Origin of the sequence: Pedobacter africanus, from assembly GCF_900176535.1 — a bacterium.
Taxonomy (GTDB): domain Bacteria; phylum Bacteroidota; class Bacteroidia; order Sphingobacteriales; family Sphingobacteriaceae; genus Pedobacter; species Pedobacter africanus.
Map to the genome: position 1 here is coordinate 1,441,789 of NZ_FWXT01000001.1, position 115,343 is coordinate 1,557,131.

The 115,343-nt window shown below is 43.4% G+C and carries 84 protein-coding genes and 1 tRNA gene (2 of these 85 only partly in view); 28 read left to right on the forward strand and 57 right to left on the reverse strand.

Features of this window, described 5'->3' with window-relative positions:
- The 17 genes from B9A91_RS06040 to B9A91_RS06120 form a co-directional block, all read right to left on the reverse strand.
- Positions 1–726 carry the 5' portion of a TonB-dependent receptor gene (locus B9A91_RS06040; RefSeq protein WP_084237484.1) on the reverse strand. It extends 2,826 nt beyond the left edge of the window, so the window shows 726 of its 3,552 coding nt (coding positions 1–726); its start codon is at positions 724–726; its stop codon lies beyond the left edge, outside the window.
- A 157-nt stretch (positions 727–883) separates the two neighbouring features.
- Positions 884–2,011 (reverse strand): FecR family protein, encoded by a 1,128-nt coding sequence (locus B9A91_RS06045; RefSeq protein ID WP_084237485.1) that lies wholly within the window; start codon positions 2,009–2,011, stop codon positions 884–886.
- 108 nt (positions 2,012–2,119) lie between these two features.
- Positions 2,120–2,692 carry an RNA polymerase sigma-70 factor gene (locus B9A91_RS06050; protein ID WP_084237486.1) on the reverse strand — a complete coding sequence of 191 codons (573 nt, stop codon included), beginning with the start codon at positions 2,690–2,692 and terminating at the stop codon, positions 2,120–2,122.
- Positions 2,693–2,783: 91 nt separating this feature from the next.
- On the reverse strand, positions 2,784–3,098 hold the full coding sequence (rhaM, locus tag B9A91_RS06055; protein WP_084237487.1) for an L-rhamnose mutarotase: 315 nt from the start codon (positions 3,096–3,098) through the stop codon (positions 2,784–2,786).
- A gap of 1 nt (position 3,099) precedes the next feature.
- Complete coding sequence (locus tag B9A91_RS06060) at positions 3,100–4,584, reverse strand: glycoside hydrolase family protein (RefSeq protein ID WP_084237488.1); 1,485 nt, start codon at positions 4,582–4,584, stop codon at positions 3,100–3,102.
- A gap of 41 nt (positions 4,585–4,625) precedes the next feature.
- Positions 4,626–6,197 (reverse strand): RagB/SusD family nutrient uptake outer membrane protein, encoded by a 1,572-nt coding sequence (locus B9A91_RS06065; protein WP_084237489.1) that lies wholly within the window; start codon positions 6,195–6,197, stop codon positions 4,626–4,628.
- Positions 6,198–6,220: 23 nt separating this feature from the next.
- Positions 6,221–9,319 (reverse strand): SusC/RagA family TonB-linked outer membrane protein, encoded by a 3,099-nt coding sequence (locus B9A91_RS06070; RefSeq protein ID WP_084239599.1) that lies wholly within the window; start codon positions 9,317–9,319, stop codon positions 6,221–6,223.
- Positions 9,320–9,596: 277 nt separating this feature from the next.
- Positions 9,597–10,286: a DUF4377 domain-containing protein gene (locus B9A91_RS06075; RefSeq protein WP_084237490.1), complete on the reverse strand. Its 690-nt coding sequence runs from the start codon at positions 10,284–10,286 to the stop codon at positions 9,597–9,599.
- Positions 10,287–10,356: 70 nt separating this feature from the next.
- Positions 10,357–11,076 carry an NUMOD1 domain-containing DNA-binding protein gene (locus tag B9A91_RS06080; RefSeq protein ID WP_084237491.1) on the reverse strand — a complete coding sequence of 240 codons (720 nt, stop codon included), beginning with the start codon at positions 11,074–11,076 and terminating at the stop codon, positions 10,357–10,359.
- A 120-nt stretch (positions 11,077–11,196) separates the two neighbouring features.
- A complete protein-coding gene (locus B9A91_RS06085; protein ID WP_084237492.1) occupies positions 11,197–12,339 on the reverse strand; it encodes an efflux RND transporter periplasmic adaptor subunit in 1,143 nt (380 codons plus the stop codon).
- A 3-nt stretch (positions 12,340–12,342) separates the two neighbouring features.
- Positions 12,343–16,671, reverse strand: a complete 4,329-nt coding sequence (locus tag B9A91_RS06090) for a CusA/CzcA family heavy metal efflux RND transporter (RefSeq protein ID WP_084239600.1) — start codon at positions 16,669–16,671, stop codon at positions 12,343–12,345.
- Between the two features lie 76 nt (positions 16,672–16,747).
- The gene (locus B9A91_RS06095; protein ID WP_084237493.1) at positions 16,748–17,128 is read right to left on the reverse strand and encodes a hypothetical protein; all 381 of its coding nucleotides are present in this window, start codon (positions 17,126–17,128) and stop codon (positions 16,748–16,750) included.
- Positions 17,129–17,172: 44 nt separating this feature from the next.
- Positions 17,173–17,772 (reverse strand): histidine phosphatase family protein, encoded by a 600-nt coding sequence (locus B9A91_RS06100; protein WP_084237494.1) that lies wholly within the window; start codon positions 17,770–17,772, stop codon positions 17,173–17,175.
- The gene (locus B9A91_RS06105) at positions 17,765–19,264 is read right to left on the reverse strand and encodes an FGGY-family carbohydrate kinase (protein ID WP_235012470.1); all 1,500 of its coding nucleotides are present in this window, start codon (positions 19,262–19,264) and stop codon (positions 17,765–17,767) included. Before B9A91_RS06105 ends, B9A91_RS06100 begins: the two co-directional genes overlap by 8 nt.
- Complete coding sequence (locus B9A91_RS06110) at positions 19,222–20,670, reverse strand: FGGY-family carbohydrate kinase (protein WP_084239601.1); 1,449 nt, start codon at positions 20,668–20,670, stop codon at positions 19,222–19,224. The genes B9A91_RS06105 and B9A91_RS06110 overlap by 43 nt, the downstream gene beginning before the upstream one ends.
- A 24-nt stretch (positions 20,671–20,694) precedes the next feature.
- Entirely contained in the window at positions 20,695–21,654 is a 960-nt protein-coding gene (locus tag B9A91_RS06115) for a 2-hydroxyacid dehydrogenase (RefSeq protein WP_084237496.1), read from the reverse strand.
- Between the two features lie 44 nt (positions 21,655–21,698).
- Entirely contained in the window at positions 21,699–22,985 is a 1,287-nt protein-coding gene (locus B9A91_RS06120) for an MFS transporter (RefSeq protein ID WP_084237497.1), read from the reverse strand.
- Between the two features lie 275 nt (positions 22,986–23,260).
- Here B9A91_RS06120 and B9A91_RS06125 point away from each other — a divergent pair, with 275 nt between their 5' ends.
- Entirely contained in the window at positions 23,261–24,028 is a 768-nt protein-coding gene (locus tag B9A91_RS06125; protein ID WP_084237498.1) for a DeoR/GlpR family DNA-binding transcription regulator, read from the forward strand.
- 65 nt (positions 24,029–24,093) lie between these two features.
- Here B9A91_RS06125 and B9A91_RS06130 read toward each other — a convergent pair.
- Positions 24,094–24,167: transfer RNA gene (locus tag B9A91_RS06130), tRNA-Ala, on the reverse strand.
- 100 nt (positions 24,168–24,267) lie between these two features.
- Here B9A91_RS06130 and B9A91_RS06135 point away from each other — a divergent pair.
- Positions 24,268–25,578, forward strand: coding sequence for an alpha/beta fold hydrolase (locus tag B9A91_RS06135; protein WP_084237499.1), 1,311 nt, complete (start codon positions 24,268–24,270; stop codon positions 25,576–25,578).
- Positions 25,579–25,648: 70 nt separating this feature from the next.
- Positions 25,649–26,008 (forward strand): response regulator transcription factor, encoded by a 360-nt coding sequence (locus B9A91_RS06140; protein ID WP_084237500.1) that lies wholly within the window; start codon positions 25,649–25,651, stop codon positions 26,006–26,008.
- Positions 26,009–26,065: 57 nt separating this feature from the next.
- Here B9A91_RS06140 and B9A91_RS06145 read toward each other — a convergent pair whose 3' ends face one another.
- From B9A91_RS06145 to B9A91_RS06160, 4 genes are all read right to left on the reverse strand, one after another.
- On the reverse strand, positions 26,066–27,523 hold the full coding sequence (locus B9A91_RS06145) for a TolC family protein (RefSeq protein ID WP_084237501.1): 1,458 nt from the start codon (positions 27,521–27,523) through the stop codon (positions 26,066–26,068).
- Complete coding sequence (locus tag B9A91_RS06150) at positions 27,495–30,686, reverse strand: efflux RND transporter permease subunit (RefSeq protein WP_084237502.1); 3,192 nt, start codon at positions 30,684–30,686, stop codon at positions 27,495–27,497. The genes B9A91_RS06145 and B9A91_RS06150 overlap by 29 nt, the downstream gene beginning before the upstream one ends.
- A 21-nt stretch (positions 30,687–30,707) precedes the next feature.
- Complete coding sequence (locus tag B9A91_RS06155; protein ID WP_084237503.1) at positions 30,708–31,790, reverse strand: efflux RND transporter periplasmic adaptor subunit; 1,083 nt, start codon at positions 31,788–31,790, stop codon at positions 30,708–30,710.
- Positions 31,791–31,910: 120 nt separating this feature from the next.
- Positions 31,911–32,309 (reverse strand): hypothetical protein, encoded by a 399-nt coding sequence (locus B9A91_RS06160; protein WP_144008875.1) that lies wholly within the window; start codon positions 32,307–32,309, stop codon positions 31,911–31,913.
- Between the two features lie 130 nt (positions 32,310–32,439).
- Between B9A91_RS06160 and B9A91_RS06165 the strand changes: the two genes are divergently transcribed.
- Entirely contained in the window at positions 32,440–34,062 is a 1,623-nt protein-coding gene (locus B9A91_RS06165) for a Na+/H+ antiporter (protein ID WP_084237505.1), read from the forward strand.
- A gap of 62 nt (positions 34,063–34,124) precedes the next feature.
- Here the strand turns inward: B9A91_RS06165 and B9A91_RS06170 are convergent, their stop codons facing one another.
- The 3 genes from B9A91_RS06170 to B9A91_RS06180 form a co-directional block, all read right to left on the reverse strand.
- Positions 34,125–35,927, reverse strand: a complete 1,803-nt coding sequence (locus B9A91_RS06170) for a SusD/RagB family nutrient-binding outer membrane lipoprotein (protein WP_144008876.1) — start codon at positions 35,925–35,927, stop codon at positions 34,125–34,127.
- 17 nt (positions 35,928–35,944) lie between these two features.
- Positions 35,945–39,271, reverse strand: a complete 3,327-nt coding sequence (locus tag B9A91_RS06175; RefSeq protein ID WP_084237506.1) for a SusC/RagA family TonB-linked outer membrane protein — start codon at positions 39,269–39,271, stop codon at positions 35,945–35,947.
- Positions 39,272–39,360: 89 nt separating this feature from the next.
- Positions 39,361–40,551 (reverse strand): ROK family protein, encoded by a 1,191-nt coding sequence (locus B9A91_RS06180; protein ID WP_084237507.1) that lies wholly within the window; start codon positions 40,549–40,551, stop codon positions 39,361–39,363.
- Positions 40,552–40,716: 165 nt separating this feature from the next.
- Here B9A91_RS06180 and B9A91_RS06185 point away from each other — a divergent pair, with 165 nt between their 5' ends.
- Positions 40,717–41,292 (forward strand): acyl-CoA thioesterase, encoded by a 576-nt coding sequence (locus tag B9A91_RS06185; protein ID WP_084237508.1) that lies wholly within the window; start codon positions 40,717–40,719, stop codon positions 41,290–41,292.
- Here B9A91_RS06185 and lpxB read toward each other — a convergent pair.
- From lpxB to surE, 3 genes are read right to left on the reverse strand one after another with little or no spacing between them, the layout of a single operon-like run.
- On the reverse strand, positions 41,289–42,398 hold the full coding sequence (lpxB, locus tag B9A91_RS06190) for a lipid-A-disaccharide synthase (RefSeq protein WP_084237509.1): 1,110 nt from the start codon (positions 42,396–42,398) through the stop codon (positions 41,289–41,291). The two genes, B9A91_RS06185 and lpxB, sit on opposite strands and share 4 nt — an antisense overlap.
- Complete coding sequence (locus B9A91_RS06195; protein ID WP_084237510.1) at positions 42,399–42,674, reverse strand: stationary phase survival protein SurE; 276 nt, start codon at positions 42,672–42,674, stop codon at positions 42,399–42,401.
- Between the two features lie 2 nt (positions 42,675–42,676).
- Positions 42,677–43,525 (reverse strand): 5'/3'-nucleotidase SurE, encoded by an 849-nt coding sequence (surE, locus tag B9A91_RS06200; protein WP_084237511.1) that lies wholly within the window; start codon positions 43,523–43,525, stop codon positions 42,677–42,679.
- 210 nt (positions 43,526–43,735) lie between these two features.
- On the opposite strand from surE, the gene B9A91_RS06205 reads away from it, so the two are divergent.
- Entirely contained in the window at positions 43,736–46,669 is a 2,934-nt protein-coding gene (locus B9A91_RS06205; protein WP_084237512.1) for a M16 family metallopeptidase, read from the forward strand.
- Positions 46,670–46,777: 108 nt separating this feature from the next.
- Positions 46,778–49,192, forward strand: a complete 2,415-nt coding sequence (locus tag B9A91_RS06210) for a hypothetical protein (RefSeq protein ID WP_084237513.1) — start codon at positions 46,778–46,780, stop codon at positions 49,190–49,192.
- A gap of 42 nt (positions 49,193–49,234) precedes the next feature.
- Here B9A91_RS06210 and acs read toward each other — a convergent pair whose 3' ends face one another.
- Together acs and B9A91_RS06220 are read right to left on the reverse strand one after the other, a co-directional pair.
- On the reverse strand, positions 49,235–51,133 hold the full coding sequence (gene acs / locus B9A91_RS06215) for an acetate--CoA ligase (RefSeq protein ID WP_084237514.1): 1,899 nt from the start codon (positions 51,131–51,133) through the stop codon (positions 49,235–49,237).
- Positions 51,134–51,309: 176 nt separating this feature from the next.
- Positions 51,310–51,750 (reverse strand): hypothetical protein, encoded by a 441-nt coding sequence (locus B9A91_RS06220; protein ID WP_084237515.1) that lies wholly within the window; start codon positions 51,748–51,750, stop codon positions 51,310–51,312.
- A gap of 448 nt (positions 51,751–52,198) precedes the next feature.
- Between B9A91_RS06220 and rpmB the strand changes: the two genes are divergently transcribed.
- The 7 genes from rpmB to B9A91_RS06255 all read left to right on the forward strand — a co-directional run bounded on the left by rpmB (position 52,199) and on the right by B9A91_RS06255 (position 57,948).
- On the forward strand, positions 52,199–52,432 hold the full coding sequence (rpmB, locus tag B9A91_RS06225; protein ID WP_084237516.1) for a 50S ribosomal protein L28: 234 nt from the start codon (positions 52,199–52,201) through the stop codon (positions 52,430–52,432).
- Positions 52,433–52,472: 40 nt separating this feature from the next.
- Positions 52,473–52,655, forward strand: a complete 183-nt coding sequence (gene rpmG, locus B9A91_RS06230; protein WP_015809322.1) for a 50S ribosomal protein L33 — start codon at positions 52,473–52,475, stop codon at positions 52,653–52,655.
- 36 nt (positions 52,656–52,691) lie between these two features.
- Entirely contained in the window at positions 52,692–52,850 is a 159-nt protein-coding gene (locus B9A91_RS06235) for a DUF4295 domain-containing protein (RefSeq protein ID WP_084237517.1), read from the forward strand.
- 72 nt (positions 52,851–52,922) lie between these two features.
- The gene (ftsY, locus tag B9A91_RS06240) at positions 52,923–53,885 is read left to right on the forward strand and encodes a signal recognition particle-docking protein FtsY (RefSeq protein WP_084237518.1); all 963 of its coding nucleotides are present in this window, start codon (positions 52,923–52,925) and stop codon (positions 53,883–53,885) included.
- 4 nt (positions 53,886–53,889) lie between these two features.
- The gene (gene rimO / locus B9A91_RS06245) at positions 53,890–55,224 is read left to right on the forward strand and encodes a 30S ribosomal protein S12 methylthiotransferase RimO (protein WP_084237519.1); all 1,335 of its coding nucleotides are present in this window, start codon (positions 53,890–53,892) and stop codon (positions 55,222–55,224) included.
- A 46-nt stretch (positions 55,225–55,270) separates the two neighbouring features.
- Positions 55,271–56,857 (forward strand): bacillithiol biosynthesis cysteine-adding enzyme BshC, encoded by a 1,587-nt coding sequence (gene bshC, locus B9A91_RS06250; protein ID WP_084237520.1) that lies wholly within the window; start codon positions 55,271–55,273, stop codon positions 56,855–56,857.
- A 5-nt stretch (positions 56,858–56,862) separates the two neighbouring features.
- Positions 56,863–57,948 carry an Ldh family oxidoreductase gene (locus tag B9A91_RS06255; RefSeq protein ID WP_084237521.1) on the forward strand — a complete coding sequence of 362 codons (1,086 nt, stop codon included), beginning with the start codon at positions 56,863–56,865 and terminating at the stop codon, positions 57,946–57,948.
- Here B9A91_RS06255 and lepB read toward each other — a convergent pair.
- From lepB to B9A91_RS06280, 5 genes are read right to left on the reverse strand one after another with little or no spacing between them, the layout of a single operon-like run.
- Positions 57,945–59,153, reverse strand: a complete 1,209-nt coding sequence (lepB, locus tag B9A91_RS06260) for a signal peptidase I (RefSeq protein ID WP_084237522.1) — start codon at positions 59,151–59,153, stop codon at positions 57,945–57,947. The two genes, B9A91_RS06255 and lepB, sit on opposite strands and share 4 nt — an antisense overlap.
- A gap of 6 nt (positions 59,154–59,159) precedes the next feature.
- Entirely contained in the window at positions 59,160–59,900 is a 741-nt protein-coding gene (dapB, locus tag B9A91_RS06265; RefSeq protein ID WP_084237523.1) for a 4-hydroxy-tetrahydrodipicolinate reductase, read from the reverse strand.
- A gap of 10 nt (positions 59,901–59,910) precedes the next feature.
- Positions 59,911–60,519: a DUF5683 domain-containing protein gene (locus B9A91_RS06270; RefSeq protein WP_084237524.1), complete on the reverse strand. Its 609-nt coding sequence runs from the start codon at positions 60,517–60,519 to the stop codon at positions 59,911–59,913.
- Positions 60,519–61,439, reverse strand: a complete 921-nt coding sequence (locus B9A91_RS06275) for a ParB/RepB/Spo0J family partition protein (RefSeq protein ID WP_084237525.1) — start codon at positions 61,437–61,439, stop codon at positions 60,519–60,521. Before B9A91_RS06275 ends, B9A91_RS06270 begins: the two co-directional genes overlap by 1 nt.
- Before the next feature lie 10 nt (positions 61,440–61,449).
- Entirely contained in the window at positions 61,450–62,253 is an 804-nt protein-coding gene (locus B9A91_RS06280) for a ParA family protein (RefSeq protein WP_084237526.1), read from the reverse strand.
- A 182-nt stretch (positions 62,254–62,435) separates the two neighbouring features.
- Between B9A91_RS06280 and B9A91_RS06285 the strand changes: the two genes are divergently transcribed.
- On the forward strand, positions 62,436–62,957 hold the full coding sequence (locus B9A91_RS06285) for an NADPH-dependent FMN reductase (protein WP_084237527.1): 522 nt from the start codon (positions 62,436–62,438) through the stop codon (positions 62,955–62,957).
- Here the strand turns inward: B9A91_RS06285 and B9A91_RS06290 are convergent.
- On the reverse strand, positions 62,944–63,402 hold the full coding sequence (locus B9A91_RS06290) for a substrate-binding domain-containing protein (protein WP_084237528.1): 459 nt from the start codon (positions 63,400–63,402) through the stop codon (positions 62,944–62,946). The two genes, B9A91_RS06285 and B9A91_RS06290, sit on opposite strands and share 14 nt — an antisense overlap.
- Before the next feature lie 45 nt (positions 63,403–63,447).
- Here B9A91_RS06290 and B9A91_RS06295 point away from each other — a divergent pair, with 45 nt between their 5' ends.
- Positions 63,448–65,079, forward strand: a complete 1,632-nt coding sequence (locus B9A91_RS06295; protein WP_084237529.1) for an ABC transporter substrate-binding protein — start codon at positions 63,448–63,450, stop codon at positions 65,077–65,079.
- On the opposite strand, the gene B9A91_RS06300 is transcribed toward B9A91_RS06295, so the two are convergent.
- From B9A91_RS06300 to B9A91_RS06315, 4 genes are all read right to left on the reverse strand, one after another.
- A complete protein-coding gene (locus tag B9A91_RS06300; protein WP_084237530.1) occupies positions 65,080–67,524 on the reverse strand; it encodes a TonB-dependent receptor in 2,445 nt (814 codons plus the stop codon). It abuts the gene before it with no gap.
- Positions 67,525–67,715: 191 nt separating this feature from the next.
- A complete protein-coding gene (gene leuS, locus B9A91_RS06305; RefSeq protein ID WP_084237531.1) occupies positions 67,716–70,526 on the reverse strand; it encodes a leucine--tRNA ligase in 2,811 nt (936 codons plus the stop codon).
- Between the two features lie 36 nt (positions 70,527–70,562).
- Positions 70,563–71,744 carry a voltage-gated chloride channel family protein gene (locus B9A91_RS06310; RefSeq protein WP_235012472.1) on the reverse strand — a complete coding sequence of 394 codons (1,182 nt, stop codon included), beginning with the start codon at positions 71,742–71,744 and terminating at the stop codon, positions 70,563–70,565.
- Positions 71,745–71,933: 189 nt separating this feature from the next.
- A complete protein-coding gene (locus B9A91_RS06315) occupies positions 71,934–72,329 on the reverse strand; it encodes a lipocalin family protein (RefSeq protein WP_084237533.1) in 396 nt (131 codons plus the stop codon).
- 252 nt (positions 72,330–72,581) lie between these two features.
- Here B9A91_RS06315 and B9A91_RS06320 point away from each other — a divergent pair, with 252 nt between their 5' ends.
- Together B9A91_RS06320 and B9A91_RS06325 are read left to right on the forward strand one after the other, a co-directional pair.
- The gene (locus tag B9A91_RS06320) at positions 72,582–74,648 is read left to right on the forward strand and encodes a TonB-dependent receptor (RefSeq protein WP_084237534.1); all 2,067 of its coding nucleotides are present in this window, start codon (positions 72,582–72,584) and stop codon (positions 74,646–74,648) included.
- Positions 74,649–74,697: 49 nt separating this feature from the next.
- Positions 74,698–75,444 carry a ThuA domain-containing protein gene (locus B9A91_RS06325; protein ID WP_084237535.1) on the forward strand — a complete coding sequence of 249 codons (747 nt, stop codon included), beginning with the start codon at positions 74,698–74,700 and terminating at the stop codon, positions 75,442–75,444.
- Here B9A91_RS06325 and B9A91_RS06330 read toward each other — a convergent pair.
- The 8 genes from B9A91_RS06330 to B9A91_RS06365 all read right to left on the reverse strand — a co-directional run bounded on the left by B9A91_RS06330 (position 75,441) and on the right by B9A91_RS06365 (position 87,671).
- A complete protein-coding gene (locus B9A91_RS06330; protein ID WP_084237536.1) occupies positions 75,441–77,456 on the reverse strand; it encodes a TIM barrel protein in 2,016 nt (671 codons plus the stop codon). The genes B9A91_RS06325 and B9A91_RS06330 overlap by 4 nt on opposite strands.
- 10 nt (positions 77,457–77,466) lie before the next feature.
- Complete coding sequence (locus B9A91_RS06335; RefSeq protein ID WP_084237537.1) at positions 77,467–78,792, reverse strand: IPT/TIG domain-containing protein; 1,326 nt, start codon at positions 78,790–78,792, stop codon at positions 77,467–77,469.
- A gap of 12 nt (positions 78,793–78,804) precedes the next feature.
- Entirely contained in the window at positions 78,805–80,091 is a 1,287-nt protein-coding gene (locus B9A91_RS06340; RefSeq protein ID WP_084237538.1) for a DUF5689 domain-containing protein, read from the reverse strand.
- Between the two features lie 11 nt (positions 80,092–80,102).
- Positions 80,103–81,539, reverse strand: coding sequence for a SusD/RagB family nutrient-binding outer membrane lipoprotein (locus B9A91_RS06345; RefSeq protein ID WP_084237539.1), 1,437 nt, complete (start codon positions 81,537–81,539; stop codon positions 80,103–80,105).
- Between the two features lie 17 nt (positions 81,540–81,556).
- Positions 81,557–84,952, reverse strand: coding sequence for a SusC/RagA family TonB-linked outer membrane protein (locus B9A91_RS06350; RefSeq protein ID WP_084239603.1), 3,396 nt, complete (start codon positions 84,950–84,952; stop codon positions 81,557–81,559).
- 229 nt (positions 84,953–85,181) lie between these two features.
- On the reverse strand, positions 85,182–86,321 hold the full coding sequence (locus tag B9A91_RS06355) for a FecR family protein (RefSeq protein WP_159451653.1): 1,140 nt from the start codon (positions 86,319–86,321) through the stop codon (positions 85,182–85,184).
- A gap of 79 nt (positions 86,322–86,400) precedes the next feature.
- Positions 86,401–86,979, reverse strand: coding sequence for an RNA polymerase sigma-70 factor (locus tag B9A91_RS06360; RefSeq protein ID WP_084237541.1), 579 nt, complete (start codon positions 86,977–86,979; stop codon positions 86,401–86,403).
- 104 nt (positions 86,980–87,083) lie between these two features.
- The gene (locus tag B9A91_RS06365; RefSeq protein ID WP_084237542.1) at positions 87,084–87,671 is read right to left on the reverse strand and encodes an HPP family protein; all 588 of its coding nucleotides are present in this window, start codon (positions 87,669–87,671) and stop codon (positions 87,084–87,086) included.
- A 187-nt stretch (positions 87,672–87,858) separates the two neighbouring features.
- Between B9A91_RS06365 and B9A91_RS06370 the strand changes: the two genes are divergently transcribed.
- The 10 genes from B9A91_RS06370 (at position 87,859) to B9A91_RS06415 (ending at position 102,002) form a co-directional block, all read left to right on the forward strand.
- A complete protein-coding gene (locus B9A91_RS06370) occupies positions 87,859–89,037 on the forward strand; it encodes a FecR family protein (RefSeq protein ID WP_084237543.1) in 1,179 nt (392 codons plus the stop codon).
- Between the two features lie 59 nt (positions 89,038–89,096).
- Complete coding sequence (locus B9A91_RS06375; RefSeq protein ID WP_084237544.1) at positions 89,097–89,663, forward strand: RNA polymerase sigma factor; 567 nt, start codon at positions 89,097–89,099, stop codon at positions 89,661–89,663.
- Positions 89,664–89,972: 309 nt separating this feature from the next.
- A complete protein-coding gene (locus B9A91_RS06380) occupies positions 89,973–93,368 on the forward strand; it encodes a TonB-dependent receptor (RefSeq protein WP_159451654.1) in 3,396 nt (1,131 codons plus the stop codon).
- 29 nt (positions 93,369–93,397) lie between these two features.
- Complete coding sequence (locus B9A91_RS06385; protein ID WP_159451655.1) at positions 93,398–94,879, forward strand: RagB/SusD family nutrient uptake outer membrane protein; 1,482 nt, start codon at positions 93,398–93,400, stop codon at positions 94,877–94,879.
- 7 nt (positions 94,880–94,886) lie between these two features.
- Positions 94,887–95,810 carry a DUF4465 domain-containing protein gene (locus tag B9A91_RS06390; protein WP_084237547.1) on the forward strand — a complete coding sequence of 308 codons (924 nt, stop codon included), beginning with the start codon at positions 94,887–94,889 and terminating at the stop codon, positions 95,808–95,810.
- Between the two features lie 21 nt (positions 95,811–95,831).
- On the forward strand, positions 95,832–97,031 hold the full coding sequence (locus B9A91_RS24520; protein WP_084237548.1) for a TlpA disulfide reductase family protein: 1,200 nt from the start codon (positions 95,832–95,834) through the stop codon (positions 97,029–97,031).
- 261 nt (positions 97,032–97,292) lie between these two features.
- Positions 97,293–98,183 (forward strand): hypothetical protein, encoded by an 891-nt coding sequence (locus B9A91_RS06400; protein ID WP_235012473.1) that lies wholly within the window; start codon positions 97,293–97,295, stop codon positions 98,181–98,183.
- Complete coding sequence (locus B9A91_RS06405) at positions 98,113–100,428, forward strand: hypothetical protein (RefSeq protein WP_084237549.1); 2,316 nt, start codon at positions 98,113–98,115, stop codon at positions 100,426–100,428. The genes B9A91_RS06400 and B9A91_RS06405 overlap by 71 nt, the downstream gene beginning before the upstream one ends.
- A gap of 207 nt (positions 100,429–100,635) precedes the next feature.
- A complete protein-coding gene (locus B9A91_RS06410) occupies positions 100,636–101,478 on the forward strand; it encodes a bifunctional helix-turn-helix domain-containing protein/methylated-DNA--[protein]-cysteine S-methyltransferase (RefSeq protein ID WP_084237550.1) in 843 nt (280 codons plus the stop codon).
- A gap of 32 nt (positions 101,479–101,510) precedes the next feature.
- Entirely contained in the window at positions 101,511–102,002 is a 492-nt protein-coding gene (locus tag B9A91_RS06415) for a hypothetical protein (protein WP_235012474.1), read from the forward strand.
- A gap of 4 nt (positions 102,003–102,006) precedes the next feature.
- Here B9A91_RS06415 and B9A91_RS06420 read toward each other — a convergent pair whose 3' ends face one another.
- From B9A91_RS06420 to B9A91_RS06460, 9 genes are all read right to left on the reverse strand, one after another.
- Positions 102,007–104,136, reverse strand: coding sequence for a hypothetical protein (locus tag B9A91_RS06420; protein WP_084237551.1), 2,130 nt, complete (start codon positions 104,134–104,136; stop codon positions 102,007–102,009).
- 97 nt (positions 104,137–104,233) lie between these two features.
- The gene (locus tag B9A91_RS06425; RefSeq protein ID WP_084237552.1) at positions 104,234–104,749 is read right to left on the reverse strand and encodes a hypothetical protein; all 516 of its coding nucleotides are present in this window, start codon (positions 104,747–104,749) and stop codon (positions 104,234–104,236) included.
- A 3-nt stretch (positions 104,750–104,752) separates the two neighbouring features.
- The gene (locus B9A91_RS06430; protein WP_084237553.1) at positions 104,753–106,429 is read right to left on the reverse strand and encodes a glycoside hydrolase family 28 protein; all 1,677 of its coding nucleotides are present in this window, start codon (positions 106,427–106,429) and stop codon (positions 104,753–104,755) included.
- Positions 106,426–106,896, reverse strand: coding sequence for a hypothetical protein (locus B9A91_RS06435; RefSeq protein WP_084237554.1), 471 nt, complete (start codon positions 106,894–106,896; stop codon positions 106,426–106,428). Before B9A91_RS06435 ends, B9A91_RS06430 begins: the two co-directional genes overlap by 4 nt.
- Before the next feature lie 30 nt (positions 106,897–106,926).
- On the reverse strand, positions 106,927–107,811 hold the full coding sequence (locus tag B9A91_RS06440) for a polysaccharide lyase family protein (protein ID WP_084237555.1): 885 nt from the start codon (positions 107,809–107,811) through the stop codon (positions 106,927–106,929).
- Positions 107,812–107,918: 107 nt separating this feature from the next.
- Positions 107,919–109,184 carry a DUF4998 domain-containing protein gene (locus tag B9A91_RS06445; RefSeq protein WP_084237556.1) on the reverse strand — a complete coding sequence of 422 codons (1,266 nt, stop codon included), beginning with the start codon at positions 109,182–109,184 and terminating at the stop codon, positions 107,919–107,921.
- Positions 109,185–109,210: 26 nt separating this feature from the next.
- Positions 109,211–110,452 (reverse strand): DUF4959 domain-containing protein, encoded by a 1,242-nt coding sequence (locus B9A91_RS06450; RefSeq protein ID WP_084237557.1) that lies wholly within the window; start codon positions 110,450–110,452, stop codon positions 109,211–109,213.
- A gap of 27 nt (positions 110,453–110,479) precedes the next feature.
- Positions 110,480–112,408: a RagB/SusD family nutrient uptake outer membrane protein gene (locus B9A91_RS06455; RefSeq protein WP_084237558.1), complete on the reverse strand. Its 1,929-nt coding sequence runs from the start codon at positions 112,406–112,408 to the stop codon at positions 110,480–110,482.
- 12 nt (positions 112,409–112,420) lie between these two features.
- Positions 112,421–115,343: the 3' portion of a SusC/RagA family TonB-linked outer membrane protein gene (locus B9A91_RS06460; RefSeq protein WP_235012475.1), read on the reverse strand. The gene runs 542 nt beyond the window's last position; only the last 2,923 of its 3,465 coding nucleotides appear in the window; its start codon lies beyond the right edge, outside the window — the gene reads right to left on this strand; its stop codon occupies positions 112,421–112,423.

Sequence of the window (115,343 nt, forward strand, 5' to 3'; positions counted from 1 at the left end):
TCTTTTTGTACTGCCATAACCAACTACTACGGTTTCTTCCAACCTATTCTGTCCCTGCTGCATCACCACAACCATGGTCGGACTGGCTGTCATCTCCCGGGTAACATAACCTACGTAAGAGAATACCAACACCGCATTATCCGGAACAGAAAGGCTAAAAAAGCCCTGTTCGTTAGATGAAGTTGACTTTGTAGAAGTCCCTTTCAATTTGACACTCACCCCCGCCATCGGCTTCCCGTCTTCATCCAGCACGCGGCCCCGAACATCAACAGCAGAAAAAGCATTCTTAAGTTTATCCAGAAAGGAAGGCTCTTTCCTGGAAACTACTACAGAATTGTTGGCCACTGAATAGTCAAAGGGCTGGTTCTCAAAAACCCGTTTTAATACTTCTTTCAGGTCAACGTCTTTTACCTGTATGGTAACCGGATTTGCGGTCCGTAAATTGGTGGTGGTAAATAAAAAGTCATACCCACTTTGGGTTCTGATTTTGTCTAATACAGACTTAATGGGCGCATTTTTTTCCGATAAGGTAATTTTTTGCGCATAGCTACCTGCGCTTACCTGCAGGATAACTGTGATTAAGAGTAAAGTGGTCAGGTTAACTCGCATAATCCATTCTCTTTTTCCGGTTCTATTCGCCCGGCGTAAAGCCAGGTTCATCATCAACTGGATTTTGGAAATACAGCCAAAAAGCTGTATCAACCTTTTTGTGTAAAAATTGTACATTTGCTTAGCATGGTTTAAAAACGGCTGGCCTTCATTTTCGAAGATGGAGGGGCCTGTCGCTTAGTTGATAGTTTAGATTATTGATGTAAACCGCTTATTGGGTTATCCTGGTTCCGAAGCCGGGGTAACCTTTTTTAAGGGTTCAGGTAGTAAAAGTTTAATTCATTACCATCACCCTCCTTCCTTCAATTTCAAAACGAACGGTTTTGGTTCTTTCCAGCATACTCAGCACCTCACTGATGTTAGATGCCCTTGAAATGGTTCCGGTAAACCCTTCTTCTGTTGGTTTATCTTTATAGATTACTTCAATGTTATACCAGCGGGCAATTTTCTGCATCACACTGTTTAATTTTTCATCGTTAAACCGGAAATAACCATTTTTCCAGGATACGGCCTCGTCCAGATCTGCATTCTTTACATCAAGATTACGGCCATTGCTGACCGCTTGCTCTCCCGGACTCAACACGGTATAACCACTGTCATCATTGCGCTTTTGCAGGTCATCCAATACTACCCGCACTGCACCTTCCAGCAAGGTCGTTCTAGTCAGGTTATCATTTTCGTAAGCACTGATATTGAAATGCGTTCCCAAAACAGTTACTTGCTGGTTCGGGCTTTTTACAATAAAAGGGTGCTCTTTATTTTTTGCGACTTCAAAATACGCTTCCCCAGTCAGCTCCACCCGGCGTTCCCCTCCCCTAAAAACCTGAGGGAATTTCAGGCTGCTGCCAGAGTTAAGCCAGACTTTACTGCCGTCGGGCAGTATCACCTGATAGGTACCACCGGCCGGAGTACGCATGGTCATCTCTACTGTTTTATCTTCATTAGGAATAGAAATTGAACTGCCGTCGTTGTACGCCAATTTGGAGGCATCAATCACAATCCCACTTTTCGCATCACTCAACCCTATGGTCTTGCCGTTGGCAAGAGTAAGTATGGCAGTATTTTTTCCTGGTGGCACATCATTGGCATATGCAGGGCCGCCAAAAGGATTTTTAAAATTACCGTTACCGATAAAAAAGACCAGCCCTACACCTACTACCAATAACACTGCCGCAGCAACACCAATAAAAGGCCAGGTCCTGAACCTGGGCCTAACCTGTTGCTGCAAGGGAAGCCCATGGCGCATCAGCAAAAGATCCTGGTTCAATTCTTCAGCAGTAATTTCAGCAATGGCATTCACATCATGCTGCAGGTACCAACTCTCCAGCAGCGCTTGTTCTTCTTCGCTACAGGTTCCAGCTTTATACCTATTTAATAATAATATGACTTCTTTACGTTCCATTGCTGCTCAATCTCTTTTCGCTGATTTATAATTAGAGTCGGCCAGGCCTAACCCTGGGCGTAGGTAAAAATGAAAAAAAACAAAATATTTTTTTTAAACGTCAATTTGCTAAAGAATAAACGCGGTAAATATGGCCGATCCGAGCTTTGTACGCAATATTTTCAGAGAGTTGTTCACTTGTTTTTTGACCGTTTTTTCAGAAAGGTTTAGCTGCTCTGCTATTTCTTTGTGACTGAGGTTCGCTTTGCGGCTAAGCTCAAATACTTCACGCATTTTTGGGGGAAGCGCTGCGATCTCTCTTTCAATAAGCGCCCTGAGTTCTCTCTCTCTTACCAGGTGATCTGTAAGGTAATCGCTCTTCTCTGCAAATTCGCCAATAGAAGATATGTACCTGGATGCTACATCCCTGTGTGAAATAAAATCAAATATTTTGTAACGTACCGCAGTATACAAGTAGGCCTGCAAGGTGGTTTTTACCATCAGATCGGCACGATTGTTCCATAAACTGCCAAAAAGATCGTGCACAATATCACGGCTCTCTTCCCGGTTGCGAAGTTTGTTAAATGCATGAATATATAAGGCCGCGTGGTAGCGGTTATAAATCTCAGTAAACGCAGCATTATCATCCGACCTTAAAAGCCTGGTAAGTTCAACATCAGACATTGAGTGATATGCAGCCATCTTTAATTCCCCTGAGGTAAATTTACGTAAAATTAACCTCAGGAAAACAATGGTACAGGGATTTATTTTCTAAATCCTGTCTTGCAAGTCTTCAGGGCAAATGAAACAATTCTGTCAGATCTGTTAAAACAGGTACTCCGTCTGCATTGCTCAGTACTATATCGCTCATATAAACCCACCATTGACGCATTACCTTTTCGCCAGCCAGGGCATCCAGCATCCTTCTGTCTGCAATTTTCATCGTTGCAAAAAGCGTATCCGTTTGCCCATCCAGGTAAATGGAATAATCGGTTACCCCGGTCTTTTTTAATAAAGAGGATATTTCCGGCCATATTTGCTCATGGCGTTTTTTATATGCAACTGCACATCCGGGCAGCAAAGTCATTTTAAAAGCCAGCCGTTCCATATCACTCTTTTATTTTGATAACGGTTACCGCAAAAGGCTTAACCAGAAAAACACCGGGCTTAACTTCAGCGTTTGCTATAGGATTGTCGCCAGTATTTACATCAACTGTCTGTAACGTTGCCCCTTCCATAGCAGGCAGTTTCAGGTTAATGGTCTTATTGGTTTTGTTGATGAGCAATAGTTTTTTACCCCCTGCCGTGATAAATGCCTGGGCTGCAACATCAGGATTATTCGAGTTTGCCGGCACCAGCTTATCGCCCGGTCCAAAATTGTCTTTAATCAGTTTCAGCACCCAGTACCTGGCGTTGGGCTTTCCTGTTTTCCAGTTGATCATCGTCACGTCAGGAAACTGGGTAGGATATCCTACCAATTGTGATTCGCCCGCTACCTCTATGCCTATTTTGCTCAGTTCTACATAAAGATAGGCAAACATAGCACCCGACAGGTTCCAGTATCCATCCGGGATCACTCCTTTATAATCCCTATTCTGCAGAATGGTACCAATTTCATTGATATGGGTAAAAGTATTTGCTGACAAACGCTTGCGGATGTTTTCGATGTAGCGCACACGATCCAGAAAACCATTGGCCTGATCGAAAAACGAGTACTGGTAGCTGTCTATCCCCTGGTCAAGCGAGGCTGGCCGGCCATAGAAATGATAGGAGATCCCATCCAGCGGTACGCCGGGTTTATGATTGGCTGGATTAAGAAAATACTCAAACCACTGCGGGTCAGTTTCAAGGGCAACGGAAATCCCCACAAACTTTGTGTCGGGTGAAATCTTTTTAAGCTCCAGAACCACTGCATCATAAATTCTGGTATAAAGTTGTGGTGACATCCGGTGTTCCAGATCCGGCTCGTTCAACACTTCCCAATATGGAAATTTATAGTGGTACCCGGATTTATGGAATTTGCCCAGTTCGTCGGTAAAACCTCCTTTGGTATACCAGCGAAATACCCTTGCAAAATAATCTGCAACTTCTTTACCTGTAGTATCGCGAAGTTCCTTACCTTGATTGTATTCCCAGAAAGGCAGATCAGGGTCGTTAGGATATTGCACTGGCTTAGCTGTTTTAAACATCCATACCGGTATGGTACTGAAGTTGATGACAGGAGGATGTCCCTTTGTAGCGTCCATGAAGTCGACGAGGGCCGGATCTGCATATTGAAAATCCCAGAAAGTTTCAGTAGCTGTTGGTGCCTTTAACTCGGCAACCGCCGCCTTTGGATAAGGAAACCAGGGCACATAACGAACATAATCGGCGCCAATATTTTTTAAAGCCTCAAAGCTGGCCTTATGAATAGGCGAATTTGCACGCAGCATGGGATTGTATACCACCTGCAACGTTGGTATGGTTTTGGAAACCGCAAGTGTGTTGTTCCAGTTTATAGTAAGGTTTTTTTCCTGTGCAGCAAGCTTTTTAAATGACAGCGCAGCCACAAATAGGATGACCAGGGGAAAGGTTGGGTTTGGTTTACGATACATATCTGGTTAGTTAATTAAGGGGGCTTAGCGCCCCCTGGAAATTACAATGGATTTTGGGTCAGTTCAGGATTGATTTCACGTTCTGACTGCGGAATAGGGTACAACAGTTTTGCCGGGGTAACGTTATAGGATGCTGGCGAAAGGTAATTGTACAGTTGTTTCATCTGGGCCCCGTGGGCGGTCATGACCTGCACAGCTTTGTCGGTACGCACCAGGTCATGCCAGCGATGATTTTCAAACGCCAGCTCTACCCTTCTTTCATGCGCTATAATGTCGCGAAGTGCCGCCGGATCGGTAGTGGTAATATTATGCGTGGTATTTCCAAAAGCTCTTTCCCTTACGGTGTTCAATGGGGCCAGCGCCAAACCGGATTTCCCATTTTCATTCAAAGCTTCTGCCAGTAACAGCAAAGCGTCTGCATAGCGGTATACCGGCCAGTTGTCATTGGTATTGTTAGGAGCGGGATGCGGCGTGTGTAAATATTTTTTAATGTAGGGGACACCAATTTTACCAGCAGCAGGCACATAATTGAGGATACTTTTATTCGCAGAAATCACAAGCTGGTCGCTACCATTATATGTGCCTTCGGCAATAGCAATAGAGGCATCTTTACGGCTATCACCAGCTTCATAAGCAGCTATCATATCCTGTGACGGGGTATTCCAGCCACCTGTTGCGCTATTGTTGGTAGCTGTACCTGTTATTAATGTAGTTGTGGTAGTGCGTGGTAAAAACTGATAAATGAAATTACTCGGCGCTGTACCCAGGGCCGTGCCCTCCAGGTATTGTACCTCAAAAATAGACTCTTTGCTGTTCTTATTTGCCGGTAAGAAAGCATCTGCATAATTGGTCTGCAATCCATACCCCATGGTGGCCAATGTACCTAACACGGTTTCTGCCTCCGCAAATTTTTTCTGCGTCATCAGCACCTCAGCATATAGCATGGTAGCAGCACCTTTAGTAGCCTGACCGCTTTGCGGGAATTTGGCAGGCGCAGCCAGTTTGGCAATCGCCTCCTTCACATCGGTAGTGATCTGTGCATACACTTCCTCTACCGTAGCGCGTGGCAGGAAAGCATCATCTGCCTTCTTCACTTCTTTTAAATATAAAGGCACCCCAGCAAACAGACGCACCAGCTTAAAATAATTAAAAGCCCTTAAAAACCTGGCCTGCCCTTCGATATCATTTCTTGCTGCCTCAGGAATATCTGCCTCTTTCAAACGCTCTATTACAATATTGGCTTTGGATATGCCGGAATAGCAGGCAAAATAAACTGTGTTTGTATTGGCATTGGTAGGTCCATCCATAAAGTCGTCAATGTTTTCCTTAAACAGGTAAGCGGTACCTCTGTTGCTTGGGTAAGGCTGATAGTGCGTATTGTCTGACCGCATTTCTGAAACATAGAAGTCCTGGTTCATCAGGTCCCTGAGCGGCACATAGGCTGCGATAACGGCTTGCCTGAACTGGGCCTCTGTCTTATAAAAAGTTTCTGGAGAATAGGAATCTTCAGGACTCAGTTCAATGAAACTCTTCTTGCAGGAAGTCAGCATTAAAGAAAGCATCAAAGAGAACGTTAAAAAGAGCAATCTGGTGTATATAAATATGCTTTTCATCTCTGTATATTTTTTCTTGGGGACTATTTAAATGTTGTTGAAATACCAACCGAGAATGTTCTTGGAATAGGATAGGCGTTTTCATCTATCCCGATGCCAGCTGTTGCATCTGTTCCCGAAAGGTTGATTTCCGGACTGAAACCAGAGTAACCGGTAATGGTGAAGGCTTGCTGTACCGAAGCGTACACCCTTAAAGTTTTAAGCAGCAGGTTACCTTTAAGTGGAACCGTATAGCCCAGTGTAATGTTCCTGGCTGTTAAATAGGAGCCATTCTCTACCCACTGACTGTTTACCTGACGGCCTATTGCCGTAGTACCGATCCGTGTGCTTGGATACACACCCGATCCGGGATTCTGCTCCGATCTCCACCGGTCTTTTATTGCCGCCAATGGGAGTCTTGAACCATCCATATTTGCAAGATATGCCCATTTTGCAGGGCCAAGGATATCTCCGCCCACAGCGCCCGACATCATGATGTTCAGATCAAAATTCTTATACCGGAAGCTGTTGTTGATACCGAAACTGAAATCTGGTGTTGGATCGCCGATAAACGTCCGGTCGTACTCATCACTGATTACCCCATCTGGTACCCCATTAGGCCCCGATACATCTCTCATTTTAATTGTACCGACATTGGAAGCTGAGCCATATTTAGGAGAATTGGCCAGGTCGGCCGCGTCTTTATAAAGCCCCTCAAATATAAAACCGTAAAATTCCCCCAAACGATGTCCTACCTGGTTACGGTAATAATCGGAGGTTACCGTATTGTTCCGTCTTATAAACCCTGGCGCAACCAGAGCATTGATAATGTTCCGTTCAAAGGAAATGTTAAACCCAGAATTCCATTTTAATGCCCCCGTCAGATTACTTGTATTGACTGCAATCTCGTGGCCCCAGAACGCAAACTCACCGATGTTATACTTAATGGTCTGAAAACCTGAAGCCCTGGGTATAGGCCTGTCCTGAATCATGCCATCCGTTATTTTATGGTAGTAATCGTAGTTAATGGATATCCTGTTGTTCAACAATCCGAGTTCAAATCCTACATCAAATTGTTTGTTCCTCTCCCAGCGCAGCTCTGAATTTCCAAGGGTATTGATGGTATTTCCAGAAACCAAAGCCCCGTTCAGAATGTAATTGAACTCTCCCATTTTGGCAATGGCATCAAAGTTCCCAAATCCGTTATTTCCCGTAATACCGTAACTGGTCCGGATTTTCAGAAAATCCACAAACTTAAATTTTTGCATAAAGGCCTCATCGCTGATGATCCACCCCGCCGATACAGAAGGGAAATAACCATATTTGCGGTCCTGCCCAAAACGGGATGAGCCATCGCTCCTGATTGCACCCTGTAAAAGATAGCGGCCTTTATAATTGTAATTTAGCCTTGCAATGGCCGACAACAAAGAGTAAGCAGTAGCGTTGCTGCTCCCGGCGGTAATGGAAGTAGCAGCACTCAGATAAGGCACATCATCGCTTGGAAAACCAGTACCTGAAACCGAATTGCTGTTCTGCTCAAACTTCTGTGCCGAGTAGCCGGCAAGTGCTTCAATGTTATGGTCTTTGCCAAGTGTACCAGCATAGTGCAGATTTGCTTCTGCCGTCCACGAAAAATTGTCTACAGAACTGCTCAGTCCGCTGGCAATCGAGTTTGCATTGATAAACGAAGGGGTAAACTGTTCCCGGGTTTCTGCCCCTTTATCGGCAGCAAGATTAGTTTTCAGACTCAGCCCTTTTAAAAATTCATAGTTTAAAAATGCGTTTCCAAGTATCCTTGTAGTTTTGTAGTCGTCTTTAGACATCGTAAACTGTGCATATGGATTGATATAGGAAACCATGCCGGGTGAATTGACCAGTTTGGGCATACTGCCATCCGGATTTACTGCTGGGAACATCGGACTGGCTTCCAGTACTTTTTCAAAAAATCCATTTACCCCATCTGTTGCCAGGCGGTTATTATGGTCGCGGCGATAACTGGGTGCCAGGTTAAAGCCCATTTTCAATTTATTGTTGCTCAGACTGATATCCTGGTTCAAACGTAAGCTGAACAACCTGGTTCCAGTATTGATGATTACGCCATCCTGAGATTGATAGCCGGCAACTACGGTAGATGAAGACTTGTTATTTGCCGATTGTATGGTAAGGTCGTAACTCTGTATTGGGGCCGTCCGTGTCAGTACATCAAACCAATTTGTACCCTCACCATACTGGTCTGGGTTGGAATATGCCGCTAACTGATCGGCAGGAACCACGTAACTGGGCTGAAATATCTTCTGGTCCTCATAACGTTCTTTCATGAAGGTAGCAAATTCCCTCGCATTCATCATCTTCGGCACCTTATTCGTAGGGATTTTCTGAATGCCATAGTTACTACTGAACTCAATTTTTGCATCACCGGGTTTGGCATGTTTTGTAGTGATCAGTACCACCCCATTTGCGGCTCTGGACCCATACAGCGCTGTAGAAGAAGCATCCTTCAGCACGGTAAAGCTTTCGATCTCTGAAGGGTTAATATTGTTGATACTACCTGTAACCGGCAGTCCATCAATCACGAATAAAGGCTGATTGGTAAGAAAAAGAGAAGCAGCCCCGCGGATGCGGAATTCCATGCCCCTGCCCGGTTGTCCGCTGCTCTGTGCAACCTGCACGCCCGCCACTCTGCCCTGCAGTTGCTGCGCAAACTGCCCAACAGGCATATCCTGCAGTTCTGCAGCATTAATCTGAGCAACAGCGCCAGTGACCTCTCTTGCTTTTTGTTTGCCATAACTCACTACAACTTCCTTCAGTTGTACATTAGAGGATAGCTTAAAGTTAGCAATGGTTTCTTTTCCGGCTGTTACACTGATACCTGCTTTTTCTACCGGATTGTAGCCGATATAACTTACCGAAAGACTGTAAGTACCTTCTGCAACCCGTAGGGAAAAATTACCGTCTGCGTCGGCAGTTGTGCCATTTTTAGTCCCTTTTATCAAAACCGATGCTGCCGGCAAAGCTCCTGAATCATCGGTTATTCTCCCCTTAATGACACCTGTTTTTTCCTGCGAAAAAACCAGGCCCGAATACAGGAACAGCAGTAAGAGTGCTGAAAGCGTTAAACGTGTTTTGTAAAAGTGTTTTCTCATAATTTCCATACTTGGTTAACCTAAATTATCCCTTAACAGTCGAAGAACTGTTATGTACTGTCATGGTTACGAAAGTATTTATAACATATTAAAAGAATATTAAACTTAAGTTATCAGTTAAATAAAACAAAAAAAATGAATTTTTAATACAATAAAAAGCGCTAGAAAAGCGAAAAAACACATTTATAGTGAAACAGCTTATGAATACAAAAGTATAAACACAAAAAATGGCCTGGGCAAAACACCCAGACCATGCCTTTCAATTATTTTATTTTTGTTACAATGGCGCCATCCCAAACATCAGTACCAGTCTGTTGCCCCGGTATAAGTTCAGCGTCTGGTCTGCAACATCATACCTGAAAGCACCACCGTTCATCAGCTGTAAAAACTCTCCTTCAATCTTATTCCTGGCTGCATCACACGCCATCAGTGTTCCGGCAAGCTGTTTAAACGTTATACTGTTTGCGGTTTTTTCAAATCCGCCCATAAAGGTATTGCAAGCCGATGAGCCATGCACCCGGTTTTTATCTTTGTCAAAGACCATATAAACAGGCGATTCCTTCTGTGTCGTCCCATTCATCTGGATCAGTTTCCATTTGTGTTTCAACACAAAGTCCCAGGCGCTGTTACCGGTATTCCCTTTCATCTTCTGCTTTTTAAGGTTTTTTTTCAACTTGTAATCATAAGCAGAGGCATCGGCCGGAACATTTTTCTTTTTGGTACGGTCTACCAGGATCACGTAGCGATAACCTGGCTGATATTTAAAGCCATTTATACCTCCGTAAAACAATTCCCAGCTTTTGCTATTTTTATATTTCACCTGCATACAGGTCATAGGTGCCACACCTGTACAGCTGGCCAGGTCTTCTTTAACAAGCAGGCGGATCAGCTCCGCTTTGCTGGTCATAGAAATTCCGGTTACCAAAACAATAGTGAGCATTAATTTTACATAGATACTTTTCAACATGTTATTTCATTTTTGTGTGTAATAACAGTAAGATGTAGAAAAGGTTTGTTTTCCATAAAAGGGGAAAAAACTAATGCAAAAACTGCTCCCTCTTTCTTTTCATATGACGTTCCAGTTTCGACCCTTTATAGGCCGGATGCCTGCGCAATTCATTGATATTCAAACGCAACTGCTGACCTTTACGCCACAAATAACCACCCGCATTCAGGACATCACCATTTAAGGCATGATGAATGTGTCCGTTATCTATTCCGGTGAGCCTGGCTGCTTCGTAACAATTCTTGAAAGAGCGGACCCAACGACCGTCCATATCATACTGTGACACGCCGGCAATTTTTTCGGTTATTCTTGGATTTACAGGGATTTTCTTTTTGATGGTCTTGCTCCATATAAAACCGCCATAAGTCATACCCCTGCCCTTAATCACATCGCGGATACCATTATAATGCACCCCAACGGCCTTTGCAGCTTCTTTGGTATTTACATGGGTATCTACCAGGTTACCTTCAAGATCGTACTGCCCAACGGTATGTATTTTAGCAGCAATAGGCGATGGGCCATGCCAGTCTTTCTTCAGCAAAGGCCTGACATCAATTTCTGCTGCAGCTCCGCGTCGCCATATATAACCACAGGCGGTAAATACAGCATTGTTTTCCCGGGCTGCCCTTGAAATATACGTCTGATCGCTATCCATTGCTGCTGCAGCAACCTTAGCATTGGGGTAGGTTTCCAGTCGCTGACCGCTTAACGAATACCTGCTAATAACCCGCTGATACATTCCTGAGTTCATTCCAATTTGTTTTAAACCAAAATACTGGCCTTTGTTTACCGTTGGGATGACAAGAGAGCGGCTACAATGGCACCTGTTTTATATGTAAATATAAATAAGATTGAATAAATAACATAATGATTACTCAGCAGTATTTTTTAGCTTCATTAGCAGTGAATAAGCCCCTGTAGTTACAATTCTTTTACCTTCTAAACCATCCCCAACTACCGTCAGGCCATTTTCCGATTGGCCCTTTTTAACAGGGGTCATCCTGAAACTACTGTTCCCCTCCTGCACAAAAACATAGTCTTTGTTTTCAAAGCCAACAATAGCATCATCAGGCAGCACCTTTTCCTGATTGTTGTCCAGCTGGATCTCAGCATTCATATACATGCCGGGCACCAGCCGTTTATCGTATTTTTCAAACTGACAATGCACTTCGGCAATTCTGTTCTCATTTAGAGAGTGACTTAACAGAATAATCTTTGTGTCATATCTCTGATCTGGCCTGGCGTTGCTGTAGACAATCGCCTTTTGTCCGATCGCGAGTTTGCTCAGGTCTTTTTCGTACACCATCAGGTTCAGATGAATGTCTGTGGGGTTCACCAGCTCAAAGATCACATCTGAGGGGGTAACATACTTGCCAATATTAACATTTACCCTGCTGATGTATCCGTTAATGGGAGAATGAATACCAATGCTTCTTGAGATGGAATTTTCAGTAAGCCGCTGCGGGTTAATACCGATCAGGCCCAGTTTTGCAGCCAGTGCTTTCAATTCTATATTTAGACTCCTGAATTCACTTTCCGACTGCTGCAATACTTTATCGCTGCTGGCTTTACTACTGTTTAGTTCCTTCTGACGCTCATATTCCCTACCAGCATAGGCCAGTTTATTTTTTGCATTCAGGTAATCCTGCTGCAGCTGAATATACTGCGGGTCTTCCATAATGGCCAGGAGCTGACCTTTGCGTACCTGGGTACCCGGCAGCATTTGCGTGGATTTCAGGTACCCGCCTAAGGGAATGCTGACCGAAACCAGGTTTTGTGGAGGCACATCGATCTGTCCGCTAAGCTTAAGACTGCTGCTGATATTTTTCAAGCTTACCACTCCGGTATGAAGGCCAATATTTTTAGCCTGCGCATCTGTTAACTGTACCAGGGTTTCGTCGGTATTTGCAGCCTTTTCTACAGACTGCTGCTCGGCATTACTATTGCTACAGGCGTTAAACAGGCTGACTGCCAGGATTACTGCGCTATAATGGATGGCTATTTTAAGTTTCATGTTTTATCTGGATAAAAGGTAATCTAAATGAATAATACTTTGGTTTAGTTTTTTTACGGCTTCAAAATAGTCGAGTTGTACAGTCAGCGATTGCTGGTTCAGCACAGTCCATTCCAGGTAATTGATTTCTCCGTTTTGCAGTTGTTTGGTGAGTGTCCTGGTAATGCCTTCCGCATTCTTCAGAGCCCCTTTCTCAAATTCCTGTACCACTGCGCTGTATTGCTCAACCCGGCTTAAGGTTCCTGAAAATTCTGTATGCAGCTGCTTTGCTTTGTAGTCGCTCTCTTTTTTGGCTATGTCCTGAAGTACTTTAGCAGACTTTATTTTTGCCCTTTGCGCCCCTATAAAAACAGGGATTTCCAATCCAAGCTGAAAAGACTGAAAGCGGTTTGTTCTAGCGTAGTTAATGCCATCCCGGAGGCTCATATTGTTATAGCCAATAACAACATCAGGGAGCAGTTTCGATTTTTCTACCTGTAATGCGGCATCCGCTGCTTTTTCCTGTTGCTGCTGCCACTTCAAAGCCGGATGAGCCGACAGCACAGTACTGTTGCCTAAGGGCCTGGCAATCTTAAAACTTTCTGCCACAGGCCTTCGCCGTTCATTGGTATTCAGCAGTAGCATGAGTTCCTGTTGCAGCTGCTCTTCTTCCTGCTTCAGGTATTTTTGCTGGATCTTTAGTTGGATGAGCTGGTTTTCAGCACTTGCCTTTTCCAGCATATTGCTTTCCCCTGCTTTTAACCTCAATGCAGCAACACGCAAGAATGCCGTATAAGTGGAATCCATTTTATGGAGCAATTCTTCTTTTTGATAAAGCAGCAAAAGATCATAACAGATTAACCTGGCAAGCTCTCTAACCTCTGCTGCCTTCAGATCTGCTTCCAGCAAGGCTGCCTTCCATTCCTCATGAAGCTGTTGCCCCTGCCGACGGTATACCATCGGCAAGCTAAAACCCTGGCTTACCGAAATCCGGTCATCACTCAACGGACTGTTAAAATTCCCATACTCAGCACTAACCGCGGTTTTTGGCAAGTTAATCCCGGTTTTGATCAACATCTTTGCCTGTTCAGCCCTCAATTGCCGGTTTTGGATCAGGAGGTTGTTTGTTACCGCGATATCAACTGCCTCTTCAACGCCAATTGGTTTTTGGGCCTGTACTGATAAACAAGCGAACATGAGTAACAGTGTAGCTGCAACGCGTTTTCCCTTTTTAACGCTGATACCTTTCTCAAAAGCGATATAAAGGATAGGCAGCACAAATAAGGTCAGTAACGTAGCAATCATGAGGCCACCGATAACCACTGTGGCCAAAGGCCGTTGAACAGATGCCCCGGCGCCATTACTCAATGCCATAGGCAAAAAGCCCAGCGAAGCCACAAAGGCCGTCATCAACACCGGCCTTAACCGGGTTACAGTACCCTTTATTACAATAGTTCTCATATCTGTCTCTCCTGTAGTTTTTATTCTGTTGAATTCCGCGACGAGTACGATACCATTCAATACCGCAATGCCAAAAAGTGCTATAAAGCCCACCCCCGCGCTTATGCTGAAGGGCATTCCCCGGAGTGCCAGCAGAAAAATCCCACCGATAGCAGAAAGCGGGATGGCGGTATATATGAGCAGCCCGTATTTGATAGAGTTGAATGCAAAATACAAGAGCAGAAAGATCAACAGCAGGGATACGGGCACTGCTACCGATAAGCGCGATTTGGCTTCATTCAGGTTTTCAAAAGAGCCTCCATAGCTTACAGTGTAACCTGACGGCAGTTTAATTCTGGCATTTACTTTCTCCTGCAGTTCTTCTACGATACTCTCCACATCTCTGCCATTTACGTTAAAACCTACCAATATCCGTCTCCTGGTATCTTCGCGCTGAATCTGACTTGGGCTGTCTACAAGCTCAACAGCAGCGACCTGGCCCAGCGGAATATGGGTGCCAGCCGGTGTAGGGATCAGCAGGTTCTGCACATCCTTTATATCCTGACGTCGTTCATTTTGAAGCCTGACCACCAGATCAAAACGTTTTTCACCTTCAAACACCAGCCCTGTGCTCTGCCCGGCAAAGGCAGCATTGATATTCCGGTTTACATCTGAAATATTCAATCCATATTGCGCAAGAGTTGCGCGATTGTATTTAATCACAATCTGCGGTATACCAGTGATCTGCTCAACATACAGCTCCGTCGTGCCATCTACCTCTTTCACAATATTTCCAAGTTGTTTGGCATAAACACCAAGCGTATCAAAGTCCTCCCCAAATATCTTGCAGACCACATCCTGCCTTGCCCCTGTCATCAACTCATTAAAACGCATTTGCACCGGAAACTGGAAACTGGTTGTTACACCTGGCACCTCAGCCGCTGCTGCCCCCATCTTTTCTGAAAGCTCATCAAAGGACCGGGCTGAAACCCATTCGGCTTTAGGCTTTAAATTAATGATCATATCGCCCATATCCATAGGAAGGGGTTCTGTCGGCACCTCACTGCTCCCAATCTTGGTCACAATATTTTTAACCTCAGGGAACCTGGATTTAAGTACCCCCGCTACTTTCTGCACATTTTCTATCGTCGTATTCAGGTTACTTCCCGAAAGTACACGGGTTTCCACGGCATAGTCACCTTCCTCTATGGAAGGGATAAATTCACCACCCAGGCGGCTAAGCAGAAATACAGCTACTACAAACAACACAACTACAGTACCTATAATGGCTTTAGGCATTGCCAAAGCCTTTGTCAGTATTGCTTTATAACCGGTTTCAATTTTCGCCATTACACGATCTGAAAAATTTTGCTGCAGCTTGATCTTCCGGCTCAGAAAAATACTGCTGAGCATAGGAATATAGGTAAGGGAAAGTATAAATGCGCCCAGCAGTGCAAAAGCAACCGTCTGCGCCATAGGCTTAAACATCTTTCCCTCAATGCCCTGTAAGCTAAAAATGGGCAGATAAACAATCAAAATAATAATTTGTCCGAATACCGCACTGTTCATCATTTTGGAAGAGGCACTTTTCACCTCTTTATCCATGTCGTGCTGTGATAACATGGTCAGTCCGGCAAACTTCCGGCTATGGCTAAGCTGATGCATTACCGCTTCTACAATAATTACCGCACCATCCACAATGAGGCCAAAATCAAGTGCACCGAGACTCATCAGGTTGCCGCTTACGCCAAAGAGGTTCATCATAATGACAGCGAACAACATCGACAGAGGAATAACTGAAGCAACCAGGAAACCAGCCCTGAAATTACCCAAAAACAGCACAAGCACAAAAACCACAATTAAAGCCCCTTCCAGCAAATTGGTTTGAACAGTGCTGATCGCGCTGCTTACCATATCTGTACGGTCCAGAAACGGCTCAATAATCACACCTTCCGGTAATGTTTTCTGGATCTCGGCTATTTTACTTTTAATACTTTCGATGACCACGTTGCTATTGGCACCTTTCAGCATCATGACAATAGCCCCCGACACCTCACCCTCATCGTTGTAGGTAAGCGCTCCATACCTGGTAGCAGCACCGATGTTCACTTCTGCCACATCCCGGATCAGTAAAGGGCCATTCCCTTTATTGTTCCTGATCACTACATTTTCTATATCCTCCTTATTCCCGATCAGCCCTTCACTTCTGATATAAAGCACGGTAGACTGTTTTTCAATATAAGAACCTCCGGTATTCTGATTGTTGCTTTCCAGCGCATTGAATACATCAGCAATGGTAACCTGGTGGGCCTGCAGTTTTCCGGGATTAATGGCAACCTGGTATTGCTTCAGTTTACCACCGAAGCTGCTCACCTCGGCTACCCCTTTTACCCCCAGCAACTGCCTGCGGACGATCCAGTCCTGTATTGTCCGCAGCTCGGTAATGTCGTACCTGGTTTCATAACCTTTTTTCGGTTTTACCACATACTGATAGATTTCGCCAAGTCCGGTAGAAATCGGCCCCATTTCGGGCTTACCAATCCCATCGGGAATAGATTCCTGCACCACAACCAGCCGCTCCGACACCTGCTGTCGGGCCCAGTAAATATCTACATCGTCGTTAAAAACGAGTGTAACCAGCGACAAGCCAAAGCGGCTGTAGCTTCTGATTTCCCTAATACCTGCGATATTGCTGCTGGCCTGTTCTACCGGAAAGGTAACCAGACGCTCGATATCGGTAGCGCCATAAGAAGGAGCTACTGTGATGATCTGCACCTGATTATTTGTAATGTCAGGTACAGCATCTATAGGAAGTTTAAAGAGTTCGAAAACCCCATATATAATGAGTGCGACGGTAAACAACGCCACAACGAGTTTATTCTTAACAGAAAACCCAATGATTTTATTAAGCATGAAAAATTTGATTTGATCAATTCCTGAAATAGATACAGACAAACCTTAGGCGGCTTGTCTTAAATACTAAGATTGATCATGCTCTTGGGGGCTGCCAAACCTGACCGCAATCGGGGGCAGCAATAAAATGCTCTTTATAAAGAAAACTGTCGTCGGCAACAATTATCCTAACAGGCCTTTGCAGGCAACCAGGTTCCCCTTCGGGAATAGCCGGCATTTTCAAAGCATTCAGATCTGATGTTTTAAAAGGGAGCTGACTATCCCTTTCCTCATCGTTGTCAGCATGTGGTGTGGAATTGTAATGATCGCAAAGATATTCGGTAAAAGTAATTTCACCGTCAATTACCTTATGCTCATAAAAATGCTGAAAAAGCACCGGGAGTTTGGCTATCTCTCTAAGCGCTGTGCTGGAAATAACATAAACCGAAAGTATAAAAAGAATGATTTGCTTTTTCAATGTCCAAATTTAAGTCAAAAAGCAATAACATAAAAAAGGTTTTATCAAATCCTGCTGTTCAGCAATTTCAGGTTCAACTCAGCCTTATCATCCAGGCTAAACAGCGTTATAGAAGAGTTTTCCTGCACAATGCGCCGATAATATTTCAAAGGCATACCTAGTTTATACGCCAGGTAGAGGCGGTTAATGCCATTATGCCCAACAACCAGGATATTTCCTGAAGGGTGTTTATCCAGCATTTCCTGGTAAAAATCATCAACGCGTTGTACCACTTCAGCGGCACTTTCTCCCGTTCCACCGGCCCTTGCTGTTGCAGGATCACTCATCCAGTCATTCCATAAAACGGCATTTTCACTGATGAATTCCTCCTTTGTTTTTCCTTCCCAGCCTCCAAAATCAACTTCAATTAAACGTTCATCTGTTTGCACGGTTTTAGTACCCGATGCAATCTCTGCTGTATATAAAGCCCTTTTTAAGGGAGAAGCATATATCGCGTCAAACACCATTCCCTGCAACTGGCTGTTCACCAGGTTGGCCTGTTCTATTCCTTTTTCAGTCAGCTCTATATCTGTACGGCCGCAATAACGGTTTCCATCGGCATTGTACTTTGTTTCGCCATGGCGAAGTAAATAAACATTAAGCATGTATCTCTCCTTTTTTTATATATCCTTTTTCCAATAGCAGGTTTAAAAACCTATGGTAGTTTTTCTCGTATACAGCCACGAGTTCAGGTTCTGGATGCACTTCCTTTTCAATGGTTGTAAGTGCTGCTACTGCATCGGCAAGAGAACTGAAGTGGGTGTTTGAGGCCGCCAGAATTGCGGCACCAACGGCGCCCGAAACTTCTTTCATTTTATAGATGGGCAGATTTAGGACATTACTGCGGATTTTCAGCCAGACATCGCTGTTACTACCACCGCCGGCAGTAAAAACGGCATTGATCTTTTCCTTGGTGAAACCCTGTATCAATTCAAAAGAAAAACGTTCCAGGTAAGCAACGCCTTCCATATTGGCCGTAAAACGCTCGGCCATCGACAAACCTTCCTGCTCAAAACCAACGGCATCCGGTGCTACCATAGGGAACCGTTCGCCATGCTGCCGCAAGGGATAGGAGATCAGATCAGTAGGCACCAGTTTTTCTGCAGCCTTGCTTAATGCATCAAGGTTATCACCAAATTCATTGGTTACCCAGTCGGCCCCGGTATTGCTTGCTCCGCCTGGCATCCAGTAACCCGCAGGATGACGATGACTATAAATCCGCCCCTCTTCATCTACAATTTGTTTCTTGGTAACACCCTTGATCACCATAGTGGTGCCAATGGTAGTGTTCCACTCACCAGGTTTTACAGCACCCGATGCAATCTGCGATGCACAACCATCCGTAATACCCACCGTAACCTGGATACTTGCCGGCAAGCCAAGTACGGCAGCCACCTCCTCATCTAAGGTACCGATCACCGTCCCTGAAGGAAAAACTTCCGGGAGCCAGGCTTTCTTCAGTGGCAAATGTGTGTATAAATATTCCGGCCATTCATAACTGCTTACGTCGTAACCTGTTTTAAAAGCATTGGTATAATCTGTAACTCCCCAACGCCCGCTCAATTTTCCGGTGATGTAATCTGCCGCATGGATCCACTTGCTGATCTTTACGGCCTTTTCCGGATAAGCATCGCCAAACCAGACCATTTTTGCCAGGGCACTTGAGGTATTGAAAGCAGTAAAACCCTTGTTGTGGTATTTTACAGCAGTAGCAGTACATATAGCCGCTTGTTTAGCTGAACGCTTATCACTATACATGATAGCATTGTGCAAGGGCTGATGCGCTGCATCCAGTGGGATTACCGTGCCCGACGTAGAAGTAACTGCCATGGCTTTTACTTCGTTAAAATCAAGTCCTGCAGCTTTATCCTTTAATTCTTTTAAGGAAACCACAAAGGCTCTCCACCATCCTTCGGGCGACTGTTCCTCCCTTGATGCTTCATTCAGCGGGAACACCTGTCCGGCACTGGCTGCAACCTCCCCTTCAGCATCAAGCAAAACCACCCTGGCACCCTGCGTTCCGATATCTACTCCAATAAAATAAGGCCCCATGATTAACCAGATATTTGTATAAATGAAGCCCTTGTTTTTTTCCATTCCTGATACAGCCTTACATGTTCTTCATTTTGCTGGGGAATGGTCTCTTCGAGGATATAAGGCGCTATTGCCTCCTTACCCAAAGCTTTGTTGCATATATACACTCCGCCTACTACCGATGACTGCCTGTAGCTGTTGCGGATGATCACCCTTTTTTGCAGCAAATTGGCTATAAACTGCCTTAAGGTAGCACTTTGCACACCACCTCCACAGGCCCAGATGTAATCCTGCTCGTGTGTTGTTACCCCGCAAAGGCTCTTATAGTTTTCGCTGATACTGCAGGCGATATCCCATAGCGTAGCCCATACAAAACTACCTCTGGTAAGTAAATGAGAAACCGGTGCGTCAAAAATGAAGCCGCCACGGGTAAGGGGCTTTTTTTCATCTGCCACCAACGACCCAAGCGAAGCAATACACTGAAAATGGCTCACTTCCTGTAACTCCTTTTCAATCACCTCATAAGCCTCAACTGGATAAAAAATCTCCTTTAAACGCTGATAGTTTAACCCGGTTACACCTGCATTGGCCTCAAGGATAAAACTATGTTCATCTGTATGCCTGCTGGTCCAGGTGCGTTGCTGTTCATCCGTAATGTATTCGCCGGTAATTTTAATGATTGGAGTTGTGGTACCCGATACAATAACTACATCGTTTTCCAGCGGCTGCGTACTAATAATGGCCAGCTGCGTATCCGCGCCGCCCACAATTACCTTTGCATCCCTATCGATCCCAAAAGCCTGCGCTTCTATCGGTAAAATGACGCCGAGTGGCGTGCCAGACAAAGTAAGTTTTGGCAAAACGGCCGGATCAATCTGAAAAACGGCACACAATTCATCCGACCATTCATGTTTTGCCACATCGTACAATAGGGTTTCCGAAGCTTGAGAATGTTCATAATGAACCACTCCGCTTAACTTATATTCTACCCAGTCGCTGATACTTAAAAATGTTTTGAATTCCTTCCATATTTCTGGCCGTCTGTGTTGTACACCTACAATTTTGAGGGCCGAAAACAAAGAAGTAGGATAACGACCGGTAAGTTGGTAAACTGCACTTTTATCAGCAATCATGCTGTCCCACTCCCTGCCCCTGTGGTCAATATTAGGTAAGCCAATAAGTGATTCACCCTTTTTTCCAAGAAGGACAATCCCTTCACGCTGGCTGGTAGCGGTTAGTGCCAGTACTTTAACACCGGGAGCAGTACTTAGTGCCTTTTTTGCCAGGCGAATGATTTGCTGCCATAAAGCATTCGGATCAAAGTACAAGGCTTCAGGATAATGATCGTCCTTATGGTTATGCAGGTTCTCTCTTGCTATTCCCAGTATTTCCCCAGAGGTTGATGCCACTGCAACACGTACATTTCCTGTACCAATATCTATTACAATATATGCTTCCTGATTTGTCATATCTGAATTTTCATTAACGCTCACCTAATTTACCTTTTCCTGCGCAAACCACTCCATTATCCTGCTGTTCATGATTTCTACATGGTGATCTTCTACCTCATGTGTTGCACCTGCAATATGTGGTGTAGCCAATACATTTGGCAGGTTAATGATCCTGTAATCCTTCTCATCCGGAGGCTCATGATCAAATACATCCAGCACCGCTCCCCGTATACGGTTATGCTCCAAAGCATCCAGCAGGTCGTCACGCTTCACCACGCTGGCTCGTGCCGTATTTACAAATATAGCCCCAGGCTTCATTTTAGCAATCAGGCTTTTATCTATCATACCGATGGTAGATGGTGTTACCGGCAAATGAATGGAAACAATATCACAGCTTTCGAATATATCTTCCAGGGATGTCTTGATATACTTCGCATCAAACGCCCCCAGATACGGGTCATAAAATTTAATGTAACATGGAAAGTTTTCTACCATACTGGCTATGCGCTGGCCTACTGCACCAAAGCCAACCATTCCAATGGTTTTACCTGCCAGCTCATTTCCTTTAAACTGTAAATAGGAAGTATGTGCATCATCGGTCCAGTTCTTCCCTTTCAACCAGGCTACGCCTGCATAGGTATTCCTCATCAGATCAATTACCGTTGCCAGGAATAGTTCGGCTACCGCCTGTGCATTTCGGGCCGGAGTATGAAATACGGGAATCCCCATTTCTTTAGCTGTTTCCGTAGCAACATTAGATGGAGTTCCCCTGCACACCCCAATAAACTGCAGCTGCGGGTTCGCTTGTATCACTTTCGCTGTAACATGGTCGTGTTCGGTAATCAATGCTTCGGCTTTTGTCTCCTTTAGCAAGGCAATCAGTTCTTCTTCATGAAATGCACGGCCAAAATCCTTCCATGGGCGATAAATGACCTCACCCAGCGTCTCTGCCAAAGCCTCCTGTCCCCGCTCGTGATAAGGGGCCGTAATCAATATCCTCATATTCTTTTATTATTGTTATTAAATTCTATTGTGTGTTATTCATTTTATGTTCCAGAAACAGCAACCAGCGGATCTGCGGCATGTGCTGTTTTCGCATTATTAGGTAAGGTGATAAAACGGGTAAGGATGGCACTAAGCACATACAAGCCAGCAAGTATCCAGACCACACCGGTGTTGCCCAGACTACCAATAAAGATCCCAACGATGGCAGGCCCTACAAATACCGCTAACCCTGCACCGAGGTTTAGCACTGCCATAGCAGCACCCTTATCTTTTTTAACCAAAGAAGGTACCAGGGCCGATAAAGGCACATAACCGGCAAGTAGTGCGCCCCATAAAATGCCGCAGAACATCACCATCCAGAAACTACCCCCAAACATAACTGGCGAGTAATAGAACAACAATGTGGTAAGTGCACAGCCAATGCCCCCAAACCACATTACCGTATTGCGCCAGCCGAAACCATCCCCAACAAAGCCAAAAATTAAGTTGAAAGCAATGTTTGCTGTAAATATCGTACCCCAGATCTGCAGCCATTCCGTTGTAGTAAAACCATGTGCCGCCATATAGGTTGGCAAAAACACAGGGAAAGCAAATTGTGCAGTTGTATTGATGATGCGGACAATACCTCCCAGTAAAACTTTAGGCTCTTCCTTCATAATGATCAACCCCTTGGCCAGTTCTTCCGTTTTCGAAGACCTGTTTTTCCCCGCTGAAGTTTCGAACTTATCCCTATTTAATACCAGCGCAAAAAATGCCCCCACCAAAACCCAGAAAATAGAACTCCATAAAGTATCCAAATAACCCAGATGCTCGATTGCCCAACTGGAATAGTATGCACCAAAAACATTTAAACCACCTGTAAAAACAAACCAGAACCAGCCCACAGCAGATCCCAGTTTTTTACCGGGACTACGATACGTGATCCAGACAAGAAAAGAATAGGCAAACAGCGGATAGCCGAAACCCCTGACCGCATAAGTTACCAGCATCACACCATAATTCAGATCAGGTAAACCGTAACCTACAAAACCAGCCGTTCCAATAATGTATAGAAGCAAGCCCATCAGCATGGTCTTTTTTGGACCGAAACCTTCAGCCAGCACCCCGGAGAACCAGGATGAGATGGCAATGGTAATTCCATATACAGTAAATAAAGAGGCAGATTGCTGAATAGTCATTCCGCGTCCTATTAAATATGGACTAAGCCAGCCCTGTTCCACACCATCACCCATCATAAAGATAAGGATCCCCAAATAACCCCAAGCCAGCTGCTTCGGGATACCAGCCCTGCCAAGCAGGGAATTGTCTGAGTTTAATTCTTGTTTCATTTATATATTTGGTTATTTTTTTACACATTTCACTTCATTACGTTTCAGCTTAGCAAACTTTCCTTTACCAAATAAATGAAATTAAACATAATAAAACAAAATAAAAGACAAATAAATATTTATTAAGCAATAATAAAACTTCAATATCAATCCTGGCCTGATCTGACATTAATGAATTATGAATTATTTTAGTTTAGTATATTTGGAAAATTATAGGTAGTATTATAGATATTTCATAATATTAACGATTAAAAAAGCGCTTAAAGCCTAAACAAATGAAGAATATCACCGAGCGGCATGAATTTATTATTCAACAGCTGAAGAAAAACGGCAAAGTAAATATTATTGAACTCATTAACCTGATGAAAGTTTCTGGCGTAACAATAAGAAAGGATTTGAAACTTCTTGAAGATAAAAACTTGTTGTTCCGTACCAGGGGCGGAGGATCAGTCAACAATCCTTACGCAACCGAACGAACCATCAATGAAAAGGAATTCATCAACTCCGAAGAAAAGCAGAAAATAGCAAAGGCTGCTATAACAATTATTGGCGAAAGTGATTCCATTAGCATCGGTTCGGGTACCACCGTTTTTGAACTGGCCAGATGCCTGCACCCAAGCAAACATTTAACTGTAATTACACCGGCCCTAAAAGTGGGTCTGGAGCTAAGCAACCGCCCCAACGTTGAAGTTTTGCAGCTTGGTGGGCTAATCCGCCCAAACTCTTCTTCCGTTGCAGGAGCGCATGCAGAAAAAATCCTTGCCGAGATTTCATGCGGTGTACTTTTTCTTGGAGTAGATGGCATTGACCTTGATTTTGGTTTTTCCATCACCAATATAGCGGAAGCAACACTCAATCAGAAAATGATTGATACTGCCCAGACCTTGGTTATCCTGGCCGACAGCACTAAATTTGACCGCAGGGGACTGGGGAAAGTATGCGGGTTTGATCAGGTACATTATGTGGTTACAGATAATAAGGTATCCCCTCAGACCGTCAAAATGATTGAAGAAAAAGGTGTGAAAGTTATTATCGCGCAATAGCATTGCGGGCTTAATAAAGCTTTGCATAAAAAAAGCCGTTTTCTTTTTGAAAACGGCTTTTTTCGTGGAGAATAGCGGAGTCGAACCGCTGACCTCTTGCCTGCCAGGCAAGCGCTCTAGCCAGCTGAGCTAATCCCCCGTTTGGCTATTGAGGTGGCAAAAATAGCAATTAGTTTGTGTAATGCAAATAAATATTAAAATATGATGCTAACTTTGGTTTTGAACCATATTCCAGTTACATGAAGAAAATAATTTTATTGTTTGTTGCCCTTTTAATTTCATCCGCCTCCTTTTCTCAGGGAATCTTAAATCTGCTCGGACGGTCACAGGATTTGTTTAAGCTATTTTCAGAAGATAAGTTTACAGAAGCTTATGGCTATTTCGACCCCGCTTTTCAGGCTAAGGTTACCGAAACCAATATGAAGGAACTTTGGACCAAGCTTGGAGAAAAGCTAGGCAAAATGGAAAGTGCTGATGTTATTAACAGTAAAACTGAGGGTGATTTTTACACTGTTGTGGTAGAAGTAAAATTTACCAATGATACCCAGAACTTTTTATTGGCATTTAATAAAGCCGAAAAGATAGTCGGACTTTTTCTTCAACCAAAGACATCGGCTAACTACACTCCACCCGTGTACGCTGATACCACATTGTATAAGGAAAAGGAAATTTATGTTAAAACTGCAAAACACAACCTTGTTGGCATGCTAACCAGCCCTAAAAAGGGAGCCGGTTTTCCGCTTGTTGTGCTGGTACACGGATCTGGCCCGCAGGACATGGATGAAACATTTGGACCGAATAAGCCTTTGAAAGACCTTGCATTGGGGCTTGCGGCCAAAGGGATTGCCAGTATCCGCTACGTAAAAAGAACGAAAATATATCCGGGCGATTTTTCTGGTCCCTTTACCGTAAAGGAAGAAGTTATGGATGATGCCCTCGCGGCCGTAGCTCTCGCAAGAACAATACCTGAAGCGAATAAAAAACAATTATACCTGTTTGGGCATAGCCTGGGCGGCATGCTGGCCCCACGTTTGGCTTTGCTAGCCCCGGATTTAAACGGGATTATACTGGCAGCCGCACCGGCCCGCACGTTAACTGATATTATTGTTGAACAAAATAAGTACATGTTCAGTCTTGCAAAAGATACAAGTCAGGCCGGAAAACAAATACTGGATAGCGTAGTGAAGGAACTGGATAAAACCCGGATCACCAAACTTGGCAGCATAAAAGCAGATTCCGCTTTACTAGGACTGCCAGCGGCTTACTGGGCAGATTTGAACAGCTATAATCAGGTTGAAACGGCAAAAAAACTGAAACAACGTATCCTTATTGTACAAGGCGGCTACGATTTTCAGGTTTCAGTAACCGATTATAATTTATGGAATACTGCTCTTGGTAAGAAAAAGAATGCAACACTTAAGTTGTACCCCGACCTTAATCACCTGCTAAGCCCGCAAAAAGAAAAAGGAACTACACAACAATACGAAGTTCCGGCAAGCGTATCTCCAACCCTGGTAAACGATATTACTGCCTGGATAAAAGCCAAATGATAAAAAATTGAATTTATGGCAAAATTGTTGCTGTTGAAATGATCTGATTAAACATTAAACAAAGTTAATTATGATCAAAAGAATACATGTGCTTGAAGATGACGAAGATATCCGATACATTATCGGGGTTCTATTGAAAGATGAAGGTTATGAGCTACAGCTTTCATCATCATTTAGTGAACTAAAAAGTAAACTGAAAGATTCCGTACCGGATTTGTTTATTTTAGATGTAATGCTGCCCGACGGAGATGGTACAGATATTTGTACGGATCTTAAGACCGACCATTTTACTAAACATATTCCCATCATTGTCATGTCGGCAAACGACAAGAACAAGGAAAAGAGCCTTGCTGCCGGGGCCAATGATTACGTAAGCAAGCCTTTTGATATAGATTATATTGTAAAAAGGATCAAAAACCTTTTAAACTAAGGCCATACCTTATTAAAAAGCCTCCAGAAAGTTAGACACTTTCCGGAGGCCTTTTATTTACTTCCAACCTCCACCTAAGCTCTTATAAATATCTACTACTGTACTCAGCTGTTTTTGTTTAGCCTCAATCAATTCCATTTTGGCATCAAGAGCATCTCGCTGATTCAAGAGCACCTCAAGATAATCTGCTCTTGAATTTTTAAACAACTGATTAGCGATATCAATCGACTGATCTAAGGCAAGCGTTTCTTCAGATTTCAATTTATAATACTGATCTATATTCTTTACTTTGGACATTAGGTTTGCAACATCCAGATAGGCATTCAATATCGTCTTATCATATTCATACAACGACTGAATCTGTTTGGCATCTGCTGTCTGAAAATTGGCCTTTATCGCACTTTTGTTGATAAGCGGCCCTGCCAATTCTCCGGCAAGGTTATAGGCCATAGATTCAGGTATTTTCACCAAATAAGACGGTTTAAACGCTTCCAACCCCAGTGTTGCGGAAATTTCCAGTGAAGGATAAAATTCTTTTCTTGCTGCTTCCACATCAAGTTTTGAAGATTTTAATTCCAGTTCAGCCTGCTTAATGTCCGGACGGTTAGCCAACAGCTGTGATGGAATCCCGGTATAAAATGTCTGCGGAATGGTAGACATGAAGCTTTCCTTCGTTCTTACAATAGGCTGCGGGTATCTTCCCAGAAGAACATTGATCCCATTTTCCTTTTCAGTAATTTCCTGACGGATGGTATAAGCTGATGCTTTCGATTTGGCCAGTTCTGCCTCAAACTTCTTTACAGCCAGCTCTGTAGCTGCAGCCGTCTGCTTCTGTATTTTAGAAATTTCCAGGGCTCTTTCCTGAAGTTTGATATACTGCTGCATAATATCCAGCTGGTTATCGAGTGCCAGTAATTCGTAATAACTATCGGCCACTTCTTCGATAAGATTTGAAAGCACAAAATTTTTCCCTTCCACCGTAGACAGGTAATGGGCAACAGCAGCTTCTTTTTCCGCTCTTAATTTTTTCCAGATGTCGATTTCCCAATTCGCCATTAATCCACCTTCAAAATTTCCAAGCGGGTCCGGCATTTCTTTTCCAGGTTCAATATCCGTAGTCGCATCTCCTGCGCCTTCACTGGTATAACGACCGGCTTTATTTACTCCTGCTCCTAGTTTTGCAGCTACTGTAGGACTTAATTTCCCTTTTTTATAAAGAACCCCGCTTTTGGCAATCTCAATTTCCTGTAGCGTGATCAGTAGTTCCTGATTGTTTTTCAGCGCTGTTTCGATTAAACTTACGAGGTTCGGATCGGTAAAAAACTGCCTCCATGGAGTCGTTCCACTGTTTGCGTTGACATCCTGCAGCTCTCCCTGATTAAAGTTCTGGGGAAGGTTTTCTTTTACAGCATCTCTTACAACAGTTGCCATTGGTGCTTTGCAACCAGCCACAACAAGTGATAGCGCAATGGCTATTATTATTTTTCTAGTCTTCAAATTTTCCATCATGTTCATAAGGTTCAGTTTGTTCTGTTAACGGACTTTCTTCTTCATATCTTGCCAATCTCGATTTGTCCGCAATTGTTCCGAAAATATAATATAGCCCAGGAATAATCATCAGCCCGAAAATGGTCCCTATCAGCATCCCTCCAGCCGCTGCCGTTCCAATGGTCCTGTTCCCTACAGCCCCCGGCCCAGTTGCCATTACCAATGGAATTAAGCCGGCAATAAACGCAAAAGAGGTCATCAAAATAGGGCGGAAACGGATAACCGCTCCTTCTATTGCAGCTTTGGCCACCGGAATGCCTTCTTCTGCTTTCTTCTGAACAGCAAATTCCACAATCAATACAGCATTTTTACCCAAAAGCCCAATGAGCATAACCATCGCGACCTGTGCATAAATGTTGTTTTCCAGCCCTAAAAGTTTTAAACTCAGGAAAGCACCAAAAATCCCCATCGGCAACGAAAGAATTACCGGTAAAGGGAGAATAAAGCTTTCATATTGGGCGGAAAGAATCAGATAAACGAAACCCAGACATACGAGGAATATAAATACTGCCTCATTCCCCCTGCTTACTTCATCTTTTGAAATACCCGCCCAATCAATGCCAAACCCTCTGGGAAGTGTTTTATCGGCCACTTCCTGAATTGCTTTAATGGCCTGTCCGCTACTATATCCCGGCGCTGGTGTACCACTTACCTCGGCCGAATTATACATGTTATGTCTGGTAATTTCAGATAAACCATATACTTTTTCGAGTTTCATAAAATCTGAATAGGGCACCATCTGTTCTTTATTATTTTTTACATACAGCTTAAGCAGGTCGCTCGGCAGTGCACGATATTGCGGCCCAGCCTGCACAATTACTTTATAAGGCCTGTCGAAACGGATAAAGCTTGTTTCATAGTTGGATCCAATCAGTGTAGAAAGGTTATCCATCGCATTTTCTATCGTAACACCCTTCTGCTCTGCAAGATCATTATCTACCCTAAGCATATACTGCGGAAAACTTGCAGAATAGAATGTAAATGCAGAACCCAACTCCGGGCGTTTTTTAAGCTCTTTTACAAAGTCATTACTTACCTTCTCCATTTTCTGATAATCCCCACTCCCTGCTTTATCCAGCAAACGTAGCTCAAAACCTCCTGCGGCACCATATCCAGGAATGGAAGGTGGCTGGAAAAACTCGATATTTCCTCCCGGAATATTTTTAGCTTTTTGCTCAAGCTTTTCTATGATTTCGGCTGCAGATTCTTTGCGTTCCGCCCAGCTTTTCAGGTTAATCAAACAGGTACCTGAGTTTGATCCTGTACCTTCCGTTAAAATTTCGTACCCTGCCAGTGAAGACACGGACTGCACCCCATCGATATCTTCTGATGCGCTCAGCAACTCTTTTGCAATCTGATTGGTCCTTTCCAGTGTTGATCCCGGAGGCGTCTGGATGATGGCATAGATCATCCCCTGGTCCTCGCTCGGAATAAATCCGGAAGGAAGAGAATTGCTTAAAAAGAATGTACATGCACAAAACACCAGTAACAAGGGTAATGTTACCGCCTTTTTTTTCACTACCTTATTTAAAAATTGCTCATATCTTCCAGCTCCTCTGTTGAACATGCTATTGAATTTATCGAGGAACATTAGGATTGGCGTTCTTTTTTTCGCTTTCCCGTGATTGTTTTTCAGGATCAGGGCACATAACGCTGGAGTTAATGTCAGGGCCACAACTCCCGAAAGAATAATTGCAGATGCCATTGTAATGGAAAACTGACGATAAAAAACCCCAACCGGACCCGACATAAATGCGATAGGAATGAATACAGATGCCATTACCAGGGTAATTGCGATAATCGCTCCACTAATTTCGTGCATAGCCTCTTCAGTTGCTTTTAACGGAGACAGGTGCTTCTCTTCCATCTTAGCGTGCACAGCTTCAATCACCACAATTGCATCATCAACGACGACCCCAATTGCCATTACCAGCGCAAAAAGCGAGATCATATTTAATGTAATTCCGAAAGCAGACATAACGGCAAATGTTCCTACCAACGAAACCGGAACCGCTAAAGCAGGAATCAATGTTGAACGCCAGTCGCCCAGGAAAAGGTAAACGACCACAGCCACCAGGATGAAAGCTTCAAACAAGGTATGAACAACCTTTTCAATGGATGCATCCAGGAATCTGGAAACGTCATAGCTGATGTCATAATGCATTCCTTTCGGGAAAGTGTTTTTCTGAAGATCAGCCATCAGTGTTTTTACATTTTTGATCACATCACTTGCATTGGAACCGTAAGACTGTTTTACGGTGATTGCAGCTGAGGGCTTTCCGTTCAATGTTGAATAAATATCATACATCGACGAACCGAATTCTACATCAGCCACATCTTTCAGCCGAACAAACTCGCCATCTGACTTGGCTTTCAGGATAATATTTCCGTAGTCTTTTTCATTATTGAAACGACCTGGATACTTCAAAATATACTCAAATGATTGCGAACGTTTTCCTGAACTTTCGCCGATTTTCCCCGGAGAAGCTTCTAAACTCTGTTGATTTAAAGCTTCCATCACCTCATCAGCTGAAATGCTGTAAGCTGTGAGCCTATCAGGCTTTAGCCATATACGCATTGCATATTCACGGGTACCCAGGATATCGGCAAAACCGACACCACTTACCCTTCTCAACTCAGACATTACATTGATATCTGCATAGTTGAAAAGGAATTTCTGATCGGCTTTAGGGTCATCGCTGTACAGGTTGATGTACATCAACATATTTGGCTCTTCACGGGTAATTTTCACGCCTTCACGAACCACCAGCGGCGGCAGTTTGTTCACTACCGATGACACCCGGTTTTGAACGTTTACGGCTGCCACATTAGGGTCTGTTCCAAGGTCAAATACAACCTGTATGGAAGCTTCCCCGTCGTTTCCTGCGTCGGAGGTCATATACTTCATTCCCGGCACGCCGTTTAAACCTCTTTCCAGGGGAATAACCACTGATTTAATTAACAATTCATTATTGGCCCCCGGATACTCCGCAGTAATGTTTACTTTCGGAGGAGAAATAGAGGGAAACTGTGTTACCGGAAGTTTTACCAGCGACAGAATTCCCATAAATACGATAATCAATGAGATTACGATTGACAGAACAGGTCTGCGAATGAATTTCTTAAACATATTACTTCATTTTAAAGAACACTACTCTGCTTTTAATTTCAATGATTGAATAACTTTTCTGGGATCCTGGAATTTCGTCCGTACTTTCTGGTCATCTTTTACCTTTTGTACGCCTTCAAGAAGAATTTTATCGTCAGCAGAGATTCCTGATGCCAATACATATAAATCCGGCAGTTCATACGCCACCGCTATATTTTTAGATCTTGCAACTCCCTTTTTATCGACTACAAAAACATATTTCTGATCCTGAATTTCATAGGTTGCTTTTTGAGGAATGATCAATGCATTTTTAAGCGGCAAGGTCATTCGTACTTTTCCCGTTTCTCCGTTTCTGAGTAATTTATCTGGATTCGGAAACTTCGCCCGGAAAGCAATGTTTCCGGTTTCATTGTCAAATTCACCTTCAATGGTTTGGATCTCTCCTTTTTGAGGAAGCGCTTCACCATTGGCCATAATCAAGGTTACTTCCTTACTTCCCCTGTCGGCAGCATGCATCTGGTAACTTAAATATTCTGGTTCGGAAACATTAAAATAACTGTAAACATTGGCATTATCCGATAAGGATGTCAATAGATCGCCTTCATCTACCAGGCTTCCCAGTTTTAAAGGAATTCTATTGATTACCCCAGAAAACGGGGCCTTGATATCAGTGAAGGACAAATGGATCTGAGCCAGCTTCATTTCTGCGTTTGCCGCATCCAGCTTTGCTTTTGCCATTGCTCTTTCATTTTTAGAAACAATGTTATTGTCTGCCAATGTGCTGGAATTTCTCAGCTCAATACTGGCCTGTTCTACTTCAGCCTTAGCTTTTAACAACTCTGCCTGGTATAACTGTGGCATGATTCTGAACAATGATTGTCCGGCATGAACATACTGTCCCTCATCTACATAGATATTTTGTAAATATCCTTTTTCCTGCGCCCTGATTTCTATGTTACGGACCGATCTGATCTGTGAAACATATTCTTTGGTAAACGAGGTATCAATCCTTAGCGGGTTGGTTACAGCATATTCACTGGCTTCTTCTTCTTTTTCTTTTTTAGACACGCAGCCTGCATGGCACAATAAAGCACACAGGCTCATGAGCACTATAATTTTCTTCATGTTTATGAAATGGTAATTTTTAATTCGATGATCCGGAATCAGGGATTCCTTTTTTGAACGGGATTTATTTCAGCCTGCAGCAAGGGACAAAAACCCAGGGCTCAGCTGAAACCAGAAAGATCATAACCTCAATACCCTTTGAAGAATGTATTTGGGAGAGCTGGTATAGGAGAGGTGTTTGCAGAATGGCAAACGGTTCTTTAAATAATTATAGAAAAAAAATAAAATGGACACATAGGCCAGTGTAATAAAGTACTTTGCCTGAAACAGGAATTTCCTGCCTGAAACCAATTCTTCGTCTTCATCTTCAACACTGATGAAGTCCTCTTTTTTTTCGTTGAAACTGCTGTGTCTAACTTGTGCAAAATCCCTGATATTCCCGAAGCTTGGTAAAGCGGATTTTTCAGCTCTTTGCACAGTAGAATGACTGCTGCTATGATGCCCGCCTGCATAAAGTGCAGCATGCCCCCTTAAAAGTAAGAAGCACAGGAACAACAAGAATAACATTGCAGGTCTCATATTGGCCGCAAAAATAATATTAGACCTGAAAGTTAAAATGAATTTCCACCTTTAAACCGTCAGAATTTTGTCAATATTTTAATTGAGCCTCCGGCACCTCCTTTTTAAGCAAAATTTCTATTTTTAGCCTATGGTACACAATGAGCAGACAGTACACTCCAACCTTCTTTTAATTCTTGCGCTTTTCTTTGCTATGGCTTTGCTTTTTTTGCTCAGTCAGCGCTGGAAAATCTCTTATCCGATCTTTTTGGTTATAGGCGGGCTGGCCATTGGCTTTATTCCCGGTATGCCGGTTATCAATATTAACCCCGACATCGTATTTCTTATTTTTCTTCCACCACTGCTTTTTGAAGCAGCATGGTATACTTCCTGGAACGATTTCTGGAAATGGCGGCGTTCTATCTTTTCACTGGGTTTCGCCCTTGTGCTTATGACCTCACTGGCCATTGCTTATTTTTCGGCAAGCATTATCCCGGGTTTTACACTTGCACTGGGCTTTTTACTGGGCGGCATCATTTCACCGCCGGATGCAGTAGCAGCAACCTCGGTATTAAAAGGGGTAAGCATGCCCAAAAGAGGGCTCACCATACTGGAAGGCGAAAGCCTGGTAAATGATGCGGCTTCATTAACTGTCTTCAGGTTTGCCCTTGCTGCCATCTTAACCGGGCAGTTTGTATTTCAAAAAGCAGTAACCAATTTTATAATCCTTGCCGTAATGGGCGTAGTTGTGGGCCTTGTGATTGCCCATATCCTTTATTTTGTATTGAGATACTGGGCAAAATCTTCGAGCATCACCACTCCTATTACCCTGATAGCCCCGTACCTGATGTATATTGTTGCAGAAGAATTCCAATGGTCGGGTGTACTTGCTGTAGTTAGCGGTGGATTGTTCCTATCCTTCCGGTCTGCAGATTTCTTAAACTACCATACACGCATACAGGCAAAGGAAGTATGGGCTACCCTTGGCTTTCTGCTGAATGGCTTTGTTTTTATCCTTATCGGACTGGAACTGCCAGTAATTGTAGCCGGACTGGAAGGTTATTCTATGAATGAGGCCATCAAATATGCCTTAATGATCAGTGCGATTGTGATCGTCACTCGGATTGTCCTGGTATACGCATCGGCCTTTATTCCCCGTTTTTTGAGCGCACGCATTCGCAGAAAAGAGCGGAGCCCAGGGTTAAAATTGCCCTTCATTGTAGGCTGGGCTGGCATGCGGGGCGTAGTTTCACTGGCTTCTGCCCTGGCCATACCGCTGACCTTAAATAATGGCGAGGCATTTCCACACCGCAACATGATCCTGTTCATCACCTTTGTGGTGATATTGATTACCCTGGTATTCCAGGGGCTCAGCCTTCCCATATTTCTCCGTATGCTGAAAGTAGAGGAAGTAGATGAAATTGTACCGGAAGACGAACAGATTGAAGCCATCCGTTTGCAGCTGGCCAAAGAATGTGTCGGTTACCTGGACAACAATTACAGCAACGAGATGAGCAAGTTTGAGACTATTGCGCGCATTAAGGAACAACTGGAAAGGAGCATCAGGGCTACAGAGCGGACACTCCTGGAACAATCTCAAAAAGAAGAGGTGACATCAGTAAGAAAACTGTACCGTGAAATTATGCTGGAGTTGATTGATCTGAGAAGAAAAGGTCTGAAACGGCTTAAAGCTACGAAAAAATACGACCACGAGGTATTGAGGAATATGGAAGACAACCTTGACCTGGAAGAGTCAAGGTTAAATAAACACTAGTCTTTTAAAAATCAAAGCCCTGTATGGGAACAGGGCTTTGATGTTATACTAATCTACAAAGTTTACTGGTAATTGTAATTATCCCAATAAGGCTTAACATTCCGTTTTGCCGCAGGTACCCAGAAAATAGGTGAAGTGAAATTGTCCTCAGCACGAACCTTCAGGTAATTTTCTGTATTCGTTTGTTGCTCACTGCTCGGATATTTCAACCTTTCAGGCATAGGCTTCATCACTTTGGCATTAAAGGTCATTGGCTCTAATTTAGGATGTCTTGTTCTTCTCAACTCAGCCCATAACTCGTAAGGTCCCATTAAGTTCAGATGCAAATACTTCTGCTGCATCAGTACCTCCATCTGGTCTTCCAGGTTACCCTGCGCATTAAACTGCGTTCTTATAGTATTAGCATAAGTATCCACAATGGCAGGACTAGGTTTAGGCGGATGAAGTAATGGCCTGCTGATTTCGTAAGTACTTAAAGCGTTAACCGTATACCAGAAGTTAGTCGAATTTACAATTGCATCTTTAATGTGATCGCCTGGGGTTTTACCAGTAGTTCCCAGATTTTTGAGGGAGATTTCCGCTAAAAGCAAATCCGTTTCAGCCAATGACATCATGTAAATTGGAAACTTTCTGTTTAATGCAAATGTTGCCCAATTATATAAGGATTTTGAATTCTGAATAAAAACCTGATTAATGTCACCTGTAGACGGTGTACCTGTATAATACCTTTCACCAGCAACATAGGCAGGTTTTTGCCCATCTGCATCGTAACTTACCCCCCTGTAATCACCTATCTGAGGTGTCACCGCCAGGTTGCTATATTTGGTGGGCAAAGCAAGTACTGGCAAACGAGGGTCATCAATACCTGGCTCGTAAGCAGGAAGACCTTTGTTTAATCTTTTCATGATGATGTTCGGGATAAAAGTAGCTGGCCAGCCTTCATTTAGTCCCCTGATCCAGGTACCTCCACTCTGCGGGTCATGATCTGTTGCAAATGGAAACGTAAAATCCATAGTCGGCAGGTTGTTTTTCGACAATACATCCTGTATGTGCTGTTTGGCAATAGCTTCTTCTACACCAGAAATCCTTACGGCATATTTTAACCTTGTAGCGTTGATATACTGGAGCCATTTTTGAATATCTCCTTTAAAAGCGATGTCCTGTTGAGCAAAAATAGCTTTACCGGGTATAGACATTTTAGCATAAAGACCTGGAAGTTCTTCATAAGCTTTTTTCATATCGTTCAATACCGATACATACACTTCCTTAGGATCATCATATTTCGCAAAGAAAATTGCTTCGGCACCTCTAAACGCTTCAGAATAGGGAATGCTATTATAGAAATCGACAGTAATTAAGGCTCCTTGCCCTTTTAAAACCGTAGCCAGGGAATAAAAAACAGCATTATCATCCAGCTGCTGCCCCGCCAGGTTTGGCAATTCATTTTTCATAATAGCCCAGTTCCGCATCCCTCTGGCAAAATCATCGCCCTGACCCGTTCCTGCATAATAATCTTTAAACCTGTTGTTCCAGATTTGTCCATCGGCACCAAAAGCAACGTCCCCGGTCAAATTATCAAAATCAGCAAACCAGGGATACCTGTCGGTGATGTAACGCTGTGAAACCTGGGTATAGCCAGCAATACCTAATCCGCCGCTTCCCTGAAGCTCCCACCACCACTCGCCATAATCCTGGATATAGAACTTCCAGGTATATAACATTCCATTAAATAAGCCAGGAAACAAACTTCCCTTGTTGGGGTTAATTTCTGGATTGTGAAATGCATCGTCCAGTTCCTTTTTGCAGGCAGAAGTGAAAATGCTTAAACACAGGCAACAAATTATAAAATATCTTATTGTTTTCATGATTGTAGTTTTAAACGTTAAAAACTCAAATTAAGACCAAGACTAAATGTTCTTGTAGAAGGATAAAATGAATTCTCAATATAGCCTTGCGCACCAAGCGCCGCCTCTGCATCAACATTAGGAAGTGTTTTATGTAAATACCCTAAATTTCTGGCTGCCGCAGTTATGGTGAGCTTTTGCATTTTAAGTTTATCAGATATATTTTTGGGTAATGTATACGACAAAGAGATCTCCCTGAGTTTGATGTAATCATTTTTAAACAACCTGTCTGGTGGCCATGAGGTACTGTTATCACTGATATAGGATTGATAGTAAGTAACAGCTGAAGTGATGATGTCATTTTTCACATAAGTAATATTACCGCCATTATTTACCTCTTTAACACCGTCTAGGATCATACCGTCATGGTACACAACTTTGTCTCTGGCTGTAGCAGGTGCAGGCTGGTTGTGCTGCCATGGAACAGTTGCTCCTGACGTATTATCAATGTAATAAGCCAAACCACCCTGTGACTCATCCCTAAATGGCAATGAGGCTTTGATGACACCATTACCCATCAGGTAATTGTTGGAATAAGAAAACACCGTTCCGCCGAACTTATAATCCAGGCCAATATGAACGTTAAACCCTTTTACAAAAAAATCACTATTTATGCCCCCATACAATTTCGGGTTAATATTACCTAAAGTTTTATATTGCGTATCATCAATCACATAGCCACCACTATTACTCACAATCCTATTCCCGTTCGGATCCCTTTTATAGTCAAACCCTTGGATCTGACCATTAGGTTTTCCTTCTTCAGCAACAGTTCTGATACCTCCGTTGGCGCTAATTACCTGCGTGGTAATTCCACTCGCCAATTTAACAACTTTGGAATACTGATTGGCTGCAGTAAATGACAAATCCCATCGCAATTTCTCTGAATTTAAAGGGCTGCCTTTTAGAAACACCTCAAAACCCCAGTTTTTTGTATTCCCTGTATTAGTATTATACGTACGCCATCCTGACGTAGGGGAGATCTCTAAACCAACTATCTGATTATAAATACTATTGGTATAGAAAGAAAAATCAAGTTCTACACCATGGCTTTTAAACCATTTGCTATCAAAACCTACCTCAAACTCGCGTTTTCTGAATGGTTTGATATCATTAATAAGCAACGCCTTCCTACCGTCTACAACAATGGGGCCATTAGGGTAAGGCAATTGAGATGTTTGGAAACTTGGATCTGCAAAATACCTGTTCCCGGTGGCAATACCTACGTGGCCACCCACATCAGCCCATGCCAAACGAAGTTTTCCGAATTCCATTTTCGGAATATTCAGGGTATTTGAAAAGTTCCAGGAAAAGGATGCCCCTGGATAAAAGTAAGACCTATTCCCAGGTAAAAGTGTAGAACTCCAATCATTTCTGGCCTGTAGTTCCAGATAGTAGGTCCCTTTCCAGGACACGGTTCCTGATCCAAATACACTATATAGTAACTCAGTCCCCCGTGTCAATCCTTGAACTTTGCTACGATTATCTGATCCAGGCCATTTGGTATAATCCGCATTTTCAATTGAATACCAGTCAGGATATATCAGTCCCATTTCACCCGTGCCAACATACATCCTGTTCTCGCTCATTTTTAAATAGCTTCCACCAGCGAAAGCGAAAACATTTAAGTCGTTGGTGATGTCCTTTTCAAATTTAAGCATCGACTGGTATTGCTGTTGTGTGGTATTTCTTTTATTCCAGTTATACTTACCTCCTTGTCTGGAAGGCAGCAATCGTAGGATTTTATTCTCTGTTATGTAATCAGTATTAGTATAATCAAGGGATGCCTGAGAAATTAAAGAAAACTCCTTGTTTAGCTGTAAACTTAATTTCAATGAATTTACAGTGTGAAATTTATTATCTGTGTCACTGTTGTCGTTCTGATCCCACAATATTGACGAAACCTGTCCTGCCCACATACCCGGACTTAAACCTGATAACCCATAAGGTTCAAGATCTCGCTTGTACCCGTCAGCATCACGATAAAATTGTTTCATCCAGTTGTAGTCATAATCGCGGTTTAACCCTGCAGCAACCCAACCCTGGATATTTGGCCTTCTGTTTTTGGTTTTGATGCTGTATAGGTTCGAAACCAACTCAACTGTTGCCAGGGGAGAAATGTTAAAATTACCATTGAAACTGAAGGTATTATTTCTTTGATTGAAACCTTGCATTACATCCTTATAGGTATTGTTGGTATAAGATGCCCGCATGCTTCCAAATTGCCCACCACCGGAAACGGCCACATTTGTACGTGGGGAAATCGCTGTACGGAAGAAATCAATAAAATTATTGGGATAAGCCTGGTATGGTCCCATTACACTATCGTAAAGCATTACCGGGCTTCCATCAAGCCTTGGCCCGAAACTAAAACGTGTTATTGGCAGTTTCCTTACCCGGGTTCCCCTTAACATTGTCGAATCGGCTGCTACCAGGCGCTGCGATGTACCACTTCCATACTCATTCTGAAAATCGATGTATGTAAAAGGTTTATCGAAAGTAACCTGCTGGGAAACTGTGATGCCAAAACCTTTGGTCTTTTTGCCGCTTTTAGTGGTAATTAAAACCACACCATTTAAGCCCTGACCACCATATAATACTGTAGCCTTGGCACCTTTTAAGATATCTATCGACTCAATATCCTCTGCGTTGAGATCATTGATACCTGAGCCATAATCGAAAGAATTCAGTGGATCAAAGCCTCTGCTGGCCATATCTGTTTTTTCATCAAATAATGGCACTCCATCAACCACAAACAATGGCCGGTTGGTTGAACCAACAGACAATGTAGCCGCCCCCCTGATGTTTACATTTACTCCACCCGTCGGGCCTCCGGAACCAATATTGATGCCTACACCCGCTGCTTTACCATATAATGCGACAAATGGATTCTGCGGCACACCTGCTTTCACCAAATCATCACCTTTGACCGTAGAAGTAGCATAACCCAAAGCCTTCCTGTCCCTTTTTACGCCCAGAGCTGTAACCAAAACCTCTTCCAGCCCTTCGGCATTGTCAGACATCGTTACATTGACAACAGAAGAAGCGCCTACAGTAACCTCCTTAGTTGCCATACCGATTGAAGAAAACACCAGAACCGCCCCCTCCTTTACAGAAATTGTAAATTTTCCGGAGATGTTTGTCGCGGTCCCGTTTTTTGTACCCTTTTCGGTTACACTTACCCCGGGGAGTGGTAAACCCGAAGATTCAGTTACAGTTCCTGTAACTGGCTTTTGTGCATAGGCCGCTGTTGCCATCAGGAAGAACAGCAAAACGCCCCAACACCTCAAGTAAATTTGTTTCATTGCATTAAGATTTAGAAGTAGTTAATAAAATTTTGTTAATTGATATACTTGATTTGAAAAAAGTATTCCAGCAAAAATTCTAACGTATCTTAATTGAACTGGCAGTTTTCTACTACCAAAATAGCGGCACCTAAAAGTTGTGATTCATTTTTTAAGTCAGAGACTTTGATCGTTGTTTGTTCAGCCATCCTTGGGATACAAAATTCATTAATAGCGTGTTGAATTGGTGCCATCAATATCCTTCCGGCCACAGCCCCCCGCCCCCCGATCACAATAAGTTCCGGGTTAATAATGTGGATAAGTGTAGCCAGTCCTTTTCCAATTAAAAAGGCAGCATCTGAAAGTATGGAGACGGCTAAAGGGTCTCCGGCATTGGCGGCCTCCAGAAAATGGTCACCTTCCAATTTGGTAGTATCTTCAAATAATTGTGTAAGACGGGAACTGACCCCTTTGTCAAGTTCTGCTTTGGCCCGTTCAACCAGAACAGACAATGAGGTTTCAACCTCAAGACAGCCCCTTTTTCCGCAGGAGCAGAGTTTGTTGGTTTGTGACAAGGGAATGTGACTGAACTCCCCGGCATAACCGGTATGCCCGCGAAAAAGCTTACTGTTAATGATCATTCCAAGACCTACCCCCCAATTCATGTTCACTACAAGAACTTCCTGTCTTCCTTTTCCCAGACCAAACCTGAGCTCGGCAAGGGCAATTAGACTTGAATCATTGTCAATAAACACAGGAAGCCCCAGTTCTTTACTTAAATAACCAACCAGGGTATGGTTACCTTTATCATTAAAAAAAGTGTAATTGATTCCAAGTTTTGAGCTGATAAAACCCGGCATCCCCACCCCAACACCCAATATCTGGGCAGCAGGAATTCCCGAACGGGATATATAATCTTTCAAAAATCCGGCAAGTGAAGCCATCTGACCCGAGTCATGGGTAAGCGGCAATTCCAATTGCTCAACATCCATCTTACTGTGATTGAGTAAATCATAGATTTGTACCCGGGTAACCATCTGATCTGTGGCAACAGCTACAATATACCTTTGTTTTTCTTTATTCAACAGGTACATCGCAGCCTTCCTGCCCCCTGTTGAACGTGCCTCTTCCGATTCAACCACATAACCTTCATTTACCAAATCATTTACCGTGCTTGTAACTAAGGGCAAACTTTTGTGTGTAAGCGTACTTAGATCTGTGAGGGTTAATACCTTACTAAAGTAAAGGTGCTTTATTACTTCCTTACGCAGCCGGTGGTTTTTTTCTACAGGAGCAGTCACGATGGTTAAGTTTGGTTATTTGAACTTAAAAAAAATATCTCAAAAAACCAAAAACTTTTTAATTTATTTTTTAAGATATGTAAACTTCAAAAACTGAATTTAACGATAAACTCAAGAAATTTTTATAAAACCCCTATCTTAACAACTGTTATTATACAATTTTTTATGAGCACAACAAGCCCCGAATTACCTACTGAAGATTACAAGCCAGTCAGCTTTTCGCAAACAATTCTGACGGAACTGATGATCCCTGCCTATTCCAATTTCGGGGGCAAGATTCATGGTGGAATTTTATTGTCGCTAATGGATAAAGTAGCCTATGTATGCGCTGCCAAACATGCCGGCAATTACTGCGTAACCGCTTCCATCGATACAGTAAATTTTTTGGCTCCTGTAGAAGTAGGCGAACTGGTCTCACTTATGGCTTCTATAAACTATGTGGGCAATACATCGCTTGTTGTAGGGATCAGGGTAATCTCTGAAAATGTAAAAACCAATCAGGTAAAACACACCAACACCTGTTATTTTACAATGGTAGCAAAAGATGATTTCAATAATCCTGTAAAGGTTCCGGGACTGATATTGGAAAACAGGGAGCAGTTGAGACGTTTTATTGAAGCAAAAAGCCGTAAAGAGATCCGAGGCAATTACCGCAAAGAACTGGAAGCCGTAAATATACCCGAGAAGGACGAACAATGTATGCAGCTGCTGGCGGGAGAGCGTTGCAGGATTTCCGGTTAAACCAGGTTCTTCAAATAATCAACAATCAAACTTGCAGTACGCTCTGATGCACCTGCAGTGCCCATTTTTTCCGATAGCACTTTATAGTCGTCCAGCATTTTTGCTCTCACTGCTCCCTGCAAAAGCGGCCTAAGCGTATCCATGATATTGCTGGCATTGCAATCGTTCTGTATCAGTTCTTTAACCACCTCCTTATCCATGATCAGATTTACCAACGATATAAATCTGATTTTAACCAGCATACGCGCTATGGCCACGGAAATACTTCCCCCGCGATATACCACCACCTGGGGCACATGAAACAATGCCGTTTCCAAGGTCGCCGTGCCGGATGCTACAATTGCCGCCCGGGCCACATTCAATAAGTTATAGGTTTGTGCAAAAACAAGGGTAACATTGTCAGATTTGATAAACTGCCTGTAATAGGCCTCATCAAAACTTGGGGCCGCAGCCACCACAAAATGATAATCCGGAAAATTTGCAGTCACACCCAGCATATCAGGCAGCAGGCGTTCTATTTCCTGCCTGCGACTGCCAGGCAGCAACGCGATCACTTCTTTTTGAAGATGGTATTTCTCCCTGAATGCCGGATCTGGTTTGAAAAGCGAAATTTCATCCAGCAAAGGGTTGCCTACATAGTCCACCTCCATGCCCCAGTTGCGGTAAAAGTCCACTTCGAAAGGAAGAATGCAGAACAGTTTATCTACAATTCGCTTTATTTTGAGTACCCTCTTCTGGTTCCATGCCCATACTTTCGGTGAAATGTAATAGCAAACCTTAATGCCATTGGCTTTGGCAAATTCTGCGACCTTAAGGTTGAAGCCAGGAAAATCAATCAGGACCAGTACATCCGGCCTATACTCCATAACTGCGGTCTTACAGGCCTTAAGATTTTTAAAAATGGTACGCAGGTTCAGCAATACTTCTGTAAAGCCCATAAAGGCCATTTCCGAATAATGCTTATCCAGAATTCCACCTTGCGCCTTCATTCTATCGCCTCCAAAATACCTGAAATCAGCTTCAGCATCAAGCCCCTTCAAGGCCTTCATTAAATTGGCGCCGTGCAGATCTCCTGATGCTTCTCCTGCGACTAAATAGTACTTCATTTACCTGTTGATTTTGTAAAAAAAGAAAGCAAATGCCCACAGGAACGTTGCACTGATAATGCCTCTCCCTATGTTTTCCTTATTCCGCTTAAAAAAATAATGCATCAAAAGTGCATTTACGGCAATGCAGCCAATTAGCAGCAAATCTGCCTTGGCCAGAAAGGCAAAGCGCTGCATCAGGTACCATACCAGGCTAAGCAATATACCCGGCACCGCAAGGCCTATGCCTAAACCTGTAAATGCTGAATTTTTAATACGGCTAAATTTCTCCTGCATAACTACCCCAATGCTGATCCGTCTGGTGCTGGTGTATGTTTAGGCTGAGCGGGGGACACAGGCGATATTCCCGGGACATCAAAACTCCAGGTATTCAATACCGGAATGGCATGATGTGCTGTTAAATCAAACTGCACAGGCACCACCGAAACAAAACCATTTTCCAATGCCCATACATCGGTATCCTCTCCTTTATCGTAGTTTTGAAACACCCCGGTAAGCCAGTAATAGGGCCTTTCATAAGGATCTTTCCGCTCGTCAAATTCCTCTGCCCACTTGGCATTGGCCTGCCTGCAGATCTTGATTCCCTTTAAATTAGCTCCTTGCGGAAAATTGACATTGAGCAACGTGGCAGGCGGCAAGCCATGTTCCAACACCTGCAATGCAATGGTTTTGATGAATTTTTTACAATGACTAAAATCTGCCTGCTGTGAAAAATCATCCAGTGAAAAACCAATTGATGGTATATTTTCAATAGCCCCCTCTACTGCGGCCGACATAGTTCCTGAATAAATGACATTAATAGAATTGTTCAGGCCATGATTAATACCAGATACACAGAGATCAGGCTTTTTACCCTTAAAAATTTTATTAACAGCCAGCTTCACACAATCAACCGGTGTGCCAGAGCATTTGTACATTTCTACTCCCGGATAAAGGTCCACAGCATCAAAGCGAAGTGGTTTTCCAATGGTAATGGCATGACCCATGCCCGATTGCGGCCCATCTGGTGCCACTACCACCACATTTCCTATCTCCAACATTACATCAATCAGGTTTTTAATACCCGGTGCGGTAATGCCATCGTCGTTAACAACTAAAATACTCGGTTTTGAATACTGCTTCTTCATCGTAAAAGGATTAGATCTGCTGAACCGGCAATGTGCTAAAATCACCCATTTTAGCAAACAATGCCCCGTACAACATTTGTAGCAGTAAAAGTACAAGAATTAAGGCATAAAATTCAGCATTCAGCTTATATTTGGCTGTAACTTATTAAAGCTGAATCTGTCCTATTCCCATAACAGGTTCACAACCATAAAAAACAAATGATATTACTAATGAAAAACAAATTATTGATGCTGGTCTGTTTTCTCCTAACAGGTTCAGGCTTAATGGCACAATCTGTCTACCAATGGAAAACGGCCTCTGCCGGCGGTTATACGTATAAATACGTAACCAACGATCCTACCAAAGCCCGTTTCTACACTTTAAAGAATGGGCTTACTGTTATTTTATCGCCAAACACTAAAGAGCCCGTAATCGATTTCCGGCTCGCCGTAAGGGCAGGTAGCAATACCGACCCAAAAACAGCAACAGGACTTGCACATTACTTGGAACACATGCTGTTCAAGGGCACTGACAAGTTTGGTACTATGGATTATGCAAAGGAAAAAACTCTACTGGACAAAATTGAATCCTTGTATGAGCAATACCGGGGCACAACCGATGCTGCTAAACGCAAAGAGATATATGCTCAGATAGACAAGTTGTCGGGCGAAGCTTCCAATTTTTCTATCGCCAATGAGTACGATAAGATGATGAAGTCGCTGGGCGGCAACTCTACCAATGCACATACCTGGTATGAAGAGACGGTATATAAGGAGGATTTCCCTTCAAATGCGGTAGACCAGTTCCTGGCATTACAGGCTGAACGTTTCCGCGCCCCGGTTTTCCGTATTTTCCATACAGAGCTGGAAGCTGTTTATGAAGAAAAGAACCGTGGTCTCGACAACGATTCCTGGAAGATCAATGAGCAGACTTCTGCGTTGCTGTTCCCAACCCACAATTACGGACAGCAAACTACCATCGGTACCATTGAACATCTTAAAAACCCCTCGTTGGTAGAAATCAGGAAATACTACAATAAATATTATGTCCCAAATAACATGGTTATTGCATTTGCCGGAGATTTTAATCCCGACGAAATGATCAAAAAAGTGGACAAGGCTTTTGCCTATATGAAAGCCAAACCTTTTGAGCTGTATAACCCTGCACCTGAAAAACCACTGAACAGTATACAAAAAATTGACATCTACGGACCAAGCGCAGAAAGCGTAAGGTTATCCTACAGGGGTTATGCGGAAAGCACAGACCAAAGCATGCTGCTTGACCTGATCTCCAGTATTCTTTCGAATGGAAAGGCAGGTCTGCTGGACATCAACCTTAACAAAAAACAAATGGTTTTAAGTGCAGGAGCAGGATACCAGCAAATGAAAGATTATGGCATTTTTACCCTGATGGCCCAGCCTAAACAAGGTCAATCCCTTGAACAGGCACAGCAGCTTTTGCTGGAACAGGTTAGCATCCTTAAAAAAGGGAACTTTGATGAAAGCCTGATCAAAGCTACAGTAGCGAACAGCAAGCTGGGCTTACTGGAATCATTTGACAACAATACTTTCCGTGTAGAAGCGCTTACCAACGAGTTTATTTTAAACCGTGGCCAGAACTGGAACAAATCATTGAACGGTCCGGACGCAATGGCAAAAGTCACCAAAAAACAAATCGTTGATTTTGCCAACCAGTTCTTTAAAGAAAACTATGTTGTAGCCTATAAACATAAAGGCGAAGACAAAAACATTGTTAAGGTTGACAAACCAGCCATTACCCCTGTAAATACAAATGCAGGACAGGTTTCTGATTTCGCTAAAAACCTGCTTGCGCAGCCAGTTAAGCCAATTTCTCCAAAATTCCTTGACTATAAAAAAGACTTGAATTTTGGTAAAACAGGAATTGCAGATATCATTGCAGTTCAAAATTCGGACAACAGCATTTTCAGCCTGTCGTACCGTTTTGACATGGGAGCCTGGAACAACAGACTGCAGCCTTACGCGGCGCAGTACCTGAGTTTTTTGAGTACTGACAAGTATTCGGCAGAACAGATCAGCAAAGAGTTTTACAACATTGCCTGCAACTATAGTTTTAGCGTAAGCAATGAAGTTGCCACCATCAGTGTGAGCGGATTGCAGGAAAACTTTGAAAAAGCCGTAAGCCTTGTTGAACATATTTTCGCCAATTGCAAAGCTGACGAAAAAGCACTGGAAGGCTTAAAGGCACGAATCCTGAAATCAAGGGAAAACAGTAAGGCCAGCAAAGATGCAATTATGAATGGCTTAACCGCTTATGCCCAATATGGTGCCAACAACCCGTTCAACTACACATTAAGTAATGAAGAGATCAAAAACATCACTTCAGCACAGTTGATTGATATCCTGCACAACATGAGCAATTACAAGCATACCATTACTTATTACGGACCAAAAACCTTAAGCGATTTTACAACAGCTATCAGCAAACTGCACAAACTACCTAAGGAATTTACCCCTGTAGCGCCAGCAAAAACATTTGCCTATGCAGCCAACACCAGCAATCAGGTTTATTTTGCCGACTATGATATGGTACAATCTGAAATCCGCTGGGTACGCAATGGTGGACTGTACAATACAGAATGGTCACCAAAAGTAACCCTGTTCAACAGCTATTTTGGTGGTGGTATGGGTTCCGTGGTTTTCCAGACCATCCGCGAATCCAAAGCCCTGGCCTATTCAACTTTTGCAGTGTTCTCTTCTCCGGATAAGAAAGAAAAGCAATACACGATGGTTGCCTATGTAGGCAGCCAGGCAGATAAGATGAATGATGCCGTTAATGGGATGAATGAATTGTTAAATGAATTGCCTCAAAACGAAAAGGCTTTCGAAGCTTCAAAATACAATGCCCTGAACGGCATTGAAACCAGCAGAATTACAAAAACAGGCATCCTTGGTGCTTATTTCTCTGACAAAAAACTGGGCTTCGACCACGATTCCAGAATAGACGAATATGCAGGCCTAAAACCCTTAACTTTTGCCGACATCAAATCCTTCCATGGAAACAACGTAGCCAACAAAACTTATAACTATTGCATTGTTGCTTCCGAAAAAAAGGTAAAAATGGAAGACATGCAGAAATTTGGTACAGTAAATAAACTAACGCTGGAACAGATTTTTGGATACTAGCAAAATCTCAAAGGGTTAAAAATGGCCATCCGATAAAATTCAGATGGCCATTTTTATTTTAAAGCGCACAACTTGTATAATTACCATCGAAGCCTTAACTTTAATCTGATGCGAAAATACACCATAGCCCTGCTCCTTTCGCTTGTGCTCCTGGCACTGTTACCAATTCATACACAGGCACAATGGGCATCACAAACCATGCTTTCCGATCAGATGCAGTATTATGCCCACAAAGAACCCGGCTCAAAGTTATTTGTACATTTCGATAAGACCATTTATACCAATAATGAAACCGTCTGGTTTACGGGCTACCTGCTTAACCTCAGATCTTCAGCAGCAAGGCTTCATGAATTTTTATCTGTCGCGCTGATCAGGGCAATTGATAGTGCAGTGATCATCCAGGAGAAATACCAGATCATCAACGGTCTTGCTTTTGGAAGCATGGTACTCCCCGATTCTATGCTGACCGGCAATTACCATTTTCAGGTAACCACCAACCTTGTAAGCCGTGGAATACCTGAGCTGAGCTTTGCACAGCCCCTTGTTATCAAAACAAACATTGAGCCTTCGTTTAAGGCCAGCCTCAAATTACTTCAAACCGGTACCCTGGGAAAATCCCCACACAAAATATTGGTTTCTGTGCTTTCAAGGGAAGCGCGCTTTCTGCCTAAGCCTGTTGCCATCAGCTATAATTACGGACAACTACGCAAAAAAGCGACAACTAATGCCTCTGGTGAACTCATTATAGATATTCCGGAAACAGAAAACATCACTGACCCAAATGTTTACACCAAATTAAAGTATGGTAAAGACAGCAGCTACCTTAACCTGCCGCTACCTGTAAGCAAAAGAAAGGCACATGTGGGGTTTTACCCCGAAGGGGGCAATCTGATCCATAACCTACCATGTAAAGTAGCCTGGGAACTGAAAGACCAGCAGGGAGCGGTGGTTACATCAAAAGCCCTGTTGTACGGCGGGACGGAGCTTATAGATACCATTGAAACGAACAGCTATGGCATTGGCAAATTTATATTGGTACCTCAAAAGGACATTACTTACCAGATCAAACTACTGCATACCGCTTTTACCGACAGCAGCTATGTCATTCCCCAAGCTGCAGAAAATGGCCTTAGCATAAGCTTTAGCACTGGCATCCCTACTGATACACTTGTATTCAGGCTCAACAGCACGAATCCGGGCAAGGTGGCTTTACGCCTGCACGATTTCAGGGCCACCTACATTTATAATGAGTTGTCCATCAGCAATACGCCAAGCAATATTAAAATCCCCCTCGGAGATATTCCCCCGGGCTTAAAGACACTTACCCTATCCGACAGTCTGGGCAGGCCACTTGCTGAGCGATTGTTGTATGCCCACTACGAAAACAAACAGAAAGTTCAGATTAGCACCGAAAGGCAAAGCTATGGCCAGCGTGAAAAGGTAAAGCTCAGGCTTAACCTGAATCAGCCCGACACCATAGCTCTGGTTTCCATTGCCTGCGTGCAGGAAAACCGGCTGCCTTCTTCCATAACCACCGATATTGAAAGTTATACAAAACTGACCAATGAACTAACCGATTTAGCTGCGGCACCCGATGGGCGGGGAGTAGGAGATCGGCAGTATCTGGAAGATATCCTGTTGGTAAAAGGCTGGAGACGATACAGCTGGCAGCATATTTTGCAAGCCAGTCCGGCCGATACACTCAAAAGTTATGACTCACTTCCTCTCAGGTTACAGATCAGCAGGTATGGGAAACCGCTGAAGTCGGCAGTTGAATTGGGCATCATGAGTGCCGGTGGCCTGAGCTTTAAAAAGAGCGGTCCCACGGGCGATGTCCAGTTCGACAATTCCGAACTGCTAATTGCCCCGGGTTCAAAAATACAGGCCATTGTTATGGGCAAAAACCAGGATACTTATGGTATGGAATTGAACGATCCCTTTGTTAAACTCAACAAAGATTATACAAAACTGATCACAGCACAGCGAACTGTTATTCCATCAACCATTCAAAACAACACGGAACTTACGCTCAAATCAAACGAAAAGGTAAACCGCCTGCGTGAAGTAGAGATCAGAGCGGGAGGAGACCAGACACTAAATTATAAGCATGGCGCAAATGAATGCGGAGATTACGTATGCAGGTTCAATATTCTCAATTGCCGCAATCACCTCAGCGACCCTGGTAACAGACATCCCATACCTGGACAAACGTATACAAATGGATTGGGCGGCGGGATTATTGTATATCAGCTCTGCAAAGATGAAGAACGAAGACGCTTCATTATGCCCCTAACCCCCATCTATACAAAAAAAGAGTTTTATGTTGATGCCCATGCGGAACCACTGGAACCCGCTTTTGAATCTACTCTGTACTGGAATCATGGACTGATCTTGGGAAGAGCAACAAAGGAACTTGAGTTCTATACCGGAGATATCACTGGAAAATTCAGGATAGTGGTACAAGGCATGTCCACTACAGATGTTTTGTACGGCCAATACACCATCGAAGTCAAGGCCAAATAAAAAAGCCCCCATTATACGAGGGCTTTGATATTTTCTGGAACATTATTTCAGCTGTCCGGATTTTTCTATAATTTCCGTTACCACAGTTGGGTCCAATAAAGTAGAAGTATCACCAATCTGGGAAGTTTCCCCTTCAGCTATCTTCCTCAGGATACGGCGCATAATTTTACCGGACCGCGTTTTAGGCAGACCAGATACAAACAGGATCTTATCCGGTTTGGCAATTGCTCCAATTACCCGGGTTACCGTCTGCAATATATCTTTACGGGTAAGGTCTTCGTCATTATGCACATTCGGGTTGATCACAAACGCATAGATCCCCTGCCCTTTCACATCATGTGGATAGCCTACAACGGCGCTCTCTACCACCCCGGCATGCATGTTTATGGCATTTTCTACTTCAGCTGTTCCTATTCTGTGACCAGATACATTGATCACATCATCCACCCTGCCGGTAATCCGGTAATAACCTTCTTCATCTCTCAAACAACCATCTCCGGTAAAATAAAGGTCTTTATAAGTGGAGAAATAAGTAAGCTTGCAACGCTCGTGATCACCATAAGTGGTGCGCAGCATACCAGGCCAAGGGAACTTAATACACAGATTACCATTCACGCCATTACCTTCTATTTCTTTGCCTTGCTCATCAACAAGAATCGGTTGTATGCCGGGTAAAGGCAAGGTCGCAAAACTAGGCTTGGTAGGTGTTACATAAGCAATAGGTGAAATCATGATTCCGCCCGTCTCTGTTTGCCACCAGGTATCTACTATAGGACATTTACTTTTTCCAATGTGCTCATCAAACCAATGCCAGGCTTCTTCATTTATCGGCTCTCCAACAGAACCAAGGACCCTTAGTGTACTCAGATCTATGCCTTTAAGCGGCTCTTCACCAAAACTCATCAGCGAACGGATGGCTGTAGGTGCTGTATATAAAATATTTACTTTATGCTTTTCAACTACCTGCCACATGCGCGAAGCATCAGGATAGGTCGGGATTCCCTCAAACATCAATGTAGTTGCGCCTTGAGAAAGCGGTCCGTATACGATATAAGAGTGCCCGGTGATCCAGCCTATATCGGCTGTACAGAAGAATACCTCATTTGGCTGGTAATTGAACACATTTGAAAAGGTATAACCAGCATACACCATGTAGCCGCCGACGGTATGTACCACACCTTTTGGCTTACCTGTAGACCCTGAAGTATATAAAATAAACAGCAAGTCTTCCGCATCCATTTCCTCAGCAGCGCAATTGGTATCTACCAGTTTAATTTCATCTTCCCACCATACATCCCGGCCCTTGAGCATGGATACAGCAATGCGGGTATGGGTAAGTACGATCACCTTCTCTACAGTCGGACAACCGATCAGGGCATCATCAATAACTTCTTTTAACTGAATCTGCTTATTTCCTCTGAATGCACCATCGGCAGTAATCACTACCTTACATTCTGCATCATTGATACGGTCTGCAATAGACTTGGCTGAAAAGCCACCGAATACAACTGAATGTATTGCACCAATACGTGCGCAGGCCAACACGGCCACTGCAAGTTCGGGGACCATTGGCATATAGATACATACCCGGTCGCCCTTTTTAACGCCATTCTTTTTCAATACATTCCCAAAGCGGCAAACCTGCTCGTGCAATATTTTGTAACTTAATGTAATACTTTCTTTCTGAGGGTCATTTGGTTCCCAGATAATGGCCGGTTTATCTCCATTCTCTGCAAGATGACGGTCCAAACAGTTTTCAGTAATATTCAACTTAGCACCTTCGAACCATTTGATAGTTGGCTCAGAGAAATTCCAGGACAATACTTTGTTCCATTTCTTTCTCCATTGAAAGTTATTGGCTATCCCTTCCCAAAATTGCTCAGGGTAATCTACACTATACTGATACGTTTTTTGATACTCGTCAAAAGATTTAATTTGCATGGTTTAATTTGTTTCAGATACTAAAGGTCAAATATAACTTTATTAAAAAGCTATCAAAACTTTTAATGTATATTTTACATCATAAAATGCCAAAATAATTGAAATACTCAAAATACGGTTACGTAAACATCAATCAAAATTGTATTTTTTAGTCCCAATACTGAAACGGGACAAATTCATTTCTGCACTTGCTTCTCCAGCTTTGCATGCGCATGGTTTGCATTGAGTAAAATCAGATCGGCATAAGATTGCAGGTACATTTCAGCCTGCTTTTGGTCCTGGGCGTGGTTCAGTAATAGCGCAAGATCGTTCATCTCCGTCTTCAATGAAGGCGTCAAGGGGATCGCAGCCATTCCGGTTGTCCGGTTGGCAACCAAACCACTATTATAGCTATCCGGATAGCGCTCCAGAAAACCGGTCAGAAAAAACTGGTTAAACAACAACACCCAACCCTCCCCCATGAATTTCTCTGTATCAAAAGCATACCCGGAACGGATAAAGATGAGTTCATCACCATCAACCAGCCAAACCAAACGGCTCCATAAACTTGTGTGTAATTTTGTGTCCCGGTTATATTGTTCCAGCCGGGTAATGTTGATACTCAAACCTGTTTCCATAAACTAATGTAATAGGAAAGCGCTTTCATACAGTTAAATTATTAATATTTAATTAGTTACTGCGAAAGTAAATAATTAAATGCAAAATGTAAAAAATAACCGTTCTCTTCATGCACTGATTTTTAAGCACTTCATGCTTTAAAAAGATGTGCATTCTGAGAAGGTAATTTTTATGTAAACAGAAACCCATTTTTATGTAAACAGTACGCCTATTCGTTTACATAGCCATCCTGATAACAGAAAATATACCTTCTCAGAAAGCGCATTGGAAAATTTTGGCTTTTTCAGCCAAAGTTTTCCCGCGCTTGAAGAGAACGGTTTATTTTCACTATCTCATTGAAAATAAATTGAAAATATTTTAAACCTCCCTTGACCATTACAAATATTATACTGATATTTGCAAACTCTTAAAAAAATAAGAAAGTATAATTAACATATAAATAAAGGCATGTCAAGAGTTTGTGATTTAACCGGAAAAATGGCGATGACAGGTTTTAATGTTTCTCACTCAAACGTTAAAACTAAGCGTAAGTTTTATCCCAACTTACAGCTTCAGAAATTTTATATTCCTGAAGAAGATCGTTGGATAACACTGAAAGTATCTACTTCAGCTATCAAAACCATCAATAAAATTGGTATTACTGAAGCGATCAACCGTTTCGTTAAAAAAGGATATTTGTAAATAACACTGGTTGATGTGAATCAACCTTAAGACTAATAAAATGGCAAAAAAAGGTAACAGAGTACAAGTTATTCTAGAGTGTACAGAGCATAAAACTAGCGGCATGCCTGGTATGTCTAGATATATCTCTACTAAAAACCGTAAAAACACTACTGAGCGTTTGGAATTGAAAAAATTCAACCCTGTATTGAGAAAAGTAACGGTACACAAAGAAATTAAGTAATACATTTAGTACTAACTAAATACAATCCATTAAATCATGGCAAAGAAGGTAGTTGCAACCCTTAAAACGGGTAAAGGAAAAGAATATTCAAAAGTTATTACAATGACTAAATCACCTAAAGGTGCTTATTCTTTCAAAGAAGTTATTGTTCACAACGATCACGTTCAGGATGCTATTACTGCATCTAAAAAATAATTTTAATATTTAATAATATTAAAGCCGTCCCTTTTTCCCGGGAGGGCTTTTTTTGTTTTGTTATACATTCGTATGGGCTTATTCGATTTTTTCAAGAAAAAAGAAACCGCACCTGAAGCACAAGAGGCTCTGGATAAGGGATTAGAAAAAACAAAAGAAGGTTTTTTCAGCAAGATCACTAAGGCTGTTGCCGGTAAATCTACCATCGATGATGATGTGCTCGATAACCTCGAAGAAGTACTGGTTACCTCAGATGTTGGGGTAAGCACAACATTAAAAATCATTGACCGCATACAGCAGCGGGTGGCTAAAGACAAATACCTGTCTACCTCAGAACTGAACCATCTGTTACGTGATGAAATTCAGCTCTTACTGGCCGAAAACAACAGCAACGACTTTCGTCAGTTTGAATACGGGCAGCATAAGCCTTACGTAATTATGGTGGTAGGCGTAAACGGCGTGGGCAAAACCACTACTATTGGCAAACTTGCCCATAAGCTGAAGGCCGAAAACCTTAAAGTGGTATTGGGTGCAGCCGATACCTTCAGGGCAGCTGCAGTAGAACAGATCAAACTCTGGGGCGAGCGGGTTGGCGTACGTGTAGTTGCCCAAGCCATGGGTTCAGATCCTGCGTCAGTTGCCTACGACACCCTCCAATCGGCAGTCGCCAATGGTGAAGATGTAGTCATTATCGATACTGCCGGTCGTTTGCACAACAAGATCGGGCTCATGAATGAGCTGGGAAAAGTTAAAAACGTAATGCAAAAGGTAATTCCTTCTGCTCCTCATGAAATATTACTTGTACTGGATGGTTCAACCGGACAAAATGCTTTCGAGCAATGCAAGCAGTTTACCGAAGCCACAGATGTAAATGCCCTGGCCATTACCAAACTGGACGGAACAGCAAAAGGCGGCGTAGTTATCGGCATCTCCGATCAGTTTAAAATACCTGTAAAATACATAGGCGTTGGCGAAGGCATGAACGACCTGCAATTATTTGATAAAAAGGCTTTTGTAGACAGCCTGTTTAAATAAATATATGAATACTAAAATAAAATCCACCATTATACCCGTTAAAAAGCCTAAAATCAATGTCATCACCCTGGGCTGTTCCAAGAACACCTACGATTCTGAGGTATTGATGGGGCAATTGCGTGGAAACAGTATGGATGTGGTTCATGAAGCCAGTAAAGTAGGTAAAGACGATATCGTTGTCATCAATACCTGCGGATTTATCGACAATGCCAAACAGGAATCTATTGATACCATACTGCAATACAGCCAACTGAAAGATGAAGGAAAAGTAGGGAAAGTAATTGTTACCGGATGCCTTTCTGAACGCTATAAACCTGAGCTCGAAGCCGAAATTGCCAATGTTGACGCTTTTTTCGGCACAAACGACCTTAACAATCTGTTACACTCACTGGGTGCCAATTATAAACACGAACTGATTGGGGAACGTTTGTTAACTACCCCTTCTCACTTTGCCTATTTTAAAATAGCCGAGGGCTGTAACCGCCCCTGCTCTTTCTGCGCCATTCCCTTAATGCGTGGCAAACACGTTTCGCGCGACATGCAGGAACTGGTAAATGAAGCCAAAATACTGGCCGCCGGTGGAACAAAAGAGTTGATCCTGATTGCGCAGGACCTTACCTATTATGGCCTGGATATCTACGGAAAACGTAACCTTGATGAATTGCTGCACAGACTGTCTGATGTAAACGGAATCGAATGGATCAGGCTTCAATATGCCTACCCTTCGGGCTTCCCTATGGAAATCCTCGATGCCATGAACGAGCGCGAAAACATCTGCAAATATCTGGATATGCCACTACAGCACATTACAGATAACATGCTGAAATCTATGCGTCGTGGCATTACCAAACAAAAAACCATTGATATCGTAAACCAGATCAGGGACAAAGTACCGGGCATCGCCATGCGTACCACCCTAATTTGTGGTTACCCTGGTGAAACAGAACAGGATTTTGAAGAAATGATGGATTGGGTAGAAGAAACCCGTTTTGACAGACTCGGATGCTTCACCTATTCGCACGAGGAAAAGACCCATGCACACAGCCTGGTTGACGACGTTCCTGAAACAGTAAAACAAGAACGTGTGGATGCCATTATGGAATTACAACAGGGGATTTCTTACGACATTAACCAGGAAAAAGTAGGCAAAACCTATAAAGTGCTGGTCGACCGAAAAGAAGGTGATTTCTTTATTGGCCGTACAGAGTTCGACTCCCCTGAAGTAGACAACGAAGTTCTGATTGACGCCAGCACAGGTTATGCTGCCAACGGTAGTTTTGTCAAAGTAAAAATCGACCGCGCGGAAGACTTCGATCTATATGGACAGATTGTAAAATAAAAGCCGCAAACTAAGAATTATGGTTTATTAACTTAAATTCGTGGCAATGCAGGCTAAATACATCTCTTATCAGGAAACCAACGCTTTCTCAGCAGTTGTACTCGATTACATCAGCGGAAAAGACCAGTTAAAAAGCTTTTATAAATACAGTCCGGATTTTAGTGGTTTTAATGAGGCCATTAAAAACCGGGACTTCAATGGTGACAGAACTGTGCTTGTAAAAGTCCTTCAGCAACAGTATGCATCGGTTAAAATGCCGGCCCTGGTTGCAGAAAACATCAGCCTGCTGCAAGATGGGAAGACCTTTACGATTACTACCGGCCATCAGCTGAACATATTTACCGGTCCACTGTACTTTATCTATAAAATTGTAACCGCAATAAACCTGGCAAAAGAACTAAAGGAAAAATTCCCCGAGTATAATTTTGTCCCTGTTTACTGGATGGCTACCGAAGATCACGACTTCGAAGAAATCAACCATGTTAAAATTGAAGATAAGACCTTAACCTGGAACAAACAGGCCGCAGGTGCAACAGGAAGGCTGGATACTACAGACATTGCAGATACCCTGATTGCTTACAAAGGGTATCTTGGGATCGGCGAAAATGGCCATCAGCTTGCCGAACTGGTTAGCCATGCCTATAGTGGCCATAAAAAGCTGAGCGATGCGACACGCGACCTTGTCAATGCCCTTTTCGGCAAATACGGTCTGGTTTGCGTAGACGCCGACGATCATGAGCTGAAAAAGCAGTTCTCCAAAATCATCTTTGGGGACATTACCGGACAAAACAGTTTCAAACTTATCGGTCAAAGCAATGCCAGGCTCGAGGCGCTTGGCCACAAGCCCCAGGTTAACCCAAGGGAGATCAATTTCTTTTACATGAAGGAGGGCCTGCGGGAGCGTGTAATTGAAGAAAATGGCCAGTACAAGGTAATGAATACTGCAATTGCTTTTAGCGAAGCTGAGCTTAAAGCCGAAGTCACAAACTACCCGGAGCGGTTTAGCCCCAATGTAGTCATGCGCCCGGTATACCAGGAAGTGATCCTTCCGAACCTGGCTTACATCGGCGGAGGAGCGGAACTGACCTACTGGCTGCAGTTAAAAGCCAATTTCGACCATTATCAGGTCAAATTCCCAATACTATTGCTAAGAAATTCCGCACTGGTTATAGACCAGCGCAGTGAAGCCCGAATGCAGATTTTGGGCATCAGCCACAAACAGCTCTTTAGTTCTACCGAAACCCTTAAAAGCGACTGGGTAAAAGCGCATGTGAATCTACAACTCTCGCTGGATGATGAAGAACGAGCCATAAGAGCAGTTTTTGACCAGATTAAGCTCAATGCCTATAAAATTGACAAAAGTCTTTCCCAATCGGCCGATGCCGCCAAAACCAGGGCTTTAAAGCTGGTAGCCAACCTGGGGCAAAAAATGCTCAGGGCTGAAAAACGCAAACACAAAACATCTCTTGCACAGCTAGAGAACTTAAAGCTTAAACTTTTCCCCTCAGGTGTATTGCAGGAAAGGGTACTAAACATTGCACCCATGTATGTAGCCTATGGTGATGACTTTATTGAATCGCTGATCAATCATTTTAAACCTCTGGATCATCAGTTTACCGTATTATTTGCCTGATTAATATGACATTTTACACTTTTAGCGAACAGCAACTGCGTGGATTTACAGAAAACGTATTTTTAACGATGGGCTGCCCGCAGCCTGATGCCCGCCTGGCTGCAGATGTTTTACTGCGCTCCGATTTGAGAGGCATAGATTCCCACGGTGTTGCACGTCTCAGTGGATACGTTAGGTTATGGGAAAAGAAGCGAATCAATGCACAGCCTCTCATAAAAGTGGTACATGAAACTGCAACTACCGCAACTCTTGATGGCGATAGGGGGTTAGGCCTCGTCGTAGCCCCATTTGCAATGAATATAGCCATAGAAAAAGCAAAAACCTATGGCAGTGGTTGGGTTTCCGTTAAAAACTCAAACCATTTTGGGATAGCGGGTTACCACTCTCTGATGGCCGTTGAACAAGATATGATTGGCATCAGTATGACCAACGCGAGCCCCCTGGTAGCCCCCACTTATGCGAATGAACGGTTATTGGGTACTAACCCCATGTGTTATGCCTTTCCTGCCGGAAAATACCCTGCAGTTGTAGTAGACATGGCCACCGCAGCTGCAGCAAATGGAAAACTGGAAATTGCCCAGCGGGCAAATCAGGCTGTGCCTGAAGGCTGGGTACAGGATGCGGCAGGAAAATCATCAATCAATCCGAACCAGTTAAAAGAAGGAGGTTCTTTACTGCCCCTTGGCAGCGACAAAGACCACGGCAGCCATAAAGGCTTTGGTCTTGGGGCCACAGTCGATATCCTTTCTGCAGTCTTGTCAGGCGCAAATTATGGGCCCTGGGTACCTCCTTTTGTAGCTTTCCTCGACCCGCCAACCGACCCAGTTGGTGAAGGTATAGGCCATTTCCTGGGTGCCATGCGTGTAGATGGTTTCAGACCTGCACAAGATTTTAAAGACCATCTCGACAACTGGATCACACGTTTTAAGAAAGCTAAGACCGTCGATCCTGAAAAACAAGTCATCATACCTGGAGAGCCGGAATATAACTCTGAAAATGAGCGTAAAAAAAACGGCATCCCTCTAATAGATGCCGTTGTAAATGATTTAAATGAGCTTGCCGCTAAACTTGGCATCGAAGGTTTATCCTAGTGAATTCCCCTCAGTAACCTGCCCCATCTGATTTTCTTAAAGAAAGAAGCATTGGTGTCGTAGCTCATCCAGATGAATAGGGCCTTACCCACAATGTGATCTTCCGGAACAAAACCCCAGTAACGGGAGTCGGCCGACCTGTGCCTGTTATCACCCATCATCCAGTAATAGTTCATTTTAAAGGTATAACTATCTGCTGGCTTACCATTGATCAGCCATCCTGTTGCGGATTTCTCCAACTTATTACCTTCGTAAATGCGGATACTCCTCTCATAAAGCGGCATAGTAGCGCTATCCAGTTTTACCGTCCATCCTTTTTTAGGTATAATGATCGGCCCGAAATTGTCTACATTCCAGTTCCGGTTTTTATCGTAAGGAAAAACATCGGCTTCACGTATATTGTCCGCAGCAGTAAATTCTCTTACCGACTGTACAAAATCCAGTTTCTTCACTTCGGCCATCATAGGTGCCGTTCCGTTAAAAGTATAAACATTCGGGGTCATTGTGCTCCTGATGTCTTCAGAAATGTTGAACCCAAGATCTTCAAAAACACCAGGATTTACATCAGCAGTCTTAAACACCACTTCATAACTGATCTCGCCTGTAGGTTTCAACTGCTCTGGTTTTCCATTGACAAAGGCAAGGCCATTTTTCATACTCACCGTATCTCCAGCGATCCCTATACAACGTTTAATGTAATTTTCACGCTTGTCTACCGGCCGGCTGACAATGGTGTACCTGGTATTGATTTCTTTCCAGCCTTCAGCCCTTACCATCTGATAGTAATCCACATCCTGCTGTTCCAGAGCAACGGTATCCCCCTGTGGATAATTGAAAACCACCACATCATTTCTTTTGATATCTGATAATCCAGGCAATCTGCGGTATTTCCATTGCACCCCTTCCCAATACGCCTTGGTACCGGTTACCGGCATCGTATGGTGTGCAAAAGGAAAAGCTACAGGTGTCATCGGTATTCTAGCCCCATAGTTCATTTTGCTTACAAAAAGAAAATCGCCAACCAGTAAAGAACGCTCCATAGAGGCGGTCGGAATGGTATAAGCTTCGATAAAGAACACCCTAATAATGGTGGCGGCCACTACAGCAAAAATTATGGCATCCAGCCATTCTCGGCTGCGTGATTTTTTCTTTCTTGGCTTACTGCTGTCTTCCTGTTTAGATTTTTGCCAGAATTTCCAACTCATATACTGTTATTTAAAATTAAATATATCGGCTATGTTAAAAAAGCCCTGTTTATTTTGTAACCATTCTGCTGCAACCACCGCACCCAGCGCAAAACCTGCGCGGTTATGGGCAGTGTGTTTCAATTCTATCTCATCTACCTCCGAACTGTAAAGTACAGTATGTGTGCCTGGTACATTTTCAATCCTGAGCGATTCGATCAGCAATTGGTCTTTTTTCACTACATCATCAAACTGAGCACCGACAAGCTCATTTACCCATTCCGTCTTCCTGTCCATCTGTTCAATAATCCCTTCCGCAATGGTCATTGCGGTTCCGCTTGGTGAGTCCAGTTTCTGGGTATGGTGAATCTCTTCAACCTGTACTTCGTAAGCCGGGTAATCGTTCATCAGTTTTGCCATCACCTTATTAATGTGAAAGAAAAGGTTAACACCTATACTAAAGTTTGACCCGTAAAGCAGGCTATTGTTACGGCTCAAGCATTCATTTTTTACTTCCTGCAATTGTCCGTACCATCCGGTAGTACCTACAACCACCGGAACATTGGCGTCAAAGCAGGCATAAATGTTACCCAATGCAGCGTCCGGGGCACTGAAATCTATAGCCACGTCAGCCTTTGCCAGATTGGCTGTGGTTAAATCTTCTGTATTATCGATACTGATTTTCAGGACCACATCGTGGCCTCTTTCAAGAGCAAAACGTTCAATGATCTGCCCCATTTTACCATAACCGAGTAAAGCTATCTTCATTTTATTTATTTTAAAAGCTAATTGCAATCTTAATTCCTGGCGCCGCACTGTTCATCCCGTATATATTACCTGTATTGATCATGTCCGGCGTTATCTTTATGCCGGCCACATCACCTACATCGAAATTGGCCAGGCGCGCATCAATATAGGCTTCTATGATATTGAGCAGGTACAGGCCAACATACGAAAAAATAATCACCTGTTTGTTTCTTCGGTAAATGTCTTTCGCCTGGATCAGGCGGTCATCAGGTGTATTCTCATACAAATTGGCTTTGCCGTTTTCTGCCCTGTATTTCAGCTCATTTACAAAAATGTCGTACTTTTTGGAATTGTCTATATAAGAGATAGTGAGTAGTGTGGCCCCAGTGTATATACCCGCAACTTTTAAGCCCCGGTATATGGTCAAACCATTTCTAATCTGCCCCAGTCCCGGGAGCATGGCCGAACGGATGGCAGCCCGCCTACCAGCAATTTTACCCACATTGATATAGGGTTTTACACTGTCCACAGGAGCTGTCTTACCCGTAGTGCTGTCCTTTTTTAGAGGCGTAACCTGCTGTGCCTTTCCTGTAAAAGCAGAAAAAAAAAGTAAGGCCGACAACAGGAAAAACTTATACATTACCAGTCCAATAACTCTAAGATCCGGTTCAGGTCATCATCAGACATGAATGGAATTTCTATAGCACCTTTGCCATTTTCGCCCACCTTCAGTTTCACTTTAGTGGCAAATTTTGAAGCAAGGTCTTTTTGCAATTTCTGATATTCGGCAGGCACTGCTTTAGATTTGAGCTGGAATTTTGGTTTTACTTCAACACTGTTGATGCTTCTTACCAGTTCCTCAACTTTCCTTACAGAAAGACCTTTATCAATGATTTCCTGGTGAATAAAAAGCTGCTTATCCGTTTGTTCTACATTGATCAGTGCACGGGCATGTCCCATAGAGATCTTCTGGTCGCGGATAGAGATCTGAATCGCAGGGGGCAGCTTCAGCAAACGCAGGTAATTGGTTACGGTAGTACGGTTTTTACCTACCCGTTCGCCCAGTTGTTCCTGTTTCAGATTACATTCCTCCAGCATACGCTGAAAACTAAGGGCAACCTCAATAGCGTTCAGGTTTTCGCGTTGTATGTTTTCAATCAATGCCATTTCCAACATTTGCTGGTCATCGGCACTGCGTACATAGGCTGGTATTTGTGTCAAGCCGGCCAATTTGGATGCCCTTAACCTCCGCTCGCCGGAAATGAGCTGATATTTATTGGCAGCCTGTTTTCTAACGGTAATAGGTTGTATGAGGCCCTGTACCTTAATAGACTCCGATAACTCGTTTAAAGCTACCTGATCAAACTCGGTACGCGGCTGGTAAGGATTGGTCTCGATCTCGCTGATGTTGATGAACCCGATGTTGCTGGCAGGTTCCTGCTGCCTGGTTTCACTTACCGGGTTAACGCCATTGTTTTTAGGCGGATTAACCGATTCGCTATCATCTAAAAGCGCACTTAATCCTTTACCTAAACCTGTTTTTCGCTGAAAAGATGTCATTAAAAAATAATTATAGAGTTGCCGTATTTACATCCTGTACCTCTGTGACCATTCCGTTTTTACGGACAATTTCACGTGCCAGGTTTAGATAATTGATTGCGCCCTTGCAATTTGCATCATGCATAATCACAGAAACACCATAGCTTGGCGCTTCACTTAAACGGGTATTCCGTTGAATAATGGTTTCAAAAACCAATTCCTGAAAATGGGTTTTCACCTCTTCCACCACCTGGTTGGACAAGCGTAAGCGCACATCATACATGGTCAGCAAAATACCTTCAATTTCCAGTTCAGGATTTAAACGGTTTTGTACTATTTTAATTGTGTTCAGCAACTTACCCAGCCCCTCTAATGCAAAATACTCACATTGTACAGGAATAATGACCGAATCTGCAGCAGTAAGGGCATTAATAGTAATTAAGCCCAGGGACGGAGAGCAGTCAATAATGATAAAATCATACTGATCCTTAACTTTCTCCAGAACAGCCTTCATTTTATATTCCCTGTTGGTCAGGTTGATCATCTCAATCTCTGCTCCAACCAGGTCTATATGTGCAGGCAACAGATCCAGGTTTGGTGTCTCTGTTTTTTGTATGGCATCTGTAGCCTCAATATCGTTAATGATACATTCATAGATGCTGTTTTTGATATTTCTCGGGTCAAAACCAATACCAGATGTAGAGTTTGCCTGAGGATCTGCGTCAACCAGTAATGTCCTGTATTCCAGTACGGCTAAACTTGCGGCTAAGTTTATAGATGAGGTTGTTTTACCTACTCCACCCTTCTGGTTTGCCAATGCAATAATTTTACTCATTTATCTTTTTAATAATTTACCAATTATTTAATAGGGCTTAATTTACATTGAAGTAAATCTATAAAAAATGCTATTTTTGTAATGATTTAGGCATATTTTAACGATTAGCTAAGATACAAACTAAATGGCAAAGTTAGTACTAATGGCTTAAGTGTTTTACACATCTTATTAACAATTATTACATGGTAACCATCATATCGGGAACAAACAGACCAGGCAGCAACACCTTAAAACTGGCACAGTATTATCAGAAAACACTGGCAGAAAAAGGGTTACAGACCACCTTGTTTAACCTGGAAGAATTACCTGAAAATCTGATCGCAACAGATCTTTATGGAAAAAGGAGTGCTTCCTTTGAAAACATACAGAATCTGATTACCCAAACCAGCAAATTTCTTTTTATAATTCCTGAATATAACGGCAGCTTCCCCGGGGTTCTGAAAACATTTATTGACGCATGCAATTTTCCTGAAAGTTTTTATGATAAAAAAGCAGCATTGGTGGGTTTATCCTCAGGGAAATATGGTAATATCAGAGGCATAGATCATTTCGGAGGTGTATGCAGCTACCTGCACCTAAACGTACTGCCTTTAAGGATACACATTGCAGCCATTAAAACAGAACTTAATGAAAACGGCGATCTTTTTAAAGAAGATACCCTGAAATTTACTGGTCAGCAGATGGATAAATTTATTGCGTTTTAAAACTCAGCCAGTCTATACCTTCATTGCCAAACACAAAAAAACCCGGGTGCAACATCTCTGCAATATCCTCAAGCAGCGCAACCAGGTCTTCCGGATCATCAAAATCAAGATCTTGTCCATTCATCAGGTAAACCCTATTATAGGCTACTGCAGGCCAGGTCTTTCCAAGCAACGGCGGAACGATACCCATCAGTTCGAGCATGGTGCGTCCCTTTTCCATATAAATCACCACTTTTGCGGTATCTATAAAGTCATGCAGCAGTCCTCCCGCATCCACTATTACCTCTTCAAGTGAATAATTGACCTTATTGCTTGTATCCAGACAGGCAACAGGCACCTTATCCATGAACTTTATTTTATGCTGGATTATATCTACACGTTCCTGAAGTTGCTCCCGCAGGGCCTCATCCTTAACTTTATTTATAACCGCATTTAAAAAAGACATATCAATATATTTATTACTTTGTACAAAATTACTATTCCTGAACCGATGCGCCGTATTATAAACAATATTTTTTCTATACTGTTCATTCTGGCATTTGCAGCCTGCAAAAACAATGCTTCCGATACCGGAAAAAAGGTTTTTAACATGAACCTTGACCAGAATGTGACCTCACTCGACCCTGCTTTTGCCCGTAACCAAAATGCCATATGGATGATCAATCAGGTTTTTAACGGCCTTGTTCAGATAGACAGCGCGTTGAACACCATGCCCTGTATTGCCAAAACCTGGCAGATTGCAGAAGACGGCCTTACCTACACCTTTGAACTCCGCAGCGATGTTTACTTCCACGATCATCCACTCTTCCCCGGTGGAAAAGGTCGTAAGGTTGTTGCCAAAGATTTCAGCTATAGCTTTTACCGGCTCATCGATCCAAAAGTAGCATCATCGGGCGGCTGGATATTTAGCGACAAAATAAAAGACAAAACCAGCTTTATAGCCTTAAACGATAGCACCTTCCAGATAAAGTTAACCAAACCCTTTCCAGCCTTCATGAACCTGCTTACCACACAATACTGCTCTGTAGTACCGCATGAGATTGTGGAACATTATGGTAAAGATTTCAGAAGCCATCCTATAGGTACTGGCCCTTTTAAATTTAAATACTGGAAGGAAGACGAAATACTGGTATTGCTGAAAAACGAGCATTATTGGGAAAAAGAAGGCCGTCAGCAGCTGCCCTACCTCGATGCAGTGAAAGTGACCTTCATCAGCGATAAACAAAGTGCTTTTATGAATTTCATCAAAAAGGAGCTCGACTATTTTGATAAAGTCGATGGCAGCTATCGCGATGACATTTTAACAAAAAGCGGCAAAATGACCAGTAAGTATAAAGGCAAATTTCAGCTCAGAAAAGGCCCTTACCTCTGTACAGAATACCTGGGCATATTGGTAGATACCAGTAAAGCCATCGCAAAAAACAGTCCTTTGAAATATAAGAAGGTAAGACAGGCTATCAATTATGCTATTGATAAGCCCAAACTGATCAAATATTTAAGGAACAGCATTGGCATACCCGCTACTTCGGGCTTTATCCCGCAGGGCATGCCCGGGTTCGACAGTATTGCAGTTAACGGTTATCACTATGAACCGCAAAAAGCTGCAAAACTGCTGGCCGAAGCAGGTTTTCCCAATGGCAAAGGTTTACCGCAGCTTACCCTCAGTACTTCCACTACTTATAAGGACCTGATTGAGTTCATCCAGGGCGAACTGGCTGCAATAGGGATCAACACCAAAGTAGATGTAAGTCCGAATGCCAGCCTGCGCGATCTGATCTCTAAAAACGGGGTCAACTTTTTCAGGGGCTCATGGATTGCCGATTACCCCGATGGCGAAAACTACATGGCCATGTTCTATTCCCGCAACAAGGTACCTAACGGGCCAAATTATACCGGCTATTTCAACAGGGAGTTTGACCGCCTGTTTGAACAGAGCTATTACGAGCGCGACAATAAAAGACGCTACCTGCTGTACCAGAAAATGGATAGAATGATTGTTGAATATGCCAATATAGTACCAATTTTATACGACCAGTCCCTTATCATGACCCAAAATAACATCAGTGGCTTTTCACTAAATGCCCTGAACCTGATGGTATTGAAAACAGTAAAAAAAGAATAACTACTGCTGCAGGCCGCCACCTAAACCGCCGCCCTGACCACCTTGTCCGCCCTGCTGTTCGTCTTTTTTCAGATCGTCATTGTTCACCCCTTTCTTCTTCTTAGATTTGGCGTTGAAATCCATTTTCCCGAAGTTGTAGCTGAAGTTCAGTCCAAATGAACGCAAAGGATAATGGATATCTGTACGCTGAACAGAATTTGCTGTGGCATTATTGGTCTTGATGTTTAAATCACGGCTAAACGGATTCAGCACATTTAAGCCTATGGTGGCCTTTTTCTTCAGGATCTCCTTCTTTACAGCACCGCCATAAAAATACATCATGTCTGTTTTCCCCTGAAAAGTACGTTTAGGTGCGTTGACTACACCCCAAAGCTCAGTGCTCCAACCCCCCGGGAGGGCATATGCCGAACGTGCAAAAGCAGTATAATTTAAAAACGTGCCCGTATTTAAATTACTTTCTGAATTCCTGATCTCGTAAGTATTTAAGCCCAGATTTGCCATTAAAGTCCATTTTGGCTTTGGGTTGTATGAACCGAAAACATTCAAACCGTACGACTGACTAGTACCAACATTAATATAGGTAGTCAGGTTTCTGGTTTCACCATTTTCTTCAATGGGCCGGATAAAACTCTCTATGATGTTTTTAGTATTCCTGTAAAATGCAGAAACATTAATTACCGATCCTTTGATAAATGTAGAATAACCCAGTTCTACATTGTCAGAAAGCTCAGGCGACAACTCAGGGTTTCCTTCAATAGGATTAAACACGTCGCTTTTGTTCCTAAAAGGGTTCAGGTAAAATAAGCTTGGGCGCTGCACCCTCCGGTTGTAGCTCAGTTTAACGGTACTCATTCCCTTCAGGGTCTGCGAAATGACCATACTAGGAAAAAGGTTAAAATAATCATTATCAAAATTGAAGGTATTCCCTGCCAGTCCGCCAATTTTGGTGTATTCAGCCCTCAGCCCTGCTTTAACCGATATTCTTTTGGTCAGTTTAAAGCCTAGTACTCCATACGCAGCAGCAACATTCTGATCGTAATCAAAGTCTTGCTGGGCCTCGTCATAATCACTGATGATGTTCCTAAAAATGCCTTTGACCCCCGTTTCCAGCGTGGTGGTTTTGTTAAAAGGATAGGTATAATCGGTTTGTAGCGTATATTCATTGTTTTTACCAGTATTATGGCCTGTCAGTATTACATCTGGTATACCTTCTGCCACAAATCTGTTTGTAAAATCACTACCATTACGACCGGTAGACAACTGTGCGGAAACACTAAACTCCTCTCCTTCCTTCTTGCTCGTTTTCCTGTAATCAATGTTCCAGTCCAGGTTGTTGAAACTCATGTCCATATCCCTGAAATTGGTAGAGACAACCCCATCCCTCATGATCTCCGAATTGCCTGGCCCGCCATTGGAAAACCGGTTTATCTTTACGGTTGTACTAAAGTTATTATACGCATTTACATCATAATCCATCCCAAAACTACCATTATAGCCTACTCTCGACCATTTAGAATAGCCATTCTGCAAGACTTCATTGGTTACTCCATTTTCCGTTACACGGTTAAACGTTACCACCTTCGAGTTTTGCGGGTAGGCCTGGTTTAAACCTAAACTCCCGTTTACAGACAAACGCCCCGTTTTAGCACTTAAATTAAAAGTTCCATTGTTTGAACGCGTGCCTGCCGTTGCATTTAAATTTCCACTGATGCCCTCTGCGGTTTTCTTTTTAGTGATGATGTTGATGATCCCACCCGATCCCTCGGCATCGTATTTGGCAGAAGGACTTGTGATCACTTCCACACTTTTGATCTGCTCAGCAGGGATCATTTTCAGTGCATCGGCAACGCTGTTGGCCATTGTTCCCGAAGGCTTCCCGTTAATCAAGACCCTTACAGCTGCACCACGTAGCTGCACATTTCCGTTGATATCAACTGATAACATAGGCACTTTACGCATCACATCAGTAGCGTCTCCCCCGGCATTGGTAATGTCCTGCTCTGCATTGTACACCAGCTTATCTACTTTATTTTCTATCAGGGCTTTCTGTCCCGATATTTCTACTTCCTTTAAATTACCGGCGGCAGGACTGATGTAAATTATCCCTGCATTATGATCCGGTTTCTCCGGACTGGTTTTAACTGCAACGCTCTTCGATTTATAGCCCATAAAACCAACCGAGAGTTTATATTCATCCGGAGCAACGTTCTGTAGCACTACTTTTCCTTTTGCATCCGTTACCCCTCCGTTTACAAACCTACTGTCTTTCGCTTTTGCAAGGGATACACTGGCATAATCTATCGGTTTTTTGGTGAGCGAGTCCAAAACTACAACAGTAATGCGCCCTGTTACCACCGGTTTGGCGGTTCCTCCGCCAAGAGAAAATTGCGCATAGCTGTTAAGGGTTATCCCTAAACCTATAAGCAAGATCAGAATTGATTTCATTTGAGTCTTTTTACGTTAATTAGTATACAAAAGTCAGTAATTGTTACAAGTCGGTTAATTAATTTGTATGAACACGGTCAGGTACTTTATCTGAAAATTTAATTAACCAGGTCTGAGAATTAAAAAACCCAGGTCAGTATAAAGTACAGACCCAGGTTCTCTTTGACAAGAAAATTACCTTTGGTTATTTTCTATATTACAATATTTACAATCCTTCCGGGAACAACTATCACTTTCTTAGGCGCCTTTCCCTCCAGGTATTTCTGAATATCATCATTGGCCAACACCAGGGTTTCTACTTCCTTAGGATGTAAGGTGAGTGCAATATTCAGGTTCATGCGTGTCTTGCCATTTACAGAAATTGGATAGCTGAACTCGTCTTCTACCAGGTACTCCGGGTTAAAAGTCGGATAAGCAGTATACGACAAACTACCTTCTTCATGCCCCAACAATGCCCACAATTCTTCACAAATGTGCGGTGCATACGGGGAAAGTACCACAACCAGATCTTCCAGCACCTGACGATTTCTGCATTTCAGTTCAGTAAGCTCATTTACGGCGATCATAAAACTGGAAACAGAAGTATTGAAAGAAAAACGCTCAATATCGTCCTGTACTTTTTTAATGATCTTGTGCAGGGCTTTCAGTTCGGCTTTAGCAGGTACAGAATCGCTTACGTGAAAGTCCCAGTTTTCGTTATGGAACAGACGCCAGAATTTCCGCAGGAATTTAAATACCCCTTCAATACCATTGGTATTCCATGGCTTGCTTTGCTCCAGGGGGCCTAAAAACATCTCGTACATACGCAAGGTATCGGCACCATAACTTTCAATCAGCACATCCGGGTTTACCACATTGAATTTAGATTTTGACATCTTTTCTACCTCAACCCCGCAAATGTATTTGCCATTTTCAAGAATAAACTCCGCATCTGCAAACTCAGGTCTGAACAATTTAAATTGCTCAATGTTCAATATATCGTTGTCAACAATATTTACATCCACATGCAGTGCCGACGTTTTGTAGTCTTTTCTTAAGCCATGAGAAACCAAGGTATTGGTACCTCTGCCCGTTTCATCAATAACCCGGTATACGAAACTGCTCCGCCCCTGTATCATACCCTGGTTGATCAGTTTTTTGAAAGGCTCTTCCTCTTGCACATAGCCCAGATCTTTCAGGAACTTGTTCCAGAAACGGCTGTACAACAGGTGCCCGGTTGCGTGCTCTGCACCACCTATATATAAGTCAACATCTTTCCAGTAAGCAATGGCTTCTTTTGAAGCAAAGTCTGAGTCATTCCTGGCATCCATATAGCGGTACCAGTACCAGCTCGATCCTGCCCAGCCCGGCATCGTACTCAGCTCATACTCGTATTCGTCTTCATATTTCCAGTCCTCAGCCCTTCCCAATGGTGGCTCACCGGTTTCTGTTGGCAGGTATTTGTCGATTTCCGGGAGCATCAAAGGAAGCTCTTCTTCTTTGATCAGGTATGGCAGTCCGTCTTTAAAATATACCGGAATAGGTTCGCCCCAATACCTCTGCCTGCCAAAAATAGCATCGCGCATGCGGTAGTTCACTTTTGCTCTCCCAACCTCTTTTTCTTCCAGCCAAGCATTCAATGTGGCCACAGCCTCGTTATAGTTCATTCCGTTAATGAAACCGGAATTGATGTACTTTCCTTCCTTGGTGGCATCTGCCTGCTGCTCAATATCCTGCTGTGCATCCAGGATCTGCACTACCGGCAGGTTAAAATGACGGGCAAACAGCCAGTCACGCTGATCACCACTCGGCACGCCCATTACAGCTCCTGTTCCATAACCTGCAAGCACATAATCAGCAATCCACAACTGGATCCGCTCACCGCTCACCGGGTTAATCACATAGCTCCCGGTAAAGGCACCCGATACTGTTTTGGTATCTGCCATACGGTCGAGCTCAGACTTTTTCTTCGTCTGAGCAATGTATTTGTCGATATCGGCTTGCTGCTCAACTGTGGTCAGCGCCGCAACCAGTTCATGTTCTGGAGCCAGAACCAGATAAGAAACCCCAAAAATGGTATCCACCCTGGTGGTAAAGACCTCTATCGAATCTACATTCAAAGGGAGGTTTTTCGTTTCTGCGGCCTCAATTTTAAATTTCACACTCGCCCCTACACTTTTACCGATCCAGTTGCGCTGCATCTCTTTAACCGGCTCCGGCCAGTCTATGCTGTTTAAGCCTTGCAGCAAACGCTCTGCATAAGCAGAAATGCGCATGCTCCACTGCATCATTTTCTTTTGTTCTACAGGGTGGCCGCCGCGCTCCGAAAACCCATCTTTAACCTCATCATTGGCCAGTACTGTGCCCAGGGCAGCGCACCAGTTTACAGTACTTTCCTTTAAGTAGGTCAGGCGATATTTTAAAAGTTCTTCCTGTTTTTCCTCGTCGGTCATGGTGGCCCAGTCGCTCGGCATAAAGCTTTTCGTGTCCTCATCACAAACCGCTTTTACGTCGGCACTGCCTGCAGCGTTAAATTTTTCTATCAGGGTGCTGATGTCTTCTGCACGGTCTGTTTCAAGGTTATACCAAGAATTGAACAGCTGCATAAATATCCACTGCGTCCATTTGTAATATTCAGGATCGCTGGTACGCAGTTCCCTACTCCAGTCAAAAGAAAAGCCGATCCCATCCAGTTGTTTGCGGTAGGTATTGATGTTGGCTTCAGTAGTTAAAGCCGGATGCTGCCCGGTTTGAATGGCATATTGCTCCGCCGGTAACCCGAAAGAATCATAGCCCATAGGATGCAGTACATTAAAGCCCTTTAAGCGCTTATACCTGGAAAATATATCAGAAGCAATATAGCCCAGCGGATGTCCAACATGCAAACCCGCTCCCGAAGGGTACGGAAACATATCGAGTACATAAAATTTAGGTTTTGCAGTATTTTTTTCTGCTTTAAACGTTGAATGCTGAGCCCAGAACTTTTGCCACTTCTGCTCTATTTCTTTAAATTGGTAATCCATTAATGCTATTCCTTTTATAGCGCGAAAATAAAGAAATTAAAACACATTCCTGATTTTACCAAACAATAAGTGTTTGGGGGTTTTATTTTCAGCTGCGTTGTAGATGCTGTGCCGGCCCGAGATGAGGTAAGCAACTACACAGGCTATGGCAACATATATCCCACATGAAAGCCCAAAAAGTTCCATTGCCATTACACAACAGGCTAAAGGCGTTTTGGCCGCACCGGCAAAAACAGCTACGAAGCCCATTCCTGTAAGTAAACCTACCGGCAATGGAAGGAATACAGATAAGGCACTACCCAAGGTTGCCCCGATAAAAAAAAGCGGGGTTACCTCTCCCCCCTTAAAACCTGCCCCCAGTGTGATGGCTGTAAAAAGGATTTTAAGGGCAAAGTCCTGAGGCTGGCTCGCGGTGTTAAAGGACTCTACAATTGTTGGAATGCCTAAACCGGCAAATTTATAGCTGCCTGGTATTAAAAATAACAATACCAGTACAATGCCACCTGCCAAAGGACGTACCGGCATATAGCCAATCTTTTTAAATAAATGGGACAAGCCCTCGGTCAGGCGGACAAACACTACGGCGGCCAGCCCAAATGCAACACCGGAGATACCGCTGTAGGCCAGACCTTTTACCGACAGGGGCAAAACTTCCGGAACGTGATAATGCGTATGCCCAACACCCCATAAGCTGGTTACCCAAGCTCCCATATATGCACTTACTATGGCTGGAAATAGGGCTTTGTATGGTATTTTTGCTATTAAAAGCACTTCAATACCGAAAACGATGCCTGCCATGGGTGTACCAAAAACGGAGGCAAAGCCTGCACTTAAACCCGAAATGAGCAGAATGGTACGATCGGCTGCACTCAGCCTGAAAGGTTTATGCAGCTGATCGGCAATGGCACCTGCCATCTGTAAAGCCGTTCCTTCTCGTCCTGCCGAGCCTCCAAACAGATGGGTCAGCAGCGTCCCGCCAAGTATTAATGGTACCATTTTAAAAGGGATGATGTCTTTCGGATTGTGTACCGTATCAAATATGAGGTTGTTGCCTTTTTCAACTCCCCTGCCGGTATAATGGTACAACAGACCGACAACAAGCCCGGCGACCGGCAAGAAGTAAATCAGCCAATGGTGCTGGTTCCTGAAATCCGTAACCAAGTTCAGGCTTGTTAAGAACAAAGCCGACAAGGTTCCGGCAGCGGTACCTACAATCAAGACAAGAACAAGCCATTTAAATAAATACGGAAAAGAAAATGACGTTGTGTGTTTAACCATACCTTTCGGCCCTGCCTGTTAATTTTCCAACAGGCCTAATGGCAAATATAGCCGAATTTAAATTTTCTCAAAAAAATAAGGCTGCCTGGTAAAACCAGGCAGCCCTCAAGTTAAATCGTGTGCCCGTTATTATCTTGTCAGATAGAATTTGATACTGCTTTTATCAACACTTCCTGAAAATTCAAGTTTATTGCCTGTAACGGTAGTCACGGTAGTTGTATACAGTTTACCGCCATAGCTCAGATTGAGTGCTTTGCCTTCCATCACTACGTAGGTGCCAATAAAGCTCTGAGATTTTAAATTTACAATAACCTCGTCCTGCTCATTATTACGGAATTCAAAGGTATCAGACGCAACACCTGTATACGTTTCGGTTGCTGAACCCTGTACGGTTGTTTCTATTTTTGCTACTTTCCAGGTTCCGATAATGTCTTTTTTCAAACTCGTCTGTTCCTCTTTCTGACAGCTGGAAAAGCCAATAACCATCAATAATAGCGTAGCGGCTAAAGTAATTTGTTTTTTCATAATTGCATTTGTTTTTGGGTGATTATTTTTTTCTACTAAGGATTATTTACAACTTAACGCAGCCAATCTTCTTTTGGTACAAAAATGTTACACAAATTTTATTCCAATTAGAGACAAAAAATAGTTAAGAGCCAAAAATCGCGGTATAACATGGTTTCAAGCTCAAACTCAGCTCAAGCTATGCCTAAATGAAACATTAAGTCGCAGATTTAACTTACAAAAGTTAAGCGTTAAATTTTAGCTTTGTTCTAAATGAAAACATTTTTTACGGCCTGCCTGATGGCGCTTTGCTTTTCGGGCCTTGCACAAGATAAACAAGACACAACAAAAAGACTTAAAGAAGTAGTCATCCATCCTTATTTTTCCGTCCAGCCACTCATGCGGTCTACGGGTAGCATCGGTATAATAGACCAGACTGTACTCAGCAGGCAACCTTCAAATTCATTTGTATCGGCCATAAACACCATCTCGGGTGTACGTATGGAGGAAAGATCGCCAGGGAGCTACCGGCTTTCCATCCGGGGCAGCTTATTGCGTTCTCCTTTCGGTATCAGAAACGTAAAGATCTACGTTGACGACTTCCCGCTTACCGACGCAGGCGGGGGCAGTTATTTCAATGCGCTCGATGTATCTGCAGCCGCTGGGATCCAGGTATTAAAAGGGCCGCACAGCAGTATATTCGGCGCCAATTCCGGCGGTGTTATATTGGTACAGCCACAGGGCTTTCAGCCCGACAGTACAGCTTTGGCTTTAAAAATTGAAGGAGGGTCGTTTGGTCTATTCAGGGAAGACCTGAGCCTGAACAAACAAATCCATAAATACAGCCTCAACCTTACCCAGGCCTATCAGCGCAGCGATGGCTACCGCGACCATAGTGCCATGAACCGCAAGTATTTTCAAACCCTGCAAAAATGGGATTACGCAAAAAATGCATCATTAAAAGCCCTGATCTTTTACTCCGACCTGCATTACAATACTCCTGGCGGCCTTACAGAAGCACAATACCTGCAAAACCCAAAACTGTCGAGACCTGCATCAGGTGCTTCTAAAAGCGCTATGGAGCAAAATGCCGGTATTTACAGTAAAACCCTGTATGGAGGGATTTCCCACAACTGGCAGATCACAGATCGGTTGAAATATGTAGTTTCTGTATTTTCTTCTTATACTGATTTTAAGAACCCCTTCATCAGCAATTATGAGAAGCGTAAAGAATTTACACTGGGCTTGCGCTCTTACCTGGAATACGGAAAAAAGTATACGGACGCCAGCCTTAAATTTAATCTGGGTGCCGAAAGTATGCGAACATCTTCTGATATTGATAACTACGGCAATGACTTTGGTAAGCCCGCTAATCTTATGGCTGCAGATAAACTAAAAGCAGGTGCAAATTTTGCTTTCGCCCACATGAGCATTGATGTCCTGAATAAATGGCTGTTTGAACTATCAGCCAGCGCCAATTTATATAAATATACCTATGAAAGTATTGCGCCGACCGCTATTGCAGCGCGAACCAACACGTTTGATGTGCAGTTGATGCCCAGGTTTGCAGTGTCGTACCTGGCCAGTCCGGATGTTGCTTTAAAAGCTTCGGTAAGCAAAGGTTATTCTCCTCCAAGCATCAGTGAGATCAGGGCGTCGAACAATGTCATCAATGTAGACCTGCAGCCCGAATACGGATGGAATTATGAGGGTGGTATCAGGTATGAGATTCCCGACAACCGTTTATTTATTGATGTAAATGGGTTTTATTATCAACTGAACAATGCCATAGTAAGGCGATTGGACGATAATAATGCTGAATTCTTTATCAATGCAGGGGGCACTAAACAATGGGGCCTGGAGACGGCACTCTCTTTCTGGTTGGTAAAGGCGAATAGTAGCAAACCAATCCGGGGGCTTCAGCTGCGTAACGCATATACACTTAGTCATTTCAAATTTGATAACTATATAGACAAAACTGACAATTTTTCGGGTAACAAACTTACCGGGGTTCCTAAAACAATGGTCGTAAGCAGTGCTGATGTACAATTACCGAGAGATTTCTACCTTTTTCTACAGCACAGTTTCAGTTCTCGTATTCCGTTAAATGACGCCAATACGGCATATGCAAAAAACTACCATATCCTGCAGGCTAAAATTGGCTGGAGAAATTTGCGCATTGGCCGTGTTCCTATTGATTTTTTTGCTGGTGCAGACAATATATTAAACCAAAAGTATAGCCTGGGTAATGATCTGAACGCGTTTGGTGGCCGCTATTATAACGCAGCCCCAACACGGAATTTTTATGGGGGACTAGCGCTGAGGCTAAATAAGCGATAGAAATTAAATCTTAAAATATTTATTACATTAGCTGCAAACTATTGAAGCCATGTCAAATACCTTTGCCCGATGCCTAGCAGTTGCTTTTTTAGCATTGATCTTTACCTTACCAGTGACAGCCAAAAAGAAAAGAATACTTGTTTTTTCAAAGACAGCTGGTTTTTATCACAAATCTATTCCTGCAGGCATCGCAGCCATTCAACAGTTAGGAAAGGAGAATGATTTTGAGGTGGACACCACCAAAAATGCGGCATTGTTTACGTTAAAGAATCTAAAAAAATACGCGGCAGTTGTTTTCCTGAGCACCACAGGTGATGTTTTTAATGAGGAACAACAAACCGCATTTGAGCAATACATTAAAGCCGGGGGTGGATATGCCGGTATCCACGCAGCTACCGATACAGAATACGATTGGCCCTGGTATGGCAAGCTGGCCGGGGCCTGGTTTATCAGCCACCCCGCCCAGCAGGTTGCTACTTTAAATGTCATCAACACTAAAACAATTGCAACCAAACATCTGCCGGAAACCTGGAAAAGAAAAGACGAATGGTACAATTTTAAAGCAATAAACCCGGACCTTAAAGTGCTGATCAAAATTGATGAAAGCAGTTATAAAGGAGGGGTGAATGGCGACAATCACCCCATGTCCTGGTATCATGATTTTGATGGTGGCAGGTCATTTTATACTGCGCTTGGTCATGTTGAAGAATCTTACACAGATTCCCTATTTTTAAAACACATACTTGGTGGCATCCAGTACGCTATGGGTGTTAAAAAAATGGAAACTACCCCCTAAGGATCCAGCGGATCAAAAGGATCGGGTTCCTGCGACTGTATGATCGGATAAAAAACTGTGTCCTCAGGACTCTGTGCTGCCAGATTTTTATAGGGCAGATAGCCCAGGTCTCTCATGGCTGTTTTCCCCATCCGTTCAACAATATATTTACTTTGGCTTGTGTCTGTAACAATCAGCACCGGCTTGTCTGCAGGCATGCCAAAACGAAAGATCATTCGGCTGGCATTGCGGATATTAGTAGTGGTATGCCTGGCATGCGGTTCAATAAAAACCACATCTTCGGGAATACCCAATTTTTCTACCAGATATTTTTTCATTTCAACAGCTTCATTGAATGGGGTCCTGAATGGATGCACCTGTCCGCCAGAAACCACAATAAAAGGTGCTAAGCCCTGTTTGTAACGCAGCACCGCAGCTTCGCAACGTTTAGCACCATTGGGATCTAAAGCCATTCCGGGCACTTCCGGACCTAAACCAGGCACCAGGATCATGCTGTATTTAAAGGCCTTCCAATCGGTATGGCCTACTTTCAGGAAAGGTGCTGCATTAAGGCCGGAATTCAGAGGCTCGTAACGTGCGGCCTCATCTCTGCCATTTAACTTTAAGATATCAATGGCGGTGCGAAGTGGGAGCTCAAAAAATGGCAACCGCTTTTCCCCCGTAATTTTATGATTCAGCAGTTGCTGTACTTGGGCAAGAAAAAGTGTATCTCCACGTTTAAAACTGATAGAGTCAATTTTTGGGTACCGGGGTGCCTTGGAAGAAATGTATACATCAAAAATCCGGTTAATGCCCATGGCACATTTGTTCCAGGACTTCCTTAAAACCGCGGTATCTCTTTCCAGCCCATTGATTTTTAGCCTGATCAGTTCGTTGCCAATTTCATTGACTTCTTTCTGGTTCCATTTTACTGCTTCGGCATAGCAGGAAACTGTTTTACAACTGTTGATCGCCTGATGTACCCGTTCGCGCTGTGCAGTCAGGATTTGTTGGAGCTGTTTATTTTTAAGCAATGCTTTTTCAGCTGTACCTTTCTTTTCCATCTGGAGCAGCAAAGGAAAATTCTTGGCAATCAGGATGGAATCTATTTTGTCTGACTGCAGCAGGTTCTGGTACAAACTATCGTAACAAGGCTTCATGTCTTTCACATCTTTATAGGCACTTTCGTACATGAACGGCCCGCTATAGCCTACCTGGTCCAAGGCCTTAAGTATGGCCACCCAGTTATTTTGTCCCTGACCTGAACATGGGAAATAATGGTTTTCCTGTTTCCCTGTGCCATCGGCAATATGTACACTGCGCAGGCGTTTGCCCATAGCCAGAATCAGGTTTTCGGGATGCTTAATGTGGTTCATATCGATAGCCGAATATACATCAGCAGGCAACATATCCATGATCTGCCTGGTTTCCTCCACGGTACGGCATAAAGGTCTCTCCCGCTTTGCATCGGCCAGCAACTCAAAGCCCAGCATGTTTTCTACAACCATAGCGGAGCCGATCTGTTTAACGATCATGTTCAGGGTAGCTACTGATTTAACCAATTGTTTAATACGCATGTCCCTTTCATTTAAACCCAGGTAATAACTGGGATGGAAGAGTACAATTTCAGGCTGAAGGATTTTGCAGTAAGTCAATACTTTCTGGTGCAATGCCACTGCCTGGAGGCGTTCTTCTTCTTTCAACAACGAGAGGTCTATATCTTTTGCGTAAGGCATATGTACAGACCAGACCTTGATGCCGGCATCGTCGGCAGCCTTTTTTGCCTGCTTTGCCCTGGCCAGCAGCTGTGCATCATTGAGTTTAAATTCACGGTTTTTGCCAACCAAAGGGTTCATGGATACTTCTATATAGTCTATTCCAACCGATTTTGCATAGGTCATTTTCTGCGGTGTAATAGCGGTAATGGCTATAGAATATCCAAGTTTCAGACGTTTAGGCTCTTGCCTGGCTCCTGCAACTCCGCTGAACAGGAGCAGCACCAGCAAAATGAGCAGTTGTAAATTGGTTCTCATATAGTATGGTTTAAAGTGGACTGCCTGGAGTTATTTTACGGATGCGTGCATTGGAAAGATCGGCCACAAAAATGATTCCGTTCTGATCTGCCACTGCATCAGTAGGCTGATTGTATTTTGAACCTGTTTTACCGCCATCCAGAAATCCAGCCGTACCATCTCCCCCGATGGTAATCACATCTCCAGAAGGGCGCATGAGCCGCAGCATGTGGCTGGTCAGATCGGCGATATAATAATTGCCTTTTGCATCAATGGATATACCAAAAGGTTCAGAAAATCCCGATTTTAGACCGTTTCCATCTATAGACTCTCTTACTCCCGTACCTGCAATGGTAGTTACCACACCGGTATTTACCGTTATTTTTCTGATCCGGTTATTCTTTCTATCCGCTACCAGCACATCGCCATTGGCATCAACAGCAAGTCCCGAGGGATTTGCAAAGCGCACATTGGGCCATACGCCGTCGCTGTATCCCGTAACGCCGTTTCCGCCAATGGTGGTAACCAATCCGCTCGGTGCAATTTTCCGGACAGCATGGTTATTGTTGTCGGCTACATAGATGTTCCCGTTCAGGTCGGTAGCGATGGCAATGGGGCCGTTAAAGCGGGCGGCTGTGCCTACCCCATCCAGGAATCCGGCCGAGCTTCCCGCAATGGTTGTTACAACTCCGGTACCGGCCGCAATTTTCCGGATGCGGTGATTTCCGTTGTCTGCAACGTATATGTTGTCATCCTTATCTATTCCAACCTTATAGGGGTTACGAAACTGGGCTACATCTGCAGCGCCGTCAACGGCTCCAGCCACACCTGATCCTGCAATTACAGAAACCTGTCCAGTGGGTGTGATCATTTTAATGCGGTTGTTGCCCCTGTCGGCCACGATAAGATTGCCTTTACTGTCCATGATCAGTCCTTCCGGGCTTCTGAACCTGGCCTCATCAAGGGAGCCTATGGCATCACCGGCTGCTGCACCGGAGTACGTACTGTTGATGTATTCAATTGCAATCTCTCCATAGGAAAATACCGGTCCTTTCGACGTTCTCCCCATCACAGTAACTGTGATGCCACCCGTTCCGCCATCTTCAGGCGCTTCAACCTGCAGTAAGGTGTCTGTAGCCAATACCACGCGGGCGTTTATCCCTGCGAACTTTACGATATTGCCGTCGGCACTTGTACTGAAACGCTTACCTTTTATGGTAACAATTGTTTTTGCAGGCCCTTGCGCAGGCAAAATGGATTTGATAACAGGATTGAGCGGAATGGCCTGTTCTTCTTTGCCGCAAGCCGTAAAGAGCAGCGTGGCGACCGATGTTATGTAAAGCAATTTCTTTATCATGTTTGTTGAATATTAATCAATGTTTTGATAAACCGTAAATGAATCTATATTGAGCAGTCCGTTGAGCAAAAAGGGTACGTTGGACACACCAAGCCCCAGCTTGTTCACCCTGAAGCGTACATTTCCCTTAATGTTCAGGTTAAAAGTTACGCTTTTGGCCACCGCCGAAGCATCTGAAACCTCTTCCCCTGCAGCTTTCCAGCTTGCGCCGGCATCCTGTGAGTATTCCAACCTCCAGGTTGAAGAAGGCTCAGTACCATAAGCCCCATATACCAACGTAACCTTAGAGGCCCCATTTGGGAGGTCGAAATTCATCTGTAAAAGCGCAGGGACACTCAGGTTTTTCTGCATTCGGATACACTGGTTGCCTCTCGGGTCAAACCTGTCGCTGTTCCGTACCGCACCGAAGATACACTGATGCAGGTTCCAGCTCCCAGACTTCAATGCAACGTTGTTCGCAGTGGCAGGCATATCAAAAATTGCTTTTTCTGACGCTGCCGGTGCCTCAAAATCTTCTGGAAATTTAGCATATACGGTGCCGCTGGCATTGTTTACATCACTCTCGTTACGCATCCTAAGCAATTGTTTTGCACCGATATTGCTGTTTTTAGTTGCATTGAAATAGGTTGCAACCCCTACAAATGTAGCATTCATAGGTAGGCTTTCAGCTGCAAACAATGCCGTACTTTGGGTACTCAGGTATATACTGCCCCCCGTGCCATCATCCATCAGCTTATCCCCTTCAAAGGTATCGCCCGCAACTGGAACAGGCATAAAACCTGCACTATTGATCCTGATCAGCGTACTTTCGTAAGCCTGAAAATTGGAAAACAGTTCACTGAGCGCAAGGGTCCTTACAATGGTTTCCATACCAGATTTTACTTTGGTTATTCCGGAAGGGTTTAGCCCGCTGATCTGGAGTTTCCCCTTGCGGCGAACAAGGGTTGCACCACTCAGATCAACTTTAACCGAGTCACCAGGTCTATAGGAACTCAGGCTGGCCGTTCCGAAATCCAGTGAAATTCCGGCAAGTTTGTTTTTCGAGACATTCTGGATCAGCAATTCACCTGGAGCTACATTCAATGAAGCAGCATCTGAAATAACTATACCCGCAACCTGGGTTGCCCCCATTACCATATCGCTTGTGAGGGTCAGGTCATCACCATTATAAAGGTTACGGATAAAATCTACGCCCACAACAGGGCTGATCAGGCCTGCTGCGGTATTGTCCTTTTCGCAGCCCATCAGCATAATTACTGCTGTAATAAAGGCCGGCATTTTATATTTAATTCTTTTCATGCTGTATCAGCTTATTTGTTCCACCAAACTTTAACATTCAAATCGTCGCCGCCCATATTGGCAACGGCTTCCTTGTAATTGGCACTATTTAACGACTGCACGTTTACCGGGTATTTTAACCTGGAAGGCATCTGCCCACCGTTTTGCAGTCCCTCTCCTTTTGGAAGAATAGGAAAGCCTGTCCTCCTGTATTCAAACCATTGCTGAAAATCGGTAAAGAACAGGGCATAATATTTTTGCAGCATGATCTTTTCGGTCATCTGGTAAGCATTATTTGTCGGGTCCCATTTTGCAGTAGTTGCGGTCAGGTAGTCGGACGGAACAGTGTAACCCCACATGGTGATTGCAGCTTTTACGCCGTTTTCATAATAGGTCTGCGCAGTACCCGACACCAGTCCTCTTACCGAAGCTTCAGCCAGGATAAACTGAAGTTCAGCATAGTTCATAATGTTGCCCAGCAGGGGCTCGTTTTTTAAAGAGATGCTATAGCGCGATTTTACTGCAGGCACCTGACCAACCGGATAACCGCTTTTAATCCCCTGATAGGAATTTTCAAATTTGGTGGCCCATTTTTCCAGGCGTGGATCTTCCCAGTTGTTCAGGTTATTGATAAAAAATTCTCCCAAACCGCTGCCACTGTTAAAATCCAGGTCGCGATAGTTGTAAAATTCAGAAACCAATGGCGGCGTGCTTTGAAAGCGCAGAATGGCCGAATCGTCATTACTGGTAAAAATCGGATAGTCTGCCTTTCTGGTATCTACGATTTCTGTGATCTTAGCTGCAGCATTCAGTTCAGTACGGCCAGAGACCCGCATCAGTAAACGAAGGTACAGACTGTTCCCAAATTTTCTCCATTTTACCATGTCACCGTTATAGAGTGGTTCCAGCCCTTTTTCTGCGTCAGGAATCTCGGTAGCGGCTTTTAGCCTGGTATTTGCTTCTTCCAGTTTGCTGAACAGGCTCGCATAAATACTTTGCTGGCTGTCAAACTTAGGTTGTAATATGCCCTGCTCCTTACCCTGGTTGGCCTGCGAATAAGGCACATCACCATAGGTGTCTGTAATCAAGGAACTTACCCACACATCCATAATCAATGCAATTCCCATATAATTATTGCTCTTGATTACTGACGCACCTTTGTACATATCTTTGAAATTGGTGAGCTGCAGGTACCAGTTGTTCCACATGTAGTCAGATTCGAGCGGACGGATCACGTAACGGTGGATCTCATCAGCATCCGAGGTGGTTACATGCACCTGCATCAATTCGTTCGTGAGCCGCATGGCCCTGTTCAGGTTCCGGGTAATCACATCGTGCAGGGCAGAGGTAAGCAATGTTTCAGGAGTTGTATTTTTAACCCCGTTTTTACTGGTATTGATTTCTTTAAATTCCTTGGTGCAGGAAACCAATGTAACTGCAAACAGGACTGTTGTTATGATCTTTTTCATCTTTCCTGATGTTTATCTTAAAAACTAAATGAGAGATTGAGCCCAAAGCTCCGGGTGGAAGGAAACTGGCCGATTTCGAAGCCACGCTGGATATCGCTGCTGCCAAGTGTACCAAATTCCGGGTCAAATGCCGGCCATCCGCTGATCATGAACAGGTCTCGGCCATATACCCCAATCATTGCGGTCTGAAGCCCCAGTCTTTTCAGCATTTTTGCCGGCAATACATAATCCACTCTGGCTTCCCTTAGTTTAATGTAATCTGTGCTGAATACATTGGCCTCCACATTGTCTCCCTTAAAATGCTCATTGTAGTAGGCTGAAATATTGGTAGCAATCACATCATTCGGGCGATAGGAACCATCCGCATTTTGCTGAACCCCATTTCCAATGATACCATTGTACCGGCCTGGCAGTGTCTTTTTTAGCTTGCCGGCTATGGCCAGGGCAACATGGCTATGGGAATAAGCCACGGCTCCATACTGTCCGTCGATCAGGAACTTCGCCCTGAACTGTCTGTATCTGAAATCACTTCCAAAACTTGCGGTAAAATCGGGCGTTGCCCTGCCCAGGTACATGGTTTCCTGGGTAAGAACCGGGTAACCCTGGCTATTGTAAACGATCTGACCATCTGGCGAACGCTGGTAGCCCAGGCCATAGAGGTCGCCCATTCTTTTGCCAACCCTTGCTTCCATGGTACCCCTTGGCCCGCTTTGCATAATATAGGTATTGATGCTGTCGGCCAGGGAAACCACGGTATTGCGGTTCGCAGCAAATGTTCCGAAAACATTCCAGGTAAACGATTTTGTTTTTACTGGAACTCCGTTGATCTGAGCTTCTACACCCTGATTTCTGACAAGTCCCGAATTCAGGATGATACTCGACCAGCCCGAGGCCCTGTCTATCGGGGTCCTCAGGATCTGGTCCCTCACGTTGCTGTGGTAAAAGCTGAAGTCTATACCCAGTCTGCTTTTAAAGAACCGTGCATCTATACCAGTTTCCAGTGTCCGGGACCTTTCAGGTTTAAGGTTGCCGTTGGCAATAGCAACCGGATTGGCGGCCCCCGAAGGAAATTCTGTAGGGTTGTAGTCGTACCCCGTTAGGTACGGGGTTACCCCCGAGCCGCCAACTTCAGCAAAAGAGGCCCGCAGCTTTAAAAATGAGACCTGCGACGGCAAAGTAAATACCTCAGAAAGTACCGCACTTAAATTCACAGAAGGGTACATAAAAGAGACATTCTCAATTGAATTTGAAGTAGCCAGCAAACTGCTCCAGTCGTTCCTTAAAGTAAAATCAAGATAAAGCTTGTCTTTATAACCAAACTGTGCCAGTCCGTATAAACTGTTTACAGCATAGTCGCTCCTTCTGCTAATAGGGATGACAAGGTCTTTACTGTTAGCAAAGGTAAAGATCTGTGGGTACCGCAGACGATCGGCACGCATCTCCACCATTTTATAATTGTTCTTCATCGCACTTCCTCCAAAAGAGAAGTTGGCATCAAAGCTTTTATTTATTTCTGGCTTATAGGTCAACAGAAAATCACTGTTCACTTCCTGCTGAAAAATATCCTGTGTGCGGTACATCCCGTCTTTGAAACGTTCTGTATCTTTTGGCCTTTGCTGTGAACGTGCTTCACCAGACCAGTCCATAGATGACCGAATCATTAAACTCAGTTCTTTGGTAAAATCGTAGGTAGCTGTAACATTACCCACCAGCTGATTTCGTCTCGAACCGTTCAGCATTTCATAAGCCTGCAGATAGGGATTATCGACGTTACTGCTAAAAGGGCTTATCTGCGTAATTCCTTCTGATCCGGGTACCCAATAGTTTTTATACCAGTTGATGTCGGCATTTGGCACCAATGAAATCATAGAATACATGATCGTCTGATTGTTATATCCGGTTGATGGCAGGTTCTTACTGTACTTATTGTTGAAATTCAGCTTGGAGGCTATGGTCAGTTTATCGCTTACTTTCTGGCTTACCGAAAGCGCAATTGTGTTCCTGTCATAGCCGGTATTGGGAACGATCCAGGTATTTTTCAGATTGGTAAAGTTGAGCCTGGCATTGGTTTTTGCATTGCCCCCACTGATGGAGAGACTATTGGTGAATGTTGCCGCTGTCTCAAAAAAATCCTTCCTATTGTTCTTGTAAGGTATCCATGGGGTTCTTTCCGTTCCACGGGTATTGGTGGCAGGATCGTACTGGTAGTATTCCTGTCCGTCGAATTTAACGCCCCAGGCAGAACCTGTGCTCCTTGTACTTGCTCCATCTTCTGTTGCCAGGTAAGAATACCAGGTGTCCTGCCCTGCAGCTCCCTGGCCATATTCGTACTGGTAATCCGGCCATCTGTTGATGGTAGCTAGTGTAGCATTGGAGTTAAAGGAAATGCCCAGTCCTTTTTGCATGGGTTTCCCTGATTTAGTGGTAATAATGATTGCGCCGTTTGCCCCTCTGTAGCCATACAATGCAGAAGCTCCGGGCCCTTTTAAGACAGTAATGTTGTCAATGTCTTCCGGGTTCAGGTCGCTGATCCCGTTTCCGAAATCTACCGGTGACTCGGAACCCAGATAGGCACCATTCCCTTCTGTAATCTTGGAGCTGACAATAACCCCATCTATTACAACGAGGGCTGAGTTGTCACCGCTCAATGAGCTTTCGCCGCGCAGAATGATCTTGTTTGAACCTGCAGGGCCTCCACCGGATTTGATCATGTTCAAGCCCGCGATCTTGCCTGAAAGCGCATCGGTCCAATTGTTGGAAACCGCATCCATCAGGTCCTCTCCCTTTACTTTTGTGATGGCATAGCCCAAGGCTTTTTCTTCTCTTTTTATGCCCAGTGCAGTAACCACCACTTCATTCAGGGCCTGATTGTCTTCCTTAAGTATGACCCTGATGTTATTTTTATTGTTCAGCGGGACTTCCTGGCTCAGGTACCCTGTGTAGGAAACAATCAGAGTGGCATCTTCAGCTACATTCTTCAGTTCAAAATCCCCTTTTGCATTCGTTACCACCGCATTTTTTGTATTTTTTACTACCACAGAGGCCCCGATAAGCGGCTGCCCGCTCTCGTCTGCCACTGTTCCCCTTATCGTAAGGGCGGCAAGACTTTTTGCCGGGATTTCCCTTTTTCTTACAACAACAACTTTGTTCTCTATGGTATAAGAAAGCGCTTGTCCTTCCATACAAATTTCCAGGGCCTCGTTAATGCTAACTCCTCTGACGTCTATGCTGATGCGTTTTGCATCCTTAAGTGTATGGGCATCATAAAAAAAGTCATAGCCGCTCTGTTTCGCTATTTCATTAAAAACCGGCTGCAACGCCGTGTTTTTCCTGCTAATGGTAATCTTTTGGGCAAAAGATGCTGCGCTGGCCTGCATCATCCCTATCAGTAAGACAGCAATACTGAGTTTCATAAAGCATAAAAATTTGTAAAGGCTACCCGGAGGTTTAAATACATTTCTGGTATAAGTTTTATACATTTGATCTGGTTTGGTTAAACAGTTAATGAGTTCTTCGAAAGTTTTTTATTAAAGGTTCCAAACTTCCGGTCAGGAGTGTTTCCAGCACTTCTGACCTTAATTAAGGCCCCTTATCTGATGTCAGGTCTTCATAGTTTCTCTTTTTTTGTTAGCGGGTTTATATTTAATTATTTGGTAGTACAACTATATTTTTTTCACCTTCAAGCCGAAAATGCACCTTACCTGTGCGCTCCATTGTTTTCAGTACCACAGCCAAATTCCGGTTCCTGGATACGATACCACCGAATTTGAGTTTCTTCTCCAGAACGCCCGGACTGTAGGTTACATTTACATCATACCATCTCGAAATCTTCTGCATCACAAACTGGATCTCTTCCTCATTAAAAATAAAATAACCGGTTTTCCATGCAATTTCCGACTCGGTATCTGCCGGTTCTACTTCAAAAGTTTCTCCTCGGAGCACCGCCATCTGACCAGGCTTTAATAGTCGTTTTTCAGTACTTCCAATTTGATTCAATCTTACACTTCCTTCCAAAAGCGTTGTCCTGATTCCCCTGCCTTCTCCGTAAGCATTTATATTAAAATGGGTACCCAGCACCTCCAGTTCCTGTGTGCCCGTGCGTACTTTAAATGGCATTTTTTTGTTATGCGCAACCTCAAAGTAGGCCTCACCAGTAAGTACAACTGACCTTTCTTTCCCTGAAAAAGCAACAGGATAACTTAAAGAGGATGCTGCATTAAGCCAAACTTTAGTGCCATCGGGTAAATTGAGTTGAAATTCCCCTTTTTTAGGTGTTTCAATGGTATTGAGCATGTTTGTGGTCGTTACATCCCTGCCATTTGTATATACCAGGCGGTTATCCGCCCCACGGTTAAGGGCTACGTTGCCCTGCGTGGCAATACGCCCCTTCGATGCGCTGTCCAATGAAATCTTACTGCCATCAGCGAGCGTAAGTACAGCATTTGCGCTACCCGGGGCAATGTGATTCAGCTCAGCCGAAAGCACGGCTGACGGCTCTAAGGTATGCCGCGGCTGCAAAGCATAAAACAAACCGACAGAAACTGTAACCATTGCGATTGCAGCGGCCAGGCTATACCACAGTTTAGGATTGTTCTTTTTAGGGCGTGTGCTGAGGTTCTCCCATACCAAGTCCAGGTTTTTCTCCAATGTCTCCTCAGTTAATTCTGAACCTGGCCCGACGTTAAATTGATTATAGTAGGTTTCTACCAAAGCGGCTTCTTCAGGACTGCATTTTCCTTCGGAATATCTTTTCAATAAATCTTTAGCCTTACTATTTTCCATAATCAAAACACACATTTATGTCGTGTGATGATTTATAGACGGTCAGCCGTCACACTGGGCGTAAAAAAAAATAAAAAAATCAGTGCAGCAAAATCAACATCAGTGCAATAAGGCTACCTAGTTTTACCCGCAAGATCTTTAAGGCGTTGTTGACGTGCTTTTTAACGGTTTTTTCAGACAAGGTAAGTTCATAAGCAATTTCCCTGTGTGAATGGTTCTTTTTACGACTGAGTTCGAAAACCTGTCTCATTTTTGAAGGTAGAGACTGTATTTCATCTTCAATGATCCGGGACAATTCTTTCTCCCTGAGCAGATGGTCGGTAGCCGCTTCTCCCTGGTTGATAAATTGCTGGAAACCGGAAATATAATCCGATTCGATCTTCTTATGGGTAATGAAATCGATCACCCTGTTCCTCACGGCCGTGTAGAGATAATTGGAAAGGTTGGTCTTCAAGACTAATGTTTTGCGCTTGTCCCACAGCTTTGCAAAAAGTTCCTGTATCATGTCGTTCACTTCTTCGACATTCTTTAGCCTGCTGTAGGCATGCAGGTACAAAACACCTTTATAGCGGTTATAAATCTCGGTATAGGCAAGTTCATCACTTTCATTTAACAAAGCCGCCAGTTCCAGATCAGTAAGTTTGCTATAGTCTGTCATGAATAAACCCAAAATTGAACACAAATACAGATTGCCAATGATAGCAGTTTTTTTTCAATTTAAGATTTATATTGTATTACTGTAATGTTAATAATATAAATGTTTTATCTATGGGTGTTCCGAATTACTTTTCTCCGTTTAAGTATTGGCGTTGAAGGGTACTTCCTATGTCTTAAATTGTTAAACACCAGGGCGACAGCCAGCAGGATCAGGACGCCGGACAAGACTGGCGACAATACATACATGTATCCCATCGCTTCGATCTTTTTACCTCCGGTGACAGCAATCAGTGCAGTTGCACCACCCGGAGGATGCAGGGTTTTGGTAACCTGCATGGCAACTATGGATAAGGAGACCGCCAAAGCACAGGCCAGCCAGATTTCGGCAGAGAAAAGTTTGAAAACCGTAACGCCTATAAGCGCGGAGATCACATGGCCGCCAATAAGGTTTCGGGGTTGGGCCAGCGGACTATTGATGATGCCGTAGACCAATACAGAGGAAGCACCGAATGAGCCGATCAGAAAAAGGTTATCGCTTGCAACCAGATATTTGCTGTTCAGCAATCCAATCAATGCAATACCGGTAAAAGATCCCAGAAAGGTCAATATATGCTCCCTGGCATCAATTAAGGTTTCACGATAAAGGATGTACCTGGCTTTTCTGTACTGCTTTTTAATGATTCTTCCCGGCATGTCGTTTTCTAATTCACCGCAAAAATAGGATTAATTCTAGTAATATACTAGAATTTTCTTTAGGCAAATGAATTGATGCTTATAGAGATAAAATTTTGCATTGATAAAATTTCTTTATATTTTACTGCTACCTGGACGCCTCTGAACCGACATATTATTAAACCAGGGATGACATGGTTTAAAGATTATGACCAAATATATCGCAAAAGAATTATTAGAAAAATACCTGCAGGGTACCTGTACTGAAGAAGAACAGGCCATTGTAGAAAGCTGGCAGCTCAAAGAACTGGAAGGAAAAAACTTCAGTGCAAAAACTGTTCAGATAGAAACAGCCTATCAGACCATATGGGACGGCATCAGTGCCAAGGCTCCTGCCAGCCCGGATATTGAGTTGAAAAATAACCGCTTCCGTTATCTTGCCATTGCCGCTGCCATTCTGATTGCATTGTCGGCAGGATTATTTTTTATACAAAATAAATTATCGGGCGGTTCTGTTGCCGAGCAGCTGGTAAAGACCGGAAAAGATTTTGTTCCGGGCGGCAATAAAGCTACCCTGCTGCTGGCAGATGGATCAAGGATTTCCTTAACGGATGCTGCCAATGGTAAACTGGCTAAACAGGCAGGTATGACCATTACCAAAACCCGGGACGGGCAGTTGGTTTACAATCTTGATGCACAATATATAGCCGGCCCCAGCAAAGCCAGGAACCAGATGAATACCATAAGCACACCACGTGGCGGGCAATACCAGGTAGCACTGCCCGACGGATCGAAGGTATGGTTAAATGCAGAATCATCCCTGAAATACGCTGTAGATTTTAATACGGAGATCCGCAAGGTTGAGCTGAGTGGTGAAGCATATTTTGAAGTGGCAGGCAAGACCGGACCGGCCGGAAGCAAAGTTCCTTTTATAGTTGTTACCGACAAACAGGAGGTGGAAGTTTTAGGCACACATTTCAACATCAGCAGTTACGGTGATGAACCGCTTACCAAAACAACCCTGCTGGAAGGGAGTGTAAATGTTTTACAGCGTTCCTCAGGAAATTCAAGATTGCTGAAGCCTGGTGAACAGGCTAAGGTAAGCACTGCACAGGCAGCCCCAACAGTTGTAATCCCTGATCTGGAAAGCGAAATGGCCTGGAAAAACGGGCTGTTCATCTTCAGGGAAGAACCAATTGAAACCATTATCAAGGATCTGGCAAGATGGTACGATGTAGACATCAGCTTTGAAGGAAAGCCAATCAATGTCTCTTTTGTAGGCGTGGTATCACGGTCTAAGAATATTTCCAGTATTTTAAAAATACTGGAAGAGACCGGCGACCTGCACTTTAAGGTAGAAGGAAGAAAAATCCTGATCATGAACTAATGCAGGAGCAATTAATTCTTTATGAATTAATTGTTATATTCGCCTGAGGGGATAAGACAATGTCGGATTTTAGCATACTTCCAGATAGCCATTTATTAAAAAGACTCAATGCCGGTGAAAAGAATGCTTTTGGAGAAATCTATAAGCGATATGGAAGCCTGCTGTACATTTATGCCTTTAAACTAACTGACGATAATGAAGATGCGAACGACATTGTTCAGGAAGTTTTCCTGTCGCTGCTCACCAGGGACGAGGTAGCTATAAAAAAAACGCTGTCTGCTTACCTCTACTCTGCCGTAAGGTATAAAGTATTCGATCTGTTCTCCCACAGAAAAGTAAAAAACGGCTATACGGAATCCCTGCAGGATTTTATAGACAAGGGTGAATACATTACCGACAATTACATCAGGGAAAAGGAACTTGCCCGACTGGTAGAACAGGAAATTGAACTGCTGCCACTAAAAATGAGACAGGTATTTGAATCGAGCAGAAAGGCCCACCTGTCGCAAAAGCAAATTGCCGAGAAATTCAATATTTCCGAAAAAACGGTAAAAAAACAGATCAACAATTCCATTAAAATATTGAAAATGAAGCTGGGCAAGCTTATCGTTTCCATATTCATTTAAATTTTATTCTTTTTTCTACTACCTGGCCATTTCTGTGCCGACATATAATTATACATCCCTATTAAGGGAAGTATGAAGAACCTAAAACTAAAGAAAGGAGAACCACAGTTATGACTTAAAGCTACTTAACTGTAATCCAAAAAAAAACAGGTCCGGATTGGAGCCGAACCTGCATAGCCTGGGTTACATCTTAATTTATTGCAGTAACAACAAATATCAACAACCCAAAACCCAAACAAATGTATGAAATTTTACCATTCATTCAGGTCTGAGCTATGCGCCGACAGACCGAACCAAATATTGCGTATTATGAAGTTAACCATTATCATAATGACCACCTTTCTTTTACAGGTCAGCGCAGCAGGTTTTGCCCAAAGAATTACATTAAATGAATCGAATGCCTCTCTTGAAAAAATTGTAGCACAGATCAGGAAACAAAGTGGTTATGATTTTATAGTAAATGCCAGATCGCTTAAAACAGCAAAACCGGTTAGCGTTCATGTAAAAAATGCAACACTGGAAGAAGCACTTACCATATGCTTCTCCAATCAGCCGCTGACTTATGTGCTAGAAGAGATGACTGTGGTGATCAAAGACAGGCCCAGAACACTAATTCAGCGCATTATAGAAGTTTTGCAGGCTACAGATATCAGAGGAAGGGTGACCGATGAAAAAGGCAACCCGCTTGCAGGTGTAACCATAACCGAAAAAGGCACCAATAACCGCAGCATAAGTCAAAACAACGGAGAATTTACATTGCGTAATGTTAAAGAAAATGCAACACTGGTTTATACTTTTATCGGATATAAAACCCGTGAACTGAAACTGGGCAACCGCACAAACTTCAGTGTTTCAATGGAGCAGGATATTCCTAGCCTGGAGCAGATTGTAGTAACAGCTTACGGCACCTCGAAGGTGAAAGATGTAACCGGATCTGTAGCGCGTCTGGGAGAAAAAGAAGTTAAAAATGCACCAATGGGTGCCACTATCCAAAGCCTGATCCAGGGGCGGGCCTCTGGTGTAAATGTTGCCGTACAGTCGGCCTCTCCCACCTCACCCATCAGCGTGGTTATCCGTGGTGCATCGTCACTCTCCGGAAATAATCAACCCTTGTGGGTGATAGACGGGGTACCTGATTATTCTACCTCAACTACCGGGAATATTCAAAACTCACTGTATAACCTGAACCTGAACGATGTGGAAAGTGTAGACATTTTAAAGGATGCTTCTGCTACCGCATTATATGGTTCGAGGGCAGCAAACGGGGTGGTGATTGTAACTACCAAGCGGGGAATTACCGGCCAGAAGCCTACTATTGAAATTTCCAGCCGCCTGGGTTACATGCAGCAGGATTTTAATGGCTACAAATACATGGAGGCCCCAGAGTATATTCGTTTTGCGGATGCTGCAGCAAGGGAAGAGGCTTACAGAAGGGGAGTTTTTGATTATTTCACCCGGCTTTACCTGGATGAGCAGGCTTTTTTTAACCTGAACACCAGCGAGTTCAACAGAAGTTCCTTTAAAGTACTTCCTGGTGCCTATTACGAAGGCAATACCAACTGGCTCAAAGAAATGACCCAGAACCCGCTTACCCAGCAGCATGACATTTCACTGCGCGGTGGTACGGAGAACATTGCTTATTATGTTTCACTAAACAATACCAATAACGAGGGGATTGTAAAAACAGGAAGCAGCAGGGTTTACGGAGGTCGTATCAACCTGGAGGCCAATATCCGCAGGGGCCTTAAGTTTGGCCTGAACCTGAGCGGTTCATCCCGTAAAACAGACGACAAGGATTATATGTTAACAGTCTTGAAACAAATCCGACCAGATATTCCTGCTTACAATCCGGATGGCTCCCTGTTTACCCGGGACCCCTATACAGAAAACCCTTATACTACTTTGCTGAATACCCAAACTGCCAACGGGCAGATTTTTAATGGTACAGGTTACCTGGAATATGCGATCCTGAAAGAACTGGTTATTAAAACGGCTTTCACCGCCAATTATAACAATTCGCAAAGCCTGACCTACAAACGTAAAGGCAGTACATTTAACACCACTGGCAGCCGCAGCTGGAGCAATCCTAAAATACAGACCAACGTATGGGAAAATACGCTTACTTATGCCAAAAACTTTGGTAAGCACGACATTACAGCTCTTGTGGGCTACTCCATGGAGAAAAACAATGGCTTAACCTACAGCATGAATGCCACCAATTTCCCGGATGATGATATTCTGAACGATTTTTCATCAGGCGCTACCCGGGGTGCGCTTGGCGAAACATTTACAGAGAATGCCCTGATCTCGGAGTTTGCACGTGCGCACTATAAATTTAACGACCGCTACATTATTTCCGGTACCATCAGGCGTGATGGTTCATCGCGTTTCGGACCAGATAAACGCTGGGGAACTTTCCCTTCGGGAGCAATTGCCTGGTTGCTTACAGAAGAAGACTTCATGAAAGGTAAAGGTCTGAGAAAGATCATCAATTACATTAAAATCAGGGCCTCAATTGGTAAGGCCGGTTCGCAGAACCTGGGCAATTATGACTGGATTACCCGCGTAGGTTCTTCAAGGTACAATGAAAACCCTGCCATGGCCCCTAGTTCTATTGGTAACTACGGCCTGCAATGGGAGCAGACATTAATGAAGGATGCGGGAATTGATTTCGGACTTTGGGACGACAGGATCAGGGGTACTTTTGGGGTTTATCAGAAAAATACCGATCAGCTGATCTATAACCTTCCGCTGCCGCCAAGCTCTTCTTTAACCAATATCAGTGCCAATGTGGCCTCATTAAAAAACAAGGGGGTTGAGTTTGATATTAAGGTAGATGTGATCCGTAAAAACGATCTGACATTTACGGTCGACTTCAATGCATCCAACAATGTTAACCGCATCCTGAAGATTAATGGCATTACCAAACAACTGAACTTCCCTGATGACTACTCCCCATATATGACCGTTAAGGAGGGGCAGCGTACCGGCGAATGGTTTGGTTATCAAACCGCCCGCAGGCTGTTTGTGACACCTGAAGAGATCATCGCCCTGCAAAAAGTAAACCCGGTTACCGGTGCAAAGGTTTTCTACCGTACTTCTACAGAGAACATCGGCGACCTTTATTTCATTGACCAGAATGGTGATGGGGTAATTAATGCTGACGATAAAGTAAAGCTGGGCAGTGCCGATGCCAAAATATATGGTGGATTTGGAATGAGCCTGTATTATAAAAACTTTATGGTAAACACCACCTTTACCTATTCGTACGGTAACATGAGGTTATGGAAAATGCCTTTAGATGATGTAGGCTATGTAGGTAACTATAATCACAGTAACCTGATTGCAGGCCGAAGCGCAACCCTGCTAAGCCCTTACGAAGCAGCCATACCAAGGATGACCCATTACGGTGACGGGGCCAACAGTACTTTTTCTGATTACTTCCTGTACGACGCTTCCTATATCAGGCTGAATGCGCTGAACATCAGTTACCGCATTCCGGACCATATTTTTAAAAACAAGCTGATACAGGGTATCAATTTTACATTCCAGGCTACCAATCTGTTCACCTTTACCAAATACCCGGGCTTTGACCCTCAGGGCAACTGGTCGAGCAGTGCAATCGGCACCGGAATGGGTGTAGACAACAGCTATTATCCTTCGGCCAGGATCTATAACCTGGGTGTTAAGTTCACTTTTAAATAATGGCGATGAACCACAATAAATGCATAAACATGAAAAAGATCATTTATACCTTATTGCTTTTGGGCAGCTTTAGTATCCTTTCCTGCAAGGACTACCTGGATATACAGCCCATCCATAACCTTACTGATGCCAATGCCATTAAAGACCCGGCCACAGCTAAAGCTGCATTGGGTGGCGTGTATGCCAGTTTTCAGAATGACGACTGGTCGGGCGCCCTGTATGCCGCCCAGGCATCAAAATCAGGGCTTGTACGGTTTATCGCAGCAGAATACGATATGTCGTACAATCAGACATCGATTGGGGCAGTCTCCTGGACAGCATTTTATAAAAGTCTGAATGCGGCCAACTTTGCCATTTCGGGCATCAGCAAACTCCCGGAATCGGTTATGAGCAGCACAGACAAAAATCTGCTTACCGCGGAAGGCCGCTGCCTGAGGGCCTGGGTGAATGCCAATATCCTGTGGAACTATACACACTGGTGGGCAGATGACGCTGATCCGTATGGCCTGCTTTACAGGGATGAGGTTGTTAGTCTGGATAACATCAGAAAAGCACGGATCTCCGTAGGGGAAAGTTATAAAAAAATATATGAGGACCTGGACTTTGCCATTACCAATCTGCCTGATATCACTACACCGCGTTATGTTTCCAAACAGTTTGCCAAGGCACTGAAAGCCAAACTCCTGCTGTACCGCGGCGGATACAGAAATACCAGTGCCGACCTGCAGGCTGCATTGGGCCTGGTGAACGATGTGCTGACCAACCGTCCGTCAACCTTTGCAATGGAAGCGAACCTGGCAGATGTATATGCCAACTCCTGGGATTCCAAAGAAAACCTTTTTGTAAGGTACCTGGAAAACGATGGTACCCGTTCAACAAAAGGAGGTTATTACTATACCTATTACCTGTCGCAAATTGGCGGCACTACACTTCCGCTGCCAATTGGGGGCGTGGCAACTGCAGGCCTGGTTGCCGGATACGACTGGTTTAGCGCCGATCCGAGATGGCCGGTAGTTACCGGCCCGGTACGTGCCGGCGAGACCTGGGACAATACCATGCGCTACACCTTTAAAAAAGTGGCCAGACTGGGGCGTTATGCCGGACAAATTGCCAGTCCGCCTGATGAAAAATATGCAGCCTATTACTTCCGTTTCCCTGAACTTTACCTGATGAAAGCCGAATTGCTGGCCCGCACTGGTGCAACCCCTGCCCAGGCCATTGCTCCGATTAATGAAATGCGTGCTAAACGGGTTACACCGGTATTACCGGCCTTAAACCCTGCCAATACAGATCAGCTGATGGACATGATCTTTAAAGAGATCGTTACAGAAACATTTCTGGAAAACGGGAGCGAGTTTTTTGCTGCACTGCGCTTTAAAACCAACGGGCAGCCCTGGATTGTAGCCCTGAAAAACGGAAAGGCCCTGGAAGAAAATAAAATATGCAGACCTATTCCCGACGCAGAGATTGTAAACAATCCATTAATGGAACAGAACCCTGATTTAAAATAATATAGTTATGAAGATCAACAAATATATCGCAATACTGCTGCTGGTACTGAGCAGCACTGTTTTCTATTCCTGCGAAAAAGACAGCAAAATACTGATCCCTTATCCTGAAGACATTACTTTTGAGGACCAGCAGCTGGCAGATTTTACATTCAAAATACCCACGGCACCTTTTAAATCGGGCAATGAGAAGTCGGGCATCATCACTTTTAATGTAAAGAACAATCCTGATGGTTCTTTTTCAGGCTTCGCCATATCCAATAAAAACTGGCGCTCCTATCCATGGGGGCTGAGCCCTGATTTTCCTCCTCCAGGCGGACTTACCCCTGCCGGGACGAAATTGCGTATCGATTCCTGTATTTACAGTGTATATACCGTAACGACAAATCAGACCAACAATTTCCTGGTAGCATCGGTGAAAGATGAAGATGCTTCCTTTACATTGGAAAAAGCAGCAGTAGTAGAATATGCCCTGGTAGCCAATACCACCTACAATTACCTGCTTGAAAATTATGGATCCATCTATTCCGGCACACTTGATCCGGCTACACAGGCTTACTCCATTACGGGTACAAAGGTAAAGAACATCAATATTGCCAACCCTTCTACCTTGTTGTACGGCCGGTTTACCCTGCCAGGGCCAGGCGGACAAAACATGATCAAACTCAATACAGGCTATATCAAACTGACTGCCAAAGGCTATAACGGTAGTTCGGCCACCGGGACTGTAGATTACTGGCTTGCTGTACGCCCTGGGGCAGATCCGGCCAATCCTACAGCCAGTTACATCGCTCCCAACTGGTCTAAAATGGACCTGAGTAGTCTTGGCGCTGTAACAAGGGTGGTATTTAGCCTGTCCAACTCCTATAACGGTACGGTAAATGCAAACATAGCGCCTTACTTTTGCCTTGATGGAATACGATTGAGAAAATAAATTTAACCAAAATAAAGAACTATGAAACCATTATCATTTGCCTCTGCCCTGCTCCTCACGCTTGCAGCGGTACAAGGCTATAGTCAAACCGGCTTCAACATTAGCGGGAATGTAAGCGGCGGTGCCGATGGCCGCAAGGTATACCTGCGGGCAGAAGATTCATTTGGCAAGTACCAGGACAGCACAGTGCTAAAAAATGGAGCATTCCAGTTTAAAGGCAATGTTGCCTATCCCCAGTTTTACACCATTGTATTTGGCAAGCTGCCAAAGCAAAGGTTTGCTTCTGCCCTGCCCCTTTTTGTAGAAAACAAAAAGATCAGTATTTCGGCCCCTCTGGACAGCAATTTAACTGAGCTGGAGCTGAACTATATGGGCGGCTATCCTTATGAAAAAGTAAAAGTTACAGGATCGGCTTCGCATAACCTATTCCTTAAATTTAATGCGGGCTATGAGCCTCTAAAAAAGCAAAACAGCGCAGCTTTTGATGCCTACATTAAGTACCTGAACCCAGGGAAAGACAAACAGAAGGGCCCGATATCCGAAGGCATAAAACTGGTGGAAGCCATTGACGCTACAAAGGCCGTTTTACTGGGTTATGTAAATAATTTCATCAAACAGAACAATTCCAGTCCGGTTGCATTATATGTAGCCAAGAAGAATATTGGCTCATTTACCGCAAAAGAGATCGATGAAGTACTGTCCTCATTATCGCCTGCATTAAAAGCATCGGCCGGAGGCAAAAGCCTGATAGAAAAAGCAGAAGTTGTAAAAAGGACCGCTGTAGGCTCAAAATTTGTTGATTTTGCATTTAACGACAAGGACGGTAATCCTGTAAAGCTATCAGACCATGTTGGAAAAGGAAAGTATACCCTGCTTGAATTCTGGGCTTCTTGGTGCGGTCCATGCCGGGCCGACATCCCCCATTTGAAAGAAGCATATGAACTGTATCACCCTGCAGGCTTTGAAGTGATCAGCATTTCTATGGATGACGACAAGGCCAAATGGTTAAAAGCAATTGCCGACGAACAAATGAGCTGGTTGCAGGTTTCTGACCTGAAAGCCTTTACAGGTGACTTCTCTAAGATCTATAATTTTAACGGCATCCCTACTTGCGTATTGGTTGGCCCTGAAGGGGACATCATTACCCGGAACATGCGTGGATTATGGATGGACAAAAAACTGATCGAATTGTACGGTAACAAATTTGGGGCTAAATATTAACAAAGCCATTTATTTAATGTAACATAAAAAGGGGCTGAACGGTTCAGTCCCTTTTTTATTTCTTTTGTCTGCAATTTTTGGCGAAGTTATTGAGCAGATGGGCTTATGCCCAATCATCCGCTCCGTTTACGCTTTTGCTCGATTGCCTGTCTGATTTTTCTGACAGTATTTTGCACGTCTTGCAGTAAAAATAGCGGAACCACTACCGCATTTTATTATTGGAAACAAAATTTTAATCTCAATAAAACACAGGTATCGCTTTTGAACAACACCGGAAACGGTAAGCTCTATGTACGCTTTTTTGATATCAAATGGGATCCAAAAGCCAATTGCCCTTACCCGGAGGCTGTTCTCCACTTTGGTAAACTTACACCGCTGCCAGACATTACACCTGTTATCTTCATCACCAATCAGACTTTCGAAAAACTAGCCGTAGATGACCTCGATAGTTTAGCTGTTAAGAGCAATGCCCTCATTGAAAAGCTTGCCAAACAGCAGCAACTTGCCTATAAGGCCATACAAATTGACTGTGACTGGACCATTGGCACCAAAGAAAAATATTTTAGCTTTTTAAAGACCTTAAAAAAGATCAGCAAAAAATCACTGGAAAGCACCATCAGGTTGCACCAGGTAAAATACCAGTTCAAAACGGGTGTGCCACCGGTTGACCGGGGTATATTGATGTTTTACAACATGGGTAAACTATCTGCTGATCCCGCAGCAGCAAATTCTATATACAATGCTAAAGATGCCACTCCGTATCTTAGTAGTTTACCTAATTATCTTTTGCCATTAGACATTGCCTTACCCGTATTTTCATGGTCCATACAGATCAGGGACGGCAAAATTATCCAGGTATATGGAAAAATAGGGAGAAATGAATTGAATAATACCACTAACTTTAAGCAAACAGCACAAAAGGATGTATATGTGGCAACAAACAGCTTTTTTACCGGGGGTATTTATGTAAAGGCTGGCGACATTTTCAAACTGGAAGAAAGCAACAAAAAGACTTTAGAAGGGGCGGCAAAACAACTGTCGTCCCATTTAAATAAAAAAGACAAAAGAACAATCATCTATTATGAACTTGGCAACCTCAATTTATCAGCATTTAAAGCAGCGGATTTCAAAGAAATTTCTACTTATTTTTAGTTTATCCAGTCTGACCCTTGGCGGCGTAGTATGGGCCTGTGCCGACTACGGATTCGACTACGAGTATTCCAGCTTTAGTCCGGAAGCATTTGTAGCTAAAGACTACACCCCTTTCTTTTATACGGAATACATTTCCTATTACGGTGGAGGCTACGGATCGCCTTATGAAAGCAATACCAGTCGCTACAATGCCGCTGTAACCAACGACTGGTATGCCTACTTTGATCAAAAGCTGGAGAAACCTGCACTTGAATACCTGCTTTTCAAAGCATCTGCCAAAGGCATTGACTCGGCATACAACAACTTTAAAGGGAAAAGCAATGAATTGCCAAAAAGTGCAGCTCAACTGAAATCTTTGCAGCTCAACAAAAAGAAAGTACATGGGTTTTTTGATTACCTGCAGCTGGCCAAATCCTGCGAAAGTTTTGCAGCTACCGACATTGTTTATTCCTGGGACCCGCAGCCTAAAATAGAGGCACCCGCTCAAATGGAACAAACCTTGCAACAGCATTTCAAAATAACGAAAGATAAGTTCATTAAACAACGCGTTTGGTTTCAGCTGGTGCGGTATTATCACTTCAGTGAAAGAAATGACTCCACACTTTCGGCAAATGCGTCGAAAACGTTAAAAACATTTGATGAGTATAAAGATGCTTTCCCAAAAAACATGATGTATTACAGGGCGCTGGGCTATGTGGCCGGCTGGCACTATAAACATGGAAATTATGCCTTATCCAATTACCTGAATAGCTTATGTTACGACTATTCGCATGAGGCCAAGATTCCCAGCGAGTGGAGCTTTCGCCCCCTTGAGGAAGCCGACTGGCAGAAAACGCTCGGATTGGCCAGAACTTCAGCCGAAAAGATTACCCTATGGCATTTGCTGGGCATCCATTACGATCCGCAGCGCGCCATCAATGAAATTATGAAGCTGGAGCCTAAATCGGAGAAACTGGATTTGTTGCTGTCCAGGATCATTAACATCAGCGAATACGATGTCAACGGTTCTTACCAGACCAATCCTGATACTGCCGTAAAAAGGGTTTTAAAACAAAATATTGATCTGGTAAGTGGCATTGCGCTAAAAAACAATACCGCCAAACCTTACTTCTGGAACCTTGCCGCAGGTTACCTGAACTTTATGGACGGAAACAATCTTGCTGCTGCAAAATTTTACGACAAAGCCAAAAAACAGCTTCCTGCCGGAGATAAGCTGCTGATGGCGCAGTACAAAATACTGGATTGGACCTTATTTATCAGCGGACTGAAAAAAATTGATGCCGCAACCGAAGCAAAGATGACTGAACCCTTAAACTGGTTTGCGGACCTGAACAATGGTAAAGATACCATTCCCTCGCTCAGGTTTGCCCGTGCCTTACAGGAAAGTATCAACAGCATTGCAGCCCTCTATAAAAAGCAGGGCGATCTGGTCAAATCAAATGCATTTAAAAGCTATCATGAGTTTTATGCCAATAATCAGAATATTGAGCGGATGAAAAGCTTTTTGCAAAAACCGGATAAAACGGCTTTTGAACAGGCCATGCTGCGTTACTACCCATATGACCTGAACGATTTGTATGTACACCAGTCGCTGGTCCTGACCTATCAGGATAAACTTGATGAGGCCATTGCCATTTTCGATAAATTAGGCAATCAGGGGGGCGAGTTGCCAGCCAATCCTTTTAACATGCGCCTCAACGATTGCCACGATTGCGACCATGCAATGAAACAGCCGAAAAAATTAAATGATATCGATGTGCTGAGAACGATGCAAAAAATTAAAGCGGAAATTAAAGCAGGGAAAAATGTTTCGGGGAACGCCTACCTGCTGGCCAATGCTTTTTACAACCTCAGCTTTTATGGCAATGCAAGGTCCTACTACCAGACCGGCATCATGAGTGCCGATGGAGCTACCCCGTTTGACATTCCTGAGGTTTTTAAGCCTATGCTGCTGTCCAATAAGATTGCAGAAAAGTACTACCTGATGGCAGCCAACGCGACACAGAGTAAGGAACTGAAAGCGAGATATACTTTTATGGCCGCAAAGTGCGAACGCAATGAAAGTTATAACCGGGGCTACATCAATCCGGAGAAAAAAGATGCGAATTACTGGAATACCGACATCAACGAGGTATTCTTTGGTAAATATTTTGCAACTTTAAAACAACAGTATAGTGATACCCGGTTTTATCGCGAGGCCATACAGGAATGCGGGTATTTCAGCAGCTACGACAAAAAATATTAAAATAATTGATGCCCTATACAATATTTGATTGAATATAGCGTCTATGTATATGAGAGCGTTAATTTAGATGAGCGGGAATGTATCGGTATGGTCATTCCCGCTTCTTTTTTGTTCCCTTTTTAAGGATTCTGCTAAACATAATACCGCAAGTTCCGGGTTTTATACCTTCTTTTGCCATAGTAATTTTGTTGTACCAAATTTCAGATTATGGAAACGTTAAATAAAATTGACTACGACAGAATTGCATCAGCAATAGGTTATCTAAAATCAAACTTTAAAGCCCAGCCTTCTTTGGAGGATATTGCTGAAAATGTACACCTGAGCCCCTTTCACTTTCAAAGAATGTTTAAGGAATGGGCGGGAGTAACACCAAAAAAATTTCTTCAATACCTGAGTGTGGAATATGCCAAAGGGATTTTGAAGGATAAACAGGCTACTTTATTTGATGCTGCCTACGAAACCGGCTTATCAGGCACCAGTCGGCTGCACGACCTCTTCATTAACATTGAAGGTATGACACCGGGCGAATACAAAAATGGCGGTGAGCAGCTGCAGATCAATTACAGTTTTGCAGAAAGCCCTTTTGGATCACTGATTGTTGCGGCTACCCCTAAAGGCATTTGTTATATGGCTTTTGCAGAGGATGAGGCACTGGCTTTCGAAGCATTGCAAAAAAGCTTTCCCAATGCGCATTACAGGCAAATGCTGGATATGATACAGCAAAATGCCCTTTACATTTTTACGCAGGACTGGCAGCGGCTTTCGGAAATCAAATTACATTTAAAGGGAACGCCTTTTCAGCTTAAAGTATGGGAAACCCTTGTCAAAATCCCAATGGGTAAGCTAACCACGTATGGCAGTATTGCTACTGAGATGGACAATGCAAAGGCCAGCAGAGCCGTAGGATCGGCAGTTGGCGATAATCCGGTAGCCTTTTTAATTCCATGCCACAGGGTAATCAGGTCTACCGGCGAGTTTGGGGAATACCATTGGGGCAGTACACGTAAAACAGCAATGATTGGCTGGGAGGCGGCAAAAATTAGTTCCTAAAACAATCAGATCAGCCTGCTTGTTGTAAAGAAATGAAACCATTTACTTTTATACTGGCATTATTTGCTCTGGTTATACTTTCCTGCAACAGTGAAAACAAGAAAAAGATTACATCAGACAGTTCGGCAAAGGTGATTGCGGTAGACACCACCTTTACGTCGACAAATCCTAAAAAAAGCAGCACCTGTTATGCCTATACCGGGAAAGGAGATACCGCATCGTTAAGGCTCGATATTGACGGAGAAGAACTGACCGGAGAGTTGAATTATAAATTGTTTGAGAAAGACAACAACAAAGGCAAAATTACAGGTGAGCTGAGGGGCGATACCATTGTAGCAGAATACATTTTCGACTCGGAAGGTATGCGGTCGGTAAGGGAAGTTGTTTTTGTAAAAAAAGACGATGGCAAAATTTATGAAGGCACCGGCGAGGTAGTTGAAAAAAACGGCAAAATGATGTTCAAAGACCGTTCCGCCCTGAAATTTGGCCAAGGTATTGTATTTACAAAAACGGATTGCAAGTAACAGGTTATCGGGTTATTGTGATAAATGCAGGTTTCGTAACCGAGCCCAGCTGCCCGTTCATATCACTACCTTCCATAACAATGCTATAAGTGGCAGGCTGCGTACCTGCACGGAAAGAAACAAGGGCCTCTCCTTTTTCATTGGTCACGATATTGGGCTCCCAATGCACGGTTGCCCCATACCCGGATGACTGAAACTTAAGAGGCAGCGAAAAAGGTAGCGGCTTATACAGATAAGTACCAGGCGTAGGTTTCATGAAAGGGCCTTTGCCACTGCGTGTAGTAACTTCAATGTAGGCATAATCAATTCCTGATACCCCACCTACTCCGGTTAAGCCCCCACCTCTACTGAATCTCGTCTCGGCCTGGCTTAAGAACTTGTTATTGTATTTGATGTTATATAAGCTATTATACATTACTTCTATACCCTTCACGTCTTCGGCGGTAAAATGTTCAAGATTTGTTTTTAAATGTAAAAAACGTTCCTGCATCCCTTCAAGCGTATCGTCATCGCTGCTCATGCTCTGCCAGTACTCATAACTTTGATCTACATCGATACCATCTATAATGATTTTTACCAACTGGCCTTTGATTTTAAGCCCAAATTTTCTTTGCCTCGAAGGAGGGAACAGATAGCTTCCAGTACCGAGACCAGGTACACGCTCCATCAAGAGGCTATATAATGATTTTTTACCTTCCTTTAGCATATCTCTTTCAGTAAGTGTTTGATCTGCGCCACCTGGACCGTTTAAATTATAAGATCCTTTTACAATCTTCTTGGCTTCAATATTGACCTCATCTAGCATATGCCCTGTCGCTTTTCCAAATTTCTGTTTGAAGCTCAGGGCTTTTTGCACCTTCTGTACAAAATTTGCGTCCTTTAATAACGAATCCATTTGCTCCAATTTTGGCATCAGCTCAAATACAGGTGCCACCCATTCATCTACCTCAAGGTTCACAAAGAAATTCTTTCCTTTTTTATTACGGGCCTGTATTTTATAAACCGCAGTATCTGACATTGGAATGTTTTTAAAAACAAATCTGCCATCTGGTCCGGCAATGGTATCCATAAACATCAGGGGTTTCTGTAAAAACAGGCTTACTTTTGCTTCAGATAACCCTTTAAATGCTGAATTTGCCCTTCCGCTAATGATAAACTCAGGTTCTGCTTTGTATTTCAGTTCTTTATTGAGTAACTCTTTCCAGTCATGGACTGGATTACGGCTGTACAACAGGCTATCCGATACCCGAAGTATATACGTAACCAGTCCATGGCTCCTCTTATCAATGCCGGTTTGCCCATCGTCTGTTACTGCCAGAGAAAAGCTGCCCTGCAAGGGCACATTATTTTTGTCAGCTACTTGAATCTGCAAGGTGATGCTGTCCATAGCTTTATGAACTGCATGCGCTGTACTAAAACTGATCTTGAGCTGATCCTGCTGATCGATATAAACCATTCGCTCCTTAACAACCTGCAAACTCCGGTTCAGCACTACAAACCTGGTCATTCCTGTAGGAAACAACTGCTTGTCAATGAACTTAACTATTTTTCCTCCTTTCAGATCAATTGGAACGGCATAACACACCACATCCCTGGATAATGCGACCAGATAATGATCCGTTGCCGGCAAAGTATCATCTAAAGGTAATACAGCTACTTCCAGTTGGAGCTTACCAGGCAAACTAACAACCTCAAGCGCTGCAACTTTATCAGTTATACGCGTAACAGGTTTGATGGATTTCGATCCTATTCTAGCTGATTCTCGGGAAACAATCGTCTTCGAATTCAGGTCAGCTATATATATACTTGTCGAAAAAACAGCATCCTGGCCAAAATTAAGCATCCAGTTGGTATAGCCACGGAGCAAATAAGTACCGGAAGGCAAGTCACTTTCTCCCAGGCTGATGTTACCCCAACAGAGGCCATACCGCACAGGAAATTTCATCCGTTTCATTACCTGGTTTTCTGTATTAACTAACTCCATATAAATTATGCCACTCTTCGTAGAAGGCATCAGATAAGCATCTTCAAACAGATAAGCTTTAAACCAAATGGTATCACTGGCCAGATAATTGAACTTATCCAGATGTAGGTATAGTCTTTCCATCGGCATTTTATTTCTGAGCGTATCCATAAAACTATCGATTTGTTTAGCCTGATGAATATAAACACGCTGTTCTTGTGCATTAAGCCTGGTTATGAACAGGAGAAATACACAACAGACAAACAGCCTAAAATATCGAACCGCGCTTTCTCTTCGTTTCATCGATAAAAGTCTTTTTGCCCTGTATGCCCTCAGCAATTTCCATTAAATGGGCAAACATTTTCTTCGGGAGTCCTTTGCTGTTCCCCGAAAAGGTAATGTCATATTTAAAAACATGATTTCTTTCGCCCATTATGGAAGTAACGGCAATTGTATTGTATTTACCACTCAACTCAATCCGATTGCTATCGATACGTCCGTTTAAAACATAGGCAACCCTACCATCCTCAACAATAGAATCAGCTGTTGAAACACTGAACAACTTCCTGTTGATGCTGACCGTATATCCCCGTTTTGTTAATGCAGTTTGCAATAGGAACAGGTTCTGGTTAGGGGTCATGTCATTCGCTATCCATATTTTATTAACACCTTTGAAGAGTGTCGTATCCATTGCCTGCTTTTTTACACGATCCTTTGGTGCTTTCCTGATCTGGCTTAAGCCTATTGCTGGTACGCATAACAACAGAAGCAGTATTGTTTTCATATTTCAGATCCTTATTGTAAGCGCTTTATCATTCGCACCTCTACTATAAACTACCTTTTTTTTTGCTTTTCTTAAATCTCCTCCGTCAAACTGTATTCCTTCATTTGAGGGGCCTTCCAGGCTTAACAGCACTTGGCAAGGGGCCAAAATACGGGTAGCAGTAAATAATATATCTTTAGAATTTGTAATCCTCAGTAAAGACTCCGCCTCCATACTACCCTTTAAATTCAATCCGTTGAAAGCTGCATCCTGAACATTATCCAGCACAACAGCCGGACGGCTGTCATTCTGCTCAAATTCCAAACGTACATTTTGCAAGGTCAGGCCTTTAACATTCCTGGCATACATCCCATAGGCCGGAGGTCCTCCGGGTGCGGTATCCCAAACCCCGAAATACTCGGCGGCAACTTTAGGCACCTCTCTTTTATTTGCCTGGGCCAGCGTTCCACCACCGGCATAGTTTACCTGGACATCCGTAAAACTGATGTTCTCCAGATAATGATCATCCATTCCGTTTAAAGTGATACAGGAGTTTTTTTCTCCCTCCCAGGTATGCAGGTCAAAATGGATATCCGGATGAGGTACTGGCAGTGCAACAACAGATGCCCGTATACCGTTAAATGATATGTTTCGGACAAAAGGCTTGGATGCAGAACTTGTAACAACTGAATTGTTATTGCTGCTTCCGCTAAAGCCAATACCTATGGGACCAGTTACATTTCTCATGATAATGTTGGAAAAAGTAAAGTTCTCTATGCTCGCCCGGCCAGCACTGACCTTAATGGGACAACCATAGGTATCATAGATTAGACAATTGGAAATGGCAATATTCTGCGATTCACCACCTCCAAAACGAAATATAGACCAGCGTGTGCTGAAACTGCAATTGGTGACGGTTACAAATTTGTTGCTGCCAAACAAAGCACAGGCATCATCCTGGCATTGTACATCGCAATTGCTAATGTGTACGTACTGGCAGCTACTGAAATGAAAACCATCGTTATTTTTGTTTACACGATTGTAAATTCTGACACCGTCAATGTATACATGCTTGCATTGCAACAAACGAATACAATGATAGGCACCGGCCTGTAAAAACGCATCATGCAGGCGCAATTCCGTACATTGGTAAAAAATAAACAGGTGAGGCCGATCGAAATTCCCACCAACACCGTTCTGGCCCGGCCCGGTATTATCGCCTTTTCCAGTATAAAAAGCAAGTCCGTTCCCATCAATTGTACCTTTACCTTCAATGCTCAGTCGTTCTGCATTTACAGCATACAAGAATACAATATTGCCATTACCCGCAGGGACGCCCTTTCCGGCAGTATAGTCTTCCCTTTTAGGGCTGCCAAGCAGTTTTGCCCCTGCTGACAGATGAAAAGTCACATCGGTTTTTAGCTGCAAAGTGCCTGACAGGAACACACCCGGAGGAATAAGCACCTGACCCCCACCGGCAGCACTGCAGGCATCGATGGCTGCCTGTATGGCCAATGTATTGAGGGTTTTCCCATCTCCCTTCGCCCCATAATCCCTTATGTCAAATATACCTGCGACAGCAGCTTCCTCTGGCATTCGGGTACTGATCATTGCAGCTCCAGCAACAGCAATAGCCGGAACTGAAACTTTACCCAGCCATGCTCGGCGTGACAGCTGATCGGATGCACTTTGTTTCGTCATTGTTTGTTAAAATTAAGGGTCAATAATGCTTTGGGTGCTTCTATAATTTCTCCGGTCTCCTTATCCTCATATTTAATATTGCTGAAATTCGCGGTCCAGGTCATCTCACTAGCCGTTGACTCGGTGATTTTCCAGATGTGCGCATCAAAAATAGCCGCATCATAAAGTTCAATATAAATGATATCATCTTCCCGTACCAGATTATATTTTGTATCCAGAACTTCAGCGCTACGTGTTACAATACTGGCTTTGAGCCCCTTTACAAAGCTGATATGTCCTACAATACTTGTATTGTCAAACACTTCCTCATACTCTTTCTGTCCCAACTGATCATAATAGACAATTTTATTTGACAACAAAGTCCATTTACCCATAAGGTTGTTGTTCATCTTAACCACCTCGGCATTGTCTTTCTTGCACCCTATAGCAGCTACTGCCAGAAATGCGATCAGTAAGAATTTTTTCATCACAGGTATATCATGATATTAGGTTCATATCTATTTTTTACCAATGGCAAAATCCGCAAAAAGGACCTTCTCATCCCTAAGCCGGACAGCGTTACTTAAGCTACGGTATATACCCCACTTAGGGCGGCAAAATGTGGCTCCAGTCCGCCACAGATCAACATCATTAATTGTGTAGGTCAGCAATACAGATCCGTCACTTACTTTTTTTAATACAAGTTCAAAGGTTCCATGCGTGCCAAATTTTACTTTTTCAGTGGCTTCAATCCAGTTTCCCTTGAAAGGTGCCAGATCAACGATCTTCACCTTACCCAGTGTAGTGGCACTGGTGTTTCCGGTATGAATAACTTCCAGTTTATCCGGACTACCATACCGAGGTGTGATGGTAATCAAGGGAGAATCTTCATTTGTCCCATCCCCTGCCTTAATCTGGTGGATATGCGTAAAACCAGATGAGGGCTGAAAAGCTGCATCCAGTTTAAACTTCCATTTAAAGCTCATCTCATCTCCATCGAAGGCTTTGCCAGCAGAAGCGGAAGGCCCATAAGTTTTAATCTCTGTTCTTTGCCGGTCTGTAGCTCCGCAACGGTCGTCATCAAGAGTTACATGAGCAAAAAAAGCAAACACATTTTTGTTTAGCCCGTTGTCAAATTCTTCCGTAATGTGCTGTACGGCATGCCCACAATCGGGCACTTCATATGCTGTTCCCCCGAGCACCCTGTTGATGAGCCCATAGGTATCTCCCGGTCCATCTGCTTCCAGATTGATCATTGTGGCATATCTATCTTCGTCAACAATCCCTACAGGTTTTACATTCTCTGGTGGACCGGCAGGCTCTGTCTTCTTTTTCTCACACCTCAACAGAAAGAAAAATGTTAGAGGAAGCAGGCATAAAAATATATATTTCAGTTTCATCATTTAAATCCGGATTATCATTTACTCCAACCTTGCTGATAGAAGAAAAATTAAGAGTGACGCCCCGGTAATTCCGGGAGCGTCAAAATTGAGGGCATTACTGTTTGTTGCTAAAGCCTATCTTTCTTATAAACCTCTACTTCAGACACATTGATATTTGTTGCTTCATCCCTTAATCCAATGTTGATTTTCACAAATCTTCCTTTAAGGTTAACCAATGCCGTATTATCTGCATTTGCTGAAATGAATATATCTTCTGTCTCAGGCGCACCGAACTTAATATATGCCCTCTTCCACTTGGTATCTGTGGCTATCGTAGCCGCTTCCGTATATAAAATCTCATAATAAGTAATTTTCGCAGGGTCTTTAACAAAATAAGTCTGAACTGAGTTAAAGTCAACCACTGCACCCAGGTCTACATAGAACCAGACGTTCAGGTCAGCACGCTCACCACTGCTTGGTTGCCAAACAGTTTTATTTGTACGGTCCCCATCTGTAAGGGTAGTTCCTGTGGCGCTGCTGGTAGTTATTTTTTTGCTCAGCGCAAGGTTCTGATCTACCGGCGGAGGGGTCGGTGGCACATAATACTTATAACCTATGTCTGTATATGCGGTAAAGAACGTATCAACGGCATTTTCTTCAGGCAGGTAAGCCGTACGATACCTTAATTTTGCCCCCGGGGCATCTTTAAAGTTAAATAAGGTATCCCTATCCAGCCAGATTGTTCCTCTTCGTACGTCAACAGGGTTCGGGATTTTTTTCTTTTGAACAGTTTTAACCTGCCCCGATGTATTAGTGTAGATCAGGTCTATCCTTACGGCCTGCTGCGCAACCCCATACCATGGAATATACAAATCGCTTTTACCGTTCAGGATATTGAGTTGGGGCATTTCAAGTGGCCTGTTGGTGATAGAGTTCTGATAATTGTCTCCATACACATCACCTATTACTTCAGATTTAACCGATGCATGTCCTTTGTCGTCGTACATATACACCGAGAAAGTATAAATACCTTCCTTAAGCCTATCTATAAAAGTAGCAATAGAGTCAGTACCAGAGCCACGTTTAATTGTTATGGTAACTGAATCTTTTCCAGCCGCCCTTTGATTGGGCAAAATCGGGTCTCCCTCAACATGACCTGGATTATTCCAGAATATTTTGGCACTGGTAATCTTAGGATCGGAGATGATATACCACTTTATTTTGACACGCTTATTACCAGAGAAAGCCTCAAGTTTTTCTGGCTTGCCATTATAAACAACCTGGCCACCACTCAAAAATTCCTTATAGGTTGCATCCATTTTCTCGCAGGAAACAAAAAGCATTCCTGTCAAAAGGAGAAAGAGGCAATTGCGGATAATTGAATTTATATACATGATTTCTTCAATTTATTGAACATTAATTATTGTATTTGACCCCAAATCTTCATCTCTGACAAGTGCAGGAAACCTAAGGCTCCCTGGATAGAGGCCCAATTGTCAATTTGTTTCCAGGCGATATACCTTACCGGCGGTGCATCAAGAGGAAACTCATATTCATGTCCCTGACGTGCAACTTCCACATCGTCATTAGATAATATGCCGATTGGTTGTCCTGAGGGCTTAACCATGATCCTATGATCCAACAATACCCAGCTTTCTCTGTCATTAGGCGTATTGGTTCCCCAGATTTCCCATTCATGAGGGTTGCCATGTGAATACAGATATCCTCCATCCGGGTTTTGACGTTGCCATATTTTGTAACGACTTAAGCGGGTAACTTTCTTCAAGTCCATCGGGAACCATGCTGGCAAAGGATTTCTTTCATTGGAATGAAAGCCATTGTTACCTATAACCCCATCAAACATAGCCCCAAAAGCCCATGAGCTCAGGTTACCGGGTTCCAATATCGGAGAGCCGTCAATAGGCAGTGGTTTATTTTGTGGAATAGGGAATTTTTTTCTTGCATCATCCGGGGCTTTTAATTCCTCCTCATAGATCGGTGTCAATGTTTTCTGAAGAGTATCAGTTTTATTGTTCCAGGTATCCTTCACAAAGAATCCGAATTTCTGTTCTTTCGCTTGCAGGCCACGAATAGAGAAACTACCTTCCGCCAAACCTGTATAATAAGCATCAACGTCTTTCCATTCCCCAAGTCTATCGTCCCATACAACCACCCCGATAACAATATTATATGGTCTTTCACCTGTCGACTCATGATTGTTAAATTTAACGTTCATTCCACCAAAAGACTCTCTTATGCCTAAAGAATTCATAACATCATAAATGGGTGGGGCCAGGGGGTTAATCGTTACCTGAATTGGTGTAGAGGCTTCTTCTCCATTTCCTACGGCATAAAGCTTAACCTCCCTGGGGTTCGTATCTCCAAGTCCTTCCACAAGAATGCTTTTTTTATAGAAAGAAGATTTAGAAACTACAATCTTACCTTGTCTTTCATATTCTGCTTTTACATATAAAAGATTTGCGTCATCCGGAAGCGTGTAACTAATGATTGCCCCTCCCGCTATATTTTGAACGGATGCATTTGAAATGGGCTTAGGGGCTCCCTTTGAACCATATAGCGGTTTAAGTATTTCCTCCTTGCAGGAAGACAATGCTACTGAAAGCATAGTAAAAAGCAGGACGAATATTTTAAATTGTTTCATATTTCTGTTTTTTAGGATCAATATTTATTACCATCCCGGATTTTGCACCAGGTTTTTGTTAATCTGCATTTCTCCAAGCTCAATTGGCCATAAGTATTCTTTCATCGTAAAGTACTGGTTGTAGAGCAGTACCGAACGGTAAAATGAATTCGCGCTTTTTTGAGTGATATCCCAACCTTTCACCGGCTGATTCAGGTCCTTATGCGCTTCCTTCCATCTGCGAAGGTCCCAGAAACGCTGTCCTTCAAAAGCAAGTTCTATGGCACGTTCATGATGAATAATCTTTCTCAAATTACCTTTATCATTATAATATCCCGGCTGCGTAGAGAACCGGTCCCAGGCTTCTTCAACCGATGGAATTCCCGCCCTTGCCCTTACCAGGTTAAGATAATGCGTTGCATCTGTGCTGTAACCAGACACCTCATTCAAAGCTTCTGCATACATCAGATACAGGTCAGACAATCTTATTTCGGGCCATGGATAGGTAACGGTATTGTTTACCACATTCCCATCAGCTGCGCCAAAGGTTTCTATATTTACTAGCTTTTTGATCCAGTAACCAGTAATCGAATAATTACTGATTCCCTGCCGTGCAGAAATCTCTGAAGCCCTGGCCTGCACAAAATTAAGCGGCTTTGTAATGTCATTGTTATTGATCCAATTACCAAACCATATGCCCCGGTCAAATCCGATACTGGCATAAAAACGGGGTTCTCTGTCAAAATGCAACTTTACAGTATTAGAGTCCAGTTTCACATAAAAACGGTCTTTCTCCTGGGCGGTCTTGAGTTCATAACGTCCTGCATAGTCCCAGGTCCTGTCGCTGTTGATCGGAAGTCCGTGTTCCGTATAGAACATTTCGGCCATTTTTAATGTAGGTGCAAGAATACCTTTAGGTCCGCTTCCACTGGTCGCCCCGGTTGCGATGATGGGTATAGACCAACGCTGCATATTTACATCGGCCCTGCTGCTGGTATTAGCCCAGATCACTTCCGGATTAGCATCCCTTATGGTAATCGCTGTACGGATTTCCAGTTGTTTCCTGATCGTATCATTGGTAACGTAAGTAGCCGCCCCTTGAAAAGTGCTCAGTTTAGCACCCTGACTATGACAATAATCAATAGCTTCCTTACAAGCCTGGGCTGCACGTTCCCATTTTTTAGGATCGTAGGCATTGCTAAAAAGTTGTACTCCCTGTTTATCTTTAAAATCAATATATTCAGAGTTGCCGTTGAACAAAGGACTTGCTGCGGTAACCAATACTTTTGCCTTCAGGGCTTTTACGATGCCTTTTGTAATCCGCCCCAGTTCAGAACTCTCAGTTCCGGTAACATTTTCCGGAAGGTTGGGATTGTCAAAAGCTTCATCTAATAACTGAACAATATAGTTTACACAGCTGTCAACCGGCTCACGGTGAACCTGAACAGTGGCCGGACTGGCAGCAATAGGCAAATTCTCTTTTACCAAAGGAATAGGTCCATACATTCTTAACAGGTAAAAATGGTAGTAGGCTTTTAGGAACTTGACCTCTGCACTCCAGCGTTCTTTTTCCCATATCTCCATCTCTTCCACCTTGTGTATGTTCTCCAAAAAGATATTGCAATCCCTTATTCCCCGAAACAAGGCCTTTCCACCCCTGCTACCGCTCCAGAAATTACCAAAAGGGTTGGCTACATTTTGTAGCCCCTGGGCAATACTGAAAAAGTTGGTGCTTACATCTACAGGAGGATTTGGATACCAGATCTCATCAGCAGATGAAAAGCCCGGATTTGTATTAAAATGTCCATTGGCCGGCATATAAGAATAACAGGTAAACAGATATTTTTCTGCCGACGACCGCAGGTTAAAGGCATAGTCTATGGTTGCAACATTGTCCGGGACCACATCCAGGAATTTTTTGCAGGATAGGAAAGTGCCTATAACGGTAATGAGTAATATGATATTTATTTTTTTCATAATCGTTTGTTGTTAAAAACCTACCTGGACGCCAATATTCAGGATCTTTTGTACGGGATATCCTAACCCTTCACCACCCATCTCTACATCCCATAATTTGAATTTACTGAAAGCAAACAGGTTACTTCCGGTAGCATAAACCCTTAAGCGGTCAACCTTAACCCTTTGTATCAGTTTTTTTGGTAAAGAGTAGCCTACTTCAATTTGTTTTATTCTAAGAAAAGAACCGTTACGCATAAACCAAGTACTTCTTTGCGTGTTGTTTGACTGTAAGGACGTGCCTGTACCATTTTGTACAGGATATGCACTTAAACGTGGCCACAACGCATATAAATTACGGTTTTGTTCAGACCAGTAATTATTTGCATAAGCTGCCAGTAATTGATTTTGCAGACGATACCCGGGTAAATCGTTTGCGTTTTCCCGGTACTCAACAAAAGGTGCGGTAGCTTCAGGATCTATCCAGAATGAAGATCTTGCCGATCCCTGCATGAACGCATTAAAGTCGAGGCCTTTGTACGATGCAGAAAAACCAAAACCATACACAATTTCCGGTCTTGTTGGAAAGCCAATTGGCACCTGGTCGTTAACATTAATTACGCCATCTCCATTGATATCGCGGTACTTGATATCGCCTCCCATAGTTGGGTTATTCCCAAAATTCTGTACCGGAGAGCTTCTCACCTCTTCATCATCCACAAAAAGCCGTTCGGCAATATAGCCCCAGCTTTGGGCAGTGGAATGACCAACGCGATAGCTCCATGGATATGGGTATTCCGGTTCTTCGTAAGCTTTAAAACGATTTTTTGCATAAGTGAAGTTACCCCGCACACCTAAAATCAGGTGCTTGCCAATAGTACTGTTATAATCCAGTTGCAACTCGTAAGATTTAGAATTGGCTTCCCCAACATTTGCCTTCGGTGTATCTCCCTGTAAGCCCATGGTTTTAGGGATGGAGCTCCGCTCCATTAAAATGTTGTAACGATGCTCGGTAAAATACTCCGCTATGATATCCAGCTTATTCCAAAGCCCTAATTCTAGTCCGAATGTAGAGTTGGCGGCTGTTTCCCATGTGATATCCTGGTTCTCGTAACGACCTACAGAAATCCCGGGTCTGGAATAGCCCCCTGCGCTGCCAAAAGTTGCGCCCATTGCACCGTTATTCATATTCACTTCAGACAGATAAAAGAAGCGTTCATCTTTACCACCTATGGCGTCGTTACCTACCAAGCCGTAGTTTCCACGAAGCTTTAGTTTGGTGATCACATCTGTATATGGCTTAAAGAATTTCTCATTAGAAATCTGCCATGCCAAACCCGCTGACGGGAAGAAGCCGAATCTCTCGGTTTTATAAAAACGTTCAGAACCGTTGTAACCAAAGTTAAACTCGGCAAAGTAGCGATTATCATAACTATAGGTTGCCCTTCCCGAAATACCCAGGTTACGAGAGGCCAGAGACTCCTGCAGATCCCTAGAATTACCATCCAGTTTAGAATCCAGCAAAAGAACCAATGTACCGCCTAAAGCATGTTTTTGTTTAATGGTGTTGTTGTAAGTAAATGCGGATTGCAAATGAATCACAGAGGAAACCTTTTTGTCTCCCGGAACAAAATTCAGATAATCAGTACCGAAATCCGGGTTTAAAGGAGTAAGTCTGTAAGTATCGGTGAGTTTATCGTAACTTCCGGCCGAATACCAGAAAGGTATGTACTGACGTCTCAGATCAAAGAAAGACTCACGGTTGATGTTACCCATGGCATTAATTGCTAAACCAGGGGTAATAAATGAAAGGTCTTGCTTCAGTTCAATCTGGGCCAGCATTAGTGATCTGGCTGATTCTTTATAACCCTTTACCATGTCGGCATATGGATTCAGGTATTGCCCTTGTTCCAGGTTTCCAAACATGATGTGCTTTGTGGTTCCACCGGTGCCAGGAACTACCGGGTAATAAGGCAGGAATTGCACCGGGCTGGTACGCATAATTTTACGGTAAATTCCCTGTCCCCCGTCGAGTGGGCCATTATAATCTTCAAAGTTTCCATTCAGACGGATATCCACATGGGTAGATTTTGAAATGTTCAGGCCAACATTTGAACGAATGTTGTATTTCTTTAAATCAATGTTACTGTTAAAGTTATTGCGGTTATCCACTTTCAGAATACCATTGTCCTGGTTTAAAGCACCGGCAACATAATAAGTGGCCACCTGGCCGCCGCCCCCAAGGTTAAAGTTCACGCGCTGGTTCATCGTGCTGTTCTTGAGTAACTGATCTTGCCAGTTAACTGCCGGAAAGACAATTGGATTTGTACCAGCTACGGTATTGTCTATTTTACTCCTTGAATATGGGGTTGGTACGTTGGGCTGGCGGGTCACATAAGCTTCGTTATGCAATTGCATATAAGTAATTGGATCTGCCAGTTCAACATTCTTTGTGGCCGATGAAATCGAATTTTCATAACGCACATTAATTTTCGGCTTACCCTCCTTACCTTGTTTTGTAGTGATCAGAATGATACCGTTTGCTCCGCGGGCGCCATACAACGCGTTCGCCGATGCATCTTTTAAAATTGAAAAACTCTCAATATCGTCTAAAGTTAACTGCGCCAGATCCTGGGTAGAATACTCCATTCCATCAATCAGGATCAAAGGATCCTTTTTGTAACCAAAGGTAGTAGCCCCCCTGATGAAGAACTCTGCATTATCGGCCCCCGGTTCTCCGCTTCTTTGATAGGCAATGATCCCCGCTAAACGTCCAGCAAGTGCTGTTGTAAGGTTACTGGATGGAACTTTTAATTCTCCTGGATTAATAGTGGTAATAGAGCCGATCACAGATTCTTTCTTCTGCTTGCCAAATGCCACAATTACCGTCTCCTCAAGCTGGTTATCTGATGGCTTCATAGTAACATTGATCACCGTTTTACCGCGAACAGGAATC

What these genes read in the sequence shown, in the direction of transcription:
- B9A91_RS06045 (WP_084237485.1), bottom strand. Translation starts at nt 2,011, where the DNA reads ATGGAACGTAAAGAAGTCATATTATTATTAAATAGGTATAAAGCTGGA.
- B9A91_RS06050 (WP_084237486.1), bottom strand. Translation starts at nt 2,692, where the DNA reads ATGGCTGCATATCACTCAATGTCTGATGTTGAACTTACCAGGCTTTTA.
- rhaM (WP_084237487.1), bottom strand. Translation starts at nt 3,098, where the DNA reads ATGGAACGGCTGGCTTTTAAAATGACTTTGCTGCCCGGATGTGCAGTT.
- B9A91_RS06060 (WP_084237488.1), bottom strand. Translation starts at nt 4,584, where the DNA reads ATGTATCGTAAACCAAACCCAACCTTTCCCCTGGTCATCCTATTTGTG.
- B9A91_RS06065 (WP_084237489.1), bottom strand. Translation starts at nt 6,197, where the DNA reads ATGAAAAGCATATTTATATACACCAGATTGCTCTTTTTAACGTTCTCT.
- B9A91_RS06070 (WP_084239599.1), bottom strand. Translation starts at nt 9,319, where the DNA reads ATGAGAAAACACTTTTACAAAACACGTTTAACGCTTTCAGCACTCTTA.
- B9A91_RS06075 (WP_084237490.1), bottom strand. Translation starts at nt 10,286, where the DNA reads ATGTTGAAAAGTATCTATGTAAAATTAATGCTCACTATTGTTTTGGTA.
- B9A91_RS06080 (WP_084237491.1), bottom strand. Translation starts at nt 11,076, where the DNA reads ATGAACTCAGGAATGTATCAGCGGGTTATTAGCAGGTATTCGTTAAGC.
- B9A91_RS06085 (WP_084237492.1), bottom strand. Translation starts at nt 12,339, where the DNA reads ATGAAACTTAAAATAGCCATCCATTATAGCGCAGTAATCCTGGCAGTC.
- B9A91_RS06090 (WP_084239600.1), bottom strand. Translation starts at nt 16,671, where the DNA reads ATGCTTAATAAAATCATTGGGTTTTCTGTTAAGAATAAACTCGTTGTG.
- B9A91_RS06100 (WP_084237494.1), bottom strand. Translation starts at nt 17,772, where the DNA reads ATGCTTAATGTTTATTTACTTCGCCATGGCGAAACAAAGTACAATGCC.
- B9A91_RS06105 (WP_235012470.1), bottom strand. Translation starts at nt 19,264, where the DNA reads ATGGAAAAAAACAAGGGCTTCATTTATACAAATATCTGGTTAATCATG.
- B9A91_RS06110 (WP_084239601.1), bottom strand. Translation starts at nt 20,670, where the DNA reads ATGACAAATCAGGAAGCATATATTGTAATAGATATTGGTACAGGAAAT.
- B9A91_RS06115 (WP_084237496.1), bottom strand. Translation starts at nt 21,654, where the DNA reads ATGAGGATATTGATTACGGCCCCTTATCACGAGCGGGGACAGGAGGCT.
- B9A91_RS06120 (WP_084237497.1), bottom strand. Translation starts at nt 22,985, where the DNA reads ATGAAACAAGAATTAAACTCAGACAATTCCCTGCTTGGCAGGGCTGGT.
- B9A91_RS06125 (WP_084237498.1), top strand. Translation starts at nt 23,261, where the DNA reads ATGAAGAATATCACCGAGCGGCATGAATTTATTATTCAACAGCTGAAG.
- B9A91_RS06135 (WP_084237499.1), top strand. Translation starts at nt 24,268, where the DNA reads ATGAAGAAAATAATTTTATTGTTTGTTGCCCTTTTAATTTCATCCGCC.
- B9A91_RS06140 (WP_084237500.1), top strand. Translation starts at nt 25,649, where the DNA reads ATGATCAAAAGAATACATGTGCTTGAAGATGACGAAGATATCCGATAC.
- B9A91_RS06145 (WP_084237501.1), bottom strand. Translation starts at nt 27,523, where the DNA reads ATGAACATGATGGAAAATTTGAAGACTAGAAAAATAATAATAGCCATT.
- B9A91_RS06150 (WP_084237502.1), bottom strand. Translation starts at nt 30,686, where the DNA reads ATGTTTAAGAAATTCATTCGCAGACCTGTTCTGTCAATCGTAATCTCA.
- B9A91_RS06155 (WP_084237503.1), bottom strand. Translation starts at nt 31,790, where the DNA reads ATGAAGAAAATTATAGTGCTCATGAGCCTGTGTGCTTTATTGTGCCAT.
- B9A91_RS06160 (WP_144008875.1), bottom strand. Translation starts at nt 32,309, where the DNA reads ATGAGACCTGCAATGTTATTCTTGTTGTTCCTGTGCTTCTTACTTTTA.
- B9A91_RS06165 (WP_084237505.1), top strand. Translation starts at nt 32,440, where the DNA reads ATGGTACACAATGAGCAGACAGTACACTCCAACCTTCTTTTAATTCTT.
- B9A91_RS06170 (WP_144008876.1), bottom strand. Translation starts at nt 35,927, where the DNA reads ATGAAAACAATAAGATATTTTATAATTTGTTGCCTGTGTTTAAGCATT.
- B9A91_RS06175 (WP_084237506.1), bottom strand. Translation starts at nt 39,271, where the DNA reads ATGAAACAAATTTACTTGAGGTGTTGGGGCGTTTTGCTGTTCTTCCTG.
- B9A91_RS06185 (WP_084237508.1), top strand. Translation starts at nt 40,717, where the DNA reads ATGAGCACAACAAGCCCCGAATTACCTACTGAAGATTACAAGCCAGTC.
- lpxB (WP_084237509.1), bottom strand. Translation starts at nt 42,398, where the DNA reads ATGAAGTACTATTTAGTCGCAGGAGAAGCATCAGGAGATCTGCACGGC.
- B9A91_RS06195 (WP_084237510.1), bottom strand. Translation starts at nt 42,674, where the DNA reads ATGCAGGAGAAATTTAGCCGTATTAAAAATTCAGCATTTACAGGTTTA.
- surE (WP_084237511.1), bottom strand. Translation starts at nt 43,525, where the DNA reads ATGAAGAAGCAGTATTCAAAACCGAGTATTTTAGTTGTTAACGACGAT.
- B9A91_RS06205 (WP_084237512.1), top strand. Translation starts at nt 43,736, where the DNA reads ATGAAAAACAAATTATTGATGCTGGTCTGTTTTCTCCTAACAGGTTCA.
- B9A91_RS06210 (WP_084237513.1), top strand. Translation starts at nt 46,778, where the DNA reads ATGCGAAAATACACCATAGCCCTGCTCCTTTCGCTTGTGCTCCTGGCA.
- acs (WP_084237514.1), bottom strand. Translation starts at nt 51,133, where the DNA reads ATGCAAATTAAATCTTTTGACGAGTATCAAAAAACGTATCAGTATAGT.
- B9A91_RS06220 (WP_084237515.1), bottom strand. Translation starts at nt 51,750, where the DNA reads ATGGAAACAGGTTTGAGTATCAACATTACCCGGCTGGAACAATATAAC.
- rpmB (WP_084237516.1), top strand. Translation starts at nt 52,199, where the DNA reads ATGTCAAGAGTTTGTGATTTAACCGGAAAAATGGCGATGACAGGTTTT.
- rpmG (WP_015809322.1), top strand. Translation starts at nt 52,473, where the DNA reads ATGGCAAAAAAAGGTAACAGAGTACAAGTTATTCTAGAGTGTACAGAG.
- B9A91_RS06235 (WP_084237517.1), top strand. Translation starts at nt 52,692, where the DNA reads ATGGCAAAGAAGGTAGTTGCAACCCTTAAAACGGGTAAAGGAAAAGAA.
- ftsY (WP_084237518.1), top strand. Translation starts at nt 52,923, where the DNA reads ATGGGCTTATTCGATTTTTTCAAGAAAAAAGAAACCGCACCTGAAGCA.
- rimO (WP_084237519.1), top strand. Translation starts at nt 53,890, where the DNA reads ATGAATACTAAAATAAAATCCACCATTATACCCGTTAAAAAGCCTAAA.
- bshC (WP_084237520.1), top strand. Translation starts at nt 55,271, where the DNA reads ATGCAGGCTAAATACATCTCTTATCAGGAAACCAACGCTTTCTCAGCA.
- B9A91_RS06255 (WP_084237521.1), top strand. Translation starts at nt 56,863, where the DNA reads ATGACATTTTACACTTTTAGCGAACAGCAACTGCGTGGATTTACAGAA.
- lepB (WP_084237522.1), bottom strand. Translation starts at nt 59,153, where the DNA reads ATGAGTTGGAAATTCTGGCAAAAATCTAAACAGGAAGACAGCAGTAAG.
- dapB (WP_084237523.1), bottom strand. Translation starts at nt 59,900, where the DNA reads ATGAAGATAGCTTTACTCGGTTATGGTAAAATGGGGCAGATCATTGAA.
- B9A91_RS06270 (WP_084237524.1), bottom strand. Translation starts at nt 60,519, where the DNA reads ATGTATAAGTTTTTCCTGTTGTCGGCCTTACTTTTTTTTTCTGCTTTT.
- B9A91_RS06275 (WP_084237525.1), bottom strand. Translation starts at nt 61,439, where the DNA reads ATGACATCTTTTCAGCGAAAAACAGGTTTAGGTAAAGGATTAAGTGCG.
- B9A91_RS06280 (WP_084237526.1), bottom strand. Translation starts at nt 62,253, where the DNA reads ATGAGTAAAATTATTGCATTGGCAAACCAGAAGGGTGGAGTAGGTAAA.
- B9A91_RS06285 (WP_084237527.1), top strand. Translation starts at nt 62,436, where the DNA reads ATGGTAACCATCATATCGGGAACAAACAGACCAGGCAGCAACACCTTA.
- B9A91_RS06290 (WP_084237528.1), bottom strand. Translation starts at nt 63,402, where the DNA reads ATGTCTTTTTTAAATGCGGTTATAAATAAAGTTAAGGATGAGGCCCTG.
- B9A91_RS06295 (WP_084237529.1), top strand. Translation starts at nt 63,448, where the DNA reads ATGCGCCGTATTATAAACAATATTTTTTCTATACTGTTCATTCTGGCA.
- B9A91_RS06300 (WP_084237530.1), bottom strand. Translation starts at nt 67,524, where the DNA reads ATGAAATCAATTCTGATCTTGCTTATAGGTTTAGGGATAACCCTTAAC.
- leuS (WP_084237531.1), bottom strand. Translation starts at nt 70,526, where the DNA reads ATGGATTACCAATTTAAAGAAATAGAGCAGAAGTGGCAAAAGTTCTGG.
- B9A91_RS06315 (WP_084237533.1), bottom strand. Translation starts at nt 72,329, where the DNA reads ATGAAAAAACAAATTACTTTAGCCGCTACGCTATTATTGATGGTTATT.
- B9A91_RS06320 (WP_084237534.1), top strand. Translation starts at nt 72,582, where the DNA reads ATGAAAACATTTTTTACGGCCTGCCTGATGGCGCTTTGCTTTTCGGGC.
- B9A91_RS06325 (WP_084237535.1), top strand. Translation starts at nt 74,698, where the DNA reads ATGTCAAATACCTTTGCCCGATGCCTAGCAGTTGCTTTTTTAGCATTG.
- B9A91_RS06330 (WP_084237536.1), bottom strand. Translation starts at nt 77,456, where the DNA reads ATGAGAACCAATTTACAACTGCTCATTTTGCTGGTGCTGCTCCTGTTC.
- B9A91_RS06335 (WP_084237537.1), bottom strand. Translation starts at nt 78,792, where the DNA reads ATGATAAAGAAATTGCTTTACATAACATCGGTCGCCACGCTGCTCTTT.
- B9A91_RS06340 (WP_084237538.1), bottom strand. Translation starts at nt 80,091, where the DNA reads ATGAAAAGAATTAAATATAAAATGCCGGCCTTTATTACAGCAGTAATT.
- B9A91_RS06345 (WP_084237539.1), bottom strand. Translation starts at nt 81,539, where the DNA reads ATGAAAAAGATCATAACAACAGTCCTGTTTGCAGTTACATTGGTTTCC.
- B9A91_RS06350 (WP_084239603.1), bottom strand. Translation starts at nt 84,952, where the DNA reads ATGAAACTCAGTATTGCTGTCTTACTGATAGGGATGATGCAGGCCAGC.
- B9A91_RS06355 (WP_159451653.1), bottom strand. Translation starts at nt 86,321, where the DNA reads ATGGAAAATAGTAAGGCTAAAGATTTATTGAAAAGATATTCCGAAGGA.
- B9A91_RS06360 (WP_084237541.1), bottom strand. Translation starts at nt 86,979, where the DNA reads ATGACAGACTATAGCAAACTTACTGATCTGGAACTGGCGGCTTTGTTA.
- B9A91_RS06365 (WP_084237542.1), bottom strand. Translation starts at nt 87,671, where the DNA reads ATGCCGGGAAGAATCATTAAAAAGCAGTACAGAAAAGCCAGGTACATC.
- B9A91_RS06370 (WP_084237543.1), top strand. Translation starts at nt 87,859, where the DNA reads ATGACCAAATATATCGCAAAAGAATTATTAGAAAAATACCTGCAGGGT.
- B9A91_RS06375 (WP_084237544.1), top strand. Translation starts at nt 89,097, where the DNA reads ATGTCGGATTTTAGCATACTTCCAGATAGCCATTTATTAAAAAGACTC.
- B9A91_RS06380 (WP_159451654.1), top strand. Translation starts at nt 89,973, where the DNA reads ATGAAGTTAACCATTATCATAATGACCACCTTTCTTTTACAGGTCAGC.
- B9A91_RS06385 (WP_159451655.1), top strand. Translation starts at nt 93,398, where the DNA reads ATGAAAAAGATCATTTATACCTTATTGCTTTTGGGCAGCTTTAGTATC.
- B9A91_RS06390 (WP_084237547.1), top strand. Translation starts at nt 94,887, where the DNA reads ATGAAGATCAACAAATATATCGCAATACTGCTGCTGGTACTGAGCAGC.
- B9A91_RS24520 (WP_084237548.1), top strand. Translation starts at nt 95,832, where the DNA reads ATGAAACCATTATCATTTGCCTCTGCCCTGCTCCTCACGCTTGCAGCG.
- B9A91_RS06405 (WP_084237549.1), top strand. Translation starts at nt 98,113, where the DNA reads ATGAACTTGGCAACCTCAATTTATCAGCATTTAAAGCAGCGGATTTCA.
- B9A91_RS06410 (WP_084237550.1), top strand. Translation starts at nt 100,636, where the DNA reads ATGGAAACGTTAAATAAAATTGACTACGACAGAATTGCATCAGCAATA.
- B9A91_RS06415 (WP_235012474.1), top strand. Translation starts at nt 101,511, where the DNA reads ATGAAACCATTTACTTTTATACTGGCATTATTTGCTCTGGTTATACTT.
- B9A91_RS06420 (WP_084237551.1), bottom strand. Translation starts at nt 104,136, where the DNA reads ATGGATACGCTCAGAAATAAAATGCCGATGGAAAGACTATACCTACAT.
- B9A91_RS06425 (WP_084237552.1), bottom strand. Translation starts at nt 104,749, where the DNA reads ATGAAAACAATACTGCTTCTGTTGTTATGCGTACCAGCAATAGGCTTA.
- B9A91_RS06430 (WP_084237553.1), bottom strand. Translation starts at nt 106,429, where the DNA reads ATGACGAAACAAAGTGCATCCGATCAGCTGTCACGCCGAGCATGGCTG.
- B9A91_RS06435 (WP_084237554.1), bottom strand. Translation starts at nt 106,896, where the DNA reads ATGAAAAAATTCTTACTGATCGCATTTCTGGCAGTAGCTGCTATAGGG.
- B9A91_RS06440 (WP_084237555.1), bottom strand. Translation starts at nt 107,811, where the DNA reads ATGATGAAACTGAAATATATATTTTTATGCCTGCTTCCTCTAACATTT.
- B9A91_RS06445 (WP_084237556.1), bottom strand. Translation starts at nt 109,184, where the DNA reads ATGTATATAAATTCAATTATCCGCAATTGCCTCTTTCTCCTTTTGACA.
- B9A91_RS06450 (WP_084237557.1), bottom strand. Translation starts at nt 110,452, where the DNA reads ATGAAACAATTTAAAATATTCGTCCTGCTTTTTACTATGCTTTCAGTA.
- B9A91_RS06455 (WP_084237558.1), bottom strand. Translation starts at nt 112,408, where the DNA reads ATGAAAAAAATAAATATCATATTACTCATTACCGTTATAGGCACTTTC.